At 52.5% G+C, this 114177-nt stretch carries 108 protein-coding genes, 2 tRNA genes, 4 pseudogenes, 1 riboswitch and 1 other annotated feature (1 of these 116 cut by a window edge); of the genes and pseudogenes, 72 read left to right on the forward strand and 42 right to left on the reverse strand.

Annotation, left to right across the window (positions count from 1 at the left end; translation table 11 throughout):
- Positions 1–200: 200 nt before the first annotated feature.
- The 5 genes from ACLTX1_RS00785 (at position 201) to ACLTX1_RS00805 (ending at position 3178) form a co-directional block, all read left to right on the forward strand.
- On the forward strand, positions 201–665 hold the full coding sequence (locus ACLTX1_RS00785) for a hypothetical protein (protein ID WP_343284993.1): 465 nt from the start codon (positions 201–203) through the stop codon (positions 663–665).
- A 53-nt stretch (positions 666–718) separates the two neighbouring features.
- The gene (locus ACLTX1_RS00790) at positions 719–1165 is read left to right on the forward strand and encodes a hypothetical protein (protein WP_343284994.1); all 447 of its coding nucleotides are present in this window, start codon (positions 719–721) and stop codon (positions 1163–1165) included.
- Positions 1166–1371: 206 nt separating this feature from the next.
- Positions 1372–1557: a glycosyl hydrolase 2 galactose-binding domain-containing protein gene (locus tag ACLTX1_RS00795; protein ID WP_343284995.1), complete on the forward strand. Its 186-nt coding sequence runs from the start codon at positions 1372–1374 to the stop codon at positions 1555–1557.
- Positions 1500–2000, forward strand: coding sequence for a glycoside hydrolase family 2 protein (locus tag ACLTX1_RS00800; protein WP_308450023.1), 501 nt, complete (start codon positions 1500–1502; stop codon positions 1998–2000). The genes ACLTX1_RS00795 and ACLTX1_RS00800 overlap by 58 nt, the downstream gene beginning before the upstream one ends.
- Before the next feature lie 197 nt (positions 2001–2197).
- Positions 2198–3178 (forward strand): diaminopimelate dehydrogenase, encoded by a 981-nt coding sequence (locus ACLTX1_RS00805; RefSeq protein ID WP_308450024.1) that lies wholly within the window; start codon positions 2198–2200, stop codon positions 3176–3178.
- 69 nt (positions 3179–3247) lie between these two features.
- Here ACLTX1_RS00805 and ACLTX1_RS00810 read toward each other — a convergent pair whose 3' ends face one another.
- Positions 3248–3829, reverse strand: coding sequence for a uracil-DNA glycosylase (locus ACLTX1_RS00810; RefSeq protein WP_308450025.1), 582 nt, complete (start codon positions 3827–3829; stop codon positions 3248–3250).
- Positions 3830–3983: 154 nt separating this feature from the next.
- Between ACLTX1_RS00810 and pduL the strand changes: the two genes are divergently transcribed.
- Positions 3984–4553 carry a phosphate propanoyltransferase gene (gene pduL, locus ACLTX1_RS00815; RefSeq protein WP_308450026.1) on the forward strand — a complete coding sequence of 190 codons (570 nt, stop codon included), beginning with the start codon at positions 3984–3986 and terminating at the stop codon, positions 4551–4553.
- A 65-nt stretch (positions 4554–4618) separates the two neighbouring features.
- Here the strand turns inward: pduL and ACLTX1_RS00820 are convergent, their stop codons facing one another.
- The 3 genes from ACLTX1_RS00820 to ACLTX1_RS00830 form a co-directional block, all read right to left on the reverse strand.
- On the reverse strand, positions 4619–5026 hold the full coding sequence (locus tag ACLTX1_RS00820; protein ID WP_308450027.1) for a bis(5'-nucleosyl)-tetraphosphatase: 408 nt from the start codon (positions 5024–5026) through the stop codon (positions 4619–4621).
- A gap of 81 nt (positions 5027–5107) precedes the next feature.
- Positions 5108–6154: an aldose epimerase family protein gene (locus ACLTX1_RS00825; RefSeq protein ID WP_412330340.1), complete on the reverse strand. Its 1047-nt coding sequence runs from the start codon at positions 6152–6154 to the stop codon at positions 5108–5110.
- A gap of 7 nt (positions 6155–6161) precedes the next feature.
- Positions 6162–7124: an ROK family glucokinase gene (locus ACLTX1_RS00830; protein ID WP_176820290.1), complete on the reverse strand. Its 963-nt coding sequence runs from the start codon at positions 7122–7124 to the stop codon at positions 6162–6164.
- Positions 7125–7553: 429 nt separating this feature from the next.
- Between ACLTX1_RS00830 and ACLTX1_RS00835 the strand changes: the two genes are divergently transcribed.
- The 3 genes from ACLTX1_RS00835 to ACLTX1_RS00845 all read left to right on the forward strand — a co-directional run bounded on the left by ACLTX1_RS00835 (position 7554) and on the right by ACLTX1_RS00845 (position 11284).
- Positions 7554–7640 (forward strand) — tRNA-Leu (locus tag ACLTX1_RS00835).
- A gap of 62 nt (positions 7641–7702) precedes the next feature.
- A complete protein-coding gene (locus ACLTX1_RS00840) occupies positions 7703–9064 on the forward strand; it encodes an MATE family efflux transporter (protein ID WP_412330341.1) in 1362 nt (453 codons plus the stop codon).
- A 288-nt stretch (positions 9065–9352) separates the two neighbouring features.
- On the forward strand, positions 9353–11284 hold the full coding sequence (locus ACLTX1_RS00845) for a diguanylate cyclase domain-containing protein (RefSeq protein ID WP_412330342.1): 1932 nt from the start codon (positions 9353–9355) through the stop codon (positions 11282–11284).
- Positions 11285–11359: 75 nt separating this feature from the next.
- Here ACLTX1_RS00845 and ACLTX1_RS00850 read toward each other — a convergent pair whose 3' ends face one another.
- The 4 genes from ACLTX1_RS00850 to pheS form a co-directional block, all read right to left on the reverse strand.
- Entirely contained in the window at positions 11360–11644 is a 285-nt protein-coding gene (locus ACLTX1_RS00850; protein WP_412330343.1) for a hypothetical protein, read from the reverse strand.
- A 231-nt stretch (positions 11645–11875) separates the two neighbouring features.
- On the reverse strand, positions 11876–12133 hold the full coding sequence (locus ACLTX1_RS00855; protein ID WP_176820286.1) for an IreB family regulatory phosphoprotein: 258 nt from the start codon (positions 12131–12133) through the stop codon (positions 11876–11878).
- A 174-nt stretch (positions 12134–12307) separates the two neighbouring features.
- Positions 12308–14665, reverse strand: a complete 2358-nt coding sequence (gene pheT, locus ACLTX1_RS00860) for a phenylalanine--tRNA ligase subunit beta (protein WP_343284999.1) — start codon at positions 14663–14665, stop codon at positions 12308–12310.
- A gap of 17 nt (positions 14666–14682) precedes the next feature.
- Entirely contained in the window at positions 14683–15717 is a 1035-nt protein-coding gene (gene pheS / locus ACLTX1_RS00865; RefSeq protein WP_176820284.1) for a phenylalanine--tRNA ligase subunit alpha, read from the reverse strand.
- Between the two features lie 77 nt (positions 15718–15794).
- Positions 15795–16012, reverse strand: a binding site (T-box leader).
- 221 nt (positions 16013–16233) lie between these two features.
- Between pheS and ACLTX1_RS00870 the strand changes: the two genes are divergently transcribed.
- From ACLTX1_RS00870 to ACLTX1_RS00880, 3 genes are all read left to right on the forward strand, one after another.
- The gene (locus ACLTX1_RS00870; RefSeq protein ID WP_308450034.1) at positions 16234–16767 is read left to right on the forward strand and encodes a DUF6106 family protein; all 534 of its coding nucleotides are present in this window, start codon (positions 16234–16236) and stop codon (positions 16765–16767) included.
- A 163-nt stretch (positions 16768–16930) separates the two neighbouring features.
- Complete coding sequence (locus tag ACLTX1_RS00875; RefSeq protein WP_308450035.1) at positions 16931–18439, forward strand: NAD(P)H-hydrate dehydratase; 1509 nt, start codon at positions 16931–16933, stop codon at positions 18437–18439.
- A gap of 134 nt (positions 18440–18573) precedes the next feature.
- Positions 18574–18930 carry a type II toxin-antitoxin system PemK/MazF family toxin gene (locus ACLTX1_RS00880; RefSeq protein WP_176820281.1) on the forward strand — a complete coding sequence of 119 codons (357 nt, stop codon included), beginning with the start codon at positions 18574–18576 and terminating at the stop codon, positions 18928–18930.
- Between the two features lie 54 nt (positions 18931–18984).
- On the opposite strand, the gene ACLTX1_RS00885 is transcribed toward ACLTX1_RS00880, so the two are convergent.
- Together ACLTX1_RS00885 and ACLTX1_RS00890 are read right to left on the reverse strand one after the other, a co-directional pair.
- Positions 18985–20337: a CCA tRNA nucleotidyltransferase gene (locus tag ACLTX1_RS00885; protein ID WP_308450036.1), complete on the reverse strand. Its 1353-nt coding sequence runs from the start codon at positions 20335–20337 to the stop codon at positions 18985–18987.
- Positions 20334–21326 (reverse strand): hypothetical protein, encoded by a 993-nt coding sequence (locus ACLTX1_RS00890; RefSeq protein ID WP_308450037.1) that lies wholly within the window; start codon positions 21324–21326, stop codon positions 20334–20336. Before ACLTX1_RS00890 ends, ACLTX1_RS00885 begins: the two co-directional genes overlap by 4 nt.
- 211 nt (positions 21327–21537) lie before the next feature.
- Here ACLTX1_RS00890 and ACLTX1_RS00895 point away from each other — a divergent pair, with 211 nt between their 5' ends.
- From ACLTX1_RS00895 to ACLTX1_RS00905, 3 genes are all read left to right on the forward strand, one after another.
- Positions 21538–22032 (forward strand): SEC-C metal-binding domain-containing protein, encoded by a 495-nt coding sequence (locus ACLTX1_RS00895; protein WP_308450038.1) that lies wholly within the window; start codon positions 21538–21540, stop codon positions 22030–22032.
- Positions 22033–22265: 233 nt separating this feature from the next.
- The gene (locus ACLTX1_RS00900; protein ID WP_308450039.1) at positions 22266–22931 is read left to right on the forward strand and encodes a hypothetical protein; all 666 of its coding nucleotides are present in this window, start codon (positions 22266–22268) and stop codon (positions 22929–22931) included.
- Between the two features lie 64 nt (positions 22932–22995).
- On the forward strand, positions 22996–24213 hold the full coding sequence (locus ACLTX1_RS00905) for an alanyl-tRNA editing protein (protein ID WP_308450040.1): 1218 nt from the start codon (positions 22996–22998) through the stop codon (positions 24211–24213).
- A 75-nt stretch (positions 24214–24288) separates the two neighbouring features.
- Here ACLTX1_RS00905 and sigG read toward each other — a convergent pair whose 3' ends face one another.
- Entirely contained in the window at positions 24289–25068 is a 780-nt protein-coding gene (sigG, locus tag ACLTX1_RS00910; protein ID WP_176820275.1) for an RNA polymerase sporulation sigma factor SigG, read from the reverse strand.
- A gap of 261 nt (positions 25069–25329) precedes the next feature.
- Between sigG and ACLTX1_RS00915 the strand changes: the two genes are divergently transcribed.
- On the forward strand, positions 25330–26445 hold the full coding sequence (locus ACLTX1_RS00915; protein WP_412263659.1) for a hypothetical protein: 1116 nt from the start codon (positions 25330–25332) through the stop codon (positions 26443–26445).
- 67 nt (positions 26446–26512) lie between these two features.
- On the opposite strand, the gene ACLTX1_RS00920 is transcribed toward ACLTX1_RS00915, so the two are convergent.
- The 5 genes from ACLTX1_RS00920 to ACLTX1_RS00940 all read right to left on the reverse strand — a co-directional run bounded on the left by ACLTX1_RS00920 (position 26513) and on the right by ACLTX1_RS00940 (position 32432).
- A complete protein-coding gene (locus ACLTX1_RS00920; protein ID WP_412263661.1) occupies positions 26513–28165 on the reverse strand; it encodes an ABC transporter ATP-binding protein in 1653 nt (550 codons plus the stop codon).
- On the reverse strand, positions 28128–29930 hold the full coding sequence (locus tag ACLTX1_RS00925; protein WP_412330344.1) for an ABC transporter ATP-binding protein: 1803 nt from the start codon (positions 29928–29930) through the stop codon (positions 28128–28130). Before ACLTX1_RS00925 ends, ACLTX1_RS00920 begins: the two co-directional genes overlap by 38 nt.
- Positions 29917–30399 carry a MarR family winged helix-turn-helix transcriptional regulator gene (locus ACLTX1_RS00930; RefSeq protein WP_343285003.1) on the reverse strand — a complete coding sequence of 161 codons (483 nt, stop codon included), beginning with the start codon at positions 30397–30399 and terminating at the stop codon, positions 29917–29919. Before ACLTX1_RS00930 ends, ACLTX1_RS00925 begins: the two co-directional genes overlap by 14 nt.
- A gap of 186 nt (positions 30400–30585) precedes the next feature.
- A complete protein-coding gene (locus ACLTX1_RS00935; protein ID WP_343285004.1) occupies positions 30586–31467 on the reverse strand; it encodes a tRNA 2-thiocytidine biosynthesis TtcA family protein in 882 nt (293 codons plus the stop codon).
- 188 nt (positions 31468–31655) lie between these two features.
- A complete protein-coding gene (locus ACLTX1_RS00940; protein ID WP_308450046.1) occupies positions 31656–32432 on the reverse strand; it encodes a tRNA threonylcarbamoyladenosine dehydratase in 777 nt (258 codons plus the stop codon).
- Between the two features lie 200 nt (positions 32433–32632).
- Here ACLTX1_RS00940 and mutY point away from each other — a divergent pair, with 200 nt between their 5' ends.
- Positions 32633–33682 (forward strand): A/G-specific adenine glycosylase, encoded by a 1050-nt coding sequence (mutY, locus tag ACLTX1_RS00945; protein ID WP_412330345.1) that lies wholly within the window; start codon positions 32633–32635, stop codon positions 33680–33682.
- A 61-nt stretch (positions 33683–33743) separates the two neighbouring features.
- Here mutY and ACLTX1_RS00950 read toward each other — a convergent pair whose 3' ends face one another.
- From ACLTX1_RS00950 to ACLTX1_RS00960, 3 genes are read right to left on the reverse strand one after another with little or no spacing between them, the layout of a single operon-like run.
- Entirely contained in the window at positions 33744–34952 is a 1209-nt protein-coding gene (locus ACLTX1_RS00950; RefSeq protein WP_412330346.1) for a Gfo/Idh/MocA family protein, read from the reverse strand.
- A 21-nt stretch (positions 34953–34973) separates the two neighbouring features.
- Positions 34974–35804: a sugar phosphate isomerase/epimerase gene (locus ACLTX1_RS00955; RefSeq protein WP_308450137.1), complete on the reverse strand. Its 831-nt coding sequence runs from the start codon at positions 35802–35804 to the stop codon at positions 34974–34976.
- An 18-nt stretch (positions 35805–35822) separates the two neighbouring features.
- Positions 35823–37022 (reverse strand): Gfo/Idh/MocA family protein, encoded by a 1200-nt coding sequence (locus ACLTX1_RS00960; RefSeq protein WP_395507043.1) that lies wholly within the window; start codon positions 37020–37022, stop codon positions 35823–35825.
- A 191-nt stretch (positions 37023–37213) separates the two neighbouring features.
- Positions 37214–37426, forward strand: a riboswitch (cobalamin riboswitch).
- Positions 37427–37667: 241 nt separating this feature from the next.
- Between ACLTX1_RS00960 and ACLTX1_RS00965 the strand changes: the two genes are divergently transcribed.
- The 27 genes from ACLTX1_RS00965 to ACLTX1_RS01095 all read left to right on the forward strand — a co-directional run bounded on the left by ACLTX1_RS00965 (position 37668) and on the right by ACLTX1_RS01095 (position 64175).
- On the forward strand, positions 37668–38942 hold the full coding sequence (locus ACLTX1_RS00965) for a sirohydrochlorin cobaltochelatase (protein WP_412330347.1): 1275 nt from the start codon (positions 37668–37670) through the stop codon (positions 38940–38942).
- An 86-nt stretch (positions 38943–39028) separates the two neighbouring features.
- The gene (locus tag ACLTX1_RS00970; RefSeq protein WP_412330348.1) at positions 39029–39898 is read left to right on the forward strand and encodes an iron transporter; all 870 of its coding nucleotides are present in this window, start codon (positions 39029–39031) and stop codon (positions 39896–39898) included.
- On the forward strand, positions 39895–41061 hold the full coding sequence (locus ACLTX1_RS00975; RefSeq protein ID WP_412330349.1) for an ABC transporter substrate-binding protein: 1167 nt from the start codon (positions 39895–39897) through the stop codon (positions 41059–41061). Before ACLTX1_RS00970 ends, ACLTX1_RS00975 begins: the two co-directional genes overlap by 4 nt.
- A gap of 7 nt (positions 41062–41068) precedes the next feature.
- The gene (locus ACLTX1_RS00980; RefSeq protein WP_308449521.1) at positions 41069–42094 is read left to right on the forward strand and encodes an iron ABC transporter permease; all 1026 of its coding nucleotides are present in this window, start codon (positions 41069–41071) and stop codon (positions 42092–42094) included.
- On the forward strand, positions 42091–43995 hold the full coding sequence (gene cbiD, locus ACLTX1_RS00985; protein ID WP_308449522.1) for a cobalt-precorrin-5B (C(1))-methyltransferase CbiD: 1905 nt from the start codon (positions 42091–42093) through the stop codon (positions 43993–43995). Before ACLTX1_RS00980 ends, cbiD begins: the two co-directional genes overlap by 4 nt.
- 2 nt (positions 43996–43997) lie before the next feature.
- Positions 43998–44756 (forward strand): precorrin-4 C(11)-methyltransferase, encoded by a 759-nt coding sequence (cobM, locus tag ACLTX1_RS00990; protein WP_308449523.1) that lies wholly within the window; start codon positions 43998–44000, stop codon positions 44754–44756.
- Positions 44753–45742 (forward strand): cobalt-precorrin 5A hydrolase, encoded by a 990-nt coding sequence (locus ACLTX1_RS00995; protein WP_308449524.1) that lies wholly within the window; start codon positions 44753–44755, stop codon positions 45740–45742. Before cobM ends, ACLTX1_RS00995 begins: the two co-directional genes overlap by 4 nt.
- A 1-nt stretch (position 45743) precedes the next feature.
- Entirely contained in the window at positions 45744–46484 is a 741-nt protein-coding gene (cobJ, locus tag ACLTX1_RS01000; protein ID WP_308449525.1) for a precorrin-3B C(17)-methyltransferase, read from the forward strand.
- Positions 46481–47215, forward strand: a complete 735-nt coding sequence (gene cobK, locus ACLTX1_RS01005; RefSeq protein WP_308449526.1) for a precorrin-6A reductase — start codon at positions 46481–46483, stop codon at positions 47213–47215. The genes cobJ and cobK overlap by 4 nt, the downstream gene beginning before the upstream one ends.
- Positions 47212–48405 carry a precorrin-6y C5,15-methyltransferase (decarboxylating) subunit CbiE gene (cbiE, locus tag ACLTX1_RS01010; RefSeq protein ID WP_412330350.1) on the forward strand — a complete coding sequence of 398 codons (1194 nt, stop codon included), beginning with the start codon at positions 47212–47214 and terminating at the stop codon, positions 48403–48405. The genes cobK and cbiE overlap by 4 nt, the downstream gene beginning before the upstream one ends.
- Position 48406: 1 nt before the next feature.
- Positions 48407–49753, forward strand: a complete 1347-nt coding sequence (locus ACLTX1_RS01015; protein WP_412330351.1) for a cobyrinate a,c-diamide synthase — start codon at positions 48407–48409, stop codon at positions 49751–49753.
- Complete coding sequence (gene cobT / locus ACLTX1_RS01020) at positions 49750–50814, forward strand: nicotinate-nucleotide--dimethylbenzimidazole phosphoribosyltransferase (protein ID WP_412330352.1); 1065 nt, start codon at positions 49750–49752, stop codon at positions 50812–50814. The genes ACLTX1_RS01015 and cobT overlap by 4 nt, the downstream gene beginning before the upstream one ends.
- A complete protein-coding gene (locus ACLTX1_RS01025) occupies positions 50808–51332 on the forward strand; it encodes a bifunctional adenosylcobinamide kinase/adenosylcobinamide-phosphate guanylyltransferase (protein WP_308449530.1) in 525 nt (174 codons plus the stop codon). The genes cobT and ACLTX1_RS01025 overlap by 7 nt, the downstream gene beginning before the upstream one ends.
- Positions 51329–52081: an adenosylcobinamide-GDP ribazoletransferase gene (locus ACLTX1_RS01030; RefSeq protein WP_343285018.1), complete on the forward strand. Its 753-nt coding sequence runs from the start codon at positions 51329–51331 to the stop codon at positions 52079–52081. Before ACLTX1_RS01025 ends, ACLTX1_RS01030 begins: the two co-directional genes overlap by 4 nt.
- Positions 52081–52398, forward strand: a complete 318-nt coding sequence (locus ACLTX1_RS01035) for a bifunctional adenosylcobinamide kinase/adenosylcobinamide-phosphate guanylyltransferase (protein ID WP_308449532.1) — start codon at positions 52081–52083, stop codon at positions 52396–52398. Before ACLTX1_RS01030 ends, ACLTX1_RS01035 begins: the two co-directional genes overlap by 1 nt.
- Positions 52395–52994, forward strand: coding sequence for a histidine phosphatase family protein (locus tag ACLTX1_RS01040; protein ID WP_308449533.1), 600 nt, complete (start codon positions 52395–52397; stop codon positions 52992–52994). The genes ACLTX1_RS01035 and ACLTX1_RS01040 overlap by 4 nt, the downstream gene beginning before the upstream one ends.
- Positions 52991–53950 carry an adenosylcobinamide-phosphate synthase CbiB gene (gene cbiB, locus ACLTX1_RS01045; protein ID WP_308449643.1) on the forward strand — a complete coding sequence of 320 codons (960 nt, stop codon included), beginning with the start codon at positions 52991–52993 and terminating at the stop codon, positions 53948–53950. The genes ACLTX1_RS01040 and cbiB overlap by 4 nt, the downstream gene beginning before the upstream one ends.
- Before the next feature lie 13 nt (positions 53951–53963).
- Positions 53964–55016: a pyridoxal phosphate-dependent class II aminotransferase gene (locus ACLTX1_RS01050; protein WP_308449534.1), complete on the forward strand. Its 1053-nt coding sequence runs from the start codon at positions 53964–53966 to the stop codon at positions 55014–55016.
- Positions 55013–56524, forward strand: coding sequence for a cobyric acid synthase (locus ACLTX1_RS01055; RefSeq protein ID WP_308449535.1), 1512 nt, complete (start codon positions 55013–55015; stop codon positions 56522–56524). Before ACLTX1_RS01050 ends, ACLTX1_RS01055 begins: the two co-directional genes overlap by 4 nt.
- Positions 56521–57192 (forward strand): precorrin-8X methylmutase, encoded by a 672-nt coding sequence (locus ACLTX1_RS01060; protein ID WP_308449536.1) that lies wholly within the window; start codon positions 56521–56523, stop codon positions 57190–57192. The genes ACLTX1_RS01055 and ACLTX1_RS01060 overlap by 4 nt, the downstream gene beginning before the upstream one ends.
- Before the next feature lie 446 nt (positions 57193–57638).
- The gene (locus tag ACLTX1_RS01065; protein ID WP_176820911.1) at positions 57639–59105 is read left to right on the forward strand and encodes an aminotransferase class I/II-fold pyridoxal phosphate-dependent enzyme; all 1467 of its coding nucleotides are present in this window, start codon (positions 57639–57641) and stop codon (positions 59103–59105) included.
- Positions 59106–59117: 12 nt separating this feature from the next.
- On the forward strand, positions 59118–59975 hold the full coding sequence (speE, locus tag ACLTX1_RS01070; protein ID WP_308449537.1) for a polyamine aminopropyltransferase: 858 nt from the start codon (positions 59118–59120) through the stop codon (positions 59973–59975).
- A complete protein-coding gene (gene speB, locus ACLTX1_RS01075; RefSeq protein ID WP_395507032.1) occupies positions 59975–60832 on the forward strand; it encodes an agmatinase in 858 nt (285 codons plus the stop codon). The genes speE and speB overlap by 1 nt, the downstream gene beginning before the upstream one ends.
- Before the next feature lie 34 nt (positions 60833–60866).
- Positions 60867–62126 (forward strand): saccharopine dehydrogenase family protein, encoded by a 1260-nt coding sequence (locus ACLTX1_RS01080; protein WP_395507031.1) that lies wholly within the window; start codon positions 60867–60869, stop codon positions 62124–62126.
- Complete coding sequence (locus ACLTX1_RS01085; RefSeq protein ID WP_395507030.1) at positions 62126–63337, forward strand: carboxynorspermidine decarboxylase; 1212 nt, start codon at positions 62126–62128, stop codon at positions 63335–63337. Before ACLTX1_RS01080 ends, ACLTX1_RS01085 begins: the two co-directional genes overlap by 1 nt.
- Positions 63338–63611: 274 nt before the next feature.
- Positions 63612–63791, forward strand: coding sequence for a hypothetical protein (locus tag ACLTX1_RS01090; protein WP_308449541.1), 180 nt, complete (start codon positions 63612–63614; stop codon positions 63789–63791).
- Positions 63792–63806: 15 nt separating this feature from the next.
- Positions 63807–64175 carry a TnpV protein gene (locus ACLTX1_RS01095; protein ID WP_308449542.1) on the forward strand — a complete coding sequence of 123 codons (369 nt, stop codon included), beginning with the start codon at positions 63807–63809 and terminating at the stop codon, positions 64173–64175.
- Between the two features lie 238 nt (positions 64176–64413).
- Here the strand turns inward: ACLTX1_RS01095 and ACLTX1_RS01100 are convergent, their stop codons facing one another.
- From ACLTX1_RS01100 to ACLTX1_RS01125, 6 genes are read right to left on the reverse strand one after another with little or no spacing between them, the layout of a single operon-like run.
- On the reverse strand, positions 64414–67527 hold the full coding sequence (locus ACLTX1_RS01100; RefSeq protein WP_343285027.1) for a type I restriction endonuclease subunit R: 3114 nt from the start codon (positions 67525–67527) through the stop codon (positions 64414–64416).
- 18 nt (positions 67528–67545) lie between these two features.
- Complete coding sequence (locus ACLTX1_RS01105) at positions 67546–68214, reverse strand: restriction endonuclease subunit S (RefSeq protein ID WP_412330374.1); 669 nt, start codon at positions 68212–68214, stop codon at positions 67546–67548.
- Positions 68145–69425, reverse strand: coding sequence for a restriction endonuclease subunit S (locus tag ACLTX1_RS01110; protein ID WP_412267223.1), 1281 nt, complete (start codon positions 69423–69425; stop codon positions 68145–68147). Before ACLTX1_RS01110 ends, ACLTX1_RS01105 begins: the two co-directional genes overlap by 70 nt.
- Positions 69418–70107 carry a hypothetical protein gene (locus tag ACLTX1_RS01115; RefSeq protein WP_308449545.1) on the reverse strand — a complete coding sequence of 230 codons (690 nt, stop codon included), beginning with the start codon at positions 70105–70107 and terminating at the stop codon, positions 69418–69420. Before ACLTX1_RS01115 ends, ACLTX1_RS01110 begins: the two co-directional genes overlap by 8 nt.
- Positions 70108–70132: 25 nt before the next feature.
- A complete protein-coding gene (locus ACLTX1_RS01120; RefSeq protein ID WP_308449546.1) occupies positions 70133–71713 on the reverse strand; it encodes a type I restriction-modification system subunit M in 1581 nt (526 codons plus the stop codon).
- A 5-nt stretch (positions 71714–71718) separates the two neighbouring features.
- Complete coding sequence (locus ACLTX1_RS01125) at positions 71719–71943, reverse strand: helix-turn-helix transcriptional regulator (protein ID WP_308449547.1); 225 nt, start codon at positions 71941–71943, stop codon at positions 71719–71721.
- A gap of 469 nt (positions 71944–72412) precedes the next feature.
- Here ACLTX1_RS01125 and ACLTX1_RS01130 point away from each other — a divergent pair, with 469 nt between their 5' ends.
- Complete coding sequence (locus ACLTX1_RS01130; protein WP_308449548.1) at positions 72413–72778, forward strand: cysteine-rich VLP domain-containing protein; 366 nt, start codon at positions 72413–72415, stop codon at positions 72776–72778.
- Between the two features lie 124 nt (positions 72779–72902).
- Entirely contained in the window at positions 72903–73292 is a 390-nt protein-coding gene (locus ACLTX1_RS01135) for a replication initiator protein A (protein ID WP_308449549.1), read from the forward strand.
- A gap of 22 nt (positions 73293–73314) precedes the next feature.
- On the opposite strand, the pseudogene ACLTX1_RS01140 reads toward ACLTX1_RS01135, so the two are convergent.
- Both ACLTX1_RS01140 and mobC read right to left on the reverse strand, forming a co-directional pair.
- Positions 73315–74040 (reverse strand): annotated as a pseudogene (locus ACLTX1_RS01140) (relaxase/mobilization nuclease domain-containing protein); the annotation flags it as partial.
- Positions 74001–74240, reverse strand: coding sequence for a plasmid mobilization relaxosome protein MobC (gene mobC, locus ACLTX1_RS01145; protein ID WP_308449550.1), 240 nt, complete (start codon positions 74238–74240; stop codon positions 74001–74003). The pseudogene ACLTX1_RS01140 and the gene mobC, both read right to left, overlap by 40 nt.
- On the opposite strand from mobC, the pseudogene ACLTX1_RS01150 reads away from it, so the two are divergent.
- Together ACLTX1_RS01150 and hcp are read left to right on the forward strand one after the other, a co-directional pair.
- Positions 74176–74648 (forward strand): annotated as a pseudogene (locus tag ACLTX1_RS01150) (DUF4368 domain-containing protein); the annotation flags it as partial. The gene mobC and the pseudogene ACLTX1_RS01150 overlap by 65 nt on opposite strands.
- A 178-nt stretch (positions 74649–74826) precedes the next feature.
- Positions 74827–76497 carry a hydroxylamine reductase gene (gene hcp, locus ACLTX1_RS01155; protein ID WP_308449551.1) on the forward strand — a complete coding sequence of 557 codons (1671 nt, stop codon included), beginning with the start codon at positions 74827–74829 and terminating at the stop codon, positions 76495–76497.
- 196 nt (positions 76498–76693) lie between these two features.
- Here the strand turns inward: hcp and ACLTX1_RS01160 are convergent.
- Positions 76694–76864: pseudogene (locus ACLTX1_RS01160) on the reverse strand (IS66 family transposase); the annotation flags it as partial.
- A gap of 177 nt (positions 76865–77041) precedes the next feature.
- Here ACLTX1_RS01160 and ACLTX1_RS01165 point away from each other — a divergent pair.
- The 9 genes from ACLTX1_RS01165 (at position 77042) to ACLTX1_RS01205 (ending at position 87075) form a co-directional block, all read left to right on the forward strand.
- Positions 77042–77746 carry a lantibiotic protection ABC transporter ATP-binding protein gene (locus ACLTX1_RS01165; RefSeq protein ID WP_025580190.1) on the forward strand — a complete coding sequence of 235 codons (705 nt, stop codon included), beginning with the start codon at positions 77042–77044 and terminating at the stop codon, positions 77744–77746.
- Positions 77747–78493 (forward strand): lantibiotic immunity ABC transporter MutE/EpiE family permease subunit, encoded by a 747-nt coding sequence (locus ACLTX1_RS01170; RefSeq protein ID WP_008705323.1) that lies wholly within the window; start codon positions 77747–77749, stop codon positions 78491–78493. It abuts the gene before it with no gap.
- Between the two features lie 2 nt (positions 78494–78495).
- Positions 78496–79239, forward strand: a complete 744-nt coding sequence (locus ACLTX1_RS01175) for a lantibiotic immunity ABC transporter MutG family permease subunit (RefSeq protein WP_025580193.1) — start codon at positions 78496–78498, stop codon at positions 79237–79239.
- A complete protein-coding gene (locus ACLTX1_RS01180; RefSeq protein ID WP_025580194.1) occupies positions 79232–79609 on the forward strand; it encodes a NisI/SpaI family lantibiotic immunity lipoprotein in 378 nt (125 codons plus the stop codon). The genes ACLTX1_RS01175 and ACLTX1_RS01180 overlap by 8 nt, the downstream gene beginning before the upstream one ends.
- 38 nt (positions 79610–79647) lie before the next feature.
- Complete coding sequence (locus tag ACLTX1_RS01185) at positions 79648–80310, forward strand: response regulator transcription factor (RefSeq protein ID WP_055056575.1); 663 nt, start codon at positions 79648–79650, stop codon at positions 80308–80310.
- On the forward strand, positions 80301–81665 hold the full coding sequence (locus ACLTX1_RS01190; RefSeq protein ID WP_118286031.1) for a sensor histidine kinase: 1365 nt from the start codon (positions 80301–80303) through the stop codon (positions 81663–81665). The genes ACLTX1_RS01185 and ACLTX1_RS01190 overlap by 10 nt, the downstream gene beginning before the upstream one ends.
- Before the next feature lie 924 nt (positions 81666–82589).
- On the forward strand, positions 82590–83249 hold the full coding sequence (locus ACLTX1_RS01195) for a helix-turn-helix domain-containing protein (protein WP_308449555.1): 660 nt from the start codon (positions 82590–82592) through the stop codon (positions 83247–83249).
- A 127-nt stretch (positions 83250–83376) separates the two neighbouring features.
- Entirely contained in the window at positions 83377–86640 is a 3264-nt protein-coding gene (locus ACLTX1_RS01200) for an InlB B-repeat-containing protein (protein ID WP_412330353.1), read from the forward strand.
- 261 nt (positions 86641–86901) lie between these two features.
- Positions 86902–87075: a hypothetical protein gene (locus ACLTX1_RS01205; RefSeq protein WP_308449557.1), complete on the forward strand. Its 174-nt coding sequence runs from the start codon at positions 86902–86904 to the stop codon at positions 87073–87075.
- A gap of 321 nt (positions 87076–87396) precedes the next feature.
- Here ACLTX1_RS01205 and ACLTX1_RS01210 read toward each other — a convergent pair whose 3' ends face one another.
- Positions 87397–87705 carry a DUF6429 family protein gene (locus tag ACLTX1_RS01210; RefSeq protein WP_308449559.1) on the reverse strand — a complete coding sequence of 103 codons (309 nt, stop codon included), beginning with the start codon at positions 87703–87705 and terminating at the stop codon, positions 87397–87399.
- A 203-nt stretch (positions 87706–87908) separates the two neighbouring features.
- Between ACLTX1_RS01210 and ACLTX1_RS01215 the strand changes: the two genes are divergently transcribed.
- The gene (locus ACLTX1_RS01215; protein ID WP_308449560.1) at positions 87909–88160 is read left to right on the forward strand and encodes a helix-turn-helix transcriptional regulator; all 252 of its coding nucleotides are present in this window, start codon (positions 87909–87911) and stop codon (positions 88158–88160) included.
- Between the two features lie 226 nt (positions 88161–88386).
- Here the strand turns inward: ACLTX1_RS01215 and ACLTX1_RS01220 are convergent, their stop codons facing one another.
- From ACLTX1_RS01220 to ACLTX1_RS01230, 3 genes and pseudogenes are all read right to left on the reverse strand, one after another.
- Positions 88387–88812 (reverse strand): DUF3830 family protein, encoded by a 426-nt coding sequence (locus tag ACLTX1_RS01220; protein ID WP_308449561.1) that lies wholly within the window; start codon positions 88810–88812, stop codon positions 88387–88389.
- 21 nt (positions 88813–88833) lie between these two features.
- Positions 88834–89775, reverse strand: coding sequence for an NAD(P)-dependent oxidoreductase (locus ACLTX1_RS01225; RefSeq protein ID WP_308449562.1), 942 nt, complete (start codon positions 89773–89775; stop codon positions 88834–88836).
- 26 nt (positions 89776–89801) lie between these two features.
- Positions 89802–91156: pseudogene (locus tag ACLTX1_RS01230) on the reverse strand (MATE family efflux transporter).
- Between the two features lie 146 nt (positions 91157–91302).
- On the opposite strand from ACLTX1_RS01230, the gene ACLTX1_RS01235 reads away from it, so the two are divergent.
- A complete protein-coding gene (locus ACLTX1_RS01235) occupies positions 91303–91761 on the forward strand; it encodes an Lrp/AsnC family transcriptional regulator (protein ID WP_308449563.1) in 459 nt (152 codons plus the stop codon).
- Between the two features lie 83 nt (positions 91762–91844).
- On the opposite strand, the gene ACLTX1_RS01240 is transcribed toward ACLTX1_RS01235, so the two are convergent.
- From ACLTX1_RS01240 to ACLTX1_RS01275, 8 genes are all read right to left on the reverse strand, one after another.
- A complete protein-coding gene (locus ACLTX1_RS01240; protein ID WP_343285029.1) occupies positions 91845–92561 on the reverse strand; it encodes a phospholipase D-like domain-containing protein in 717 nt (238 codons plus the stop codon).
- Entirely contained in the window at positions 92518–92709 is a 192-nt protein-coding gene (locus tag ACLTX1_RS01245; protein ID WP_308449648.1) for a hypothetical protein, read from the reverse strand. The genes ACLTX1_RS01240 and ACLTX1_RS01245 overlap by 44 nt, the downstream gene beginning before the upstream one ends.
- Positions 92710–92763: 54 nt before the next feature.
- Positions 92764–93642: a toprim domain-containing protein gene (locus ACLTX1_RS01250; protein WP_412330354.1), complete on the reverse strand. Its 879-nt coding sequence runs from the start codon at positions 93640–93642 to the stop codon at positions 92764–92766.
- Positions 93643–93882: 240 nt separating this feature from the next.
- Complete coding sequence (locus ACLTX1_RS01255) at positions 93883–94236, reverse strand: translation initiation factor 2 (protein ID WP_308449565.1); 354 nt, start codon at positions 94234–94236, stop codon at positions 93883–93885.
- 395 nt (positions 94237–94631) lie between these two features.
- Positions 94632–94708: transfer RNA gene (locus tag ACLTX1_RS01260), tRNA-Arg, on the reverse strand.
- Between the two features lie 187 nt (positions 94709–94895).
- Positions 94896–95339, reverse strand: coding sequence for a helix-turn-helix transcriptional regulator (locus ACLTX1_RS01265; protein WP_308449566.1), 444 nt, complete (start codon positions 95337–95339; stop codon positions 94896–94898).
- Between the two features lie 323 nt (positions 95340–95662).
- Positions 95663–96238, reverse strand: a complete 576-nt coding sequence (locus ACLTX1_RS01270) for a DUF4364 family protein (protein WP_176820162.1) — start codon at positions 96236–96238, stop codon at positions 95663–95665.
- Between the two features lie 17 nt (positions 96239–96255).
- Positions 96256–97587: an MATE family efflux transporter gene (locus ACLTX1_RS01275; RefSeq protein ID WP_412330355.1), complete on the reverse strand. Its 1332-nt coding sequence runs from the start codon at positions 97585–97587 to the stop codon at positions 96256–96258.
- Between the two features lie 382 nt (positions 97588–97969).
- Between ACLTX1_RS01275 and ACLTX1_RS01280 the strand changes: the two genes are divergently transcribed.
- From ACLTX1_RS01280 to ACLTX1_RS01340, 13 genes are all read left to right on the forward strand, one after another.
- A complete protein-coding gene (locus ACLTX1_RS01280; RefSeq protein WP_308449568.1) occupies positions 97970–98266 on the forward strand; it encodes an OadG family protein in 297 nt (98 codons plus the stop codon).
- A gap of 42 nt (positions 98267–98308) precedes the next feature.
- A complete protein-coding gene (locus ACLTX1_RS01285; RefSeq protein ID WP_176820159.1) occupies positions 98309–98665 on the forward strand; it encodes a biotin/lipoyl-containing protein in 357 nt (118 codons plus the stop codon).
- Positions 98666–98718: 53 nt separating this feature from the next.
- Positions 98719–99915 (forward strand): sodium ion-translocating decarboxylase subunit beta, encoded by a 1197-nt coding sequence (locus tag ACLTX1_RS01290; protein ID WP_308449569.1) that lies wholly within the window; start codon positions 98719–98721, stop codon positions 99913–99915.
- 30 nt (positions 99916–99945) lie between these two features.
- The gene (locus tag ACLTX1_RS01295) at positions 99946–101394 is read left to right on the forward strand and encodes an oxaloacetate decarboxylase subunit alpha (protein ID WP_176820157.1); all 1449 of its coding nucleotides are present in this window, start codon (positions 99946–99948) and stop codon (positions 101392–101394) included.
- A gap of 336 nt (positions 101395–101730) precedes the next feature.
- A complete protein-coding gene (locus ACLTX1_RS01300) occupies positions 101731–103035 on the forward strand; it encodes an alpha-L-fucosidase (RefSeq protein WP_176820156.1) in 1305 nt (434 codons plus the stop codon).
- Positions 103036–103055: 20 nt separating this feature from the next.
- Positions 103056–103955 (forward strand): alpha/beta hydrolase, encoded by a 900-nt coding sequence (locus ACLTX1_RS01305; protein WP_412330356.1) that lies wholly within the window; start codon positions 103056–103058, stop codon positions 103953–103955.
- Between the two features lie 62 nt (positions 103956–104017).
- A complete protein-coding gene (locus tag ACLTX1_RS01310) occupies positions 104018–104734 on the forward strand; it encodes a JAB domain-containing protein (protein WP_176820154.1) in 717 nt (238 codons plus the stop codon).
- A gap of 124 nt (positions 104735–104858) precedes the next feature.
- On the forward strand, positions 104859–106832 hold the full coding sequence (gene uvrB / locus ACLTX1_RS01315; protein ID WP_308449574.1) for an excinuclease ABC subunit UvrB: 1974 nt from the start codon (positions 104859–104861) through the stop codon (positions 106830–106832).
- An 11-nt stretch (positions 106833–106843) separates the two neighbouring features.
- Entirely contained in the window at positions 106844–107629 is a 786-nt protein-coding gene (locus ACLTX1_RS01320; protein WP_412330357.1) for a GNAT family N-acetyltransferase, read from the forward strand.
- A gap of 6 nt (positions 107630–107635) precedes the next feature.
- On the forward strand, positions 107636–110491 hold the full coding sequence (gene uvrA, locus ACLTX1_RS01325; RefSeq protein WP_412330358.1) for an excinuclease ABC subunit UvrA: 2856 nt from the start codon (positions 107636–107638) through the stop codon (positions 110489–110491).
- A 217-nt stretch (positions 110492–110708) separates the two neighbouring features.
- Positions 110709–111629, forward strand: coding sequence for a DUF5685 family protein (locus ACLTX1_RS01330; RefSeq protein ID WP_308449577.1), 921 nt, complete (start codon positions 110709–110711; stop codon positions 111627–111629).
- Complete coding sequence (locus ACLTX1_RS01335; protein ID WP_308449578.1) at positions 111622–112281, forward strand: J domain-containing protein; 660 nt, start codon at positions 111622–111624, stop codon at positions 112279–112281. The genes ACLTX1_RS01330 and ACLTX1_RS01335 overlap by 8 nt, the downstream gene beginning before the upstream one ends.
- 13 nt (positions 112282–112294) lie before the next feature.
- Positions 112295–112831, forward strand: a complete 537-nt coding sequence (locus tag ACLTX1_RS01340; RefSeq protein WP_308449579.1) for a hypothetical protein — start codon at positions 112295–112297, stop codon at positions 112829–112831.
- Positions 112832–112885: 54 nt separating this feature from the next.
- On the opposite strand, the gene ACLTX1_RS01345 is transcribed toward ACLTX1_RS01340, so the two are convergent.
- Both ACLTX1_RS01345 and ACLTX1_RS01350 read right to left on the reverse strand, forming a co-directional pair.
- Complete coding sequence (locus tag ACLTX1_RS01345; protein ID WP_308449580.1) at positions 112886–114079, reverse strand: hypothetical protein; 1194 nt, start codon at positions 114077–114079, stop codon at positions 112886–112888.
- A 14-nt stretch (positions 114080–114093) separates the two neighbouring features.
- Positions 114094–114177: the final stretch of a DUF58 domain-containing protein gene (locus tag ACLTX1_RS01350; protein ID WP_308449581.1), read on the reverse strand. 1041 nt of this gene lie beyond the right edge of the window; the window shows 84 of its 1125 coding nt (coding positions 1042–1125); its start codon lies off the right edge, out of view — the gene reads right to left on this strand; it ends in the stop codon at positions 114094–114096.

Consider the following 114177-nt stretch of genomic DNA (forward strand, 5'->3'; position numbering starts at 1 on the left):
CGTGGGTCTGCAAAACCCTGATTCCCCGGTTCAAATCCGGGTGTCACCTCCAGAGAAAAAGCACTTACGTTTGTAGGTGCTTTTTTGTTATATCCGGGAATATTTTGCTTGTGCAGTGCAGGCGAATATGATATGATGAGACTGAAAAAGAGTTCAATTTGCTTTGGAAAAGTGCATGAACAGACAGTGGAGATACGACGATGGGCGAACATTTTGTTATGAGCACGAGGCTTGATAAATGCGAAGCTTCGGATTTTGGTTTGGAGCAATTGGATGCAAAAAGAGCGACGAACCCGAAAGATCATACTTTATGGGGCAAATGCAAGCTGTATGACTTCGGTTGGGGAAAAGAAAACGGGTTTTATAAAGAACCGCTCCCGGGTTTTGATACGCTGCTGGAGCTCGTCTTGTATGGCAAAAACAGAGATGATCGGTACGGGGCGGCGGCTGTCATTTTAAAGAAATACCCTGAAAAGCTTTTGAACGAATGTGAAAGCTGTATGGAAGATGTTGCTAATAGCAGCGCGTTTAAAAAGTTAGCGGATATATTTAATTTGAAAGATCCGATAAACTTGTGCCCGGCGGCTAATAAATCCCATGACCGCATAAAAAGTGAGTACTTAAGGTGGAAAAAGATATCGGAAGCGGCGAGCAGACTGAAATAGTTGAATTTAGGTACGGCAAGGTAATGGCTGTATTCTGTTGAAAGGTGTTATCTATGTGGAATGAAATTCGCAGTGAACAGGATATTAGAGATTTTATGGATAAAGTCTATGCGCTTCACGATAGCTGTATTAAAGAGATGCATTATGTAAGCGGAGCATCTGTAGATGCGGATTTGAGAATGTATCCGTTAAATGATCGTCGGGTATTGAATGTAATTATTCAGCGCCAATTCGAAGATGTTTCGATGATCGAGATGGAATTTGCAGGACTGAAATATCTGAATTTATCTCCTGTGGATGAGCAATATACTTGTGAGATTTTTGGTTCAACGCTACTGATAAAGGATAGGGACATCTATTGGTGCGATGGACAAAATGTATCGGAAGATGACATAGAGGACTATGACGGGACGATCATATGTGCAGCTAGGCTGCGTTGGCGTGCGATTGACGGACACATGGGCGATGGGGAGTTCTATAAATCGGTTTATTTAGAATAAGGATATTGCACTTTTTAACCTGAAAACTACACGAAAAATTGATGGAGTTTTCGGTATTTTGCGAATTTTTTGCTTTACCGGAATAAAGGAGCAGCAGTCGCTTTACAATTTGTGGAACCGGTGCTATACTGCATATAGACCGATTAAAACGAAAGTGAAGAAAGAAATTCGCGCGTTTTGACGGATAAAATGAGAGGATAAAAGAAATGAAAAAACAGCTTTTACATTCCGGCTGGCAGCTGACGACCGTCGGAAAAAATGACACGATTCCCGCGACCGTGCCGGGCTCCGTGTACAATGACCTGCTGAACGCGGGTCGCATGGAAGACCCCTATTGGCGCGACATTATGCTTTGCGGCGGAACGGCGGCCGCATCATCAGCACATACGTGAAGCAGACGGTCACCGTGAAGTGGGAACTGCGCAATAACCGCTCCGAGGTTCTGCGCGACGGCGGCGAGGTGGAAATCACCGTGCCCGCAATGGACACCGTGTGGCTCGATACCGTAGAACTGCCGGAAGCGAACATGTTCACCGACCACGTGCACTATGCGTGCTACCAGAACGGCGAGATGATCTCCGAATCCACCGTGCTGTTCTCCGTGCCGAAGTATTACGATTACATCGACCCGCAGCTTTCCTGCCGTGTGGAGGGCGATGAGATTATCGTTTCCGCAAAGGCATACGCGAAGAGCGTGGAAGTACTGAACGAGAACGAGGACTGGGTGCTTGAAGACAACTACTTCGACCTCGAAGCCGATAAAGAGCGCCGCATCCGCATTGTGAGCGGCGACGCGAACGGTATTCATATGCGCAGCGTGTATAACATTCGCTGATTTTGCGTTAAAACTAAAAAGACAAAAGCCGTTACAAGACAGAAAACAGCTGCTTTGTGACGGCTTTTTCAAGTTTTCCTGCATTTTCTCTTGCAAAATATCGTGCGTTTGCGTATAATAGATAAAGAAATTGAAATCGTAGTGTAAACTAACTTGCGCTGTTATGATTTTGAAAGATACATGAAGGAGCGATAAAAATGATTAGAATCGGCATTGCCGGATACGGAAATCTTGGCCGCGGCGTGGAAAGTGCGCTTTCCCACACGGAAGATATGGAGCTTGTGGGCGTTTTCACACGCCGCAGCCCGGACAGTGTGAAGACGAAGACCGGCGTGCCGGTTTATTCTATGGAGCAGGCAAAAAACATGACGGATAAGATTGACGTCATGATCCTGTGCGGCGGCAGCGCGAACGACCTGCCGAAGCAAACCGCAGAGCTTGCACAGTATTTTAATGTCATCGACAGCTTTGACACGCACGCGAAGATCCCGGAGCATTTTGCGGACGTAGACGCGGCCTGCAAGAAGAGCGGCCACCTCGGCATGATTTCCGTCGGTTGGGACCCGGGTATGTTCTCTCTGAACCGCCTCTATGGTCAGGCGATTTTGCCGAACGGCAAAGACTACACGTTCTGGGGCAAGGGTGTCAGCCAGGGTCACTCCGATGCGATTCGCCGCATTCCCGGCGTACAGGATGCCCGCCAGTATACTATCCCGGTGGAGAGCGCGCTTGAAAGCGTGCGCCGCGGCGAGAACCCGGAGCTGACGACGCGCGAGAAGCACACCCGAGAGTGCTTTGTCGTTGCCAAAGAGGGTGCGGACAAGGCTGCCATTGAGGAAGCCATCGTCACGATGCCGAACTATTTCTCCGATTACGACACGACCGTACACTTCATCAGCCAGGAAGAGCTTGACCGCGACCATTCAGGCATTCCGCACGGCGGTATGGTGTTCCGCACCGGTGTGACGGGCCTGAATGGCGAAAACAAGCACATCATCGAGTATAAGCTGACGCTTGATTCCAACCCGGAGTTCACTTCCAGTGTGCTCGTAGCGTTTGCCCGCGCGGCATACCGCATGCACAGTGAAGGTCAGGTGGGCTGCAAGACCGTCTTTGACGTTGCTCCGGCGTATCTCCACCCGGAAAGCGGCGAAGCGCTCCGCGCAAAGCTGCTGTAAGGTTCATGCAAGTTTATAATTAAAACGAAAAAAGCTGTTCCGCATAAAAACGGAGCAGCTTTTGTATGTTTAATATGTTTTGGAGATATCTGCCTGAAGCTCGTCGATCTTATCGCGGAGCTTTAAAAAGTCGTCGAACGCGGCGGGCTTTTGTGCGGGATTGCGCAGCAGGGCGGCAGGGTGGAGGGTTGCCGTCATGTAGATGTTGCCTTTTTTGAAAAACTGTCCGTGCTCGCGTGTGATCTTGAAATCGGGTTTGATGATGCGCATGGCGGCGATGCGGCCGAGGCATACGATGATCTTCGGACGCAGCAGGGCGGTTTGATTGCGCAGCCAGTCCATGCAGGCTTCCTGTTCCTCCTGCAAGGGATCGCGGTTTTGCGGCGGACGGCATTTGACGATATTTGCAATGTAGATATTCGTGCGGCGGTCGAGGTCGACGGCGGCGAGGTATTTATCGAGCAGCTGACCGCCAGCACCGACGAACGGCTCGCCCTGCAAATCTTCGTTTCGGCCCGGGCCTTCACCGATGAACATGACCTTCGCGCACGGGTTACCCACGCCGAACACGACATTAGAGCGCGCTTCGCACAGGCTGCACTTGCGGCAGTTCAGGCAGTTTTCTTTCAATTCTTCCCAGTTTTCAAACATATTTCACACCGGCTTTTCTCGTTTTTCCAAATTACGGTCTTTTCTGCATTAAGTTTATCATAAATCGGAGAAAAAACATAGCCCAAAACTTGTATTTTCTGTCGGTTCGTAGTAAAATAGAAATACAAAATCCGGAAAGGACAGGTATTTTCAAATGAAAGTTATGGTTGAAACCTCCGCACGTCACGTTCACGTGTCCGAAGCGGATCTGAAGACGCTTTTTGGCGCAGACGCAAAGCTTACCGTTAAGAAAGAACTCTCTCAGCCCGGCCAGTACGCTTCCAACGAGAAGGTAGAGGTCATCGGCCCGAAGGGTTCCCTTGTTATGTCCATCCTTGGCCCGACGCGCCCGGAGACGCAGGTTGAAGTTGCACTGACCGACGCACGCAAGCTCGGTATTGCAGCACCGATCCGTGAGTCCGGCGACCTTGAGGGCACCCCGGGATGTACGCTGAAGGGCCCGGCAGGCGAAGTCGTCATTGAAAAGGGCGTCATCGCAGCAAAGCGCCACATCCACTTCAACGTGGAAGAGGCAGCGGCAGCCGGTGTGGAAGACAAGCAGATCGTCTCCGTTAAGGTCGGCAAGGAAGGCGAGCGCAGCGTGATTTTCGGCGACGTTGTTGTGCGTGTCAGCCCGAAGTATGCGGCTGCTATGCACATCGACACCGATGAGTCCAACGCAGCGGCACTCGGCGGCACCGTTGAGGGCGAGATCCTTAAGTAATTTCGCTTAAAGCTATATGAGCATAAGAAAAGAGCGTGCAGATGAAAGTTTGCACGCTCTTTTTGTTATGCTTTGCAATATTCTCTGTACTTCCTCAGCACATCTTTATCGTTTTCAAACGTAATGTGCGCTGCAGCTTCTTCTGCCGGTACCCAGCAGAGCTCGGTGACTTCCTCTACCTGCCGGTGCGCTTCGCCGCCGATGTATTCGGCTGCAAAGTAGATGACATCTTTCATGACGTCCGGCTTCGGGGAGTAGGTGACGACAGCGCGAAAGCCGGTATCAAGCGTGACTGTAAGGCCGGTCTCCTCGCGGATCTCGCGCAAGGCGGTCTCGCTTTCGGTCTCATTACCCTCCATATGGCCTTTCGGAAATGCCCAATGACCGCCGTTTACATGGCGGATGAGCAGAATTTCACGTCCGTTTTCGGTTTGCCGCGCAATGACCGCGCCGCAGGAAATTTCTCTTTTCAAAAAATGACCTCCTTGCAATTTGCCGCGGAAAACCGCAGGCGATGAAATCGGAAAGGGCCGCCCTGCGGCAGCCCTCCCACATTATTTCACAGTGAATTTATAGATTGTTTTGGACTCGAACGGTTTCTCCGGCGTGACATAGCGGAACGGGAAGTTCTCGTGATGCACGGAATCCGGGTAGAACTGTGTCTCAAGGCACAGTGCCCCGTGGGAAATCATGTCGCTGCCGTCTTTGTTCTTCAGGCCGGAAGTGCCATTGAACGTATACAGCTGCACGCCGGGCATATCGGAATAGACGGTCATTTCGCGGCCGGTCTCCGGCTCGTAGGCTACTGCAATCTCGCGCATGCCCTCGCCGTCCACACAGAAGTTGTGGTCGAAACCGCCGCAGAGCTGGATGAGGTGGTCATCCGCGAACATATCCTGCCCGAGCGGCTTTGCAGCCGTGAACTCGAGCGGCGTGCCTTTTACGGGCAGCAACTCGCCGGTGGGAATGAGGTCGTCTGTGACCGCCGTTACCTCAGACGCGTGGATCGTCACAAGCGTGGAAAGCACGTCCTTGGAGCCGTCGGCTTTCAGGTTGAAGAACGAGTGGTTCGTCGGGTTGAACACTGTCTTACGGTCGGTCTTGCCGCGGTAGGTAATCTCCACGGCGTTGTCGGCCGTCAAAGAGTACTGCACTTCAACGGTCAGTGTTCCGGGGTAATTTTCGTCGCCGTCCGGGCTGACATGTGTGAACGTGACAGACGGTTCGTCGCCGTCGTTCGACTCTTTCACATCAAACAGTACTTGATGGTAGCCCTTTGTGCCGCCGTGCAGCGTGTTTGCACCGTCGTTTTGATCGAGTGCATATGTTACGCCGTCAATGGTGAGCGTTGCGCCGCCGATGCGGTTTGCGTAGCGGCCGACGAACGTACCCTGAAAGTCGGAGCCGAGGTATTCCTCGAGCGTGGCGTGGCCAAGCACGACATCGCCGAGCTTACCGGATTTGTCTGGTGTTAAAAGCTGTAAAATGCGGCAACCGTAATTTGTGAGCACAAGCGTCACGCCTGACGCGTTTTTCAGCGTATAAGCGTCAGCCGTTTTCCCGCAGGGGAACGTGCCGAACACGGATTTTGTAAGAGACATGGGAAAATCAGTCCTCCTGCTTACCGAGCAGTGCAGCGCCGATGATACCGGCGTCGTTGCCGAGCTGCGCCTTGCAGACCTTCGTCTTCTTCGTAGAGTTCATAGCATACTGCTCTCTGTCGATGAATGCTCTGACCGGAGCGAGAAGCGTTTCACCCTCGTTGCAGATACCGCCGCCGATGCAGAGGATAGCCGGCTGGAAGATGTTGATCATATCGGTGAGGCCGACGGAGAGGTACTTGATGTACTCGTCAACAACAGCCTTGCCGACCGGGTCGCCTGCGCGCATAGCGTCAAATGCGGTTCTGCCGTTAACCTTGGACTCGTCGCCGTCAACAATTGTCCAGATCGGAGAGTCCTTCGGGGCATCTTTCATGTGCTCTTTTGTGGTTTTGATGAGACCCGTTGCGGAAGCATAGGTTTCCCAGCAACCGTGTCTGCCGCAAGTGCAGGGACGACCGTCAACAACGATGACGGTGTGGCCGAGCTCGCCGCCGGCAAAGTTGCTGCCGGAGTAGACCTTGCCGTTGATGATAATGCCGCCGCCGACGCCTGTGCCAAGTGTGATAGCCAGTGCATTGTCTGCGCCTGCAAGTGCGCCTGCCTGATATTCGCCGTAAGCTGCAGCGTTAGCGTCATTCTCCAGAATGACGAGCTTGCCGTTTGTGCGCTCTGCCATCATGTCGCGGAGCTTGAAGTTCTTGAAATAGAGGTTGTTAGCAAATTCAATGATGCCGGTAGCACGGTTAACGGTGCCCGGGCAGCCGATGCCGATCCACGGTACATCGTCGAGGGTCAGGCCGGCCTTTGCCAGTGCATCGTTGCATACAGCGAGAATCGCATCGCAGAATGCGTCTTCCGAGCACGGAACGGGCGTCGGATGGGAAGCCTTTGCGATGATCGCGTTGTTTTCGTCTACGATACCGACGGCAATGTTTGTGCCGCCTACGTCAACACCAAGATAGTACATAATACGAACTCCTTATAGATGGAATATTCCGGCACGCCTTGCGCCCGGTCTTTTATCTATAGTATACAATATAAAGCGCATGTTTGTAAATGCAAAAAGTTGAAAAATTTGCGATTTTTGCGAAAACAGCATTTTGTGGGCAATAGAATGTGAGTGAAAGCGCAGAATTCGGGCTTGCGTGTACGTTTTTCAATTCGCCTGTTGACATTTGATTTTACGGATATATATTTCATAACGACGTTATGAATGGAGCAAAGGAAATGGCCAAGCAGACCGCGTTGTCTGTAATATGCCTTTTTAGGATTTCCGAGTACCCGGCTTAGCCGGGGGGATGCCTTTTTACGCGGCTGAACAGAAAAATATGAAATGCCGGAATAAAATGGCTTGATTTTATAGCCGGGATGTGCTATTATAATTAAGATAATTTAAGCCGGCGTGGCGAAATCGGCAGACGCAAGGGACTTAAAATCCCTCGATGGAAACATCGTACCGGTTCAAATCCGGTCGCCGGCACCAAAAGCCTGACACTTTTGTGTCGGGCTTTTTTGATGTATAAAACTCGCTGCGGAGGTTTTAATATGAACAAAGATCTGACCCGGGGGCCGGTGATGCGGTCTATGCTGTGGTTTGCGCTGCCGATGATCCTCGGCAATTTATTGCAGCAGTGCTACAACATTGCGGACACGCTCATTGTAGGACGCTTCCTCGGCAAAACGGCGCTGGCGGCGGTCGGCTCTTCGTTTTCGCTGATGACATTTTTAACATCGATCTTGCTTGGGCTGTGCATGGGCAGCGGTGCGCTGTTTTCCATCCGCTTCGGGCAGCGCGATGAAACTGCCTTAAAAGAAAGTGTACGGGCTTCGTTCGTGCTCATTTTAGGCGTGACGCTGCTTTTAAACGGCCTCGCATTTGCGTGTCTTGACCTCATTAAGAGCTTTTTGCAGGTGCCGGACGACGTTTGGGGCGATATGCGTGCGTATATCGCAATCGTATTCGCGGGCATTTTCGCAACGTTTTTATATAATTACTTCGCGTCTTATCTGCGCGCGGTGGGTAATTCTGTCGTGCCGCTCGTGTTTTTGGCGGTCTCGGCGGTTTTGAATATTGCGCTCGACTTGTGGTTCGTCATCGGCCTCAACTTTGGCGTTGCGGGTGCGGCGGGGGCCACGGTCATCGCGCAGTATGTTTCCGGCATCGGCATCATGATCTGCGCGCTCATCAAATGTCCGCAGCTGCGCGCGCTGTGCAGCCGTTCGCCCATCCACGCGAGCCGTATCAGGGAGATTGCCGGGTATTCCATTTTGACTTGCGTGCAGCAGTCCGTGATGAATCTCGGCATTTTGATGGTGCAGGGGCTTGTGAACAGCTTCGGCGCGGCGGTAATGGCGGCGTTTGCGGCGGCGGTGAAGATTGACGCATTCGCGTACATGCCTGTGCAGGACTTCGGCAACGCGTTCTCCACATTCATCGCGCAGAATTACGGTGCGGGCAAGCAGGAACGCATCCGCAAGGGATTGAAAGGTGCGGTTCTTGTATCCGTTGTGTTTTGTGTGATTGTGTCCGCTTTGGTGTTCGTGTTCGCAAAGCCGCTTATGCTGCTGTTTGTGGAAGCGGGCGAAACGGAGATTATCGCCGAGGGTGTGCGCTACCTGCACATTGAGAGCGCGTTCTACTGCGGCATTGGCTGCTTATTCCTGCTCTACGGGCTGTACCGCGCGGTCGCAAAGCCCGGTATGAGCGTGGTGCTGACGGTCATCTCGCTCGGTACGCGCGTGGTGCTGGCATATCTTTTATCCGCTATCATCGGTGTTACAGGCATCTGGTGGTCGGTGCCGATCGGTTGGTTCCTCGCGGATGTTACAGGCGTGGTGTATTACTTCATTCATAAAGAAAAACTGCTGCATTTTGGCGAGAGCAATTTGAAGCGTACAGAAAGCTAAATATCAATTTTTGGCGCACCGCTTGTCCGTACTTTACGGGTGGGCGGTGCGCTTTTTACAAAAATTCAAGCGTTATTTGTAAAATGGGCGGGAGATCCTTAAAACGATGGCTGACGCTTTTGCGATATCCTTGCGAAACACGTCAATTCATGCAAAAAACAAGTGAAATTTGTTGTTTCGCTTTGTATTTCTGGACAAAATACGATATATGTGATATACTTGATTTCAAATACAGTACTCAAAACCAATTTGGTTTTATTCAAACTTAAACGAAACGGCGGTGAACCTATGAAATCTCTGAAGCAAATTATCAATCGCTATATTCGTTCTGCGGCAATCGTGATGGCTTTAGTGATCCTTGTGGTAATCGCCTTTGCGGAAATTCTGATTGAACAGGGCCGCGTGGAAGACACCGCTGCCGGTACATTTGTGCGTCTGGAGCAGATTATCGAAGAAAATGAGAATGAACTGAAGCAGGTCAAGGAAAAATACGATAAGACCTGTTTGCATGATGCCGAAGCCATTGCCTTTCTGCTGCAAAAAGACCCGGAGGCAACAAACGATACCTTAAAGCTGAAAAAATATGCGAATCTGCTGGAGCTTGATGAAATTCATATTTTTGATGAGACCGGCACGATTGTTTCCGGCACAAATCCGGAGTATTACGGCTATTCGTTTTCATCCGGTGAGCAGATGGCGTTTTTTGCGCCGATGCTCACGGATAAATCCTTGCAGCTTGTGCAGGATGCCGGCCCGAACACCGCTGAGGGCAAAAACATGCAGTATTCCGCCGTGTGGAGCGCAGACGGCACATTCATCGTGCAGGTGGGCAAAGACCCGCAGCTTGTAACGGAGGCTATGGAGAAAAACGAGATTTCGTATATTTTTCATCAGCTCAATATCAGCCCGGCGATCGATTACTGTGCCGTAGACAGTGAAACGCTGTCGGTCATCGGCGCAACGAATGCGGATATGGTGGGGAAGACCGTGGCAAACCTCGGTATTTCTGCCGAGAGCATGCAAAATGAGGAGCACGGCTTTCACGCAAATATTGAGGGAAAATACTACTACTGCATTTTTAAGAAGATAGAAACCCGTTACATGGGTTTCATCATTCCGATGGACGTATTGTACGAACGTATTCCGCTTGATCTTTTGAATCTGGTGCTATGTCTGGTTTTAATCTGCGGTACGTTGACGGTTTTCGTCGCGAACTGCGTGAATCGGTACGTTATTCATGACATTCACCGCATAAACGGCAAGCTCAATCGCATCACGCAAGGCAATTTGGAGGAAAAAGTCAACGTGCAGAGCAGCCGGGAGTTTTCTGCGCTCAGCCGATACATCAACGAGATGGTCGGCAGCCTTGTCAACAACGACCGCAAAATGTCATACGTTTTGAGCCGCACGGAAATGAACATCGGCGTGTACGAGTACCGTGACGGCGTGCAGCAGGTGTATTGCACGGAGCGTATCCCACAGATTTTTGGATGGACGGATGAGGAGACGGCGTACTACACCGGTGACCGCGTGCATCTGTATACATTCATCGAGGAGCTGCGCCGCAGCCGCGTGGTCGGCGAGCGCAACGTATACCGCATTCCGGGCGAGCCGGACCGCTACATAAAGCTGGAGGAAACGCACGAGGAGAGCAGTGTTTTCGGCGTGGTGAACGACGTGACGGAGGAGATGCAGCGCCGCATACAGATCGAATCTGAGCGTGACACCGATCCGTTGACCCGACTTTATAACCGCCGCGGCCTGAGCCGCCGTGTGGAGCGCATTTTGGAAGCGGGTACAGGCGATACTTACGCCGTGGTGATGATCGACCTTGACGACTTGAAAGAGGTCAACGACACCTACGGGCACGAGAGCGGCGACCAATATATCATTTCCGCAGCAGAAATCTTAAAAAAGATCGTGGGCGAAAGCGGCCTTACTGCACGTCACGGCGGCGATGAATTTGTCCTGTTCCTCGAAGAAAAAAGCGAAGAAGCGCTGCGGGAGAAGCTCACGCAGCTTGAGCAGGCGCAGGACAGCTCCGAAGCCGTGCTGCACGATGGACAGCATGTACCGCTGCGGTTCTCCATGGGCTGCTGCTTCATAGATGAAGTTGCCGCGCCGTATGACGAAATGCTCGAAAAAGCGGATATTGCCATGTACCAAAACAAACGTCAGCGCAAAGAAAAGCACGGCAAGCAGCCGAGAAGGAAAGAATAAAGCAAAAAATCACCGAGATAAACCGGACAAACGGTTTCCTCGGTGATTTTTTTGCGGAATGAACTGCTTATTCTGTCAATGCCGGGTAAGCCAGGCATCGGCGATGTCCAAAGCAAGATAAAGGCCGTTTTTCTCGCTGGTCTTTACGATCTGTTTTCTGGAGCGAATCTCCGGGTCGGTGAGCATGAGCTGCACAGTGCACTTATCGGCAACCTCCATGTCCTCCACGGTCTTCTTCGTTTTGATGTCGATCTTGATGACGTATTTATCGGTCATGTTTCCGTAGTAAATGGTATCGCCGCTACGCACAAGGGGCTTGCCGCGATACATGGGAAACGGGCTCTTCTGCTTTTCGCTCATAGTATGCAAATCCTTTCATAAAGTCTCGTTGGGGAAAATGCCGGAACTTTCTAAGCACCGGTGCAAAGCATTCAATACACTTTTAATTAGTATAGCATAGATTAAGAAAAAAGACAACTTGTATTTGCACATTTGAAAATAAAAATTGCCGCCGACGGAAAAATCCGCCAAGCGGCAATTTCGGTTTCAGGCAATGCCGTGCATAAAGCGACGGCGCATCAGAAAACAGGCTTATTCGCCCAAATAGGTACGCACCATTGCTTTCAGCAGCTCATCGCGGTCAATCTTGCGGATGAGGCTGCGTGCGTTGTTGTGCGTGGTGATGTATGTGGGATCTTCCGAGAGAATATATCCCACGATCTGGCTGATGGGGTTATAGCCTTTTTCTTTGAGTGCATCGTAAACCTGTACGAGCACCTGCTGCATATCGAGCTTCTGCGGCGTCTCAATGCTGAATGTCTGGGTGCGGTCGCTGAAATCTTCTGCCATGTGGAACACCTCCTCGTTTTCCGATCGTGTAAAGGCTGCAAAAATACAGTCTACATTTCATTGTATGCCGGGCCCGGTGTTTTATTCGCGTATAAAAGCACAGTGGAATAAACACTGTATACAGCATACCGCAAAACAACAAAAAAAGCAAGCGGTACGAAAATTTTTAACAAATTATCTCAGCACAACGCCAATCTTCGCGAGGTTCTCGATGATGGTGTCAACATAGCTTTGCACCTCGTTCTTCGCGAGCGTTTTCTCGTTCGAGGAGAACGTAAAGCGCAGCGTGATGCTCTTGACGACGCCGTTGTAGGAATCGATAAGCGCAACGTTCTTGAGCAGAGGGGTGACGTTCTGCCATGCGGCGGAAAGCGTGCTGTACGTCTGGTCTGCGCCGATGACGAGAGAGAGGTCGATATCGATGCCCGGGAACTTGGACGGCTCCTCATAGTGAATAACGGATGCTGTCATGGAGGAGAGCGTATCCATGTTCAGTTCACCGGCAACGATGACGGCTTTCTTATCGATCTTCGACTGTACGGACGGATGTACGACCGTGATAAAGCCGACGTATATGCCGTCGAGATAGATCTCTGCGGTGTTGCGCGGGTGCTGCCAGTTGTGTTTTGCTTCCGCGATGCGGAACTCAAAGTAACGGTGCTTCAGCTCTTTGCTGATGGAAGCCATGATGTCGCGCAGGCCGAGGTAGAGGTCCTTTTCGCTCTTAGTGCGGCTGTACAGCGCAATGCCGAGGTGCTTCTGCTCATCGCACAGACCGTCTTCGCCGAGGCCGTTGATGACGCGGGCAATCTCGAACACACCGAAATCGTTTGCGTATGCTTTGTTTTCGTTGACGTAGGTGATCATCGTCGGCACCATGGAGCGGCGCAGCACGGTGTGGTCCGGCGTCATGGCGTTGATGACGCGCACGTTGTCCTCAATCTCGATGTTGAGGTCCTTGTACTTCTTCGCGTCGCACCAGATGTAGGAGTGCACTTCGTGCATGCCGTAGCGCTGTACGAGCAGGTCTTTCGTCCAGCGGTCATCATTGTTGCCCGCGGTGCGCATGACCGGCGCCAAAGCTGCCTTTGTGGTCGTAATCTTGAAGTTATCGTAGCCGTAAACACGGGTGATCTCCTCGATGATGTCGGCCTTGATGGTGACATCCTTCGTTGCACGCCAGGACGGCACGTGCGCGGTGAAGACTTCGTTTTCAAGCGTCGGTGCGAAGCCGAGCGCGGAAAGCGTATTCAAAATCTGTTCGTCGGAAATATCGATGCCCGTATAACGGTCTACAAATTTCTTATCGAACGTGATGTCGATTTTGTCGTAGTGGCGGACATAGACGTCCGTCATGGAGGAGATGATCTCCACACCCGGGTCGATCTCGGTGAGCAGCTGCATGAAGTGCTCGATGGCGACGTCGGTCATTTCCGGGTCAAGGGTTTTCTCATAACGCATGGAAGCATCCGTGCGCAAACCGATGCGCGTGGAGGACTTGCGCACGCTTACAGCGTCAAAGTTTGCGGATTCGAGCAGCAGACTGTCCGTGTTATCTTCAATCTCGGAGTTGAGACCGCCCATGATGCCCGCGATGGCGACCGGTTCTTCCTTGGAGCAGATCATCAGCGTGTTTTCGTCGATGCGGCGCTTTGTGCCGTCCAGCGTTTCAAACTCGAACGGAGCGGAGAAGCGCTGCACCTGAATGGAATCGACCTTTGCGCAGTCGAACGCGTGCATCGGCTGGCCGAGCTCGAGCATGAGGTAGTTTGTGAGGTCGGCAAGCAGGTTGATGGCACGCATGCCGCAGTAAAAGAGACGAATGCGCATATCAACCGGGCTGACCTTCTTCGTGATGTTGCGCACCTTGAGGCCCGTGTAGCGGTAGCAGAGCTCTTTATCGCGGATATCGATATCGATGCCCGGCAGAGAAGCGTAGGGGGTGAGATCCATGCGGCTGACCGGCTTTAATTCGCGATTGGTCAGCGCTGCAAATTCGCGCGCGATGCCGTAGTGACCCCAAAGGTCCGGGCGGTTCGTCAGAGACTTATTATCGACCTCGAACACAACGTCCTTTACGCCGTACGCGTCCGTAATCTGTGTGCCGAGCGGCAGGTCATCCGTGATCTCCCACAGTCCGCTGTGGTCGGCGCTGATGCCAAGTTCTTTTTCGGAGCAGCACATGCCGTGCGATTCATAGCCTGCAATTTTTGCGCAGGTGATCTCCATGCCGGAAACGGAGCCGCCTTCGCGGGCAAAGGCAACAAGCATGCCCTCGCGCACGTTTGGTGCGCCGCATACGCAGTCATAAACCTTGTCGCCTGCATCAACCTTCAAGAGGTGCAGTTTTTTGGAATCCGGGTGGTTTTCGATGAAAACGATACGCGCAACAACAACATCTTTGATGTCGCGGCCCATATAATAGATGTCTTCGACCTCTGCAGTGGAAAGCGTGAATTGGTGAATCAGCTTTTCAAGGTCCAGACCGGAAAGATCAACGAAGTCGTTGATCCAGTTCATTGAAATCAGCATTATAACGACTCCTTTTCTTATTCGTGGTTGAACTGCGAGAGCACCTTCAGATTGCCGCTGTTGAGGTCGCGGATATCTTTGATGCCGTAGCGCATCATGGCAAGGCGGGTAAGGCCGAGACCAAACGCGAAGCCGGTGTATTCATCGGGGTCGATGCCGCCGGCGCGCAACACGTTCGGGTGAATCATACCGCACGGGCAAAGCTCAATCCAGCCGGAACCGTGGCAGGTGGAGCAGCCCTTGCCGCCGCAGATGTGGCAGCTGATGTCAAGCTCAAAGCCCGGCTCAACGAACGGGAAGAAGCCCGGGCGCAGGCGAACCTGTACGTCCTGCTTAAAGACCTTAGAAAGCATGGTCTTCATGAAGTAGATGAGGTTCGAAATGGAGATGTCTTTATCAATCATGATGCCTTCCATCTGGAAAAACGTGTTCTCGTGGGAAGCGTCTGTGCTTTCGTTGCGGAAGCAGCGACCCGGGAAGATGGCACGCAGCGGTGCACCGTACTTTTTCATGATGGTGTTCTGCGCGGCCGAGGTGTGGGTCTTCAACAGCTGACCGTTATCGAGATAGTAGGTGTCCTGCATGTCGCGGGCGGGGTGATGCTTCGGAATGTTCAATGCCTCAAAGCAGTTGTAATCCGTTACGACCTCGCGGTAGTCTTCAATCGTAAAGCCCATGGAAGCGAAAATTTCTTCCAGCTCGCGCTGCACGAGCGTGATGGGGTGATAGGAGCCGCAGTCGGTATCCATCGGCAGCGTGACATCATATTGCTCTGCGCTGTTGACAAGGCGGTCTTCCTCCTCCTGCCGGATGCGCTCCACGTGTGCTGTGATGCGTTCGTCGACCTCGCGCTTGAGCGTGTTGATGGTCTGGCCGAATTCTTTTTTCTCCGCGCCGGAAAGGTCTTTAAGGCCCTTTAAAAGCTCGGTGACAGAGCCTTTTTTGCCGAGATACGAAACGCGCAGCTTTTCGATGGATTCGCTGTCGCGCACTTCGGAAAGGTCTGCGTCAAACTTCTGGCGCAGCTCGGAAATGCTTTCTTTGATTCCCATATCAATATATCCTTTCATAAATGATTTCCGTTTTGTACCGAACGGTGAGCATGAAAAAAGCCCGCCCCATGCACAAAACATGGGGCGAGCCGGAACGCTCGCGGTACCACCCAATTTCGGCGCATTGCGCCCTCTGAAAGCCTTTAACGCAGCTACCCGTTGCAGCCTACTTTAATTTCAGCCGCACCGCTCCAAAGAGAACTTCACCTATACTCAATGCAGGTGCGTTTTCAGCCGACGGCGCACCCTCTCTGCCCACGAAAAACAGGCTACTTTTCTTTTTCATCGCGTTTCACTGTTCGGCGTCGTTTGTATCCTCGCGACGCAACACTGTTATTTTAGCATAGAAATTTTCGGTTTTCAAGCCTTTCGCGGGATTTTATGGACAGAGTTTTGAGGTTATCGCACGGTATTCGTAATATTCGATAAAAATTCACAAATTACGCAGTTGAACTTCCGTGTGGGTTATGGTACAATGACAATATTGAATTATGGAAACGGAAGGTAATTTACAGTATGATGACAGATGTGTTTGTGGAATACATGGTGAAAAAGAAGACCGGCAGCAAGGATGTTTTGATGTCGCTCGGCGTGTCGATCCTCGGCGCGATCTTGATTTTTGTCAGCATTTTCCTGACGCCGGTTTCGCCGATGATCCCGTTCCTCGTGATCTGCGGCGTGATTTATGGCGTGTACTACGTCATCTCCTCGCGCAGTCTGGAGTTTGAGTACAGCATCACGAACGGCGACATTGCGGTAGATAAGATCATCAACCGCAGAAGCCGTAAACGTCTCACGTCTTTCGATGCCAAGGCGATTGAAGAGATGGGTAAGTACACGGAGAATGCGCAGAAGTTAAAAGGTAAGCGTGTGGACAAGACCATCTTCGCGGCGGAGACGGACGACGGCAAGGACGCGTGGTACATCATTGCAAAGAGCCGCAAGACCGGCTTGACGCTTCTTGTGTTCTCGCCGGACGAGCGCTGCATCGATGCCATCAAGCCGTTTATGGACAGAAGATTAAAGTTTGAAATCTTCGGCAGAAACTAAATTTCAAAATGTGAAGCGCCCCGTTATCGGAGATTTTCCGGTGACGGGGCGCTTTTCCGTGCGGCGCGAAAATGATTTTAATTTTCACCGCTTCCATAGTTGAAAACCGCACGGGAAAATGATACCATTAAAGCATAGAATGCTACGGAAAAGAGGCAGGTATATGCGGGTATTGACAGCGGCAGAGATCAGAGGGCTGGAGTCGTGCGCGGTGGAATCCGGCGTTTCCATGGAAACGCTTATGGAGAACGCGGGCGCCGAGGTGGCGGCAGCAGTGACAGAGAAAATGGACGTCACAGGCAAGAAAACGGTCATTTTGTGCGGCAAAGGCAACAACGGCGGCGACGGCTTTGTGGCGGCGCGCTTATTGGCGGCCGAGGGCGCAAAGGTGACGGTCGTTTTGATGCAGGGCGCACCGGCCTCCGACCTTGCAAAGCAGGCGTATGACAAAATGGGCCGCGGCATTGAGATCATCATGTACCGCACGGCAGGCGGCGCGGTAGACGCGGCGGACGTCATCATCGATGCGGTGTTCGGCTTCAGCTTTCACGGCCGTCTGCCGAGCGTGATGGAGCCTTTGCTTGCGCGTGCAGCGGAAAATAAAAAAGCGTTTCACATTTCCGTGGATATTCCAAGCGGCGCGGTGTGTGATACCGGCGCGGTGGAGGGCGCGTGCTTTAAGGCAGACCTTACGGTGACGTTTACGGCGATGAAGCCGGCGGGCGTTGTGTACCCGGCAGCGGGCTTCGGCGGCATGACCGTTGTGCGTCAGGTGGGCATCAAGGAGGAGCACCTTGAGATGCTGCCGTGTGACACGGAATCCGTTTTGCTCGGCAACATTTGCCCGCTGTTCCCGAAGCGCGACCCGGAGGGGCACAAGGGCACATACGGGCGGCTTTTAATGATCTGCGGCAGCGTGGGCATGGCAGGTGCGTGCATCATGGCTGCGCGTGCGGCGCTGCGCAGCGGTGTGGGACTTTTGAACATCGCCATTCCGCATGCGCTGTACCCAATCTTGGCTCCCGCCGTGCCGGAGGCAATCTTCACGCTGTATGACCCCACGGAAGCGCCGGGTGAAGCGGTGCTTGATGCTATCGATAAGGCGAGTGCGTGCCTTGTGGGCTGCGGGCTCGGCACGGCGCCGTATGCGGCAAAGCTTGTGGATGCCGTACTTGAAAATGCGCACGGGACGGTCGTTCTGGATGCGGACGCGCTGAATATCCTTGCCAAAACGCCGGAAAAACTACTTGTGCCGCAAGCCCCGGTCATCATCACGCCGCACCCGGGGGAAATGTGCCGTCTAAACGGCCGCACCATGGCAGAGCTGCGTGCCGACCGTTTGCAGACTGCACGTGTCTTTGCGCAGACGTACCGCGTTATCACCGTGCTAAAGGGTGCGGGCACAATTATCGCAGCGCCGAGCGGTGAAACGCGTGTGAACACAACGGGCAACCCCGGCATGGCAAAGGGCGGCAGCGGCGATGTTTTGGCCGGCATCACAGGTGCGTTGTGCGCGCAGAATATGCAGCCGTTTGAAGCGGCATATTCCGCCGTGTGCATTCACGGTGCGGCGGGTGACCTTTGCGCCGAAGCGCTTTCGCAGCATGGTATGTTGCCGACAGACCTCATCGAAAAATTGCCGCAGGTCTTTTTGCAGATTGAGGGCAAATAAATCCTGCGCATTTTGCACGGAACACACAACTTTGTAATAGAATGGAACAGGCGTGTTTAAGCGCCGAAAAAACGGGCAAGAATATAAGTAGCGCCGCGGGCGTTGATGCAAATTCTGTTCGGAGTGTGAAAACCGTGAATGTACACAGAGGCGATATTTACTACGCAGATTTAAGCCCCGTGGTGGGCAGCGAGCAGGGCGGCGTGCGCCCCGTGCTTATTGTGCAGAACGATGTGGGCAACCGGTTCAGTCCCACGGTGATCGCGGCGGCCATCACGAGCCAGCGCGACAAAACAAACCTGCCCACGCACATTGCGCTCCATGCTGAGCGCACCGGCCTGCAAAAGGATTCCATTGTGCTTTTGGAGCAGGTCCGTACCATTGATAAGCACCGTTTAAAAGAAAAAATGGGCAAGCTCGATGACGACGCCATGCAGCGCGTCAACGAAGCCATCGGTATCAGCTTCGGCCTTTACGATACATATAAGTAAAGGCCGAAAAAACCGCGCCGTTTCGGAAAAGCTCCGAGCGGCGCGGTTTGCACTTTATTTGTGTTTTTGTGTGTACCGTTCAAGGTGCAAAAGCAAGACTTCGCGGTCATTCGGAAGCTGGCCGCACAGCACAGCGTCTAAGAGTTTGTTTAGGGCTTCGCCGATTGCTTTGCCCTGAAATCCAAACGCTTGCAGGTCTTTGCCGGTGATTTTGAGTTGGCGCAGAGATAAGCAGAAATCCGCTTTTTGCAGCGCTTCGGCTTCGCTTTTGGCATCCGCAAGCGCTTTGCAACGGCCTTCGATGCACCACGGCGCGTGCGCTAAGCTGTCAGCACGGCTTACGGCGAGCAAGCGGTAGAACTGCTCATAGCCGAGCTTTGCGAGCAGGCGGCGGAACTTTGCCGTGCGCTTCGGAAAAGCGGTATCGTGCAGCAAAACAAGCTCCACGACGTTTTCGCGCGTTTTGTTGTCGCAGTGCAGCGCGCGCAGAGCTTCATCGGTGAACGCGGCGCTTTTCTCCGCGTGCCCGAAAAAGTGGTCATAACCGTCTTCACCCGTCGTGCGGACGGCTTTTTTGCCGACATCGTGAAATAAAATCGCAAGGCAGGCGATGGGGTCATCTGTGCCGATACTTTCGAGCGCGTGCAGCGTGTGCTCCCATACGTCGTACATGTGATATTTGCTGTTTTGCGGCACATCCTGGAGATTTTTGAGCTGCGGCACGGCGCAAAAAAACAACTCCGGCGCGGCACGCAGCGCCTCGACGGCATACGGTGCGCAGACGGTCTTTAAAAGCTCCGTGAAAATACGCTCTTTTGCGACGCGCCCGATCGTTTCATGCAGGTCGTGCACGGCGCGCAGCGTTTCGGGCTCGACCGTAAATCCGAGTACAGCCGCGAAACGAATCGTGCGCATCAGGCGCAGCGCATCTTCCGAAAAGCGCTTGTGCGGGTCGCCCACGCAACGAATGATTTCATTTTTCAGGTCTTCCTGCCCGCCGAACGGGTCAATGATTCCGGTTGCGGGGCTGTAGGCCATGGCGTTGATCGTCAGGTCGCGCCGCGCAAGGTCATCCCGAATATCGGTCGTGAATGCAACGCTGTCCGGGTGGCGGCCGTCTGTGTAATCGCCGTCTACGCGAAACGTCGTTACCTCGTACGGTTCGTGGTCGATGAGCAGTGTCACCGTACCGTGCTTAAGGCCGGTCTCTAAAACGGGAATGTCGGAAAAAAGCTCGATGATTTTTTCCGGCTTTGCCGCGGTCGTGATGTCCCAATCGTGCGGCGTTTTGTGCAGTAAGCTGTCGCGCACGCACCCGCCGACGGCGTAGGCCTCAAAACCGTTTTCGTGTAGGCGGGAGAGGATGAACGCGCACGGCGCGGGGAGAGTAATCTTCAGCCCGCTCATTTTAAAAAGATCGCCGTGTTGCGGGAAAGTGTACCGAAAAGCAGCGAAAACCGCAAACGAAGCGGGATGTTCTTCGTGTTTTCAAAGCGTGTGGCAGCGACGAACTCCGCCAGCGTGTACGTGTCCACGCCTTCGCTGAGCGCCACGGTCACGCGGTTGTTGCGGACATCAAGACCGGTCACAACACCGTATTGCAGCTTGGCCGATTCTGCGTCAGCGACGAGCATCAGCGCGATGACGGGCTTCTTTTTCTTGAGGCTTTTGTAGATTTCTTTGAAAAGATCGGTGTTCGTAAGGCCGGTTTCAAGCTGCAGCTTTTGGCTGCCGAGCGCCGTTTCCATACTGCCCGTAAGGTCTGCGGGGAAGATGAGCGTGTCTTTGTCATCTGCTTTTGCGGGGATAGCGGAAGACGAAATGGGCTGTCCCAAAGAAATACATACAGCCTGCGCGGCGTCGTAACCGATGGGGAGATTCTGATCTAAGCGAAGTTGTGCACTGTTTGCGGCAGCACTGTAATACGTGCTTTTCTGCACGTCTTCAATATTGCGGTCGGTCCAAATGTCCCACACGGTGCCCTTTGCCCAGAAGCCGCCGCACACAAGCAGCAGGCACAGCACAAGCGCCGCAATCTGCCGCGTGATGCGCAATGCTGCGTCGGACGGTGTTTCGCCGCTGTACAATCTGCGCTCATGAGAAACGGATTTGTTTTTCTGTGCGGCGGGCACTTGGCGCTTTACCGGCTTTGCGGCGGGACGAGGAGCCGCCGGTTTTGCCTGCGGCGGCTGTGCGGTTTCGCGTTCCGCTTTGCGCGCGGCAAAGCGTTCGTCGAGCACGGCGGGTTTATCGAAAGTGAGCGTTTCAAAATGCTGCTCACCGGTTTCTTCTTCATCGGGATCTGCGGTGCGCAGCGTCTCATCGCTGAAGACCTGCTTTTTAAAGAGTTCATTTTGTTCGCCCGCGGGCGTTTTGCGCTCGTTGTTCGGTTCCATTTTTGTCTCCTTGTGCTCAAAAAATAGAAATTCAACTAAAAAATCGAAATATAATCGGGATTTCTTTATAAGAATAGCACGTTTGACACTATTTTTCAATATATTAGGGTAGTTTCTGCTTGAAAAAAGCAGCGGATTCGGTTATAATCAAAAATAGACTTTCAGGGGATAACCGAAAGCCGCTTAAAAGATACGAAAAGGATGAAGCATCATGGCACTTTTTAAGGATTGGCAGGATTTTGCAGACAAGAAGTCCGCAGAACCCGGCGCAGAACAGTACTGGACACAATATTTCCTTAGAGAAAGGGATTTTTACGAGAAGCTCCTCAAGGGCGAAGCTCCGAAGAGCGGCACCGTACAGGCACTCGCTGACCACTTCGGCGTGGATATCATCGAAATGACCGGTTACCTTGACGGCATCAACGAGAGTCTCAAGGCGGAAAACGACCTGGAGAACATGACCGCCGAGACGGAGGTTTCCCTTGATTACGAGCCAGAGAAGCTCTATTACAACATGGTCGGCGCAAAGGCCGAGTGGCTGTATAAGCTCCCGCAGTGGGATTCCATTCTCACCGAAGAGAAGCGCAAGGAGCTCTACAAGGCACAGAAGGCTTCCACCACGATCGTAAAGGGTCCGAAGGTCGGCCGCAACGATCCGTGCCCCTGCGGCAGCGGCAAAAAGTACAAGAAGTGCTGCGGCAGATAAGCTGAAAATTCAAGATGCGTCGGGCGTCCGGCGCATTTTTTCATTTTTCGGTAGCCTTTTAGAGTTTTCTATGCTATACTGAAAATACCGAAGCGAAATTCAGCTTTAGCAAAGGAGAACACTTTATGTATTGCAGCTTTTTGTATAACAACAACCGCATCCGCTGAGAAATCAGTCGTTTGAAATTGGGTTAAGAGACCCTAAGTTTGTTATGTCAAAAAGGAGCTATATACATGAAAATTCAAGATAATATTTTAAAATTCTATCTTAAAAACTGCTATTTTATCACCGGCACGGCATATGCCGGAAAATCGACCATGTGCAGCATGTTATCAAAAAAGTACAACATGCTGCACTGCGAAGAAAATTACAACATGGACACGATCTTGTCCGCCGTTGACGAACAGAATCAGCCAAACTTGAATTATTTCAACACGATGCCGAGTTGGCAGCACTACGTTTCCCGCACGCCGAAGGAATTTTATGATTGGTATAACGGCGTCTCGGAAGAAGTAGCGGAATTTGAAGTCGCCGAGCTGATTCGACTTTCGGGCGACAGAAAAGTCATAGTCGATACCAATATCCCGCTTGATACCTTGCATAAAATCGCAGAGCCGAACCACGTGGCGGTGATGCTCTCACCGCAAAGTATGTCTGTTGCATTGTTTTTCAACCGCGGCGATCCGGAAAAGCAGTTTTTGCTGAAAGAGATCGAAAAGTGCTCGAACCCGGAAGCGGCGTTTGAAAATTTCAAAGCGTGTATTGCGTCGGTGAACAGCCCGGAGGTGTATGAAGCTTATCTGCACAGCGGATTTTTCACGCTGATACGGGAAAACACAGAGCGCGATACGCGCGAAGAAGTGCTTCAAAAGCTTGCGGAACATTTTGAATTAAACTGAATTAAACATAGAATAGGCGGGGTGCGGCTGCGGCGGCACCTCGTTTTACAAAAGGAGTACATAAATGAGCTGCGAAAAATTGTATCTCACCGCGCCGGAGATGCTCGAATGCACCGCGCGTGTTGTGAGCTGTACGCCGAACAAAAACGACGGCTATGACCTTGAGACTGACCGCACACCGTTTTTTCCGGAGGGCGGCGGGCAGCTGAGCGACATCGGCACGGTTTACGACCCTATGCAGGGCTTTGTGCCGGTCACGCACTGCTTTGAAGCGAACGGCACGGTGCTGCACCGCACAGGAAAGCCGTTTGCGGTGGGCGAAATCGTCACGCTCAAAGTGGATGCCGCAAAGCGTTTGAAATACACCCAGCAGCACACGGGCGAACACCTGCTTTCGCATGCCTATGACGTGCTGTTCGGCGCGGAAAACGTCGGCTTTCACATGGCGGGAGATGTCGTGACCATCGACCTTGACCATGATTTATCGGATGAGGAGATCGAAGCCGGCGAAAAATACGCCAATGAACTCGTTTGGAAAAACGCGCCCGTGCGTATTTTTAATGTGGACGCTTCCGAGCTTCCGAATCTGCCGCTGCGCAAGAAAAATGAGAAGCTGCACGGCGAAGTACGCATCGTGGAGGTGGAAGACGGTGATCACACCGAAATGTGCACCTGCTGTGGCACGCACTTCATGAGCACCGCACCGGTCGGCCTAATCAAGGTTTTAGAGCATATGCGGTATAAATCCGGCTGCCGCATCACGTTCGCCTGCGGCGTGCTGGCGCTGGAGCACTTCACAAAAGAAAACGCCGAGCTGCGCCGCACCGCCGCTGCGCTTTCCGTAAAGCCGGACGGCGTGTTCGACGCGCTCGCCCGCAAGGAAGAACAGGTGCAGGGCCTGAACCAGAAGCTCCGCGAGAAAAACGCGCAGCTTGCAAAATTGTACAGCGAAAAGCTGCATGCCGAAGCACAGGAGAATTTCATTGCGGCATACCTGCCGGTCGATTTTGACGCATGCAAAACGATTGCAGAAACGCTTTGCGCGGACGATAAATTCTCTGCTGTGCTGTTCTGCAATGAAAGTGACCGTTTGCGCTATATTTGCGCGCGCGGCAAAAACGGCGCGCTCGACTGCCGCGCCGCCGCACAGAAAATCAACGCTTTGCTCGGCGCAAAAGGCGGTGGCAGCCCCGTGACATCGCAAGGCTCCTGCCCCAAAACAGCTGAGACAGAGCAAAAACTTCGCGAGATTTTATCCGAACCGCTACAAAACTTGAATTAAAACAGATAAAACGCAGACTTTCCATAAGCCTGCGTTTTTATGTACGCGGCAGGGGAATTCCCTTGCCGTTCTGGCTCAAAGCTCTGCTTTAATGCGGCTCATCGCGCCTTTTTCCAAGCGTGAGACCTGTGCCTGCGAGATGCCAATCTCCCCGGCGACTTCGGTCTGTGTTTTGCCGTCGATGAACCGCATGGAAAGAATTTTTCGCTCGCGGTCGGTCAGATCGCGAATCGCCTCGCGCATGGCAATTTCCTCCAGCCAGTCGCCGTCCGTCGTGCCGCCTTTCACCTGATCCATAATATAAATGGTGTCGCCGCCGTCGGAAAACACCGGCTCGTAAAGAGACACCGGCTCCACGATGGATTCGAGCGCGATGACGATGTCTTCGGGCGGCAACTCCATGCGCTTTGCGATTTCCGTGATGTTCGGCTCTTTGCCGTTTTCGTTCGTCAGCTGCTCTTTGATCTGCATGGCGCGGTACGCCGTGTCGCGCATGGAACGGCTGACGCGCACGGCGTTGTTGTCGCGCAGAAAGCGTTTCACTTCGCCGGAGATCATCGGCACGCCGTAGGTGGAGAACATTACCTCGTGGCTTGGATCGAAATTATCGATGGCCTTGATGAGCCCGATGCAGCCCACCTGAAAGAGGTCATCCGGGTTTTCGCCGCGGCTTGTAAAGCGCTGGATGACACTGAGCACCAAACGTAAATTGCCGCAAATCAGCTTATCGCGCGCATCTTTATCGCCGTGATGGCTGCGGTCTAAAAGCTCGCGCATCTCGTCATTTTTCAGGGTTTGCAGCTTTGCCGTGTTCACTCCGCAAATCTCCACTTTGCTCTGCGCATACGCATACATAAAAGCACCTCCACAATTTGCAAATTTTGCGGCGCTTGCAAACAGGAGTATGGGCGGTTTTAAGCGGTATAATCAGCTTTAATCAGTTTTGTATGATTTTCGCATAGAAAAAATTGCTCTAAATTAAAAAAAGTGGACATTTCGCGAGCAACATGGTATGATTGGATTATAAGATACGAAACAGCGGTGTTCCATGTACGGATATAAAAGAATATGATTATAAAATGTTATGTAAATTGGATTGTTTTGGAGGGGGAGAGAATGAAAGCTTACAAACGGCTTCTTTCCGGTGTTTTAACAGTGGTGCTTTTGCTTTCCGGCTGCGGTGCAACAGTCACAGCGGGATTATTTAAATCGAAAATCGGGTTCATCGGTGAAACGGGCAAAAACAACATGAAGCTGTACGACGAATTCAAAGACTGGGAGCGGCAGGTGAGCGCGCCGGTTGCCGTTGTGGACGAGGGCATCTATCTGAAACGCAAAGGCGAAGTGCAGCAGCTCAGCTGCGGCAAAAATGATCTTGTATGGGAATCCGAGATCGCGGCGATATACAACGGTCGAATCTATTACGTCGCGCCGAGCTCGACTGTCATGACCACAACGGTAAATTCGGGGTATCAAACGGGTGTAACAAAGGGTTCTACAGCTACTTGGCGTTGTTCCGTGGTTTCGGAAACCTATCCCAAAAGAGAAGATCGCAAGTTGTTGTTTTCTGCTTCGCTGATCAATTTACCCGGCCTTAAAAAATATGATTATAGAGCTTCTGATTCGTTGAACCAAATCCCGAACACCTGCATGGAAATCCCGGATATCCACTATCTCGGCTTTTTCTGGATCGACCGAAAGCTTGCGCTGGCGGATTATGACCATGTGTTCGAGTATAACATGATGATCGACGAGGTGCGGGCTGTGCGCATGGACGAATATCACCTCTACGAAAACGACGTGTGGGCAGAGGTGCGCGACAACGGCGAGACATTATCGCTCGGCAATTATAAAACCGACCGGCGTTGGAGCTTCGGATTGGACGAGCTGAATAACGAATACGCAAAGCAGCTGTATGAGATCTATCAAGAAGAATTATCCGCGGAGCTTGAGAAAGAAAAAGCAGTGAATGAAGCAGTGGGCGCAACGAACTATCTGTGGAGTCCGACTACGCAGCTGCAATTTGATAAGGTCATTGTGGTGAACTCAAAAATTTACTTTTCAGTCGCATACACAAGTACGGATAAAGCGAACAGCTTGCTGCTTTTTGAGTTTGACCCGTGGAACGAAACGCTCACGTATGCGGATTGTATTCCGTTGAATAAGTATATACATAACAGCGCATTGATCCCAGTAATCCAGCCAAGCACAGAATTGAATTATGTAAACTGAATAAATTTATGTAAGTTAAAAAGCGAGCCGTTCTGGTAAAGAGCGGTTCGCCTTTTGTGTGTTGTGTTTAATCTGTCAGAGCGATGATGCGACTAAGTTCGGCAGAAGTTCTGTGCGAGATGGAAATGACGGTGCGGTTTTCCGCTACGCGTTTCAAAGCGGAAAGCACGGCGCGTTCGGTCTCGGCGTCAAGGTTTGCGGTGATCTCATCGAACAGCAGCATGCTCGGTGTGGCTGCTGCAGCTCTTGCGATGGACAAAAGCTGCCACTGACCCTGCGAGAACAGATCATCGGTACAACGCGTGTCGTAGCCTTTTTCCATGCTTTCAATCGTATCCTTGAGCCCGGTGAGCTCCGCCGCAGTGTGCACGGCTTCATCGCTGATTGTGCTGTCATATAGCGTGATCTGATCGCGCACGGTGCCCGGCACCATGTGGAACGTCTGCTCCACGCAGCCGAACAGACGGCGGCGTTCATCGTCGCAGATATCGGCCGCCGGCACGCCGTGAATGAGCACCTCGCCGCTCTGCGGCTTATAAAGACCGAGCAGAAGCTTGAAGATGGTACTCTTGCCGGCGCCGGTGCGGCCGGTCAGCGTGACCTGGTCGCCGTCCATGACTTTAAAGCTCAAGTGATCCAGCACCACGCGCTTATCGTAGCCGAACGTGACATCGCGGAACTCGACAAACGGCACGCTTTCACTTCTTGCGGTGATGGTCTTCGGCTCATGTGTCGGTACGGTATCGGGATTTTCTTCCAGCGCGAAGAACTCGTTGATGCGGTGGATGCCCGCCAACGCGGACTGGATGGTTTGAATCTCCATGCCAAGGCTTTCAACCGGCGTGAAGATCTGCGAAATGTAGTTGATAACGGCAACAGCCGTACCGGCGGACATACCGAACAACGTCAGCACGGTGGTGTTGCCGGAAGCGGAAAGCAGCATGACGACGGCGACGACCACCGCGTTCGTAATGAGGATAACGGGGGAGTAGACGGCATCATAGAAGTTCGTCTTTTCCATAGCACGGTAGCTCTCGTTGATGTACGTGTCATAGCGCTTTTCCATGTACTTCTCTTTGCCGAGGCAGTGAATGGTGCGGATGTTGTGCAGTGTTTCCGGCACATGGCCCGAAGCGCGGCCCACGGCCTTGCGGTTTTCAATCTGCGCTGCCAGCATATTTTTCTGCACGTGGCGCGTGAAGCAGAACAGGAACGGCAGCAAAACGGGCAATACGATTGCCAGACCGCGGTTTTGGAACCAGATAACGACCAGAATACTGATGATTCTGCACGCATCGGCGAACATACTGATGATGCCGGAGGAGAATAGGGTTTCAACGGTATCGACATCGCCGACAAAGCGGGAAACGAGCGTGCCGGGCTCCTGTTTTGTCATGTTGTCGGCGGTAAGGTGTGTAAATTTGTCCATTAAGCTGCTGCGCAGCGCGTGGGTGATTTTCTGGCCGAATACCACGAGCAGACTTTCACGCGCGGATTCTGTGAACCCGGTGAGCGCCAGCATGGCGAAATACAGTAGGATACGTGCGAATGCGGCGTCGGTTCCGGCTGTGATGGAGTCCACAATATCGGCCAAGATCAGCGGCGGGATAAGTGCGAACACAACAGCGCCGATAACGGCCGAAACAATGCCGAGGGAAAGGCCTTTTTGCTTTTTTACGGTGTCAAAGATCACCGTTCTCACTTGCTTTTTGCGCGTCATGTTCGGCACCTCCGTTCTCTGTGGTATGGACTTGCGATGTATACAGGCTTTCGTATTCGGGGACGATTTTCAGCAGCTCTTCGTGTGTGCCGGTCACGGCCTTGCCGTTTTCCATCCAGATCACGCCGTCCATCTCCGGGAAAAGGTATAACCTGTGCGAAATCAAAAGCACGATGCTGTCTTTTGCGAGCGCTTGCAAATTGACGAACGCCTGCTTTTCCGTGTTCTTATCGAGCGCGGAGAACGGATCGTCCAGAATGAGGATCGGCTTATCGTGGCACAGCGTGCGGGCAAACGCAAGGCGCTTTGCCTGACCGCCGGAAAGGTACGCGCCGCCGCTGCCGATGAGCGTATTTTTGCCGTCGGTCATTTCCGCGACCTCCTGCTTCATGCACGCAGAGTTTAAATACGTATCGCTGTTTTTGCTGTCGCCGAGCAGAACGTTGTTTTCCACGCTGTCGTTAAAGAGCTCCGGGTCGTGTCCAAGGTAGCCGATGATGCCCGTGCGCACGCTTTGCTCCATGTTTTGCAGCTCCGCGCCATCCACCGTGATGTGGCCTTCGTACGGATATTCGCACAAAAACGCCTTGCCGAGCGTTGATTTGCCGCATGCGACTGCGCCGGTGATGCCGATGATCTGGCCCTTTTTCGCCGAGAACGAAATATCGTCGAGAATTTTCTTGCCGTCCGGGTATGTAAAGCTCAGGTGCTTGACCTTGAGCGCCTCAACGGGCGTTTTCTTTACTTTGACTTCATCGGTCTCGTTTTCCTCTTCCTGCGGTAGCAGGGGCTTGATGCGGTTCCAAGAGACCTGCGCCTTGTGCACCGCGTTAAAGAGCTTTGCGGCGCTGGAGGATTTTACGGAAAGCTTTACAAAGCATACAAGGAACGTTGTAAACGAAGCAATACTCCATGCTTGCCAGCCGGTACCAAGCACATTCTTCTGGCCGAAATACAAAATAAAGAACACGCCCGCCATAGAGATGATGCGGTAGATCGGCGGCATGGCAGCGTTCCAGATGTTCGCTTTCACGGCTGCTTTTTCATAGCTCGTCAGGTTTTCTTCGTATACGGCCTGACGCTTTTTTTCAAGACCGAAAACGCGATAGGTCATGGCATTTTCTGCACGGTCCAGAGTGGCGGTGCTCAGCCGGCCGGATTGCTCCTTGTACGCCGCGCCGGCTTTTTGAATGACTTTTTTCATCTTTTCCGCTGTAACATACGAGATCGGCGGGAAAAGCATGCACAAAATAGTCAAACGCCAATCATACCACAGCAGCATGCAGAGGTATGCTGTCAGCGCCACGCCGGTGTCGAAAATCTCGGTCGTGAATTTGCGCATGCCCTCCACGCAGTCGTCTACGTCAAGAATGGCCTTCGTCATGATATTGCCTTCGCCTTCTTCGCGCAAACTTGCACGGCTTTTTTTCACAAGGCTGCCGTACAAAGTTTCTTTCATGCGCCGATTCACATTGTTTGCAAAGCGGCGTACGTAAAAGCGCTTCACGTAGCGTGAGATCTGCACGACCGCCGTGACGACCGCAAAGCGGATGACGAGCATCAGCATGCCGGAAAACTGTCCGGTGCCGTTTAAAATCTCTACAAGGTACCCGGTCATCGTGCCCTCAAACCACGGTCCGGTCAAAAGTCCGATGTTGTAGATCAGGCCGGAGACTGTGACAATCAGCAGTGCTCTCCACTCTGCCTTAAAGTAAGAGAGGACACGATTCGGTTGAAACTCCGCAGACTTCCTATTTGTCTTCATTCTGAGCCTCTTTCTCTTTTACGCGCTGTGCGACATGCAGAAAACCTGCGCGGCGTTCTTCCTTGGATTTTAAATAGAGGGTGTTCAGTATTTTGCAGAACACCTCTTTTTCGTCGTCAGGCAGGCCGTCGAGCAGCCACTCGTAAAACAAACCCTCAATTTCCGCCTTGGAGTTGCGGAGCGCTTCGGCTTTTTCAGTGGGGTAGAGCAGCTGACTTCTGCCGTCCAGAGGATTCGGCTCGCGGGTGAGGTAGCCCTTTTCCTCCAGCCGCGCCACGCGACGCGCCGTTGCGCCCTTGTCGATCTTCAGCGCTTCCCACATTTCTTTTTGTGTTGTGCCGGGATTATGCCGTACAAAGTGGATCACATCCATTTCCGCTGTGCCTATGCCGTCTTCTTTCATCGTCTGCACCGTAAACCGATTGGCTTCACGGGCGATCTTGGTTATCTTGCGCTCTGTGTTGTCCATAGAGCTGTGCCTCCGTTTCAGATAAAAGCGTTTAGTTGTATGTTCAACTAAAATAGAGGATAGCACAACTAAAACGCACTGTCAACTACATAAAGTAAACAAAACTTCTTGAGGATTAGTAATGCCTAACTCTTTTGCTGTAACGAAAGGCGAGCAGCCGGAGATTTCCGCTGTTCGCCCTTTGTGTTATTCGTCTTCTTTTGATTCTTTTTTCAGTTCTTCCGTGCGGGTGTTGTAGATCTCGGTGAACGTGTGCGTCACACCGCGTGATTTATATCCGACCATTGTGTCGAGACAAACGGAATGGATGCTGTTGAAAATATTCTTTTCTATATTCGGATTATCGCGTTTTAAGCGGCGCAATAAAAGCTTTGTTTCCTGCCGCTTAGAGACGCTTACGTCATTGTCACACGTTGCGCAGTTTTCCGTAAAGCGGCATGCACACTGGATAAACTCCAAATCGTTGTATCTTTTCCATGATAAAATGTCGTCTTCGTGGATGCAATACATGGGGCGAATGAGCTCCATACCTTCAAAATTCTGGCTGTGCAGCTTTGGTGGCATCGCCTGTAATTGCGCACCGTAAAACATGCTCATCACAGTGGTTTCCACAACGTCACTGAAATGATGTCCAAGTGCGATCTTGTTGCAGCCGAGCGACTTCGCTTTGCTGTATAAATGTCCGCGGCGCATTTTTGCACACAAATAGCACGGGTTCTTTTCGGTGTTGTTTGCCACGGAAAAAATATCGGTCTCAAAAATCGTGATCGGAATGTGCAGTAATGCCGCATTGCTTTCGATTTTCTTGCGGTTCAGCTCATTGTAGCCCGGGTCCATCACAAGGTACACAAGCTCAAACGGAACTTCGCTGTATTTTTGCAACTCCTGCAAAAGCTTTGCCATCAGCATGGAATCCTTGCCGCCGGAGATGCACACCGCAATCTTGTCGTTTTCCTGAATGAGCTCGTAACGCTTTACCGCAGCGATGAACGGCACCCAGATCGACTTGCGGAATTTCTTTTGTATACTGCGCTCAACGCGCTGGTAGGGTTCAAGTTCTCTTTCCATTTTATGTAAACTCCAAATATAGCTTGTTGAAGATTCTCTCAAATTCATCGAGTTTATCCTCGGTCATCGGATGGCTTAAACGGATGCGCCAAGAGTTCAGCGCATTTTACGGTCGCAGCTCGCGGCATACACCGCGCGGAAGGGGGGGCTCCACGGAGCAGGCGTACTTGCGGCGTAATCCAAGTAGATTATGCGCCGATGCCGCGGCCTTTGAAGCCGGTCAGATCTTTGATGACTTCGCCCGCGATGATGAGTCCCACAACGGACGGCACAAAAGCGTTGCTGCCCGGCACCTGACGGCGCTGCGTGCACTTTCTCTCGGTGCCCGGCGGGCAGATACAGTGCGTGCGGCAGCTTATGGCCATGTCGTCCACGGGTGTGATGGGCAGCTCTTTGGAGTAAACCACTTTCAGCTTGCGCACGCCGCGCTTTTTCAGTTCGTTGCGCATAACCTTTGCCAGCGGACAAACGGAGGTCTTGTATAAGTCTGTCACTTCAAACGCGGTCGGGTCTACCTTGTTGCCGGCACCCATGGAGCAGATGATCGGCGTTTTCGCCGCTTTTGCGTTCATCACAAGCGCAATCTTGCCTGTCACCGTGTCAATGGCGTCCACAATATAATCGTAGTGTTTAAAATCAAACTGGTCGGCCGTTTCGGGCGTGTAGAATGTCTTGTATGTGCGCACCACGGCGTCCGGGTTGATGTCTTTAATGCGCTCGGCCGCAACATCCACCTTGTACTGACCGACCGTCTTGCGCGTCGCGTAGATTTGGCGGTTGATGTTTGTCAGGCAGACCTTGTCGTCGTCGATGAGGTCGAGCGAGCCCACACCGCTGCGCGCAAGCGCCTCTACCGTGTAGCCGCCCACGCCGCCGATACCGAAAACGGCTACGCGCGCATCCTTCAGCATCTCCATGGCGTCACGGCCATAGATCAGCTCCGTTCTGGAAAATTGGTTCAACATATTTCTTCGCTCCTTAGCGTTTGTCTTTATATCGCCTATAAATTCAGTATGCTTTGTAAAGTATACAAAACTTAAACGGGAAAGTCAAGATAATACCGATTATACCGCATCTGCCGTTTCCATGCAATACCGCTTCCTTTTTTAGAACAGGTGTGCTATACTGTAAACCCAAGATTAAAAGAGTGGGAAAAGGGGATAGTATGGAACAAAACGAAATTTACGCTGCGCTGCCGGGAGTTTTGCTGCCGTGGTACGAGAAAAATGCGCGCGACCTGCCTTGGCGGCACACGAAGGAGCCGTACCGCGTGTGGGTTTCGGAGATCATGCTCCAGCAAACGCGTGTGGAAGCCGTCATCGGGTATTACGAGCGCTTTATGGAAGCGTTTCCCACAGTACAGGCACTTGCAGAAGCCGACGAAGCCCGCGTGTTAAAGCTTTGGGAAGGACTCGGCTATTACTCCCGCGCACGAAATTTGCAGAAAACGGCAAAGCTCCTCACCGAAACGCAAAACGGTGCTTTTCCCGATACCGCCGAAGCGCTCGAAAAGCTGCCGGGCATCGGCGCGTATACGGCGGGCGCAGTGGCGTCCATTTGCTTTGAGCAGCCCGCGGCGGCTGTGGATGGCAACGTGCTGCGCATAATCATGCGCATGACGGCGGACGACCGCCCGATCGACCTGCCGCAGGTAAAAAAAGAGATAGGGGAGGCGCTTTGCAAGGTCTACCCGAAAGGGCACTGCGGCGCGTTCACGCAGGCGCTCATGGAGCTTGGCGCGTGTGTCTGTACGCCGAAAAGCCCCAAGTGCGAAGTCTGCCCCACGCAGAGCTTTTGCCATGCATATAAAGCCGGAAACGTCACAAAATACCCCGTAAAACGTCCGAAAGCCGCAAAGAAAACAGAAGAGCGTACCGTGCTTTTGCTCGAATGCAACGGCAGATTCGCCGTGGAAAAGCGAAGCGAGACGGGTTTGCTCGCCGGGTTATGGCAGTTCCCGAATGTACCTCAAAAGCTCGATGCCCAAACCGCCGTGCAAACAGCGCAGAGCTTTCACACCGACCCGAAGGAGCTGATGCTCGAAACGCACAAGACGCACATTTTCACACATATTCGCTGGGAGATGACCGGCTATGTGATCCGCTGCAACGCGATGTCCGAAGCGTTTACGTGGGCAAGCCTTGCGGAACTTGAGCGTGATTTCGCATTGCCTACCGCCTTTCGGCAATTTTCAGACGAGCTGAAAACACTATAAATAAACAGCAAACAGCCCGCAGCAGGAAAACCCAAGCTGCGGGCTGTGCTTTTATGCGATTTTAGTCGTCCAAAATGCCGTGCATCGGGTTGTTTTTCATCGGCGCGGTGCGCGTGTAATGCGTCGTCAGCGGGATGAATTTGCCCTCGCGACTGGATTTTTCAAAGCTCGTCAAAATCTCCAGCACATGATACTGCTGCTGGCAGTTCGCGCGGAAATCGCGGCCGGTGCGCAGCGCCTTGCACATGTCGCTGAGACCGAGCGCACGGGAGTTCACGTTGTAGTCGAACAGCAGAGGAATCTCCTTGTAGCCGGCGTAAGCGGGCAGATTGCCTGTGCGCAGGCCGGGATCGGAGTGCGTTGCTTCCACGTCTTCGGGGCGCATCAAAAGTACCGGGCCGCCGAACGTGTTCGGATCCGGCACGATCATCGTGCCCTTCGTGCCGTAAATTTCAAAGCGTGCGTAGTTCTGCGAGGGATAGTACACATCAAACGTCGTGAACACCTGCGCAATGGCGCCGTTCGCGAACGTGATGTTGCCGGTGAGGTACGTATCGGCCTCCACGTCGATTTTTTGGCCGTAGTGCGGCTCGGAGGTGATCAGACGCTCTTTAAACGACTTTTTCGTCACAGCCGTTACACCGACTGCCTCGCCGATGAGCTGCACGAGCGCCGTCACGTAATACGGGCCCATGTCCATCATTGGACCGCCGCCTCTTTTATAGAGGAAATCCGGGTCCGGGTGCCATGTCTCGGGACCGTGCTGAATCATTGCGCATGTCGCACCGATGACATCGCCGATCAGCCCGTCATCAATAACCTTGCGCGCGGTCTGGATGCCTGCGCCCATGAACGTATCCGGTGCGCCGCCCATGAGGAGATTTTTCTCCTTTGCGAGCGCCATCAGCTCTGTGCCTTCCTTCATGTCTGCCGCAAGCGGCTTTTCGGAGAACACATGCTTGCCGTGCTCCAGCGCGGCTTTCGTCACGCCATAGTGCTCATACGGGCGGGTGAGGTTCAGAACAACCTCCACTTCGGGATCGTTGAACGCTTCATACATATCCTTATAAATTTTCGGCACGGGGGCTTTTGCGCCTGCTTCGATGTATTCCTTCACCGTCTGCACACCTTTTTCCGCGCGCTCCGGGATGAGGTCGCATACGCCGACGAGCTCCACCTCTTTAAATACGTTCGTGATGTTTTTAAGGTAAATGCCGCTGATCTTGCCGACGCCGATCATCGCGACCTTTACGGGATTTGCGTTTGTCATAAAATTCACTCCTAAATAAACTTAAATGTCCAGCACGTCTCGAATGTAAATTCTGGAAACCTCTGCCGAATGGAAGTTGCCGACCTCCGGGCGGTCGAGTTCCACGCACAAAATGCCGTTGTAGCCGATCTCCTCAAGCGCCGCTTTCACAGCAGGGAAGTCGATGGTGCCATGGCCGAGCGCGCGGAATGTGCCCATTTTGTCTGCACCCTCTGCGGTCTTCAAAGCGTAGGTGTCTACGTCTTTGAGGTGCATATACGCAAGGCGTGGGCCGACCTTCTTGATGAGCTCGACGGGGGACATGCCCGCAAGCGTTGTGTGTGCCGTATCGATGCAGAACGAAACGTAGCGCGGATCGGTGTGTGCCATCAAATAATCAATGTCGCTTTCCCAGAACACGCATGTGCCGTAGTGCGGGTGGAAACACAGCGTCACGCCCTTTTCCTTTGCGTAAGCGCCGAGCGTGTCCGCAATGGCGCAGATTTTATCGAGCACCTCGGGGTTTGTCGGGCGCTCCAGCGGACCGCCGTCACCGAAATACCCGCCGTGCTGGCAGTTGTACCACTTGCCGCCGATGGCTGCGAGAAAATCGATTTGCTTTTTTCCGACTGCAATGTTTTCTTCCACATCGGTGCCAAAGTGACCGTACAGGTTCACAAGCTCCACGCCGCAGCGCTTTTCCATCTCGATGAGCTCGTTCGGGTCTTCAAAATAATCGCCGATAAAGGCGAAGTTTTCCACATAGTCATAGCCGAGGAACTTGCATTCCTTAAAAGACTGCTCCAATTGCTTTTTGGCGGTCTCAGCGTCCTTGGCGGTCAGCCAAGTCCAACCGGTATAGGCTGCTTTCATTCTATATGTACCTCCGTTTTATTCATCCAGAATGCCGTGCATCGGGTTGTTCTGCATCGGTGCCGTGCGCGTGTAGTGTGTTTTCAGCGGGATATATCTGCCCTCGCGACTGGATTTTTCAAAGCTCGTCAAAATCTCCAGCACATGGTGCTGCTGTTGGTAGTTCGCGCGGAAATCGCGGCCGGTGCGCAACGCCTTGCACATGTCGCTGAGACCCAGTGCACGGGAGTTTTCATTGTAGTCGAACAGCAGCGGCACTTCTTTGTAGCCGGTGTAATACTGCGGCGCGTTGTGTGCTATCAAGCCGGGGTCGATTGCCTGCCCGTTTACCTGATCCTCCGGGCGGTACACGAGCACCGGGCCGCCGAACGTGTTCGGGTCCGGCACGCAGATGGTGCCCCTTGTGCCGTACAGCTCAAAGCGGCACTGTGCGCCGGGTGCGTAATGCACATCAAATGTTGTGCAAATCTGCGCCACCGCGCCGTTTGCAAACGCAATGCTGCCCGTCAGATGCGTGTCGATATCGACGTCGATTTTCTCGCCGTAGTGCGGCTCGGACGTGATGATGCGCTCCGGGAACGTCTTTTTCGTCATGCCGATGACGCCCTTCGCTTCGCCGATGAGCTGCACGAGCGCCGTCACGTAATACGGACCCATGTCCATCATCGGGCCGCCTGCGCGCTTATAATAGAACTCCGGGTCCGGGTGCCATGTCTCGTGGCCATGGCAGATCATCGCGCAGTTCGCCGCAACAATGTCGCCGATGTACCCGTCATCGACAAGCTTGCGCACGGTCTGAATGCCCGCGCCCATGAACGTATCCGGCGCGCCGCCCATCAAAAGGCCCTTTTCTTCAGCGAGGGCGACAAGCTCGTCGCCTTCTTCCATGTCCGCCGCAAGCGGCTTTTCGGAGAACACATGCTTGCCGTGCTCCAGCGCGGCTTTCGTCACGCCATAGTGCTCATACGGGCGGGTGAGGTTCAGAACAACCTCCACTTCGGGATCGTTGAACGCTTCATACATATCCTTATAAATTTTCGGCACGGGGGCTTTTGCGCCTGCTTCAATATATTCCTTCACCGTCTGCACGCCTTTTTCCGCGCGCTCCGGGATAAGGTCGCATACGCCGACGAGCTCCACCTCTTTAAACACCGTCGTGATGTTTTTAAGGTAAATGCCGCTGATGGCACCGACGCCGATCATTGCAACTTTGACCAAATTCAATTCCTCCCTGATAAAAGTAAATCGCCGCCACTCGGCAATTCACGCGTCCATTTTCATGTATATTATACACGTTTCGCATAAAATAGCAAGACGTTTTGCTTAAGTTTCGGGCAAATTTGCATGCAAGGCAAAAAACGGCGGATTATCTTGCTTTTTTGCATTTCCTGTGCTATACTGTACTGCGAAAACTGAATGAAAACACAGGTGCCTTTCGTGTGCTTTTAAAAGCACATAGAAAAGGGTAAAAGGGAAGCGGGTGCAAATCCCGCACGATCTCGTCACCGTGATAAGGGAGTTTGCCGCCATGGCGTTTTGCCGGTCACTGAGCATAGCTTGGGAAGGCGGCGGCAGATGACGATCTTTCAGCCGGGAAACCTGCCTGTGTGTTGGTACGGGAGTGTCACACTCCAAATCACGAGGAATTGGTTGTACCGAAAATGCTCTGACTATATGCCGGGGTCTTTTTGTGTTGCCGTTCTATACACTTTGTACGTTTCGGCAGCACAAAGGACCTCGGCTTTTCTCATGGGCTTTATGGTGTATTTGAAAGAAAATTCATATATACCTTAGTTTCCTGTACCCTTCTTTCAGTGAAAATACAATAAGGGTTGATATTGACCACGGAAAGGAAGCACACCCATGAGTAAGCTTACATGGAAAAAGACCGCTGCACTGGTAATGACAGTTACAATGCTCACGACCGCTGCCGCAGGCTGCGGTAATAACGCGTCTTCGAGCGCATCTTCTGAGGAGAGCAGCACTTCTTCCACAGTTGAAAGCAGCGAGAGCTCCTCAGAGGAAAGCAGCGCGGCGAGCGCAACCGAGGAGGAAACAGACGAAATGGCAGCGAAGAATGTTGCGGATCTCATCGACGCAATCTATGTGCAGGAGCGCAATGACAATACCGATGAAGAATGCAAAGCAGCAAAAGAAGCTTGGGACGCGCTGACCGATGCGCAGAAGGAGCTTGTGGAAGGCGATAACGCCGACCCGGATTATTTCGGCCGCGATACGGGTGACGCCGCGAAAGACGACCCGCGCAACGAAGACGAAATCGGCGAAAACGAGCTGCTCGTTGTCAGCTTCGGTACGTCCTTCAACGACAGTCGCGTAAAGGATATCAAGGGCATTGAGGACGCTCTGCAGGAAGCTTACCCGGATTGGTCTGTCCGCCGCGCGTTCACCGCTCAGATTATCATCAACCCCGTGCAGGCGCGCGACGATGAGAAGATTGACAACATGCAGCAGGCGCTTGACCGTGCTGTCGCAAACGGCGTCAAGAACCTCGTTGTGCAGCCGACGCATCTCATGCACGGCGCAGAGTACGACGAGATGAACGAGTTGCTTGACCGGTATAAGGATAAGTTTGAGAGCATCGCTGTTGCAGAGCCGCTGCTCGGCGAAGTGGGCGACGATGCGACTGTTATCAATGAGGATAAGGAAGCTGTTGCAAAGGCCATCACAGCTGAAGCTGTGAAAACCGCCGGTTATGATGACGTTGCTGCCGCTGCAGAAGACGGTACCGCATTCGTCTTTATGGGCCACGGTACGGCGCATGTTGCAAAGGTCAGCTACAGCCAGATGCAGACCACCATGGAAACACTCGGCTACACGAACGTATTTGTCGGCACCGTTGAGGGTGAGCCGGAAGACACCTCCTGCGAAGCCGTTATCGAAAAGGTAAAGGAAGCAGGCTTTACGAAGGTTGTGCTCCGTCCGCTGATGGTCGTTGCAGGTGACCATGCCAACAACGATATGGCTGGCGACGATGAGGATTCCTGGTTGAGCCGGTTCAAGGCTGCGGACTGCTTCGACAGCGTTGATACGCAGATTGCGGGTCTCGGTGAGATTGGGGATATTCAGCAGATCTACATCGACCACGCGCAGGCAGCGATCGATTCCCTGAATGGCTAATCCGTAAACACAGCGCCCGGAGAGAATCGCTCTTCGGGCGCTTATGTTTATAGATTGTTTTTAAAATAAAGAAGAGGTATAACAAAATGAAAAAGAAGCAGATTACAGCCCTTTTGCTCTCGGTGTTCCTGATCTTCGGGTGCAGCGCGTGCGCAGGCAATACGAATGAAAGCAGTGCGTCTTCCGAAACTTCCGTTTCAAGCGCAGAGCCCACCCCCACCGAAGAGCCGGACGTTGTGCCGGAAGACGGCATGTACACGGCAGAGTTCAAAACGGACAGTTCTATGTTTCAGGCGAACGAAACTTGCGAGGGCATGGGTACGCTGACAGTTGAAAACGGCGAGATGACGTTCCACGTCAGCCTGCGTTCTAAGAAGATCTTAAATCTGTACCTCGGTACGGCAGAGGACGCAAAGCAGAACGAAAGCGAATGGCTTCAGCCGACCACCGATACCGTCACCTATAAAGACGGCACATCGGAAGAAGTCTACGGCTTTGACATCCCGCTGAAAAGTGTCGATAAAGATTTTGAACTTGCGCTCATCGGCACGAAGGGCACGTGGTACGACCACAAGGTCAGCGTGCGTAACCCGCAGCCGATCGTTGAGGACACCGCAAGCGACGCAGAGACCGAAGTGCCGGAGGACGGCACGTATACGTGCAACGTCACGCTTGAGGGCGGTTCCGGCCGTGCAACAATCGAGAGCCCCACGGAGCTCACCGTTGCGGACGGCAAAATGACCGCGGAGATCACATGGAGCAGCCCAAACTACGATTATATGATCGTGGACGGCGAAAAGTATCTGCCCGTCAATACCGAAGGCAACTCCGTGTTTGAAATTCCCGTCGCCGCACTCGATACCGCACTCGCCGTTACGGCAGATACCACCGCCATGAGCACTCCGCACGAGATCGAATACACCCTGACGTTTGACAGCGCGTCTCTTACCGCATGAGACGGCTTACAGCGCTTTTAGCGGCGCTTTTGCTTCTGGCTTTCACGGGCTGCGCAGCAAACCCGGCACAGCCTGAGAGTACATCAAGCCCAGCGCAGGCCGATGAAACGCAAGCAGATTTTCAAGTCGAAAGCGCCTATCCGCTCGAATACGCAAAAGAGTTCACCGTGGACGAGTGCACCGGCGGTACAAGGCTCATCACCATTCAGAATGCCCGCTACCTCGTCGTGCCGGAAAACAGTACCGTGCCGAACGGTCTTTCGGAAGACATCACCGTTTTGCAGAAACCGCTTGAAAATGTCTATCTCGTCTCCACGTCTGCGATGGACCCGATCCTGAAGCTCGATGCACGAAGCGCCGTCACGCTTTCCGGCACGAGTGCCGAAAACTGGTATCTGCCGGAAGCGAAAGAAGCCATGGAAAACGGTGAAATTTTCTACGCGGGTAAGTACAGCGCGCCGGATTACGAGCGCATCGTGTCTGCAAACTGCGGCCTCGCGATTGAAAACACAATGATCTACCATACGCCGGAAGTGAAAGAGCAGCTTGAAAAGTTTGGCATTCCCGTGCTTGTTGAGCGCTCCAGCTATGAATCCGACCCCTTGGCACGCATGGAGTGGGTGAAGCTCTATGGCATTTTGTTTGATAAAGAGGCGGAAGCCGAAACGTTCTTCAACGAGCAGGTTCAGCGCATCCGGCCGCTTTTGGAGCAGGATACCACAGACAAAACGGCAGCATTTTTCTCTGTGACGTCGAATAACCTTGTCACGGTGCGTAAATCGAACGATTACGTTGCGAAGATGATTGGCATGGCGGGCGGCAAATACGTTTTTTCCGATCTTTCCGATAACGGCAATAACCTCGCAACGATTAATCTTTCGCTCGAGGAGTTCTACGCCGGCGCGAAAGACGCTGACGTTTTAATCTACAACAGTACCATCGAGGGCGAGATTAAAACAACCGAGCAGCTCTTATCAAAATGTCCCATGCTGGCAGATTTCAAAGCCGTGCAGAACGGCAACGTCTGGTGTACCACGCAAAGCCTGTTTCAGGAAAGCATGGAGCTGCCCGATTTGATTTTGGACATGAACCGCGTGTTCACGGCGGAAAGCCCGAATGCGGTCAACGAAGATGAACTGAAATTTCTGACACATGTAAGCTGAGGAAACCATGAAACTAAACGGCACAAAGCGTCTGACAATTTCATATCTTGCGCTCACGGCTGCATTGTTCGCGCTGTTTATGCTGAACATTTTCTGCGGCAGCACGGCCCTTTCGCCGAAGGACATTTTAAGCACGCTTTTCAGCGCGGGGAATAACGCACTCGCGCAAAAGATCATATTTGGTTTACGCCTGCCGCGCGCCGTCATGGTCGTTTTGCTCGGTGCGGCGCTGTCCGTTGCGGGTTATTTATTGCAGACTTTTTTTGCAAACCCTATCGCCGGGCCGTTCGTTATGGGTGTTTCCGGCGGCGCAAAGCTCGCCGTTGCACTCACGATGGTCGTGCTTTTAAATCACGGTTTGTTCACAAGCTCACTCACGCTGATTTTAGCTTCATTTGTCGGTGCCATGGTCGCTATGGGCTTCGTCTTGGCCGTTTCACAGCGCGTAAAGCGCGCAGGCGTGCTCGTTATCTGTGGCGTGATGATTAGCTATATCTGTTCGGCTGTCACGGACGTTGTTGTTGCATTTGCGCAGGATTCCAACATCGTGAATCTACACAACTGGTCGATGGGCAGCTTTTCCGGCATGACGTGGGAGAATGTCCTCACGGCGGCTTTAATTGTGCTGCCATGCCTTGCGCTTTCGTTTATGCTTTCCAAACCGATGGCGGCGTACCAAATGGGTGAAGCCTATGCGCAGAGTGTCGGCGTTTCCGTGCGTCCGTTCTCAGTTACACTTGTGTTGTTATCCAGCCTGCTCGCGGCATGCGTCACGGCATTTGCGGGGCCGATCTCCTTTGTCGGCATCGCGGTGCCGCATCTCGTAAAGCGCACACTCCGCAGTGCAAAGCCTTTGCACGTGCTGCCGGGGTGCGTTTTAGGCGGTGCAGCATTTTGCCTTTTGTGTGACCTCATCGCGCGCAGTATATTTGCGCCGACGGAGCTTTCCGTCAGCTCCGTCACGGCGATTTTCGGCGCACCGGTGGTCATTTTGCTGCTTGTGCGCAAACAGAGAAGGGAGGCGGCAGCATGAGCTATTGTGAAGCGAACGACCTTGCGGTCGGCTACAATTCGCCGCTTTTGGAGCATATAAAATTCGCCGCCGAGCGCGGACAAATTTTGACGCTTATCGGCCCGAACGGCGCGGGTAAATCGACCCTGATGAAAACGCTTGCCGCGCAGCTTGCGCCGCAGGGTGGGACCGTTTTGCTCGATGGGCAGTCCCTTTCGGTATACGCACCGAATGCCCGCGCGCGCAAAATGGCGCTGATGGTGCCGCACACGAACCGCACAGAGCTCACGACCTGCTTTGATGTCGCCGCAGCCGGGCGTTACCCGTATACCGGTCGTCTCGGAATCCTTTCCGAAGAAGATAAAAAGCAGGTTTTCGACGCGCTGCATCTCGTAAATGCAGCCGATATTGCCGACCGCGATTTTGATAAGATCAGCGACGGTCAGCGCCAGCGTGTCCTTTTGGCACGGGCAGTCTGTCAGAAGCCGGAAATTCTGTTTTTGGACGAACCGACGTCGTTTCTCGATGTTAAAGGTAAAGCGGAGCTCATGACGATCCTGCGCCACCTCGCAAAAGAGAAGAACACCGCAATTATCCTGAGCCTGCACGAGCTTGACCTCGCGCAGAAGCTCTCCGATGCCGTTGTCTGCGTTTCGCTGGACAGTGTCTCGGACATCATGACCGTAAAAGACGCGTTTCAAAAAGAGAACATACAAAAGCTATATAAAATGTCCGATGAAGAATACACGTTTCTGTTTGGTAAAAAGGAGCCGCCAAAGTTTGAGCACTACATTCGCAGCGGACAAAAATTATTGCGCTGCGGCTACACAACGGGCACGTGCGCGGCACTCGGTGCCGCCGGTGCGGCGCGACTGCTTTTCACCGGCAAGGCCCTGGAAACGGTCGGTCTGCGTACACCGAAAGGCATCGTTGTTGAGGTCGCGCCAATCTACTGTGAGAAGACCGAAACCGGCGCCGTATGCGCCATTCGCAAAGACGGAGGAGACGATATTGACGCCACGGACGGCCTGCCCGTCATCGCAAATGTGACGCTTTTGCCCAATGAACACGGCATCGTCAAAATCGACGGCGGCACGGGTGTTGGCCGTGTGACCAAGCCCGGGCTTGACCAGCCCGTCGGCGCGGCGGCCATCAACCACGTTCCGCGCGAGATGATCACCGAAGCCCTCTTAAAAGAAGCCAAAACATTTGAGTATAAAGGCGGTTTTTCCGTGCTTGTCTCCATCGAGGGTGGGGAAGAGGCCGCGAAAAAGACGTTCAATCCACACATCGGCGTTATCGGCGGACTTTCGGTGCTCGGCACCAGCGGCATCGTGGAACCGATGAGTCAGCAGGCAATCGTCGATACGATGCAGCTGGAAATTCATCAGGCTGCGCTCAAAAACGGTGCGCGCCGCCTGATTCTGACGCCCGGCAACTACGGCCTCGATTATCTGCGTGAAACCAACCTCACGCTCTTGGATATTCCCATCATAAAGTGCTCGAATTTTATCGGTGACGCGCTCGATGCCGCCGCAACAGAGCACTTTGAAGAAGTTTTACTCGTCGGGCACATCGGTAAGCTCGTGAAGGTCGCGGGCGGTATTATGAACACGCACTCCCGCATGGCGGACTGTCGCACGGAGCTTTTCTGCACGTATGCGGCGCTTGCGGGCGCGAAAAAAGAGGTGTGCGAAGCGCTGATGCAGGCGGCCACAACCGATGCCTGCCTTGATATTTTGGATCAAAACGGTCTGCGCGAGCCTGTCATGCACGGCCTGATAAACGCTGTACAGCTGCACCTCGAGCGCCGCGCAGCGGGTGCATTTCAAGTCGGCGCGGTGCTGTTTTCCAATCAAACCGGCCCCCTTGGGCAGACCGAAACCGCAGAAAAATTGCTGCAAAAGTGGAAGGAGTCGTAAACATGGTACATTTTGTCGGTGCCGGCCCAGGCGCGCCGGATCTCATCACGCAGCGTGGCGCGGCGCTCTTACAGACTGCCGACTGCATCATCTATGCCGGCAGCCTTGTCAACCCTGCACTTTTGGGGCTCGCTAAAGCAGATTGCACGATCTATAACAGCGCCAAAATGACGCTGGAAGATGTGATCTCCGTCATGCGCGAGAACGAAAAGAACAACAAAACAACAGTTCGTCTGCACACAGGTGACCCGTGCCTTTACGGCGCAATCCGCGAGCAAATGGATAGGCTTGATGCAGAAAGCCTTCCCTATGACGACACCCCCGGTGTCTCCAGCTTCTGCGGCGCGGCGGCAGCTTTAAACGCAGAATATACGTTGCCGTCTGTCAGTCAAACGGTTATCATCACGCGCATGGAAGGCCGCACGCCCGTGCCGGAAAAAGAAAAGCTGCAAAGCCTCGCCGCACACGGCGCGACCATGGTGATTTTCCTTTCAATCGGTTTGGTCAATCAGGTGCAGCAGGCGCTTTTGCAGGGTGCTTATACGGCTTCCACTCCCGTGGCAGTCGTCTACAAAGCCACGTGGCCGGAGGAAAGAATCGTGCGCTGCACTGTCGGTAATTTGGCCGAAAGCGTGCATAAAGCGGGCATCACCAAAACGACGCTTATTGTCGTCGGAGATTTTCTCGGCACACGATACGACCGCAGTAAGCTCTACGATCCCACATTCACGACGGAATATCGGAAAGGCAGCAAAGCATGAGCTGCGCATATATCGCTTTCACCGAAACCGGACTAAAACTCGCAGAAAGGCTGGCTTTTTCACATCCGGGCAGCATCAGTCGCGGCGGTAAAAACGGCGTGAAATTATCCGAGTGGACGGCCGAAAACTTTCAAAAATCCGATGCACTCATCTTCATCGGCGCTGTCGGCATCGCCGTGCGCGCCATTGCGCCGCATTGCAAAAGTAAGGCGACCGATCCTGCTGTGATTGTGCTCGATGAGCGCGGTCGGTTTTCCATTCCGATTTTGTCCGGTCACCTCGGCGGCGCAAATGACCTTGCCAAGAAACTCGCGAGCATCTGCGGCGCAGTGCCGGTCATCACGACCGCGACCGACATCGAAGGCGTGTTCGCCGTAGACGAGTGGGCGAAAGCGCAGAACTGCCACGTGCTCGAGCCTGGGCGTATCAAAACCGTCAGCAGCACACTGCTCGCCGGTAAAGTGGTTTATTATGATTCGCAGTGGAAAATCACAGGCACTCAACCTAAAAATGTTTTCCCGGCAGACGAGAACCATCAAGCCGATTTTTCCGTAACACTCTACCCGCAGAGTGATGCGCTGCACCTCGTTCCAAAAATCTGCGTGCTTGGCGTCGGCTGCAAACGCGGCACATCGGCTGAACATATCGAAGCAACATTTAAACAATTTTGCAAAAAAACAGGCTGTGCACCGCAAAGCATCTGTGCGTGTGCGAGCATAGACCTCAAAAAAGATGAACCGGGACTTTTGGAATTCTGTCAAAACCATGATTTTAACATCCGTTTTTATACAGCCGAGGAGCTCAAAAAAACGTCCGGTGAATTCACATCATCTTCATTTGTGCAGCAGATAACGGGCGTTGACAACGTCTGCGCCCGTGCGGCCGTACTGGCGTCGGGCGGCGAATTGGTGATCGAAAAGCATATATACAGCGGCGTGACGTTCGCCGTCGCCGCAAAACCCTTTACCCCGGATTGGAGCGTGTAAAATGAAGCGAAATCTCGTTTATGTCGTGGGCCTTGGCCCCGGCGACCCGCAGTTTTTGACCGCACAGGCGAAAACGGCGCTCGAAAACGCCGACGTACTATGCGGCTACACCGTCTACATCGATCTTATCCGCTCGTTTTATCCCCAAAAAGAGGTGCACGCAACGGGCATGACAAAGGAGATCGACCGTTGCCGCTGGGCGCTTGAGACCGCGCAAAGCGGCAAAACCGTGGCGCTTGTCTGTTCGGGAGATGCCGGCGTATACGGCATGGCGAGCCCGATTTTGGAACTTGCACCCAATTACCCGAGCGTCGAGATCGAGGTCATTCCGGGACTTACGGCGGCGCTCAGCGGCGGTGCGGTTTTGGGCGCACCGCTTGCGCATGATTTTTGCGTAGTTTCCCTTTCCGACCGACTCACCCCATGGGAAATGATTGAAAAGCGCCTTGCCTGCGCCGCCATGGGCGATTTCTGCGTGGCAATCTACAACCCGTCCTCGAAAGGTCGGCCCGATTATTTACAGCGTGCCGTCCGTATTTTGCTCCAGAACGGCAAATCGGAGGAGACCGTCTGCGGCATCGTACGCAACATTGGCAGAGAGAGGCAGCAAAGTGAGATCATAACGCTCCGCGAACTTGAAAACAAGCAGGTCGATATGTTCACGACTGTATATATAGGCAACAAAACAACAAAGAATATCGAAAGCAAAATGGTAACGCCAAGGGGGTATCGCACGGTATGAAAGCTGTGGTGTTCAGCGGAACGACAGAGGGCAGACAGTTTTCAAAAATTTTGGCAAACCTCGGCGTAGAAGTTCTTGTCAGTGTTGCAACAGAGATCGGTGCAGAAGAACAAGACGAGAATGAAAATATCACAATTCATGTAGGTAGATGCACTGCCGCAGAGATGACGAAACTTTTGCACGGCGCGTCAATCTGTGTGGACGCAACGCACCCCTATGCAACAGAAGCCACGCGCACCATTTGTGAAGCGTGTGAAACGACAGGCGTTGAGTACCATCGATTGCTCCGTACCGAAAGCGAATTGCCGAAGAACAGTATCGTGTTTGGAACGGCAGCAGAAGCGGCAGAATATCTCGAAAGTACTGCCGGGAATGTCTTGCTCACGACCGGTGCAAAGGAGTTGTCTGCTTTTAAAAATCTAGATATAAAGCGGATTTTTCCACGTGTGTTGCCCACACTCGACGGTATTCGCGCATGCGAAGCCCTCGACATTCCGCACCGCAACATCATCGCCATGCAAGGCCCGTTTTCACTTGACCTCAACCGCGTGATCCTTGAACAATTCAACATTCAATGGCTCGTTACAAAAGACGGCGGCGCAGTAGGCGGCTTTATGGAAAAAGCAAAAGCCTGCGAATACTGCGGTGCACGCCTCCTTGTACTGCGCCGCCCGCGGGAGAACGGGGAGACAGTTGAAAGTATCCTTGAAAGGTGTAGAGAATTGCTATGAAAATCACTTTAGTCGGCATGGGAGGCGGCACAGTCGACAGCGTAACAACGCAGGGAGCAGAAGCTTTGCATGAAGCCACACTCATCATCGGCGCAAAGCGTTTACTCGAAAACTTGCCGGATTTCTGTACACAAAATCGTATCGCAATGTATAAAATCGGTGAGATTTTATCAGTGCTTGAAACAACAAAAGAACAAAATATCACACTTGTATACAGCGGTGACACCGGGTTTTATTCCGGCGCCTCTGCACTGTGCCGCGTGCTCGATGAACGCCACATCGGATACACCGTGATTCCGGGCGTTTCCAGCGTACAGTTGCTTTCTGCTTCCATCCACGAACCGTGGCAGAACTGGAACCTCGTCTCCGCGCACGGCTGTGCATGTGACCCTGTTGCTGCGTGCAGCATGGGTAAGCCCACATTTTTCTTAACGGGCGGCGAAGTAACTCCCGCAGTGATCTGCGCGAAACTCACCGAAGCCGGGCTGGGAGACGTGCAGGCGGTTGTCGGTGAAAATCTCGGTACACCACAGCAAAAAATCAGTAAGAATACAGTGCGAAAAATATCTGAAAGTGTTTTTGCACCGCTATGTGTGCTTCTTGTAGAGTCGTGTGAAGTACCCGTGCAGCGTGTGCCGGGTTTGCCGGATAAAGTCTTCATCCGCGGCAAAACACCCATGACAAAGCAGGAGGTTCGCGCTGCGGCACTCGCAAAGCTTGCCATTAAACCGACCGATATTCTCTGGGACATCGGCGCGGGGACCGGCAGTGTCAGCATAGAAATGGCGCTTGCTGCGCCGCTCGGATACGTGTATGCCGTGGAGTGTGACGCAGCCGCCTGTTCGCTGATAAAACAAAACCGAGACAAATTTCATGTACATAATTTGACACTTGCAGAGGGCAAAGCGCCGGAAAAATTAACGGATCTTCCTGCACCGGATGCCGTGTTTATCGGCGGCAGTAAGGGCAATCTGCCCGAGATCATCGATGCTGTATTGACCGCAAATCCGAGTGCTCGCCTGTGTGTTTCCGCTATCGCGCTTGAAACGCTGCAAACGGCGCTTTCGTCTTTTGCAACCCACGGCATGACTGCGCAAATCACACAAATTTCCATAAGCCGCAGCAGTTCAGTCGGTAATTTGCATCTGATGAAGGCGAATAATCCCGTTTTTTTGATTGTGAGGGAATGACATGCTGCAAATGCTCATCGCCGCGCCGAACTCCGGCAGCGGCAAAACGACCGTCACCATTGCGCTGCTTGCGGCGCTTAAAGCCCGCGGCCTCAATCCCTGTGCGTTTAAATCCGGGCCCGATTATATTGATCCCATGTTTCACCGCAGTGTGCTCGGCGTTGAAAGTCACAATCTTGATTTATTTTTCTCAAAGCCGCAAATAGTACAAAATTTATACAACAAAAGCGCAGCCGATCACGGTGCTGCTATATGCGAAGGTGCTATGGGGTACTATGACGGTCTCGGCGGCACAAGCGACATCGCAAGTGCGTGGCGTTTAGCCGATACGTTGAATCTACCCGTCCTGCTTGTCCTGCGTCCGAAGGGTGCAAGCTTAACCCTTGCAGCGCAGGTACGCGGCTTAATGTCCTTCCGCACACCGCACCATATCGCCGGTATTATACTGAATGACTGTAAAGAAAATTTGTACCGTATTTTAGCACCGATGCTCGAAAAGGAGACAGGTGTGCCTGTTATCGGCTATCTGCCCCCAATGCCCAAAGCTGCGATCGAAAGTCGTCATCTGGGGCTTAAAACCGCCGGTGAGATTAAAAATCTGCAAAAGAAGATCACACTGTTGCATGTGACGATGGAAAAGACGGTCGATTTTGAAAAACTCTTTAGCGTCTTTGCGTGTCCGGCACCCAAAGTACCGAAAGAGGAATTTCCGGTTCCTAATGTGCGCATCGCCGTTGCAAGGGATGAAGCCTTTTGTTTTACATATACCGAAACGCTTGAAGCGTTCAAAGAAGCCGGCGCAGAACCTGTCTTTTTCAGCCCATTGCACGATAAAAGCTTGCCTCAAAATATCGGCGGGCTGTATCTGCCCGGCGGTTACCCGGAGCTTTGCGCAAAGGCACTCAGCGAAAATACCGAGATGCTTTTGCGCATCAAAACCGCAATTAAAAACAGTTTGCCGACTGTGGCAGAATGCGGCGGCTTTTTGTATTTAGGTCAAACACTTGAAGATGTAAACGGCGACAAATACCGTATGGCAGGCGTTCTGCCCGGCGAAGGCTTCAAGGTCGGCCACCTCGTGCGCTTCGGTTACGCGACGCTTACTGCGAAGGAGAACAGCATGCTGCTAAAAAAAGACGAGTTGCTTCCTGTGCACGAATTTCACCACTGGGATTCCACCGAAAACGGCATAGCGTGCACAGCGACAAAGCCGAACGGCCGTACATGGGACTGTGCTTTTGCAAACGAACATTTTTATGCGGGTTTTCCGCATTTATACTGGGCGGGCACGCCGCTGCCGCAGCGCTTTGCGGACGCTGCCCGCCGCTACATGAGGGACAAAATATGACGGAAACAGAACTTAAAAACCGGCTCAAAACAATCACGCAGCCGGATGAAGCCGCGCGCAAAGCCGCCCACGCGCATTGGGCGTCGCTTGCAAAGCCACTCGGCGGGCTTGGCGATCTCGAACCATTATTAGAAGATGTGGCTGCGCTTACAGGTGTGCCGCAGTTCGATTTTTCAAAGCGCGCGGTCTTGGTACTGTGCGCGGATAACGGCGTCATCGCACAAGGCATCAGCCAGTCCGGCAGCGACGTGACGCGCGCCGTTTTGCAGAATCTTGCGCAGCGCAAAACAAGCGTCTGCAAAATGGCGGAAACGGTGCACTGCGGTGTGATTCCCGTTGATATGGGCATCGCGGGAGCGCCCGTGGACGGTGTGAAAAATTGCCGTGTGCGTGCGGGTACGAATGATTTTACCGGCGGACCTGCTATGAACCGCGAGGACGCTTTACAAGCCATCGAGACCGGCATCGAGCTCGTCCGCGAGCAGAAAGCGCAGGGCATAAAGCTCCTCGCGACCGGCGAAATGGGCATCGGCAACACGACAACCTCTGCCGCCGTGAGCTGCGTTTTGCTCGGCCGTGCGCCCGAAGAAATGACCGGCCGCGGAGCGGGACTCTCCGATGACGGTCTGCGCCGCAAGATCGAGGTCATCTATCAAGGCATCGCGATCAATCATCCCGAAAAAACCGATGTGATCGGCGTGCTGTCGGCGCTCGGCGGCTTAGATATCGCCGGGCTGTGCGGCGTGTTTTTGGGCGGTGCTCTGGAGAATATCCCTGTCATTATCGACGGTTTCATCAGCAGTGTGGCGGCACTGTGTGCGGCACGGCTGTGCCCGACGGCGACTAAGGCCATGTTCGCAAGCCACGTTTCGGCGGAGCCCGCGGCGCGTATCGTTTTGGAAGCGCTCGGCAAAAAGCCGCTCGTCACGGCGAATATGCACCTCGGCGAGGGCACCGGCGCGGTCGCAAGCCTGCCGCTGTGGGACATGGCACTCGCGGTCTACGACAACTGTTATTCGTTCACGGAGGGCGGCATCGCGCCGTACACCCCGCAATGCTGACGCTCGTCATCGGCGGCGCAGCAAGCGGCAAAAGCGCCTATGCAGAAAGCTTGACCTTAAAGCTCCCGCTACCGCGTTACTACGTCGCCACCATGCAGGTATGGGATGAAGAGTGCGCCAAACGCGTCGAAAAGCACCGCGCCATGCGAAAAGAAAAACAGTTTGAAACGATTGAATCACCTATCAGTATTGATAAAATCAGAATACCAAATCGCGGAATAGTTCTGCTAGAAGACCTCGGCAACCTGACCGCAAACGAGCTGTACGATCCGAAAGGTGCGGGGGTCAATACCGCAGAAGCCGTTCTGTATGGCGTTGAAATACTACATAAACAATGCGAACATCTGATTGTTGTCGGCAACGAGGTGTTCAGCGGCGGTGCAGAGTATGCCGACGAAACAGATCTGTACCTCAAAGCGCTGGCGCAGATCCAAAACGGCATCGCCGCCCGCGCGGATCACGTCTGCCGCGTAGTGTGCGGTATCCCGGTTTATTACAAAGGAGGGGGAAAGGTATGACGATTTTGCAGACGATTGCCGTGGCGTTCGCTATGTTTTCGGCGATTCCAATGCCACAGTTCGAATGGAGCCAAAAGAACATGCGATACGCGCTGTGCGCATTCCCGCTCATCGGTGCAGTGTGCGGCGGGTTGTGGTGCTTAGCCGGCGTCCTGCCTGTGCCGGAGCTCGTCCGCGCAGCAGGCTTTTGCCTTGTGCCTGTGCTCGTCACCGGCGGCATCCATCTGGATGGCTTCGCCGACACATGCGATGCGCTCTCAAGCTACGGTGATGCGGAAAAGAAGCTCGAAATTTTGAAAGATCCACACTGCGGTGCATTTGCAGTTATCCGATTATGCACATATTTCATATTGTATTTTGCGCTCTGTGCTTCGGTGAAATTTACGGTACGTTTCGGTGTGATCTGGATATTGGCACTCACCTTGGAACGTGCGTTTTCCGGTCTCGCCGTGGCATCATTTCCCATGGCGAAAAACACCGGTCTCGCGCATACGTTCTCGGAAGCCGCAAACCGCATAACGGTGCGCCGCGTCTTGATTATTTATACTGTCGTGCTCGGTGCTGCGATGATCGTGCTCGGCGGCTGGGCGGCAGTTTTGGCTGTTTTACTTGTCTTTCGGCGGTATTACGCAGTGTCGAAAAAGCAATTCGGCGGCATCACGGGCGACCTTGCCGGGTGGTTCCTGCAAAGGGCAGAGCTCGCCATGTTGGCAGCGCTCGCCGTGTGCCAGTGGGGAGGAATTTTGTAATGGTGTTCATCACAGGTCCGCTTTACAGCGGCAAGCGCACGTTCGCGCAAAAGCTCGGCGGTACATGCTGTTTTGAGGTGCAAAAGCAGGCCGAAACGACGGAAGACCTCGAAGCACTTGCTAAAATACTTTCTGAAAAATACGATATTATCACCGCAACGGAAGTCGGCGGCGGTGTTGTGCCCGTTGATGCCACAGAGCGCGCAAACCGCGAAAAAGCCGGCCGCTTGGCATGCCTGCTCGCCGCACGTGCCGATTGTGTTGTGCAGATGTTCTGCGGCATTCCGACCGTCTTGAAAGGGGAATTGCCCAAATGAAAATTTACCTTTTGCGCCACGGTGAAACCGCCTATAATGTGGATTACCGCTATCAGGGCGTGACGGACATTCCACTCTCACCGGCCGGGCTTGCGGCACTGAAGCAGGCGGACTTTTCGCCCAAAACCGTTTTTGTCACGCCGTTAAAGCGCACAAAACAGACAGCGGAGATTTTATTTCCGACTGCCGAGTATATCCCCGTAAACGACCTCGGCGAGATGAATTTCGGCGTATTTGAGGGACGTAACTATAAAGAGATGGAGCACGATTCCGCCTACCGCGCATGGGTGGATTCTAACTGCGAAAGCACCTGTCCCGGCGGCGAGTGCAAAGCGGATTTCAGCGAGCGTGTTTGCAAAGCATTTGAATCCCTGCTAAATCAATCTATTCAAAACAGTGAAGACATGCTCGTTATCGTTGCGCATGGCGGCACGCAGATGGCCGTCATGGAAAAGTACGCTGTGCCGCAGAAAAATTATTATGAATGGTGTGCGCCGACTGCCGGCGGCTATGTGCTCGATGCCCGCGATTGGCAGGAAAAGCACGTTTTGCATCTCATCGGGACCGTGCAGTACACAAAGGAGGCCACATGCTGATTTTCTTCGCCGTCCTCGGTGGATTCATTTTAGACGCAATCTTCGGCGACCCCCTGTGGCTGCCGCACCCGGTTGTATATATGGGGAAGGTTATCTCCTTTTTAGATCGAAGCTTGCGGAAAATTTTACCGAAAACACCGCGTGGCGAGCGTATCGGCGGCGCAATCACCGCATTCATCCTGCCTGTCGGCACATTCCTGCTTTCCGGCGCGGTGTGCTTCTTCTTTTATAAAATTCACTGGGTGTTCGGACTTTTGATTCAAATGTTCTGGTGCGCGCAGTCACTTGCCGCAAAGGGACTTGTGCAGGAGAGCCGCAACGTCTACAAGGAGCTCAAAAAGAACGACCTCCCCGCCGCGCGCAAGGCCGTCTCTCGCATTGTCGGGCGTGATACCGACGCGCTTTCCATGGAGGGCGTGACAAAAGCCGCTGTGGAGACCGTTGCCGAAAACGCCGGTGACGGCGTGATCGCGCCGCTTCTTTGCATGCTCATCGGCGGCGCACCACTTGCGCTGACCTACAAAGCCATCAACACGATGGACAGCATGCTCGGCTACAAAAATGAAAAGTACATAAACTTCGGGCGCGTGCCCGCAAAGCTTGACGATGCCGCAAACTACATTCCGAGTCGTATCGCGGCACTTTTGTGGGTGCTCGCGGCGAGGTTCACGGGAAACAGCGTCAAGGGCGCGTGGAAGATCTGGCGGCGCGACCGCCGAAATCATGCAAGCCCCAACAGCGCGCAGACGGAAAGTGCCTGCGCCGGTGCGCTCGGCGTGCAGCTCGCCGGGCCCGCATATTATTTCGGTGAATACTATGATAAGCCGACGATCGGCGACCCGCTGCGCCCGGTCATGCCGGAGGACATTTTGAAAGCCGACCGCATGATGTACGCAGAAAGCATTTTGGCACTCGTGCTCGGTCTGCTCGTTCGCGCGGCATTCGTCTTACTGTAAAGGGGGAGAGAATATGGAACTCACACACGGCGGCGACTGGGCGGGCTACCGCGCAAAATTCGGCCGCGATGCACTCGATTTTTCCGCGAATGTCAGCCCTCTCGGTTTGCCGGAGGGCGTTGCACTGGCAATCGTAAACGCACTGCCCACCGCAGACCGCTACCCCGACCCGCTTTGCAGAGAGCTGCGCCAAAAACTCTCCGCAAGCGAAAACGTACACGAAAACCAAATTCTTTGCGGCAACGGCGCGGCAGACCTCATTTTTCGGCTCGTGCTCGCGAAAAAGCCGCGCCGCACATTATTGCCCGCGCCGACTTTCGCAGAGTACGCGTCCGCACTCAAAACCGTCGGCTGTGAAGTCGAATATTTCTTTTTAAAAGAGGAAAACGATTTTGAAATCACCGAAGAGTTGCTCTCTGCTCTCCACGAAACCATCGATATGGTGTTCTTATGTCAACCAAACAACCCCACCGGGCAGATCGTTACGTCGGATTTTCTCGAAAAACTCCTGAAAAAATGCAGGGCATGTCATGCAACGCCCGTCATCGACGAGTGTTTCCTCGATTTTCTCCCGGAGCACGAAAGCCGGACTGCAAAGCACTTTTTAGCGCAGTTCCCCGAGCTTGTTATTCTGAAAGCTTTCACAAAATTATACGCCATGGCGGGCGTGCGGCTCGGTTATGTACTCAGCGGAGATGAAAAATTATTAGAAAATATGCGCGAAGCGGGGCAGCCGTGGGCAGTCTCGTCACTCGCACAGGCGGCAGGCGTCGCGGCGTTAGATGAAACCGAATACGCCGACCGCGTGCGAAGCTTAATCGCACGGGAGCGGCCCAGAATGATCGCGTCCCTGCGCTCGCTCGGCTTGCGCGTCTTGGACGGGCAGGCAAATTTCCTGTTATTCAAAGCGCCGGAAGATTTCGGCGAGCGACTAAAAGAAAAAGGCGCGGTCGTGCGCGGCTGTGCAAACTACCCGGGGCTCGATAACACCTGGTACCGCACCGCCGTGCGCACGCCGGAGGAAAACGAAAAGCTACTGAAAATCATGCGGGAGGTGCTGAAATGAGCGAAAATAAAAAAGCCAAGTGCATCATGGTGCAGGGCACGATGAGCGGCGCGGGCAAAAGTTTATTATGCGCGGCGCTGTGCCGCATTTTCGCGCAGGACGGTCTGCACACCGCACCGTTCAAAAGTCAAAATATGGCGCTGAACAGCTTCGTTACCCGTGACGGCTTAGAGATGGGCCGCGCACAGGTCGTACAGGCGCAGGCGGCGGGTGTGGAGCCGGACGTGCGCATGAACCCCATTTTGTTGAAGCCGAGCAGCGATGTCGGCAGTCAGGTCATCGTGAACGGCGAAGTGCGCGGCCAGATGAAAGCTTCGCAGTATTTCAAGATGAAAAAATCACTCATTCCCGATATTCTGCGCGCCTACAACAGCCTTGCAGAAGATTTTGACGTTATCGTCATCGAGGGCGCGGGCAGCCCGGCGGAGATCAACCTGAAAGCCGATGACATCGTGAACATGGGGCTCGCAAAGCTTGTCGATGCGCCCGTTCTGCTCGTCGGCGACATCGACCGCGGCGGTGTGTTCGCGCAGCTTTTCGGCACCGTAGAGCTGCTGGAGACGGACGAGCGCGACCGCATCAAGGGGCTTGTCATCAATAAATTCCGCGGTGACGTCGAAATTCTCCGCCCCGGCCTCTCCATGCTCGAAGACAAAACGCACCTGTCCGTTCTGGGCGTCGTGCCGTATCTGCGCGTCGATATCGAGGACGAAGACTCCCTTTCCGAGCGCCTTGAAAAAAAAGACGCCGTGCGTCCGCTGGATATCGCCGTCATTCGCCTGCCGCACATCTCAAATTTCACGGATTTCATGGTGCTCGAGCAGCACCCTTTAATGGATGTGCGCTACGTGCAAAACACCCGCGAGCTCGGTGCGCCCGACCTTGTGATTCTGCCCGGCACGAAAAACACGGTTGAGGATCTCCTCTGGCTGCGCCAGTCGGGACTCGAAGCCGTCATCTTAAAGCTCGCCGCGAAAGAGACGCCGGTGCTTGGCGTCTGCGGCGGTTACCAGATGCTTGGTGAGACGTTGCACGACCCGGATGGCTCCGAAAGCGGTCGCCCGCAAACGCTTCGCGGCTTGAATTTACTGCCGACCGAAACGACATTCTGCGCTGAAAAGCATCGCGCGCAGGTCACAGGCGAAGTCATCGCCGCGCCGTTTACAGGGGCGATGCTCACCGGTTACGAAATTCACACAGGCAATACGATCGTCCGCGGTGAGCCGTTCTGTACGCATGCGGACGGCACAAAAGAGGGCTGCACAAATCAAAACGTCTTCGGCACGTATCTGCACGGCCTCTTTGACAGCGGCGAGCTGACCGAAAAGCTTGCGGAATACCTCTGCGCCCGCAAGGGGATAGACCCCGCGGCCGCCGTGCCTGTTTCCATGGAGGAATACCGCCGCGAGCAGCTCGACATTTTAGCCGACGGCGTGCGGAACAGCCTCGATATGGATGCCGTGTACCGCGCCATGGGCATGGAAAACCCGAGGAGGTGCAAAGCATGATCCCGCAACATCATCTGCCCGCCGATATTGAGCGCACCAGCATGCAGATTATCGCAAAAGAGCTTGAAGAAAGGCATATCCGGATACCAAGGGAAAATCTTGCCGTCGTCAAGCGTGTTATTCACACCACGGCGGATTTCGAGTACGCCGAAACGCTGCATTTTACCGAAGATGCCGTGCAAAAAGCCATAGAAGCGCTGCATAACGGCGCCACGATTATCACCGATACGAATATGGCGCTCGCAGGTGTTTCCAAGCCGGGTCTCAAAAAGCTGAATGGGGAAGCCCTGTGCTTTATGGCAGACCCCGCAGTCGCCCAAAGCGCAAAAGAAAGCGGCACCACGCGCGCCGTCGCCGCCATGCACAAGGCTGCAAAAGAATACCCCGGCGCGATTTTGGCGGTCGGCAACGCGCCCACCGCGCTGTTCGCCATTGCCGAGGAGATCGAAAACGGTCTGCGCCCCGCGCTCGTCATCGGTGTGCCGGTCGGCTTTGTGAACGTCATCGAGAGCAAAGAAAATATTTTCGCCGTGTGTGAAAAGCACCATGTCCCCGCCATCGTCGCATTTGGGCGCAAGGGCGGCAGCACCATAGCCGCCGCCGTCTGCAATGCGCTCATATATTCCGCAGCCGAAATGCTTGACCCCACCGCCCGCGGTTGGAAATAATGCGGCCCCAAATTTTTTGTTGACACAATTTGTCGTTTATGATATACTCATATCGATTTTGAAAGACGAAGTGAGATGTAAGAGTTTTTCAAAGCAATTTTTACTTTTGGACCGCCCTTTTGGGCTAAGGCCATACGGACAGCCGGGTCCACTGCCGACCGGCAGCTTCGGCTGCCTTATTGACTGAGTTAAAAAGCTCAGATTTTATAAGATGGTTCCTTTGCAACCATGAAATTGCGCTAAAACGCAGACTTGTGAAACGTCAATAAGAGTAGTAAAAGTTTAATTGCTATATAGACTCTGAAACGCTCCGCTTTCCGGGATACCATGTTTTTATGTTCCGAGAACATGCGCCCCAAAAAATAAGCGATTCAAACGCAAGTTCTGCACTTACGTGCCGGGCTTGCGTTTTTTGTTTTGCAAAGGGCTTTGAACGGAGGGAAAAGATGAACGAAAATGTAAAACGCGCAAAGCTCGACCAGCGCCGCGCACCAATCCATGAAGCGCTCGAAAAATTCCGCAACATGCGCGTGGTGCCGTTTGATGTGCCGGGTCATAAGCGCGGCCGCGGCAACCCGGAGCTGGCCGCCTTCCTGGGGCAGCAGTGCGTCGGGTTGGATGTCAACAGTATGAAGCCGCTCGATAATCTCTGCCACCCGGTGTCGGTCATTCGGGAGGCGGAGGAGCTTGCCGCCGATGCGTTCGGCGCGGCACACGCATTTTTAATGGTGGGCGGCACCACAAGCTCCGTACAGAGCATGGTTCTCACCGCATGTAAGCGCGGCGATGAGATTATTCTGCCCCGCAACGTCCACCGCAGCGTTTTGAATGCTTTGGTGCTCTGCGGCGCGGTGCCGGTCTACGTCAACCCGGAGGTGGATCATCGCCTCGGTATTTCGCTCGGTATGAAGCGCGAGCAGGTGGCAAAAGCCATCCGCGAACACCCGAACGCCGTGGCGGTGCTCGTCAATAACCCCACATACTACGGCATTTGCAGCGACCTGCGCGCAATCGTACAAATGGCGCACGATGCCGGTATGCTGTGCCTCGCGGACGAAGCACACGGCACGCACTTTTATTTCGGCGGCGGCCTGCCGGTCTCCGCTATGGCGGCGGGTGCGGATATGGCGGCCGTTTCCATGCACAAAAGCGGCGGCAGCTTAACACAGTCGAGCTTATTGCTCATCGGCCCCAATGTCCACGCCGGTTATGTGCGGCAGATCATCAACCTCACCCAAACGACCTCGGGCAGCTATCTGCTCATGTCCAGTCTGGACATCTCCCGCCGCAATCTGGCACTGCGCGGCCGCAAAGTGTTCCATCAGGTCGCCGATATGGCAGAATACGCCCGCGAGGAGATCAACGCCGTCGGCGGCTACTACGCGTTTGGCAAAGAACTCTGCAACGGCAACTCCGTGTTCGATTTCGATACGACAAAGCTCAGCGTCCACACGCTCGACATCGGCCTTGCCGGCATCGAGGTCTACGACATTCTGCGCGACGAATACGATATTCAGATCGAGTTCGGCGACATCGGCAATATCCTTGCATACCTTTCCATCGGCGACCGCCCGCAGGAGGTGGAGCGCCTTGTCAGTGCTTTGGCCGAAATTAAGCGCCGGTACAGCACGGACGGCACCGGCCTTTTGAGCCAGGAGTACATCGACCCCGAGGTTGCCGCCAGTCCGCAGGAGGCGTTCTACGCACCGAAAAAGAGCCTGCCGCTCCGCGAGACGGAGGGTATGGTGTGCAGCGAGTTCGTCATGTGCTACCCGCCGGGCATTCCGATCTTGGCGCCGGGCGAACGCATCACGGCGGAGATCCTCGATTACATCGAATACGCCAAAGCCAAAGGCTGCAGCATGACCGGCCCGGAGGATCCCGATATCCTCCGCCTGAACGTGCTTGCATAAGGAGGAACAAAAATGGAAATGTGGTTTTCGGAATTTCACACGCCGGATGTCAAGCACAGCATCCGTGTGGACCGCCAGTTATATTCAAAGCAAAGCGCCTATCAGCGCATCGATATTTTTGAAACGCCGGAGTTCGGCCGCGTGCTGACGCTGGACGGCAATGTCATGCTCACGGAGCGCGATGAGTTTATCTACGACGAAATGATCACCCATGTGCCGATGTCCGTGCACCGCAATGCAAAGGACATTCTCGTCATCGGCGCAGGCGACGGCGGCGTTGTGCGCGAGCTGACCCGCTACGACCGCGTAGAGCGCATCGACCTCGTCGAGATGGACCCGCAGGTCATCGAGGCCTGCCGCGCCTACCTGCCGAGCAACGCCTGCCGCATGGACGACCGCCGTGTACATATCTACTACGAAAACGCGCTGAAGTTCATTCGCAAGTGTGAAGATGAGTACGACCTCATCATCGTCGATTCCTCCGACCCGTTCGGCCCGTCCGAGGGGCTTTTCACCCGCGAATTTTACGGAAGCTGCTATAATGCTCTGCGTGAGGACGGCATCATGGTCAACCAGCAGGGCAGCCCGTTCTATGCGGAGGATGCCACTGCCATGCAGCGCAGCCATCAGCGCATCGCAACGACGTTCCCCATCAGCAAGGTTTATCAGGCGCATATTCCCACCTTCGCCGCAGGCTACTGGCTTTTCGGCTTTGCCAGCAAGAAATATCACCCAATCAACGACCTTGACTCCAACCAGTGGAACGCGCTCAATATGCGCACGCGTTATTACACCACTCGTCTGCATGTCGGCGCATTTTATCTGCCGGCATTTTTGGAAGAAATGCTGCGGGAAGTGGAGGAGAAATAATGCTGCACCAGAATATTGAAACTTTCATCGGCTGCGAAAGCAGCTACGCGGATGCCGATATCGTTTTGTACGGCGCGCCGTTCGATTCTACCACAAGCTACCGCCCCGGCGCACGGTTCGGCCCCGCCGCCATGCGTCACGAAAGCTACGGCCTCGAGACATACAGCCCGTATCAGGATAAAGATTTAACCGACATAAAGGTGTTTGACAGCGGTGATATGGAGCTGTGCTTCGGTTCCAGCGAAAGCGCCCTCAAAGACATCGAGGCGCGCGCGGAAACGATCCTGCAAGACGGCAAATTCCCACTTTTGCTCGGCGGCGAGCATCTTGTCACGCTCGGCGCTGTTCGTGCGGCGGCGCATAAATATCCCGCTATGCACATCATTCACTTTGATGCCCACGCCGACCTGCGTCAGGATTACCTCGGCGCCGAATTAAGCCACGCCTGCGTGCTGCGCCGCTGCCACGACATTCTCGGCGACGGCCGCATTCACCAGTTCTGCATCCGCAGCGGCGACAGGGAAGAGTTCACGTTTGCGAAGACGCACACCGAAATGCATAAGTTCGATTTCTCGGGCCTTGAAGCGCTCACCGCAGAACTGTGCCGCACGCAGGTGCCGGTTTACCTCACCATCGATCTCGATTGCCTTGACCCCTCGTGCTTTCCCGGCACCGGCACACCGGAGGCGGGCGGCGTGACGTTCATGCAGCTTTTAAACGCCATTCTCACCGTGTCAAAAACGAACATCATCGGCGCAGATGTCAACGAGTTAGCCCCCATGCTGGATGCAAGCGGCGTTTCCACCGCCATGGCCTGCAAAGTCCTGCGCGAGCTCTTATTGGCCTTAAACGTATAAATTATCAAACTAAAAATATAAAAGGAGCATCATCATGAGCAAAGTTCTTGTTATCGGCTGCGGCGGCGTAGCCGGTGTCGCCATTTCCAAATGCTGCCAGGTCAGCGAAGTTTTCACCGAGCTGTGCATTGCAAGCCGCACAAAGAACAAGTGCGATGCACTTGCCGCAAAGCTTGCGCCCATCACCAAAACAAAAATCACCACGGCACAGGTCGATGCAGACGACGTGCAGCAGCTTTGTGACCTTATCCAAAGCTACAAGCCGGATCTCGTCATGAACATTGCCCTGCCGTATCAGGATCTCACCATTATGGATGCCTGCCTCGCCTGCGGCGTTAACTACATGGATACCGCAAACTACGAGCCGGAGAACACCGATGACCCCGAATGGCGCGCCATTTACGAAAAGCGCTGCAAGGAAGCGGGCTTCTCCGCCTATTTTGATTACAGCTGGCAGTGGGCATACAAAAAGAAGTTTGAAGAGGCCGGCCTCACCGCACTGCTCGGCTGCGGCTTTGACCCGGGCGTCACGCAGGCGTACTGCGCCTACGCTAAAAAGCACGAGTTCGATACCATCGATACCATCGATATTCTGGACTGCAACGGCGGCGATCATGGTTATGCGTTCGCGACAAACTTCAATCCGGAGATCAACCTGCGCGAGGTTTCTGCGCCCGGCAGCTATTGGGAAAACGGCCACTGGGTCGAAATCCCGGCTATGAGCATTAAGCGCGCGTATACCTTCGATCAGGTCGGCCAGAAGGACATGTATCTGCTGCACCACGAGGAGATCGAGTCCCTCGGCAAAAACCTGCCGGAAGTCAAGCGTATCCGTTTCTTCATGACGTTCGGCCAGAGCTACCTTGACCACATGCGCTGCCTCGAAGACGTCGGCATGCTTTCCACCACACCGATTCACTACAACGGTCAGGAGATTGTGCCAATCCAGTTCCTCAAAGCACTTTTGCCGGATCCCGCAAGCCTCGGCCCGCGCACAAAGGGCAAGACGAACATCGGCTGCATCTTCACCGGTAAAAAGGATGGCAAAGAGAAGACCTACTACATCTATAATGTCTGCGACCACCAGGAATGCTACCGCGAGGTCGGCAGTCAGGCCATCAGCTACACCACCGGCGTGCCGGCCATGTGCGGCGCGATGATGATGCTCACCGGCAAGTGGACAAAGCCCGGTGTCTACACCGTCGAGGAGTTTGACCCGGATCCGTTCCTCGACGCCCTTGATAAATACGGCCTGCCGCGCAGCGAAAACCACGATCCGGCTTTGGTGGACTGATGAACTTACTGGATACACGCCCACCGTTTGCGGGCATCAACGGCGAAATTCCGCCGGAATTCAAAACGCTGTCCACACCGTGCTACCTCATGGACGAGGCCGTCCTGCAGCATAACGCAGAGGTGCTCGGCGCGCTGCAAAAGCGCACGGGCTGCAAGGTGCTTTTGGCACAGAAGGCGTTCAGCAATTACAATCTTTATCCGATTTTCGCGCCGCATTTGATCGGTACGGAAGCGAGCGGCCTGTTTGAAGCGCGGCTCGGCGCTGAAGAAATGCCGGGCGGCGAGGTACATGTGTTTTGCGCCGCCTACCGTGAGGACGAAATGGACGAGCTGCTGCGCTATGCGGATCACATCGTGTTCAATTCGCCGCGACAGCTGCAAAAGTTCGCGCCCAAAGCAAAAGCTGCGGGCAAAAGCGTCGGTCTGCGCATCAACCCGGAGTGCTCTACGCAGGAGGGACACGAAATTTACGATCCCTGTGCGCCCGGCAGCCGCCTCGGCACCACCCGTGCGCAGTGGGATAAAGCCGTTCAAGAAGACGCGCATTTGCCCGAACTGCTCGACGGACTTCATTTTCACACGCTGTGCGAGCAGGATGCCGACGCACTGGAAACGACCTTAAACGCCGTTGCTTCAACGTTCGGCGATTTGCTGCCCAAAATGCAGTGGCTCAACTTCGGCGGCGGTCACCACATCACGCGTCCCGACTACGATATGGAAACGTTGGAGCGTTGCATCCGCCGCGCGCAGCAGGACTGGAATGTCACCGTGTATCTCGAGCCCGGAGAGGCCTGCGCGTTAAACGCCGGATACCTCCTCAGCCGCGTGCTCGATGTCGTGCGAAACGGCGAGACGACCATCGCAATTCTCGATGCCAGCGCCGCCTGCCATATGCCGGATGTCATCGAAATGCCGTATCGCCCGCCGCTGCTCGGCGCCGGTGAGCCGGGGGAGAAGCCGTACACGGTGCGCCTTGCCGGCCCAACCTGCCTTGCAGGCGATGTCATCGGCGATTACAGCTTCAACGTCGTGCCCGCGGTCGGCGACCTGCTCGTCTTCGGTGATATGGCAATCTACACCACCTGCAAAAACAATACCTTTAACGGCATGCCCCTGCCCGGCATTTATTCCCGCACAGCGGGCGGCGATATCCGCAAGTTAGCGTCGTTCGGCTACAGAGATTTCAAATACAGGCTCGGCAGCCCGTAAACGCAACAGCAAACGAAAAAGCCGCAGTGCTTCTTTTTCAGGAAAGCACTGCGGCTTTTTGTTTGCTGTGCACATAGCTTTCGGTGTTACCAATATTGCTTATGAAAATCAAAAACCCGCAAAACATCGGTGTTCATGCGGGTTTTCATTGGTGCGGATGTTCATAAGGGATTTCGCAAATAACCAAGAAAGCCTACACGCATATTCATTTTTATCCGCACATTCGATTTTTACTAGTCTCTCCGTTACAATGATAGCACAAGGAGGACAGAATATGAAACAAAAATATCATCTTGCAATGGATGATGCAGAGCGGCGGCTTCTCGTTGGGAGCCTGAATGATCTGCGCAGCAGGCTCATCACAGAGGGCAGATATATCGACGCTGTTGATGAAGTGCTGCTGAAAATCATCGGTGCAAAGCGCAAGAAGTTCAAGGTTGTATACACGGAATGAATTGGGGGAAACACAATGACGGAGTTTGAAAAGCTGGGCGGCACATACCGACAGGCGGGCAATTATTTTCTGCCGAATCTCGAGATTGATAATCAAAGCGACGTACAAATCGGCATTTGGGGGCAGCGACACCGGCGACATCTAAAGGAGCACCACCGGGTGAGATATTACAATCTGTTGACCACCGGGATGCTGAACGATTATCTTGCTGAGGTGGAGTCTCGGGCACAGGCGATGTTTGATACGCTTGTGAAGGAACTGTCCGAAAAAGAAAACTTGAACGAAAAACTCAAGGCAAGTGACCCGCTGGAATGGGTCAGGCGGAGCAATAACATCCGCAATCGAGCTACAGAAATCGTAAATGCAGAGGTCATTTTCGTGTGAGCAGCAACAAAATTTGATAGAAATCAGAGGCGCAGTCAGATGCAGGTAAGCACCGGCTGCGCCCCTTTTTCGTTGCTCTGAAATCGTCTGCATTATCTTAACGAGCAGACTGTTTGTACTCCTCCGGAGCAAAACAGTGCGTCGCCCCGATGACTGCGCCATCTGAGCGAGCAGTGCCTTTTTACTCCGTTCTGTCGAGCTACGCAAAAGGCCTCGTTAGGGACACCCTAAGACCTGCTTACCCGATGCCGAAGAATCGGTCGAAGAAACCCTTCAACTTTTCAATGATGGTCTGCTTCTTCTCTGCACGGTTTCCACCGCCGAAGCGGGAGATCGGCGGCATCAGCCGGTCAATATCCGTGCCTGTCGTTTTGACAGAGCCGTCACGGAAAGAGCTCTCCATAAAGCGGCGAGTCTCATCGTCTTTCAGGTTTTCCTCCTGAATGATTGCAACAAGCTGCCGTTCTTTTTCTTCGGCGACAAAGGTGCGCCATTCCAGCATCACATCTGATACATCGTTGATTCCAGCAATGAAGGTTTCGATCAGTGCCTTCTTGCTACGTAGTTCTGGGCTTGCATCTACTGCCTTCTGGATCGTAATGAGAATTTCTTTATCGTCGCAGTGTGAATCGTGGTATTTCTGTACCAGAAGCAGGATGTAGTCAATATTGATCTCAATCTGCTTGATTAGCTCGATTTCAAAAACGATGTCATCGGTGATGTCCTCTTTTTCGCCACCGGGCTTGCGGCTTTTCCACTCATCCCGTAAGTCCTGATAGCGGCCAAGATAATCCTGAAAATCCCGCTCGCTCAAAATTTCGCTTCCGGCAAACTCGTCGAACGAAGTCAGCAGGTTGCGCATACGCAGAATCGCACCGAACAAAACGATAAACTCCTTCTGCCGCTGTTCGCCGGTAATGCGTTCCTCTGTCAGCGGGAATTTCGTTGTCAATTCCTCAATCATATCCTGGTAGCCTGGGTGATATTTTCCGTCGGCATCCTCGTAGCCAAAGTAGTAATCCTTATAGCCACGCATCAGGACGATACCGCCCGCTTCCTTATCGCCAAACAGAGAAATTGCATCGTCGGTACGCTTTTGCAGATTGCGGAAGCAAACGATGTTGCCGAACACCTTGATGGAATTGAGAATCCGGTTGGTGCGGGAATATGCTTGAATCAGCCCGTGCATTTTCAGGTTTTTATCCACCCACAGCGTATTCAGCGTCGTGGCGTCGAAGCCGGTCAGGAACATATTGACCACGATCAGCAGGTCAAGTTCCTTGTTCTTCATCCGCAGGGAAACATCCTTATAGTAATTCTGGAATTTGTCCCCGTCTGTGGAATAGTTGGTGTGGAACATCTGGTTATAGTCACAGATGGCAGCATCCAGATAATCACGGGAGTTCTGATCCAGTGCAGAGGTGTCCTCCGGATTTTCCTCGTCGAGGATACCGTCCGTTTCTTCTTCGTTTGCGCCATAGCTGTAAATGACGGCAACTTTCAGCCGCTTCTGCGGATTTTCCGCCATTTGCCTCTGAAACTCGGCGTAGTAGAGCTTTGCAGCATCCACGCTGGACACGGCAAAGATGGAGTTGAACCCGCTGACCCGCTGCTTCTGCTTGATTTCCTCGATCTGCTGCTTGCTGCCGGCAGAGGCAACCTCGGCGATATTCTGCAATACGCTGTATGTATAGGTTTTATCACCCCGGTAGGTCTTCTGGTCAAAATGCGTCAGAATGTAATCCGTGACCAGTCGGATGCGTTCCGGGGCAAGAAACGCCTTTTCCCGGTTGATGTCCCAAACTTCCTTGTCGTCAATATCCGGCTCGGCATCCATCGTTTTGATGTAGTCCACCCGGAAGGGCAGTACATTTTTGTCGTTAATGGCGTCCACAATGGTATAGGTGTGGAGCTGATCGCCAAAAGCCTGCTCTGTCGTGCGGAGTGTGGGATTCTTGCTCACGCCTGCATTGACCGCAAAGATCGGCGTTCCGGTAAAGCCAAAGAGGTTGTACTTCTTGAAATACTTCGTAATGGCTTGATGCATATCCCCGAACTGACTCCGGTGGCACTCATCAAAAATGATAACAACTCGCTTATCAAAAACGCTGTGTCCGGCGTTCTTTTTGATGAAAGTTGCCAGCTTCTGGATGGTGGTAATGATGATCTTGGCGTTGTCATCTTCCAACTGACGCTTCAGCACCGCTGTAGAGGTGTTGCTGTTGGCAGCGCCCTTTTCAAAGCGGTCATATTCCTTCATCGTTTGATAGTCCAGATCCTTGCGGTCCACGACAAAAAGCACCTTGTCGATGTAATCCAGTTTCGTGGCAAGCTGCGCCGTCTTGAAAGAGGTTAGTGTTTTGCCGCTGCCGGTGGTGTGCCAGATGTACCCGCCGCCTGCTACGGTGCCGTATTTCTTATAATTGTTGGCGATCTCAATGCGGTTCAAAATGCGCTCGGTGGCGACGATTTGATATGGCCGCATCACCAGCAGCATATTTTCCGCCGTAAATACACAGTAACGGGTAAGAATATTCAGAATGGTGTGCTTGCAGAAAAAGGTCTTGGTGAAGTCTACAAGGTCCGGGATAATGCGGTTGTTCGCATCTGCCCAGAACGAAGTGAACTCAAAGCTATTGCTGGTTTTGAACTTCTTGGCTTTCTGCGCTTTGGCGTCCTTGATGTGATTGAAACGGGTGGTATTGGAATAGTATTTCGTATTCGTGCCGTTGGAGATCACGAAGATCTGCACGAATTCATACAGTCCGCTGGATGCCCAGAAGCTGTCTCGTTGATAGCGATCGATTTGGTTAAACGCTTCCCGAATGGGAACGCCCCGGCGCTTCAGCTCGATATGGATGAGTGGCAAGCCGTTGACCAATACCGTCACATCATAGCGATTGTCATGAGCTGCCCCCTCCTCTGTGGAGATGGCATACTGGTTGATGACCTGCAAACTGTTATTATGGATGCACTTCTTGTCAATAAGCTGAATATTTTTGCTTTCCCCGTTATCCCGGCGGAGCACCTGCACATAGTCCTCCTGAATCAGGCGGGTCTTTTCGAGAATGCCGGAGTTTGTGTTTGCCAGCACCTCGTCCCAGAAACGCTTCCATTCGCCGTCCGTAAAGCGATAGTTATTCAGCTTTTCCAGCTGCGTTCGCAGATTGGCAATCAGGTCAGCCTCTTTATGGATGGTCAGGCGCTCATAGCCCAGCTCGCAAAGCAGACGGATAAACTCCTTTTCCAAGTCCGCTTCGCTCTGGTACGCCTCCGAGCGCTTCGACTGCGGCTTGTATTCGGTGACGACGGTGCTTTCACTGCTCTGGGCAATGATGTTGAAATAGCTCACGGGCTACCTCCTTCCGGGTCAATCTGCCGGTGTAAAAGTCAGCAACTTGTCCCTGTAGTATTCATATTGTTTCTGCCGGGCTTCAATTTCGGCAGGCAAACCTGATGAAAGGTCGATGCAGAGGGTGTCAAAACGGTCAAGTATAGCAATGATGCGCTTTTGTTCTTCGATAGACGGCACGCTAATTTTAGCTCGGCTAATATTATCGTTATAGAGCCTTGCGATCGTGCCGCCTTCGGATACTGCCCACGGTTGAAGCTGGTAACAGTAGAACAAATAGCGGTTTAGTACAACGCTTTCATCATTGTCGATCCATACAATATTTGAATCCTGATAATAAGCATCCTCACCGTCATAAATAACAGTTCTTCCTATCGTTCCTGCAGCAGAAATAAGAACATCCCCCTTTTTAGGGAAAGAATATGCTTTTCGGTATTCCTCAAATTTTTCACGAGAAATGTATGCATCCGGTTTCTTTCCGAATGTTCCAATTTTATAAAAGGGGACATCTCCGTCGGGAGAGGTTTCCGCTTTCATAATACGCTTGCACATGGACACTTTTCCAATGCTTCCAAGTTCAATAGAAACATACCCAAAAACATATTGACACAGGCGAATCAGGGCACTATACTCGTCTGTCTGTCTGTCTGTCTGTCTGTCAAAATTGTCTCGCCCTGTGCGGCGAATGTCAAGAGTTGATCCCGGTAAAACTCATACTGTTTTTTCCGTGCTTCAATCTCCGCAGGCAGACCGATATTCAGGTCGGTGCAGAGGGCATCAAAGTTGTCGAGAACTTCTACAAGACGCTTCTGGATTTCAAGCGACGGAAGCGGTACTTCAAAATTAGATATATCTTTCAGACTAATATGCGGAATTGCGCCAGCTGTTTTCTTCTTGTGCACATACTCCGTAAAACGGCCACTCGCAATATAGTGATATACATATCGGATATTGGCCTGATTAGTGCGGATTCGAGTAACACGTTGTACAAGAAGCAATGGTAAATCTTTTTTAGAAACCATTCCGTAACTGCTGCCAACAAGAGAACCGTCCATAGAAATCACAATATCCTGATCGTTAAGCAGGTATTTCTCAACACCATCTGTGCTTTCCCAATAACGATTATTCTCCTCCGTAAAGTCCAAATAGCCCCTCTTAATATTCATGCCACGCATTAACCTGATTCCATCTTCTTTGAATTTACTACTATCAAAAGGGAATCCAGAAAGCAAATCGCAAAAATCCCCCAATCGTTTATAAACTGTGGTTGCATCGTTATGAAGCAACTTATCCCTATAATACGCATACTGTTTCTTCCGTGCGGTAAGCTCTGCGGCAAGTTCCCTGTTGAGGCCTTCGGTAAGTTCTGTGAAATTGTCCAGTATACGGACAATTTCACGCTGCACCGGCAGGGGCGGGACGGGGAACTTAAACGCTGCAAACTGTTTCATATCAACAGAGGCAAAATTTCCTTGATTCAAGTGCGACTTGCAATATTCATCGAGTCTAAAGCAATAATAGAAAACAAACATCATATCAACGCAATCTTTGAACTCGTCTTTAAGCGTCAGATACGTGAACCTCTGATTTGCCAAAGATGGCACTTTTATCAATGCGTGCTCACCTATTGTGGCAGAAGTGGCAATGATAATTGAATCTGCAGGAAATAACTTTCCTTTGACAGCTTTTTCAGAAACATATTGGGTCGCTGTTGTCAAAATTCTTCCGTTTTCACGGATGTCCTCCATGCGAAACCAAGGAATAGTGCCGTTTTCCCAAAACTCACTGTTTGCTTTTGAGGGTGTGTATCCATTTCTTGTTATGAACAGTTCGGGGATTGGTAGATATTTCACCCCATCGGGGCAAAGTTCCTGAATCAATTTATCAAGTTTAGTCATCTTCTTCACCTTCTTCCACCATTTTTCGTGCCAGCATACCCAATCCGTACAGTTTTTCACCTGTCTCAACAGGCGACACTGTTTGTTTTTCTAAATTAAAAACAAACAATCCATCTAATGAGAGTAAATAGATAAACGAGTAGTTAATAGGTCGCTGACTATATGTGATTAAGACTTTTAACAATTCATCCGGCATCCAGTCGTCAATGAACAATTCGGAATTTACGAATAAATCATATCGTTTCATCGATGCATATCCGCCAGTATTAAGTTTCTTCATTTTTGTTTCAACAGCCGAGAGAAAATATTTGCACCATGTGTTTCTTATATCCGGATAGTCTAAACCCGTCCAAGCATAGCCCATACCCGGGCCGGTCATTCCATATTGGGTATAGTTGTATCCTTTCTTTTTCAAGTAGGCAATTCGTTTATCCTGTTTTTCTTTTTCAAGGTACGGAATTTCACAAGCAAGCGCCATCGCTTCTTGCTCACTTTGCGGAATCGCCGAAGTAACTTCTATCCCAATATTGTTAGAGATATCCCGCAAATCCGGTTTATCCGAAATCTGCAAATTTTCGTATTGATCAGGAAAGAATTTCTCTAAGACAATTTTGGCGTAACATTCATCATAATCCAATTTCGTATGTGAAGGCAATGGACGATCTTTTTCAATCTTAGCCATAATCATCCCTCCAATTACTAATTGCTCATTGCTCATTGCTAATTTCAGCAACGATTTTATCAATTTCCTCTCTCAATTTCTGTTCCCGTGCGACGATTTCCGCAATTTCTGCATTCAACTTCACAATGTCAATCTTTTCCCGGGTGTCCTCCTGCTCCACATAGGTGGAAACGGAGAGATTGTAATTATTCTGCTTGCTGCCAACTTCGTCGTTTGGCACAAGGCGGGCAAAATGCGGCTCATCCTTGCGTTCTGCCACGGCGGACACGATGCGCCGGATGTTGTCCTCGGAAAGCCGGTTGTTCTTCGTAACCTTCACAAACTCCTTGGAGGCATCCACAAACAGAACGGCGTTGTCCGTCTTGTTCTTTTTCAGCAGCATAATATCCACAGAGATTGTAACATTTAAGAACAGGTTGGAGGGCAGCTGAATGATAGCGTCCACAAAGTTGTTATCCACCAGATACTTGCGGATCTTCTGTTCGGCCCCGCCACGGTACATAATGCCGGGGAAGCAAACGATGGCCGCTGCACCGTTATTCGCCAGCCACGAAAGGCTGTGCATAATAAACGCCATATCCCCCTTAGAGGCAGGCGCCAGCACACCGGCAGGGGCAAACCGGGGGTCGTTGATCAGCGTCACATTTTTGTCACCCTCCCACGGCACGGAAAACGGCGGATTGGAGACGATCAGCTCAAAGGGCTGGTCATCCCAGTGCTGCGGGCTGAGCAGGGTGTCCTCCCGTACAATGCTGAACTTATCGAACTCGATGTTATGCAGGAACATATTGATGCGGCAGAGGTTGTAAGTGGTCAGGTCAATCTCCTGACCGTAGAAGCCTCGCTCGATATTATCCTTGCCCAGCACTTTTTCCACCTTCAGCAGCAGAGAACCGGAGCCGCAGGCGGGGTCATAGACCTTATTGATTTTCGTTTTGCCGATGGTGCCGAGGCGGGCCAGCAGCTCCGAAACATCGGCGGGAGTGAAATACTGACCGCCTTTTTTACCTGCATTGGCGGCGTACATTCCCATCAGATACTCATACGCATCGCCGAACAGGTCCGGGTTGCTGCCCTCCGTGGAGAACAGCGGCATCTGTGCCACACCGTTCAGCAGCTCTACCAGGACTTTATTCCGCTTGGCAATCGTCTCGCCGATGGCCTTGCTGTTCACATCGAAATCGTCAAACAGACCTGCAAAATCATTCTCAGCATCTCCGCTGGCGGCGCTGCTCTCAATGTGGTTGAACACACGCTCCAGCGTCTCGTTCAGGTTGTCATCCTTATCGGCACGGGCGAGAACATTGCAGAACAGCTCCGAGGGCAGAATGAAAAAGCCCTTTTCCTGCACCAGTCCCTCACGGGCAGTCTCCGCCTCGGCGTCCGACATTTTGGCGTAGTCGAAATCGGTATTTCCGGCAGCGTGCTCGCCCTCATTGATATAGGCCGCGAAGTTCTCGGAAATATAGCGGTAGAACATCGTGCCGAGCACATAAGATTTGAAATCCCACTCCGCCACATGGCCTGCGTGAACAAGGTCGGTGGCGATTTTATAGATACGGCGGAATAGCTCGTCCCGCTCCTGGTCTTTCTTTACATCAGCCATTGCATTTACTCCTTCTGGGCGATCCACGCCGCTTCGATTTCATCAAAGGGGATGTCGTTTTCTTCACAAAATGCCTTGATTTTTTTCATTGCCGTGATATTCGGCTTGGTTTTGGCGTTTTCCCAACGGTTTATCGTTCCAACGGATACATTCAGCGCTTTTGCAAAATCTTTCTGTGACAGCAGGGCTTTCTTGCGCATGACCTGTATTAACTCACTTAAAGGCGTCATCAAACAGTTCTCCTTCCAGAAGATTAACAGCATTATACCATAAACCTATCATTTTCTCAACACCATTTGGAGAAAAGAGAATACCAAAATACAGAGGTACAGCCTTCGGATTGATCCGTTGGCTGTGCCTCTTTTGCATCTTTAAGAAAAATTTGAAAAATAACTTCGTACAAATCGAGAAAGATTTCCCAGTTGGTTAGTAGGGGGTTAAAAAATCAGCCTTCTCGCTGGCTATCTATTGAGGAGATTCTTCTCTTGTGCCTTGAAAGAGGTGAATTTTTGAAAAAGTGCGGGAATTTTGCAGGAAAATTCGGCAAAGGAAAAGTGAGAGGACGGTAGCTGGTTCCACCGCTTGTCGCCGCTCTGTGGTTTTCCGTGTGCACCTTGAAAATTAAATAGCAGAAATTTTGGAGAAGAGGGTCACCAAACACCTACCCATTTTAGTAACAAGTGAGAGGAGGTTTTTCCAATGGTCATCAAAATCACACCGCAGCAGGCGAAAAGAGTCAACGCCCTGCTGCGGAAGCTGTGCGCCAACTATGACGGCGGCAACTGCCTGCTGCTGGACGACGGCGAGCCCTGTGTCTGCGTCCAGAGCATCAGCAAGTACGGCCTCTACTGCAACTACTTCAAGAATGCTGTGCTCCCGACAGACGAAAGATTATATGCCGAGGTAATGAAGCCATCCGGCGGCAAGCGCTGTGTGCTGTGCCATCAGCCTTTTGCACCGAGGGCAAAGAATCAGCGTTATTGTCCGGCCTGCGCCGCCAAGCAGAAACGGTTGAAGGCAACCGAACGGCAGCGCCGAAAGCGGGCATCAGCGTCACGCTTTTAAGGTGCGGACAGCCCTGAAACACAAGGCTTTTTGAATTCAAATCTACCCAAGCAATCCAGCAACACCTTAACCTCAAAAATACGCTTTGAAAAGCGTGACAAATTCAAGCGAGAGGAGAAATTCAATGAACCCATATTTTACAGCGCCGGACACGGAAAAGTTCAGGTTCTACCGTATACCCAAGTTGCTATTCACCGATGAGCGATACCGGCCAGTCTCCACCGACGCCAAGATGCTCTACGGTCTGCTGCTGGACCGCCTATCCCTGTCCGAGAAAAACGGCTGGAAAGACGAGCGTGGCCGGGTCTACCAATATTTCACCATCCGTCAGGCGCAGGAGCTACTGCACTTCGGCCACGAAAAGGTCTGCCGTCTGTTTGCAGAGCTGGAAGCAGCCGACCTCATCGAGCGTCGCCGTCAGGGACAGGGCAGGGCCAACCGCATCTACTTAAAGGAATTCACGCAGAAAGCCGATTTTCGGAATCCAAGAAGTCCGGGAATCGGAAGAAAATAAGACTTAGAGAGTGATAGTTACTACGTTCCTTGATCCTCTCTTCGGTGTAGTTCTCACCAATGGTTTTGGAGCGGGTGAAACGCTCCTGACCTTCGGCACGGAAGGAAATGTATTTACCGGTTTTGATCTTATAACCGGCTTCCTGCATGAGCTTCAAAAACTCGTCGTAGTCCTTTGCCACGATGACAAACCGGTCAATGGTCTGTTTGAGCTTCTGCTTCCAACTTGTGCCGCGTTTGGCTTCGGTGTATTCCTTGTAGCCCATCCCCTTGTTCTGTGAGGGTGGAATCACGGAAAGCCCATTTTCTTTGCAGAGCCGGTCGCTGACCTCGCGCATATCGTAGTAGATTTTCTTGTAGCTCTTATAGGCGTGATGATCAACGAAGTCCACGGCATTGAAAATCAGGTGGTTATGCACATGGTTTTTATCCGTGTGGGTGGTCAGCACATATTCGTACTTTCCGCCGAGGATTTCATCAGCAAACTGCTTGCCGATTTCATGGGCAAGCTCCGGCGTTACCTCACCGACATCGAAGGACTGGATCACATGACGGGCTATGATCCTGACGGGCTTCATTCCTTTTTGCTCGGCTATCCTTCGCGTCCATTCAAACTCTTGTGCCGCCGTTTCCGATGCGCACCCGTAGGTGGAGATCAGCAGCTTGTCCTCGGTCTTATCGGGGTTTGAAATGTACGCGAGAGCCTTGCTCAAAGTTCCTCGGATTGCTTTGATTTTAGTGACTGCCATACCAAATCCAGCTTCTCTTTCAGCTCATCAATATCATCCTGATAGAAGTGTCCCGTCGAGTTGATTCTACGGCAGATGTTATTGATATTTGCGCCGATCTTGTTGACTGCTGCGGCAAGCTTCTTCTGCTCGGTGTATGCGGCGAAGCATGAAGCCCGCTTTATGAAGCTGTTAATCGAGCAGAACGAGGACGGGGGCAAGCGCAGGAATGCCGCAAGGAAAAAGGAACTGGAAGCGGCTGAAAAGCGTATCAGCGAACTTTCCGCTATTTTCAAGCGGCTGTATGAGGACAGCGTAAGCGGTCGCATTTCTGACGAGCGTTTCACGGAGCTTTCGGCAGACTGTGAAGCCGAACAGCAGGAATTGAAAGAGCGTGTTGCCAGAATACAGGCGGAGCTTTCAAAGCACAGGAAGCTACCGTAAACGCAGAAAAGTTTATGAACATTGTCCGCAAGCACATGAACTTTGAAGAACTGACTCACACCCTCTTGCGTGAGTTTGTAGAGAAAATCGTTGTGCATGAGTGCAGCTACGATGAAAACGGCACACGCAGACAGGATATTGAGATTTACTATTCTTTCGTCGGCAAAGTGGACTTGCCCGAATGACCGCCCGCCCTATCCGATATCAAAGGCAAGTATCGGATAGGAAAGGCAAAAATTTTTACACTTCTATTACTTCTTTATCACACATAAGCAAATTAGTAAGGTCTCTCATACCAAGTATATTTTTCGTTTCCTGACCGATACTTTAACTATAAAAACGAAAGATAAGGATGGTCAGCATATGAATAATATGGATTTAGGATACGAAATATTTTGCTATCAATGTGAGCAAACAGCGAACGGAAAGGGCTGCACAAAGCTTGGGGTTTGCGGAAAGACACCAGAAATCGCCAATCTGCAGGATTTGCTGATCTTTCAAATCAAAGGGATCAGCTGTTACGGAAAAGTTCTGCAAGATGAGGGACAGCATATCGATAAAAATATCATACGGTTTATCGAAAATGTTCTTTTCACAACGCTGACGAATGTTAATTTTGATTCGAAAGTACACGTGGAATTATTGAACGAATCACAACGGATAAAAGAAAATTTGAGAACAATCACAGGAGAGCTTCACAATCAGACATCATACGCCACTTATGATCTTCCCGAAACAAAAACACAAATGCTAAAGGATGCTCAATTCGCGGGAATTATGTATGATAAATCCCTTGACCCGGATATTCGCTCATTGAGACAAACCATTTTATACGGACTGAAAGGTATCAGCGCCTATGGGCATCAGGCAAGAGAACTGGGCTATTACAGTGATGAGGTAGATGAATTTTATATTCAGGCATTGGAAGCTCTCACAGACGATAACCTTACAGTGGAAGAACTGATCCGAATGACCATGCGCACCGGAGAAGCGGCAATTGAGGTTATGAAAAAATTGGATGAAGCCAATACTGCAGTTTACGGAAATCCGGCACCCCATAGGGTCAATATCCATATGAGGAAAGGACCCTTTATCGTTGTTTCGGGACATGATTTGAAGGATTTGGAAATGCTGCTGGAACAAACAAAGGGAACGGGGGTCAATGTGTATACACACGGTGAAATGCTGCCGTGCCACGGATATGAGGGATTAAAAAAATACCCCCACCTTGTCGGGAATTTCGGTGGTGCGTGGCAAGATCAACAAAAACAATTTGATGATCTTCCGGGATGTATTCTAATGACGACGAATTGCCTTATGCGGCCGAGAGAGAGCTATAAAGGCCGAATCTACAGCACGAATGTAGTGGGCTGGGAAGGGGTAAAACACATTGGGAAAAGAGAAAACGGTGAAAAGGATTTCAGTGAAATCATTCAGCAGGCAATAGAATTGGGCGGCTATCCGGAGGATCAGGAGCCCCACGAGATACTTGTCGGATTCGGGCATCATTCGGTATTAAGCGATTCTGACAAAATCGTAGCGGCAGTAAAAGCAGGAAAAATCAGACATTTCTTTCTTATTGGCGGCTGTGACGGAGCAAGACCCGGTCGAAACTATTATACAGAGTTTGCTAAGATGGTCCCGAAAGACTGCGTGATATTAACGCTCGCATGCGGAAAATACAGATTTAACAAACTGGATTTCGGTGAAGTAGCGGGTCTGCCGAGACTTTTGGATGTCGGGCAATGCAATGATGTATATTCTGCCATACGGATCGCAACAGGTTTAGCAGATGCTTTTGGTACCGATGTAAACGGATTGCCCTTGTCGTTGATCGTATCATGGTACGAACAAAAGGCTGTTGCTGATTTGCTGGCATTATTGAGTCTGGGAATTAAAGGCATATATTTAGGCCCTACCCTGCCGGCATTTTTGAGCCCGAATGTGCTTCAGTATTTAGTGGACACCTTCGACTTGCGGCTTATTACCAATGCTGAGGATGACATTAAGACCTGCCTGAAACAGAATATTTGAGAAATCAGGAACCGTCAATGCACTTTGATAGTAACCGTAGAACCTGACAGCGCACAGTATAAGAGAGCTGGCACGAGCCAGCTCTCTTTAATCTTTTGACATCCTGCATTTATCCAGTGCGTGGACGGCGTGAGGTGTTCCTCCCATGTTGTGTCCATCTCGCTCAACTTGGGTGCGCTTTGCAACCCCCACAAAAGATATCGGTACGGATCCAGACCGTTTTCCCTTGTTGTTCAATCAGACTATACATTACGGCACTGGCCCAGGCGCCGTCTGGCGTATTGGCGAATAATCAGTTCCCTCGTCCCATCGCAAATGGCTTTATGCTGTGCTCAGCGCGGTCGTTGCTCAGCCCCAGACGGCCATCCTCCGGATAGCGGATCAGGTAGGGCTTTTTAAGGCCCTAAATGCGTAGGTTGGTGCTTTGTTGCGATATGCTCCACGGTTACGGTGTATTGTTCATATTCTGTTTTCGGGAATCTTTATGAAATCTTCAAAATTGCCCGGTATGCTATCCGTAAAATCAAAGAAAGGACTTGATTATATGGATATGATTTTGAAAACGACTGACCTCTGCAAAAATTTCAAGGGGCAAATGGCGGTAAACAATGTGTCACTGAACATCCGGCGCAACTCGGTTTATGGTCTGCTGGGGCCGAATGGGGCTGGCAAATCCACGATCTTAAAAATGCTCACCGGCATTTTGCGCCCCACATCGGGAAGCATCGAGTTTGACGGCCACCCGTGGAAGCGGAATGATCTGGAGCATATCGGTGCTTTGATTGAGATGCCCCCGCTTTACGAAAATCTGACTGCATACGAAAATCTCAAAGTCAGAACTACATTGCTCGGCCTGGACGATGCACGAATTAACGAGGTATTGCAAATTGTCCAGCTCACGAATACCGGCAAGAAACGGGCCGGGCAGTTTTCTCTTGGTATGAAGCAGCGGCTTGGTATTGCTATTGCATTGCTGAACAGTCCCCAGCTTTTGATTCTGGATGAACCGACTAACGGCCTTGACCCTTTAGGGATTGAGGAACTTCGAGAGTTAATTCGCTCTTTTCCCTGCAAAGGGATTACAGTTATTTTGTCCAGCCATATTCTGTCAGAAGTCCAGCAGATTGCAGATCATGTGGGTATCATTGCTGGCGGCGTCCTTGGATATGAGGGAGAGCTTCGCGCCGGTGAAGATTTGGAACAACTCTTTATGGATGTTATTCGCAGAAATGGTAAGGAGGGATATTAAATGGAGATGGCATATATTCAGGCAGAGAACCTAAAGCATAAGAGAACTTTCACAAAAACGCTGATCGTTCTGGCCCCGTTTGTAACTGCGCTTATGAACTTTTTTGCCCCTCTTTGGTTCCAGCTCAATTCTTATAATTGGTGGTATATCCTGCTTTATCCTGGATTCCTTACGCTCACCTGTGCCTTGATTGAACAGCGGGATAATGGCAAACTAAAATATCGTGCCGTTGCTTCATTGCCTGTTTCGCAGAACAAAGTCTGGAAAGCAAAAATTGGAGTGGCCGGTATTTACTCCTGTGTGGGGAATTTCATTTTCCTGGCGCTAAATCTGTTGGGCGGTTTTGCAATATTAGTTATCAACGAAATTCCCCTGACAATCGGAATTTGGCAGGCTGCGGCCGGAACAGCTTGTATTGTCATTGCAAGCCTATGGGAAGTTCCGCTGTGCTTATGGTTATCAAAAAAAGTTGGTATCTTTGTCACGGTTATTCTTAATGCCGGACTTGGAAGCGTTTTAGGGATTTTCACGGCTACAACCTCTTTGTGGATGATCTGCCCGTATAGCTGGGTGCCGCATCTTATGATTTCCGTGTTAGGTATTTTGCCTAATGGTGAGCCGGTTGCAGATCAGAGTACGGCAATGGCATTTTGGATGATTATACTTGTATTGGTCATTTCGCTGGCCTGGTTTGCGGCGCTGTCATTTTTAACTGCAAGATGGTTTGAGAAAAAGGAGGTGGGGTAACTATGGTATCTGTGGTTCGCTGCTGGAAAGCAGAATATCAGAAGTGTAAACATAGCATTTTGCTCTATATGCACAGCATGATTCCGATTATATGTGCGGCGATTTTTGCGGGTTACTATCATATATCCAGATGGGAACTGGCAACCAAAATCAGTGCCTATCTGGAAGTGCTGGCCGTTGCGTTCCCGTTTCTGATCGGCATTATTGTGGGCCTGGTTGTTCAGATCGAAAATCAGGCCGGGCATTATCAGCTTTTGTTGGGAACAATCCCATCTCGCATGGCAACGTATATTGGTAAACTTGGTTTTCTGATGATCTGTGCTTTTGGCGCAACATTTTTAGCGTTAGGAACATTCGCTGCACTATATAGGGATGCTCCGGCAAGCCTTTACCTGAAAGCAGGGATTCTATTGTTGATTACCATGCTTCCCATTTACCTGATTCATTTGTTTGTGGGAATGAGCTTCGGAAAAGGTGCATCTATGGGATTGGGAATTGCAGGGAGTTTAATAGCTGCCCTTATGATAACAGGGCTTGGTGACGCTACATGGAAATATATTCCCTGGGCCTGGGGCGTTCGTGCTATGGATTACACTGTGCTTGCATGGGATAGCCCCCAACTGTATGCACAGGTAAAAACCGATTTTTTCAGCGGTATGATTATTTCTGTATGCTGCACTGTTTGTCTGCTGATTGCCAGTTTGGTTTGGTTTCATGGTTGGGAGGGAGGTAAAAACAGTGAATAAAAAGTGCCTGTTTGCCGTGGTAATTGTGCTTGTAAGTCTTATATGCTTATCGGCCTGCGGTGCGCTCCGCGATACCGCCGATAAAAATAAGGCGTTAAATGAATCTCTGCCGTATTATGAGCTGAACGCCGCAAACTATGATGAAATTTCATATAACGGCCTGACATATACCATAACGGATGAATGTCTTGAAATGTCAGAACTGCAAGAAGAAATCGGGCAGGTATCGAAACGCTTCAAAAATGTGGCGGGGGAAGATTTCAGTTTCGGCTACGTTTACAGTATTGTGGATGTGGATATAAGCAATGCCGTAGCTGTAAATATCAACAATGAATATCGGAAAGCTGACATTAAAAATAATGATGAGTAACCTCGACAATGTGGTATAATGGGGCGGGAGGTGATTTTTTGACCCACTTACTTGTAGTTGACGATGAAGTTTCTATCTTGGAATTGATTAAGAACAGTTTGGGGAAAGATGGATATTTGATAACAGTCTGTCAAAATGCGGATGATGTAGACATCAAAAAGCTGCATTTCTATGACCTCATTCTTTTGGATGTGATGATGCCTGGCACAGACGGGTTTGAGTTTTGCAAACAGATCAGGAATATGGTAGACTGCCCGATTCTCTTTCTGACCGCAAAGACATTAGAGGAAGATATATTGTTTGGATTGGGCATCGGTGCGGATGATTATATTACGAAACCTTTTCGTATTCAGGAGCTTCGCGCCCGTGTCGCGGCACATTTACGCAGAGAAAAAAGGGAGCATCACAGCACACTTTCATTTGAGCCTGATATAAGATTTGACCTTTCCGCAAAGGTACTGTATGTTTCAGAACAGCCGGTTCCCCTTACCAAAAGCGAGTATTCAATCTGTGAATACCTTGCGAAAAACCGGGGACAGGTTTTTACAAAAGAACAAATCTATGAAGCCGTTTTCGGGTTTGATGGAATAGGCGATAACTCTACGATCTCAACGCATATAAAAAATATTCGTGCGAAATTGGAGCATTTCAAAATAAGTCCGATCAGCACCGTATGGGGGATAGGATATAAATGGGAGTGAAAAAGAAACCTACATTGAAAATATTGTTTCGCCAGTTTGCTATCTCCCTCATTGTCATGCTGGTAGCGGCAATTATTGTCCCTTCTGGTTTGGAGGGACTTGCTGTAAATGCTGGATTAGCTACAAGAGCAAATCTAAGTGAATTGCAGGTAAAAGAGATCATTCCAACGCTGACGATTGCCCCGGATATTACAAAGGTTGTGATTCCACAGGGATGCGGCTACTTAATTCTGGACAAGAACTTTAATGAGCTTTACAGCAATATGGACGATGATGAAAAAGAAATTGCCCTGCTGTACGCAAAGGGAGAATATATTGAATATGCTACGGGGAGGCAGTTTGCACTTGTTGTCCGGGAAAACGAATTTTGCGTTTTAAGGTATTATATTGGTTCTCAATTTACAGTGTCATGGCTACCGGAATATTTTCCATCTCCTGACACGCTTGCGTTTATCCTGATGGCTGTAAATTCGCTGCTGGTCATTATCATACTGACCGCCAGATTTGCTAAGAACCTGCGTACACAACTGACCCCGCTTTTTGAAGCAACTGCGGAGGTTTCAAAGCAAAACCTTGATTTTGAAGTAGGACACGCCAAAATCAAAGAGTTTGAAGATGTCCTTGCATCTTTTTCAGATATGAAAGATAATCTGAAAATTTCGTTAGAACGGCAATGGAAAACCGAACAGACACAGAAAGAGCAAATCGCCGCGCTTGCCCATGATTTGAAAACGCCTCTGACGGTTATTCAAGGAAATGCTGATTTACTCACAGAAACAAATCTTGATGATGAGCAACGATTATACGCTGGTTACGTCGTGGAAAGCTCCGGCCAGATGCAGTCATATATTCAAACCCTGATTGATATATCACGGGCGGCGGTTGGTTATCAGCTCCATATTGAAAGTATAGACTTGCCAGCGTTCATGCAGCACTTGTTCGGTTATATGGAATCACTATGCCGGACAAAAGAAATCCGGCTGCAAATGAATACTGTTTCACTCCCTCAAATGCTGAAATTTGATAGGGTGCTGATAGAACGTGCTATTATGAATGTTATCAGTAATGGGCTGGACTACTCCCCGCAAGGCGGAACGCTTTATGTGGATGTTCAGAGTAACAACGGTTTCGTGGAAATTTCAGTCACAGACGAGGGAACGGGGTTTTCTAAAGAGGCATTATGCCACGCACAGGAACGGTTCTATATGGGCGATCAAAGCCGCAATTCAAAGTTACACTTTGGTATGGGTCTATATATTACAAATTCGATTATGGAACAACATAATGGTCAGCTTATTTTAGAAAATTCAAAAGAAACCGGCGGCGCAAAGGTTACTATGAAACTTCCTTGCTGATTTTCCGATAGTGTAATGGACGTCTTTTATGTCCGTCCATTTTTCAAATCTTTATGGAATCTTCAAAAATTCCTCTTATCATGTATCTAAAGAAAAAACATCTGCCCAGCGGCAGAAAAGAAAAAAACCGCTGCTGGGCAGACCCATTTTCACGCTTAATTTATATTCACTGGTGGCGGTTTTGAGAAATCAAGGCCGCTGCTTTCTTTCTGTCATTCCCAGCAGTTAAAGGCATGGCGGCCCACGGGAGGACGCCGCCATGCTGTTTTACTATCATTATAATCTAATCCACTTCTACCGCTTAAAAAAAGCCTTGCCCCGCCACGGGAATATTCCGGCTATGAGTATGAACTATACCATGTAAGAAAACAACAAAACGCTTCAAATCGTCGCCCGGTAGGTTTACGACCTGCCGGGCGATTTTTGTCGCATTTTAGCCGCTGTCCCTGGCCGAAAAAATTCTTTGAGAAATTTTCAAAAAGGAGGTCTTTAGCGGGTAGCTGGCGGCTTTGCCAAAGTCTTGTTAGCGGAAAGGGAGAGAACCACCAACATCCCCCAAAGAAAGGGGGTGAGAAGATGGATGCTATCGGAGCTGCGGAAACAGCTAAAGGCGTTGATGCCGAAAGGAGGTTAGGGAAATTGTTTCAAGCGATTTGATTTACGCATAACAAGCTATCGGAAAGGCTGCTGTCAAGCGACGGCGGCTTTTCCTTTGCGGGTAGTATTCAAGAAGTCATAAAGTTCCGTGAGTAATGGAAGAAGGCGGCGTTTGTGAAAATGTCACAATTTACGGAGGTAAAGTTTCAAATTCCACTTGCCTTTTTGCACTTGATATGATATTATTAGTATGCGTACCAATACGTTTGGAGAGAGGTGATATATTTGCGGAGAGACAGCAGCGAAACAAAGAGGAAAATACTGACCGTGTGTGTCCGTCTCTTTTTGGAGCAGGGGTATAAAAACACCACTGTCAGTCAGATTGTGGACGAGGCAGGTGTGGCAAGGGGAAGCTATTTGAATCTATTTCCTACCAAGGACAGAATTTTGCTGGAATTGACCGAAACGATGTTCGGCGGACAGTTCGGCGTGGCAAGAAGCATTGCAGACAGCAAGCTGCCGCCGGTTTACGCCTATGCGGTGGAAACGGCGATCCAGATGACGCTGACGGAGCTGAACGAAAACCTGCGGGAAATCTACATTGAAGCCTACACGCAGAAGGAAGCGTCTGAATTTATCTTCCGGGAAACGGCGAAGGAGCTGTATCAGATCTTCGGTCCGTATCAGCCGGAGCTGACTGCCCGCGATTTTTATGACATGGAGATCGGCTCAGCCAGCATCATGCGCGGCTACATGGCCCACCCCTGCGACGAGGAGCTGACGCTGGAAAAGAAGCTGCGGCTGTTTCTCACCATGAGTCTGCGGGCGTACAACGTCCCGAAGGAGGAAACGGAACAGGCGATCCGGTTCGTGGAAGGGCTGGATATCCGCACGATCTCCGAACAGGTGATGCAGGCGCTGTTTCGTGCGCTGGCGATGCGCTTTGAGTTTTCCCTCGCGGGGATCACGCTGCCAGCACAAAAATAGAAGCCAATATGTATTGCAAGGGAGTACTCCCTTGCATCGGGATATATCCCGATGCAATTCCCTTTTGCTCCAAAACGCGCTCCCCATGGGGGACGGGAGGTGCGCGAGAAGAAAGCGAGGAACTTGCATGAAGAAAAAATTCCTAGCGGTGCTGCTTGTGCTTTGCGCAGTGGTACTGTTCGCCCTTCCCGCATATGCGGCGTCAGATACGTCGGTCGGATATACCGTCAATGTGACACTCTCCGCCGACAGCTATTTCTGCGGCACAGAGGGGCACACCGGCGAAGTAACGTCCATTTCCATCAAGAACGTGGACTCTTCCGAATGGGATACGTCTGAGACGAGACCTCTGACTGTCCTGTTTGAAGTGTCATTCAAATGCAGCACCTGCGGTGTTTCAGGCACCAAGATTGCGAACAACGCACTCAGCTTGACGTTCCGGGATGCAGATTCCTGCCACGCGCCGTTCAACGCGTCGGTGACGGCACGCAAGCTGCTCACCGGCCGAGACGATTCCATTACGTTCACGCTGACCCGCGATAAGATCGGGTATGCCGAGAAGATCGACAAGAAGGACGCGACCTGCACCGAATCCGGGATATCGCAGACCTGCTGGGAATGCCAGGGCTGCAAGCAGATCTTCTCCGATGAGAACTGCACGAATAAACTTGCAAACGACATTTCTGGTGTCACGATCCCGGCTTCCGGCCACAGCCTGACGCGTTATGAGGCGCAGGACGCGAACTGCCAGCACGACGGCTGGGTGGAGCACTGGAGATGCGGGAAGTGTAACGGCTATTTCCTTGATGCGACGGGTTTGAATCCGACCGGATCGTCCTCCGTCATGCGCTACGACAGAAACAAGCATGTAGGCGATACGGTCTACGTGCCGTACAATCTTGAAGGCAAAAGAAATCATAAGGTATATCCCTCCTGCCACCCGGATATTTTCACGACGGAACCACACGTTCTGGGCGACAGCTCGAAGGGCGAAGACCCTGATTACTGCGCGCTTTGCGGTCAAATCGTGGCTGCAAAAGTGCTGCATTCCGTCGACCCTTATGAAAAACGCTTCTTTGCACATGATGATGCAATAGCAGATTTTAACAGCAGCGAAACCTCCGAAGAGATCCATTTCCTCAGAAGCTTTGACCGCACGGTATCCATCAATAAAGCCGGAACAGTTCGTTTGGCTGAGGGGAAATACATCACGTATATGAACGTTGGAGACTATGACGTCACGATCTGGAACGACGGAAAGATCACGAATCTCAACGCGTACAGCAGCACGACGCTCAGAGGCAGCAAGACCGGCACCTACGGAAAAATCACCAACCGTACCGAAGGCGGAACGGTCGGCGATCTGCTGTTCAGAGTAAACAGCAACTCAGCTTATTACGTGACCGAAGACCTTCAATGGATCAGCCGTGCAGCGGCGAGTGGTTCCTCCATCTCGGAGGTTCGGGTGCTGTATTCGCCGTTTACATACATTGAGATTACAGGCGACGGCGTAAAAGCAGCCACGGATGAGGCTGATAAATACAAGCTCACAGCGTTAAGGGGCGAAACAGTCATCCTGGATGTAGCTACTTATTCCATCCAGCCCGCCATGAATTTCCCAGGTTCCGATAGTTCGATAACATGGGACTACGGCGGGATTCCCGACGATCATGTACACGTCGACCGTAACGTGGATTGGAAGGATCTCAGGCTCACCATCACCGATTTGCCGTCCGGAACCTATACGCTGACCTTCACGCGGACAGCGGTGAATAAGTTCTCCGTATCTGCGACGCTGGTTCTCACCGTGGAAGAGACCCTGACTGCACATACCGTGACCTTCGACCCCAACGGCGGTACGCTGAGCGAAGGCGAGATGAGCAGCAAATCGGTTTTTCCCGGCGATGCTTACGGCGCGCTGCCGACGCCGACGCGCGTCAACTACCGCTTCGACGGCTGGTTCACCGAGAAGGACGGCGGCACGAAGGTGGAGGAAACCACAATTATGTCCTCCCGAGCGGCGCATACGCTCTACGCCCACTGGACGCCGATCCATGTGCACGCCTACACACAGCAGGTTCAAAAGCCCGAAGCGCTGAAAACTCCTGCGGACTGCACCAATAACGCGGTGTATTATCTATCCTGTGCGTGCGGAGAAGTAAGCACCAACGACGCCGATACGTTTACCGCAGCGAATACCGCGCTGGACCACGACTGGGGCGCTTGGACGCAAAACAGCGATGAAAAGACCCACACCCGAATCTGTAAGCGTGACACCAGCCATACGGAAACCGAGAATTGCCACGGCGGCACGGCCACCTGCACCCAAAGAGCAACATGCACAGTTTGCGGTGCGGAATATGGCGATGCTCTGGGACATGATTTTACTACCAGTTGGACACATGATGATAACGAGCACTGGAAGCAGTGTTCCCGTTGCGATATAAAGGATGACGTAAGCCCTCATACTTGGGACAACGGTACGATAACAACAGCGCCTACCTGCACAAAAGCGGGCGAAGAGACATATAGCTGCACCAAGTGCGGCGCAACAAAAATAGAGCCGATTCCAGCCACCGGCCACAGCTGGAAGTCCGATTGGACGTCCGATGCAACGCATCACTGGCATGAATGTGCCAATGAAAACTGCGATGTGACGGATAACGCGGGAAAGAAAGGCTACGCGGAGCACTCCGGCGGCAAAGCGACCTGCACCCAAAATGCCGTCTGTGAGATTTGCAAGGCAAGCTACGGCAGCCTTGACCCGAACAACCACACCGACCTGAAACACATTGACGCAAAGGCCGCCACCGCTGCCGAAGAAGGCAACATTGCGTATTGGTACTGCGGCGGCTGCAAGAAGTATTTCTCCGACGCTGCGGCAATAAAGGAAATCACCAAGGCTGCCACCGTGACGGCAAAGCTGCCCCCGAAAATCACAGCCGGGGATGGTGCAGCGGTCACGCAGGGCGAGAAAAAGGAACTGACCTTCACTTCCGATGCATCCTTTGCCGATTTTGTTCGTGTAGAGCTTGACGGCACTGCGCTGGAAGAAAAGAACTATACGAAGAGAGAGGGCAGCACCATCATCACGCTGAACCGTGATTTTGTTGCCACGCTTTCCGTGGGTGAGCATACGCTTGCGATCGTTTCTCAACACGGTACGGCAACAGCTAAGTTCACCGTCAAGGCAAAGCCGACGGAAACAGCAACCCCGCAGCCCACGGTGCCCCCGCAGCCTACAGCGCAGCCGACGCCGACGGTGCAGCCTGTTTCCCCGCGCACCGGCGACACCGCTAACCCCGCATTGTGGTTTGCGCTGCTGATTGTCAGCGGCGGTGCTGCCATTGGTATAACGGTTGCCAGCAGAAAGAAAAAGCATAACAAATAATGGAATAGCGTTTCCTTGCTCCATCTTCCGAGCAAGACAAAAGCGTCGTAGCAATACGGCGCTTTTTTGTTACCCGGAAGCGACAAACAGCGGCTTTTGAATGACGGACGGTAAGGATACCGCCACCGTTTTGAAAGCCGCTCATATCGAAAGCAAACGCCCAAAATCGCCCCGAAAACATACAGTGGGATACGGTTTCAGGCGTTTTTGCGTTTCGGGAGCAAATCGGCAAATAGGTAGTGCAAAAAGGAGGTGGACGCTATGCCCCGTATGTCGAAATACCTCAAGGAAGAATGGGCGTTCTTTCTTGACGAGCGTGGACGGATGAAATATAACGAGCTTTGCAGAAAATGCGAAAGGAGCTGCAAGCAGAGCTTCCGTGCCATCGTTATTCAATGCCCGCACTATCAATCGAAAAGGAGAATCAAAGAATGACCGACAATCAGATTATTTCAAACACAAAGCTGGAAATCATTAAGGCAAGCGACATTATTATCAGCTTTATACCGGCGCATTTGAGTTGGAATGATCTTGAGGAGTCTTGAAAACGTACAGTTTTCAAGACTCCTCACAGCTTGTCGAGAAACCCGGTTGCTGCGTAATGTGCAACCGGGTTTCTCGACAAGCTGACCGCCTCAAACGTATCGTTTGAGACGGTTTTTGTCGTGTGTCGACAGAAAAGATACCACCGTCAAAGCCTTGTGCCGCAATGGTTTTGCGGTTTTGCAGCCTTATGCGCAAGAGAAATACCCACCGTTAAACCTCATCCTCTTTACGATCTCCGAGCCCATACTTTTTCATGAGTTCTATGGCAAGCCGCTCTCCTTCGTCTGTAAACACGATCGGCTTTTTGCCGCCTTCACCGCAGATAAGCCCCTGTGCTTCCAACCTTTCCAGAACCGAAAAATCATATCCCTTCCAGCAGCGCCGCAGCAGCATATCATCAGTCTTGTGCGGTTTTCTGCGAAGTCCTATTGTTCTGCGTTCCTGCCACGAAGTCAGGTACATCAGCAAAAGTGTCAGTTCCTGAATCTGCTCTGGCATATGTACTATTTCATTTTCCATTCCCAGCCCCGTCCTATAATAATGTTGTATTTTGCCAACTTCTGTGCTATCCTGTATGCGGCGATACCGATAGACGGCAAGCGGTTAGTATTCGTTTTCTCATTGTGTCATTTCCTCCTGTAACTGTGGTATAATTTATATATAGAGCGAAATGTACCACACTTTTCTGCGCAAGCAGCCGATAACGACGCGGGGGTGTGGAAATGATTGAATACCGAATTAAGAATTACCGCAATGACCGGAATATGACCCAGACAGAACTCGCCAAGCTGTTCGATGTGCGCCGGGAGACCATTTATAATTTGGAGAATGGAAAATATAATCATTCTCTTTCTCTGGCATGGAAGATTGCGCAAGTTTTTAACGCATCCATTGAGGATGTATTCACAGTGCATCTTGATCCCGAATTTATGCACATACTTGCGCAGATTGGAGGCAGTTCAATTGGAAATTGATTTTGAAAGCACAATGGAACATATCGTTGACTCCATTTGCACTGCCGGGTATGAGCTATCCGATTCAATAGTAGATAAATGAAACAGAGCCGCAGCCATTACTCTAGGAGGAGTCATGGCTGCGGCTCTGTTTGTTTATACTATTTCTCTGCTTTTGTAATCAATACTTTTACCAAGGTTTAAATATAATGTTTAGCGGCGCAGCTCTTGAAGGCCATCAGTTATATTAAAAAGCTGCCTCCAATTCAATCGTGATCGGCTGTGCCCCTTCGTACAGGCATTTGCGCCCCAGCGAGTAGAGCCGATCCAGCCCATCTGTGATGGTGAGGAAATGGTTTCCCGCCAGTTGCCCCACCTTGCTGGCGAAGTGGACGCTGCCATAGGCCAGGATCATCTCCATCTCACTGATGCCACCGGGATAGATCAGCATTTCCCCCTTGGTGGGATAGCTGGTATGGTTCTCGTATGTAAGTCCTTCCCACCGGGTATCGCCCATGGGGATCCACATTCCCTCGCCGCTCCAGCGGACATGGATGATCTGGTTTTTGATGGGGAGCATTTTTTTGAAAATGGCGCAGGTTTTAGGAGCAAGCTCTTCTTCCAGAACAGCCGAAAACTGCTCTCCACCACAAATGATTCTCACTTTAGTCATGGCGATTTTTCCTTATCCGTGTCAGACCGCGTTGACTTGCTTTCCGTCCAGCCAGGAATAGAGGTTGTTGAACACGATGTCTGCCCGCTGCTCCATGGACTCCACGGAGGCGAAGGCGATGTGAGGGGTGACGATGGTGTTGGGGCAGTGCAGCAGGGGATGGTCGGTGGGCAGGGGCGGCTCCGTCTCAAAGACATCACATGCCGCGCCGGCGATCTCACCCTTTTCCAGCGCATCAGCCAGGGCAGCGGAATCCAGCACGCCGCCACGGGCGGTGTTGATGAGGAGGGCGCTCTTCTTCATGAGAGCCAGCTGATCCTTTCCGATCATGCCCTTGGTATCCGCCGTCAGAGGGCAATGCAGGGACACAATGTCCGAGCGCTTCAGCAGTTCCTCCAAAGACACCTGCTCATCGATGGCGGGGTCGGAGACGGTGCTTCGGTTGTAGGCCAGCACAGAGCAGCCGAAGGCCTTGCAGAGGGCAGCCACCTTCTTGCCGATGGCACCGGCACCCACGATGCCCACGGTCTTCCCGCACAGCAGGTTGCCCACCAGGCCGTCCTTGGTGCCGCCGTTCCGGCAGCGTTCCTCCGTCTTGCCTACATTCCGCAGCAGCTGGATCATGAAGCTGACGCACAGCTCCGCCACGGCCTGGGTGGCATAGCCGGAGGCGTTGCTGACGGCGATGCCACGCTGCTTCGCCTCCGCCATGGGGATGTGGTCCACGCCGGTAAAGGCCACGTCGATGAACTTCAGGTTCTTTGCTTCCTCCAGCACGACAGGGGCCAGGGGCATATTGGCCAGCATGATGACATCCGCGTCACGGCTCCATTCCGCCTGGACCAGGGGGTCCGTGTTCTTCGGATAAGCCACGAAGGTGTGGCCCATGGACTCCAGCTTCCGGGCGTGCTGCTCGATCACCTGCTCGGACACACCCAGTCCCTCCAACAGTACGACTTTCATGTGGCGATGTACCTCCTAAATATGATTTATATTTGTGCTTGGTTTTCCCAAGAAAACAGCCTCTTTTTTCGGAATATGTAATAGAGAATACCTACCGTGTCCGCCAGCAGCCAACCGATGGGCACTGACCACCAGATGCCGGTCACGCCGATGGACGGCACTGCCGCCAGCGCGTAGGCCAGCGCTACCCGGGTGCCGAGTGATATAACGGTGAGCACCACGCTCATCCCTGGTTTACCCAGCGCCCTGTATAGGCCGTACAGCAGGAACAGGCAGCCGATCCCGCAGTAAAAGGCACCCTCGATGCGCAGATAGCGGACGCCCTCCAGGATGATTTCAGTTTCTCCCGCTTCCACGAATAGCGCCATCAACGGGCGGGCAAAGGCCCACACCAAGGCGGATACCACCACACAAAAAAGCATGGAAGCGCCCACAGCCCCTTTCAGTCCGGCGCGGATGCGGGCTTCTTTCTGGGCGCCGTAATTTTGGGCAATGAAGGTGGAAAAGGCGTTGCCGAAGTCCTGTACGGGCATATAGGCGAAGGCGTCGATCTTCACCGCCGCCGCGAACGCTGCCATGACTGTGGGCCCAAAGCTGTTGACCAGTCCCTGCACCATCAGATACCCAGGTTCATGACGGACTGTTGGACACAGGTCAGGATGGAAAAACCGGCGATCTCCCGGACGCAGGCCCAGCGAATCCGGCAACCTTTGTGAATGGCCCGAAGCTGGGGACACCGCGCCAAAGCGTAGACCGCAATGCCAACGCCGGAGACATACTGGGCAATCACCGTTGCCTCTGCCGCTCCGGCCACACCTCGTTCCAGTCCCAGCACAAACCACAGATCCAGAAGGATGTTCAGCACGGCGGAGACCGCCAGAAAGATCAGCGGCACCACGGAATTGCCCACCGCCCGCAGGAACGACGCGAAATAATTGTACAGGAAGGTGGCGGCGATGCCGCAGAAGATGATGACCAAATACTCCCGCATCAGGCCCCACACCTCCGCCGGCACCCGGAGAAAGCCCCGTAGGAAGTCCAGACATGCGAAAGCAAGCACGTTCAGCAAAAGCGCCGACGCCGCAATCAACACAAAGGAAGCGCACACGCTCTCCCGCAGGCCAGCTTCGTCCCTCTGCCCAAACCGGATGGAGAACAGTGCCCCACTGCCCATGCAGAGGCCCAGCAGGATAGAAGTCAGAAAGGTCATCAATGTAAACGATGAGCCGACGGCAGCCAGGGCGTTTTTCCCCAGAAACTGCCCCACGATCAATGTGTCCGCCACATTGTAGCACTGCTGCAGCAGGTTTCCCAAAATCATGGGGACTGCGAACAGCAACATGGAGCGCATCACCGGCCCCTGGGTCAGGCCTTTGTTCATTTCCTCACGTCCAAATAGAAAGTTATAACTTACGTTTTGAAATAATTATACTGATATAACCTGCTAAAGTCAATCCTTTATTTACTTTTTGTATGATATGTGGTATGATGTCACTGAAAAATCACACATGAGAGAGGAGCCTTGCCATGTTTCTGGAAGGATTGGACGCGCTGGACCAGAAGATCGTCCGGCTGCTGATTGAAAATGCTCGGATATCTTATTCCGACATCGGGCAGGAAGTAGGGATATCCCGGGTGGCGGTAAAAGCCCGTATCCAGGCACTGGAGCAGCGGGGGATCATTGAGGAATATACCACCATCATCAATCCTCAGAAGATCAGCGGCGCGGTTTCCTGCTATTTTGAGATTGAAACACTGCCGGACACGCTGGCAGAGGTGACGGAAACGCTGAAGGAGAACGAGGCCATTACGCAGGTTTACCGCGTGACGGGGAAGAATAAGCTCCACGTCCACGCGGTGGCCGCCTCCAGTGAGGAGATGGAGAAGCTGATCCGGGAGGTCATCGACCCGCTGCCCGGCGTGGTCAGCTGCAGCTGCAACATCATTTTGTCCCGCATCAAGGATATCAAGGGCCTAAGGCTGTAGAGAGAGGTTCCCCAAAGCAGCTAACGGAACAGGCAACAAAGTCGTCCATTCCTTTTATGGTAGTGAGGACATGGACGACTTTGTTAATCTGTGCTGCTGAAAATGGCTTCGCAAATGAAAATAGACATTTTTTGCTTGAGTGTCCCAAGTGATTTCTTTTTACAAAAGCGGTGCAAATAGCCGCAGGACTGCGTAATAGATACTGCGGAGCAGACTTCAATACTTTTTGAGATCCCCCATATCTTCAAGGAGGATCTGCGCGGATTTTTCCTGCGTACGCAAAAAGTCATCTTTGCCTGGAGGACAACCGCGTTATAGATGAACAGACAGGCATTTTCAAAATGGAGATACAGGCTTCGATAGTCAAAGTTTATCGTACCGGTCACCGCTGCTTCATCGTCGCAGATACAGAGCTTGGAGTGGATAAACCCAGGTGTGTATTCATAGATGTGGACGCCTGCTGACAGTAATTCCGGATAATAGGAACGAGTCAGATCCCATACGATTTTCTTGTCCGGAATGCCGGGCGTGATGATCTGCACATCAACTCCCCGTTTCGCGGCCAAGCACAGGGCAGTCTTCATTTCACTGTCTACGATCAAATAGGGCGTTGTGATATAGACATACCGTTTCGCACCGTTGATCATGTTTAGGTAGACATTTTCTCCTAAGTATTCATCATCCAGAGGTGAGTCGCAATAGGGCTGAACATATCCATCCGAAGGAACGGACAACGTGGGACGGTATTTGGATAAGTCATCGGAAGAATTTCGAACGGCATCCCACTGCTCCAAAAACATCAGCGTCATGCTCCATCCAGTGCTCGGCGGGGTCGTGGTAGCTGTTCTGCTGGGCGGCAAAGGCGGTGGGGATCATACCCACACACATGACCAGCGTCAGCAGCAGTGCCAGCGCTCTGCGGGAATAATGGTTCTGTTTCAGATTCATAGGGCCTCCTTATATTTTTTGCTTTTTTCCGCGTTGAAAACAATGTTCTTTTGGCTATCGCCCCCTTCCCCGACTGCAAATCTTTCTTTGCAGATACTCGTTCCAATCCTTGCCGCAGCGCGGTTTCTCCACGGTAACGGCATACCCCTGTAACTGATACTTTTCCTGTAATTGCTGGGCGGCTTTCTGCCCAGGCTCGTCCGCGTCCAGACACAGCGCAATACGGCGGATCTCCGGATGCGCCTGCAAATAGGTCTGCAGTGCGCCGTCATAGAGTCCGCACAGAGCAACGGCGTTGGTTGTGTCTCTGTGGAGCGTGAGGTAACTCATCAGATCGATGGGTGCCTCAAAGACAAGCACCAGATCTGACCGCGGATCGTGCGGGAGGGAGAATCCCGTGTTTTTGTCACTGCCGGGTGCGTCTCCCTTAAATCCGGGACCGTCCAGATCATAGGTGCCGCGCAGTTCCGCATACTTTGCCTGCCCTGCGCTGTTCTTTCCAACGAACACGCAGTTGTGATGTACCGCATCCTCATACAGCAGACCGGCATTCAGAAACTGCCGGATCACCTGGGCAGCGATATCCCGCTTACGGAGATAGGCGAAGACCCTTCTGCCATCCGCATTGCGGGGCGGCAGGGAAAACTCCTGCTTCCGGCTGATGGGCTTTGGCTGCGGAGCGGGTGTGTCTCTGGCTTTCCCGTGGAAGGTCAGCAGGTACTCCACCGCTTCCGAAAAGGATTTTCCGCAATACTGCTGGAGGAAGGTGATGGCATCCCCGCCGGTATTCTGGGAATACCGGAACCAGGTGCACCGATCCTTGATCCGCAGGCTGTCCATCTCCGCGGTAGTATGGAAGCGCCCCACGCGCTTGACTTGATAGCCGAGGTGGGAGAGCAGCTCCGGCAGGTCCGTTTCTCTGGCGATCTGCATTTCTGTGTCTGTGAAGCGATTTCTGATCTCGCTTGCTGTGATGTGTGCCTCCTTCTTTCTTTGATGAAACGCAAAAAGCCGCCCTGGGCATCTGATGATCTCAGATGCCCAGGGCGGCTTTCTCCATGTATGATTCGTTTTTAACTTCGGCGTTTGCAGGCTTACACGGCGTTATCTTCGTTGGGGGTGTCCGTGTCCGCTGGAGTGGTCACGTCGGCCACATGGGGCGCGACAGGGGTCTCAGTGAGGGGCGTTCTGCTCCGCAGTGTTCTCGGCGTCCGCTTCGTCCAGCGCCTGCGTGATCAGGTTTAGCACGAAATCCCGCTGGGTGAGCTTTTTGCCGCTGCGGAGTGTTTCGCGCTCCAGGTGACGCTTGATGCGCTGGAAGAGTTCTTCGGGGATCTGGAATGCCATCGTTCTGCCTTTTTCAGTCATTTGAATGCCGCCCTTCTGGTTTTCGATCATGTCGTAGTATTCTTGGATGAGATTTGTGATGTACTCACTGGTGGTCTGGCCCAGCCGTTCCCGTTCTTCGCTGACCCGCTCATGCAGGTCGATGGGGAGCTGAGCGCACAAGTTTTTGGTGATTGCCATTCTCGGATACCTCCTTCGTCTTTTTGTAACGCAAGCATACCTGAAAGATTCAGTGAAAGCTATTACCAACACTACCAAGGAATGATAGACAAACGAAGCGAAAGCAACATAAGCACCAATGAGACGAAAAAGGCCACCGTCCGCTCCCTCATAAGGAATCGAACGGTGGCCTGCCTTCTTATCCTTTATTCTTTTTTAAGCCTCGGTGTTCGAACCACACCAAACCATAAATTCGGCAGGGTGCATCTTAAAAATGTCGCCTCTCGCGGGGCAAAACTGAAATTTTGAAAAATCGAGTTTTTGCAACTTTTTCATTCTAAAAGTGGCGCATTATATGTGAAAACGCCGCACTTTCGTGCGGCGTTTTCTGCGTTGCATCTTTCATCAACACATTTTGGTACGCCCGACTGGATTCGAACCAGCGGCCTTTAGAGTCGGAGTCTAACGCTCTATCCAACTGAGCTACGGGCGCATATTTGGTTGTGGGTTTCTGCAATAGTCATCAAATAGTAGTCAACGACCAGCTATTTCTTCTCTGCTGTTCCCGCAAACGCAGGTGCGGCAAAGTTTTGCGCCATACCTCAACTGGAGACGCCTGAAATGTCGGAGTCTGTCGCTCTATCCAACTGGGCTACAAGCGCATATGAAATTTTTGAAGGTTATTTTTCGTTTGCGTGGCGGCGGTCACGGTACCGTGCATTGCGCAGATGTTCAAAAAGCTCCGCACGATCTTCCGGGGAAGCGGAACGATAATACGCCAAAAGCTGCTGCTCATCTGTAGAAAGATCCAGCACAGAATCGGCAAGGTAACGACGCTCTTTGCGGCGTGCATACACTTTCACGCGCTGACCGGAATCGCTCAGACGCATCGCATCTACAGAGTTTGCGCTGTATCCGCACAGCTCATCCAAAGAAATGCGGTAAAGACGGCAAAGGCGCATCAGGTCAAAGATGGCGGGTGTCGTTTTGCCGGTCTCATAATACGTGTAGGTGGAACGCTCAACGCCAAGAATATTCGCAAGGATCGACTGCGTGTAGCCGCTTTCTTCACGGAAACGCTTGAGACGTCGGCCGAAGATTGCTTTAGATTCTATTTCTTCCATTGCTGTTCACCATCCGCTGTGTCATTCCGTGAAAATCGTGCACATAACTGTGTTGTATCTTTTGCGCGAGATACAAACAGAAGATACAATGATAGTATACGCTATTTGCGCCACTATGCACGACTACGTGAGAAATATTCACGCGAATGATGTGTATATTCTGTGCAAACTCAAACTGCTTTCATATATAAGTATACACAATACGCATATAGAAAAATGTCGGTTTTTGACGACAGGTGCAGAACGTTCGGAAAAACAGGAAGTGAAGAAAAAGAAAAGCCGCAAAAACTGCGGCTCTTCGGAATTTTAAAGGTGACGGAAACTCACGGGTTTACGGCGCTTTTCATCATCTCGTCGTCGCCGGTAAGCGCCGCGAGCATCAGGTTATACACGCGCTGTGGGTCGCGGTGAAAGTTCTTTTTCACTTCGCGTGCCTGATATAGGTCGGGCACATACACGGTAAGGCTCATCAGCTCCATTTCTCCGCCGGAAATGTGGCATGTCACGTTGTAGCCGTTTTCGGTGCGGACAATGGTCGCCACGTTTTCGCGCTCCATCTTAGCGGAAGCCAGCAGAGCCGTGGCGGCGGCTACGGCCTTATCACGCACGGAAGAGGGGATAAGCTGTTCTAAGTCATCCGCCACACTCTTGCCACGCTTAGTCAGCACATAGGTGTTGTCCTCCTCGCGGGTGACATTGCCAAGGCTCACAAGGGCAGAAAGCGCATCGCTCGCCTCAAAGTAATTCGCAAGGGATTTTTCCTGCAAGACCTTGATGATGTCATCGCCCGAAAGCGGCGCGTTTACGCTTTTGAGCATATAGCAGATCAAAATGCGGATATCGCTTTTCGAGCGCAGTCCGCCCGGCGCAACGCCGCCGGTAAAAGCATCATATTCCATACAGTTTTACCTCCTTCTTAGTTATCAATAAAGCTGATATTCTTCCATTTTCCGCGCGCAAAGCGGATGACAAAGCAGGCGCCGCGGCAGAACCAATCGATACACATTGCAATCCATGTGCCCAAAATGCCCATGTTAAAGTAGATCGCCAGAACGTAGCTGAAGCCGATGCGGAAGATCCACATGGAAAGCAGGGAAACAATCATCGTAAAGCGCACATCGTTCGCAGCGCGCAGGGCGTTCGGCAGGGCAAAGGCCAGCGGCCAAACAATGACGGCGCAGATGCCGTGCACAATGAAGACCTCCATCGTCATTGTGGTCGTTTCCTCGGAGAGTGAGTAAAACGAAAGGATCTGCTTGCTGAACAGCAGCATCAAAAGCGTCATAGCCCAGACGACACCGTAGGTGATGAGCATCAGCTTCTTCGTATACTTTTTCACAGCTTCGTAGTCCTTTGCGCCGATGCACTGGCCGACGACCGTGATCATCGCCATGCCGAGCGCCATGCCCGGAATAACCTGCAAGGAAGCGAGGTTGCCCGCCACGGCGTTCGCTGTGATGGAAATGGTGCCGAAGCCCGAAACAATGCTTGCAACCAGAATTTTGCCGATCTGGAAAATGCTGTTCTCAAGACCGTTCGGCACGCCGATCTGCAAAATGCTCTTCAACATAGAGAGGTGAATTTCCGGCTTATGGAGCTTATCATAGAAAATAATACGGCGCGGGTTCAAAAGCAGCACCGTAATGATGATGGCGCCTACTGCACGGGAAACAAGAGAAGCCGTCGCCGCGCCCGCCGCAGCCATCTGGAAGCCGTAGATTAAAATCGCATTGCCCACGATGTTGATGGTGTTCATTAAAATGGAAATGAGCATCGTCGTGCGCGAATCGCCCATAGAGCGGAACAGCGCCGCACCGGCGTTATAGACCGCAAGGAACGGATAGGAGATCGCGGAAAGCAAAAAATAAATCTGCGCGTGCGCCATAACGTCCGCTTCAATGGATCCGAAAATCATGTTCAGTACCGGCTTGCGGAAGAATACGGCGATGACGCCCAGCACAGCCGAAAGCGCAAGGCTGGCGTAGAAAAGCTGCTTTGCCGCAAGACTTGCGCTTTTGTGGTCGCCGCGCCCGATGTACTGGGACGCAATGACCGCGCCGCCCGTCGCCAAAGAAGAAAACAGCGTGATGAGCAAAAAGTTGATGGAGTCCACAAGGGAGATGCCGGAAACCGCCGCTTCGCCGCAGGAGGAGACCATTACGGTATCCGCCATACCGATGGTTACGGCCAGAAGCTGCTCAATAACAAGGGGTATGATGAGCTTCCGCAGATCTTTGTTTGAAAACACGTCTTCGCCTCATTTCAATACTTTGGGCAGTCTATTCGCTTTTTTGGAAAGAAAGCCCATGCTAAATAACAGATAACTCAATTTTACTATGTTTTCTACTAAAATGCAACGGGATAAAAGAAAGTTTTTCGTCAATATTTTGAACCGGAGAGAAACGGCGTGTTCTTGCCTGATTTTCGGCGTTCAAACGGGAATTACTCCAAACAGACTTTCGTTCCGAAAATATCGGTTAAAAAAGTTGAATTAAGCATTGCGAAATTTTGAATTCCGTGTTAAGATATAACCATTCTGATAAAATGCGGGAATGTGGTGTTTTTTTCAGAATGCAAATTACATTTTCTATTTTTATTTCCATAACGCTTCGGTGAAAGGAGGTAAGATTATGGAGACCAACATCAGCACCGTTCAGGTTGTTCTGATGGGCCTTATTACCGTGTTTGTGGTCCTGATCTGCTTGATTGTTATCATCAAGATCCTCGGCCTCATCATGGAGAAGGTCGCTAAAAAGCAGCCGGCTCCGGCAGTAGCCCCGGCCGCCGCAGCACCTGCTGCAGCACCCGCACCGGCGGTATCCGCCCAAAACAACCAGCAGATCGTTGCCGCTATCGCAGTCGCGATCGCCGAGGAGATGGGCACGGACGTTTCGCACATCCGCATCCATTCCATCAAGAGAGTCTGAAATGCGCAAAGCGCGAAATCTAACAGATGAGAGGTAAGTTCAATGAAAAAGTATAATGTCAATGTTAACGGCACAGCTTATGAAGTAACAGTAGAAGAAGTCGTCGGCGGCGCAGCACCGGCTCCGGTTGCAGCAGCTCCGGCAGCAGCACCCGCTCCGGCCCCGGTCGCAGCACCGGCAGGCGCTGGCGAGCAGGTCAAGAGCCCGATGCCCGGCAACATCCTTTCCGTCAACGTCAATGTTGGCGATACCGTTGCTGAAGGCCAGGTTCTCATGATCCTCGAAGCTATGAAGATGGAAAACGAGATTATGGCACCGAAGGCCGGCAAGGTCACCAGCGTGAACGTCCAGAAGGGCGCAACCGTTGAGAGCGGCACACTCCTCTGCGTTGTTGGCTAAGTTAAACTTAAGCCTACGCACATACTACTAAAATAAGGAGTGTTAAATTATTCATGGAAGCGATAACTAATTTTCTGAATAGCACAGGCTTCGCAAAGCTCGGCGAAAACCCGCTGCAGCTCGTTATGCTCGCTGTTTCCTGTGTTCTTCTGTACCTTGCTATCGTCAAGAAGTTCGAGCCGCTGCTCCTTCTGCCGATTGCATTCGGTATGCTTTTAACAAACCTGCCCGGCGCAGGCATTTACCATGCAGAGCTGTTTGAAGGCGGTCATGTGCATTGGGAAATGTTTGCGGAAGGTGTTAAACTCGCAAACGGTTCCACGGAAGCTGCCGGTCTGCTCGACGTCCTTTATCTCGGCGTTAAGCTCGGTGTTTATCCGTGTCTCATCTTCATCGGCGTCGGCTGCATGACAGACTTCGGTCCGCTGATTGCAAACCCGAAGAGCCTGCTGCTCGGCGCTGCCGCACAGCTCGGCATCTTCGTCACCTATGTCGGCGCTGTCCTGCTCGGCTTCACCCCGGCACAGGCCGGCTCCATCGGCATCATCGGCGGTGCAGACGGCCCTACGGCCATCTTCGTCACCTCCAAGCTCGCACCTGAACTCCTTGGCCCGATCGCCGTTGCCGCATATTCCTACATGGCGCTCGTTCCGGTTATTCAACCGCCGATCATGAAGGCGCTCACCACAAAGAAAGAGCGCATGATCCAGATGAAGCAGCTCCGTCAGGTTACAAAGACCGAGAAGATTCTGTTCCCGATCGTGGTTACCATCTTCGTTTCCCTCATGCTGCCGTCCGCTGCATCCCTTGTCGGCTGCCTCATGCTCGGCAACCTTCTCCGTGAGAGCGGCGTAACAGAGCGTCTGAACAAGACCGCACAGAACGAGCTGATGAACATCGTTACGATCTTCCTCGGCACCTCCGTCGGTGCAACAGCTACCGCTGCAAACTTCCTCAATCCGCAGACGCTTAAGATTCTCGTCCTCGGCGTTGTTGCATTCGGTCTCGGCACCGCAGGCGGCGTTCTGCTCGCAAAGCTCATGAACGTCTTCCTTAAGGATAAGATCAATCCGCTCATCGGCTCCGCCGGTGTTTCCGCCGTTCCTATGGCGGCTCGTGTATCGCAGGTCGTCGGCCAGAAAGAGAATCCGCGCAACTTCCTGCTCATGCACGCTATGGGTCCGAACGTCGCAGGCGTCATCGGTTCTGCTGTTGCAGCCGGTGTGTTCCTGGCTCTGTTCGGCGTTTGATAACGCTTAGGAAAGGAAGTAACAGTTATTATGGCTAAGAATCCCCTTAGAATTACCGATACCATCCTGCGTGACGCGCACCAGTCTCAGGCCGCAACGCGCATGCGTATCGAGGATATGCTTCCGGCTTGCGAAAAGCTGGACAACATGGGTTACTGGTCTCTGGAGTGCTGGGGCGGCGCAACGTTCGACGTCTGCATGCGTTTCCTGAACGAAGACCCGTGGGAGCGTCTCAGAACGCTTAAAAAGGCAATGCCGAAGACCCCGTTGCAGATGCTCCTGCGCGGCCAGAACCTCCTCGGCTACAAGCACTATGCCGATGACGTGGTTGCAGAGTTCTGCAAAAAGTCCATCGAAAACGGCATCGATGTCGTCCGTATCTTCGACGCACTGAACGATCCCCGCAACATGGAGACCGCTATGAAGTACGTCAAGGAATATGGCGGCAAGGCAGAGGCTGCCATCAGCTATACAAAGAGCCCCGTGCACAGCGAGGATTACTTCGTAAAGCTCGCTATGCAGCTTGAAAAGATGGGTGCAGATACCATCTGCATTAAGGATATGGCAAACCTGCTCCTTCCGTACGACGCATATTCGCTCGTAAAGAAGCTGAAGGAAAACGTCAGCGTGCCGATCCATCTGCATACCCACAACACCACCGGTACAGGCGACATGGTCAACCTGATGGCTGCACAGGCAGGCGTTGACATCGTGGACTGCGCACTGTCCCCGCTCGCAAACGGCACCTCTCAGCCGGCAACTGAGTCCCTCGTTGCCACGCTGCAGGGCACCAGCCGTGATACCGGCCTTGATCTTGAGAAGCTCAGCGAGGTTGCCGCACACTTCCGTACGGTTGCCGATAAGCTGAACATTAACCCGAAGGTCCTTAAGGTCGATACCAACACGCTGCTGTATCAGGTTCCGGGCGGCATGCTTTCGAACCTTATCTCTCAGCTCAAGCAGGCAAACGCAGAAGACAAGTACTATGATGTGCTCGCAGAAGTGCCGCGCGTCCGTGCTGACTTCGGTTACCCGCCGCTCGTTACCCCGACCAGCCAGATCGTCGGTACGCAGGCTGTTATGAACGTTCTTGTCGGTGAGCGCTATAAAATGGTCACCAAAGAGAGCAAGGGCATGCTGCGCGGCGAATACGGCAAGCTGCCGGGCGAGGTGAACGAGGAAGTCCGCAAGAAGTGCATCGGCGATGACAAGGTCATCACCTGCCGTCCTGCCGACCTCATCGAGCCGGAGCTTGAGAAGTACAGAGCAGAGATCGGCGACAGAGCAAAGAGCGAAGAGGATGTCCTCTCCTACGCACTGTTCCCGGCTGTTGCTACAAAGTTCTTTGAGTGGCGCGACAATCCGCATAAGGATGAAGCACCTGCCGCAGAAGCCGCACCGGCTGCAAAGCCCGCAGCACCGGCCAACAACGGCCCGAAGACCCTCTACGTCGAGGATCTCACCAACGGCAACTTCTGATTGATCGGAAATCCGTTTAAATAAGTGAACAAAACGCTCGTCCCAGTTTATCAGCGGACGAGCGTTTTTGTATATCTGTGCAGCTATATAGCTTTACATGAATATAAAGCTATACTCCTTTACACGCAACAACGCCGCTGCCCGATTTAAAAGAGGCAACGGGGTTGCTCTATACTTGCAGGGGGATAGGGTGGCGCGCTCACGCGTATCTACCGTGCTGTTTGCGAGGCGCTTTTCTTTCCTTTTTTCGCGCGAATATCTATTTACAAAAGCCGGGCAAAATGATACAATCACAGTAAGAATCCCCGAAATAGCGGGCGAAAGGACGGAGTTTGTATGTATAAATTTGATAGAGAAAAATATGATAAGCGTATGCAGTGGTTTACCCACGATCGCTTCGGCATGTTCATCCATTGGGGCCTTTACGCTATCCCCGCGCGCGGCGAGTGGGTGCGCTCCACGGAAGAGATTCCGGAGGAGGACTACATCCCGTTTTTCAACGAGTTTAATCCGAAAGATTTTGACCCGAAAAAGTGGGCGCGCCTTGCAAAGCAGGCCGGCATGAAGTACGCCGTGCTCACGGCAAAGCACCACGACGGCTTCTGCCTGTTTGATTCCGCTCTTACCGACTGGAAAGTCACGAACACGCCTTACGGCAAAGACATCGTGCGTGAGTATCTCGACGCGTTCCGCGCAGAGGGCATCAAGGTCGGCCTTTATTATTCGCTGCTCGATTGGCACCACCCGGATTACCCCGCCTACGGCGACCGCCAGCATCCTATGCGCAACAACATTGCCTATAAAGATAAGCCCTATAACTTTGATAACTACCTTGATTATATGCACGGTCAGGTGCGCGAGCTCTGCACAAACTACGGCAAGCTCGATATGATGTGGTTCGACTTTTCCTACGACGACCTCACCGGCGAAGCGTGGCGTGCGTCGGAGCTCGTGCGTATGGTGCGCTCCCTGCAGCCGGACATCATCATCGATAACCGTTTGGAGGTCAGTGGCAGTGGCTTCGGCTCCATCGCAACGGACGAACCGCTTGAGTACAGCGGCGACTATGTCAGCCCGGAGCAGATCATCCCGCAGACCGGCTTTAAGGACAGCCGTGGCCGCAATATCTGTTGGGAAGCCTGCATCACGATGAACGACAATTGGGGCTACTGCGCAAAGGATAAGAACTTTAAGCCTGCCGAAATGATTATCAAAAAGCTCGTTGAGTGCGTCAGCAAAAACGGCAATATGCTCTTAAATGTCGGCCCGGATGCCAGAGGCAATATCCCCGCAGAGTCCGTCGAGATTCTGGAAAAAATCGGCGCGTGGATGCAGAAGAATTCCGATTCCATTTACGGCTGCGGCGGCTGCGACCTGCCGAAGCCCGAAAACGGTCGCATCACCAGAAACGGCAAAACGCTCTATTATCACATTATGGAAAACTCCATCGGCGGTATCCCGCTGCAGGGCATTTCGCTCGATGAGGTTGAGTCTATCCGTCTCATCTCCGACGGCACCGAGATAAAGCCCCTTAAAAACTGGATTGTTGAAAACTACCCGGACGTCGTGTTCGTGCAGGTTTCCAACACTGTAAAACTGCCCGATGACATCGATACCGTCATCGCTGTCCACACAAAGTAAACCAAAAGGAGTGCGTGTTTATGGGTAAAAAAGCACTATTCGCTGCAGCATTGGCTGCAGGTGCGGCCGCGGTTGTCTCCAACGCCGTTTTAAACGATACCCTGCGCCGCCGTCCGCCGAACAAAGACCCTCTGCCGGACGATGAAGAAACCCGTGCGGCAACAGTATGGTTCAAGAAATATGCCAAGCGCGTCACGTACCGCAACCCCGAAAATATGCGCCTCACTGCATGGTTCATTCCGCACAAAGGCCACCGCTATGCCATCATCTGCCACGGCTACGGCGGCCGCGCAGAGTGCATGCGCCACCGCGGCAAGTCGTTTTATGACCTCGGATTTAACATTTTAATGCCGAACGCCCGCGCCCACGGCGACAGCGCCGGCGACTGGATTGGCATGGGCTGGCCGGAGCGTAAGGATATCATCGGCTGGATCTACGAGATTATTCGCCGCGACAAAGACGCGCAGATCCTTCTCTACGGCGAATCCATGGGCGCTGCCACCGTCATGATGACGGCGGGCGAGCAGCTGCCGCCGCAGGTGAAGCTCGCCATTGAAGACTGTGGCTACACCTCTGTGTGGGATCAGGCCAAAGCCGCTGTCAAAGATCTGTACGCCGGCGCAATGGGTGTGTTTATCCCGGCGGTGTCACTTGCGTCCAAAGTGAAGTTCGGGTATAGCTTTCGCGAAGCGAGTGCGCTTAATCAGATTCGTCGCTGTAAAATTCCCGTGCTGTTCATTCACGGCGAGGCTGATGCCCTCGTGCCGTGCGCCATGGTGTATCGCCTTTACGCAGCCGCAAACTGCGACAAGCAGTTGCTTACCGTGCCGGGTGCAGGCCACTGCCTTTCCGCCTCCGTCGCGCCAAAGCTCTATTGGAGCGCTGTGCGCAGCTTTATCGAACGTTATATCGACCGCTGAAAACCGGGCGGCACCCATAGGCGGTGCTGCCCTTTTTCAAGCATTTGAAAGGAATGAAAACCATGGCCGCAAGACGAAAAAGGGAAGAGGAAGCGGAGTTTTTAAAGCTGAATACCACGTCTAACCCTACGGAGCTCGATATTTTGACGTTTGCGCTGCACCTTTTGGACCCGAGCTGCCCCGCACAAACAACAGCGGCCGCACTTTTGGAGCGACACGGAAAACTCAGCGATGTGTTTGATACCCCCGCGCAGATTTTGGCGGAGTGCCCCGGCGTCGGCCCGCGCCTTGCAAGTGCGCTCGCCGCTTACCCGGACTTGTTCCGTGCCTATATGGAGTCGAAAAATCAGGCGCGCACCCGTATTGTCGATACCAAAACCGCCTTTGCCGCCGTGCAGAACAAATTTTTCGGCAGAAAAACGGAGATCGTCGTGCTGCTCATTTTGGACAGCAAGGGGTATTTAAAGTACATGGGCATTGTCAACGAGGGCTCCGTGCACGGCGTGCCTATTTATATCCGTCAAATCGCCCGGCTGTGCCTTTTGTACGACGCCGACGCCGTTTACCTCGCGCACAACCACCCAAGCGGCAACTGCACGCCCTCACGGCAGGACATCCAAACAACCAAGGAGATCGAGCTCGCACTCTCCGGCATAGACGTCATCCTCTCCGACCACTTCATTTTCACGGACGAGGACTACCTCTCCATGCGCGCGACCGGCGTCCTCCAAAAGCTTCGCCACGACATCGCCACCCTAAAACGGCAGATCATCACGTAAAAGCCGAACATCACAGGACATCGGCGGACATAAACGGCGGGACGCATTGACAAACGGGTGTTCGTGTGTTATACTAAGTCACAGTGAAACGTATGTTCTAAAAGTTCAGTGAGGGAGCAAAGCCATGCAGGAGCGGGATAAATTTGTACTGAAGTCAAAATATCAGCCGACGGGCGACCAGCCGAAGGCGATCAAAGAGCTTGTGGAGTCCATCCGCGCGGGGCATAAGGAGCAGACGCTGCTCGGCGTTACGGGCAGCGGCAAAACGTTTACCATGGCGAACGTCATTGCGGAATTGAATCGTCCCACGCTTGTTTTGGCACACAACAAAACGCTTGCCGCACAGCTTTGCAGTGAGTTCCGCGAGTTTTTCCCGGATAACGCCGTGGAATACTTCGTTTCCTACTACGACTACTATCAGCCGGAAGCGTACATTGCGCAGACGGATACCTATATTGAAAAAGACAGTGCCATCAACGAGGAGATCGATAAGCTGCGCCACAGCGCCACCAGTGCGCTTTCTGAGCGGCGGGACGTCATTATCGTCGCGTCCGTTTCGTGCATTTACAGCTTAGGCGACCCAATCGATTACCGCACGATGGTCATTTCACTGCGCCCCGGCATGGAAAAAAGCCGCGATGCGCTTTTGCAGAAGCTCGTCGAGATCCAGTACGAGCGCAACGACATCAACTTTACGCGCAATAAGTTCCGCGTGCGCGGCGATGTAGTGGAAATTTTTCCGGCGGAATCGAGCGAAAAGGCGATCCGCGTCGAATTTTTCGGCGATGAGATCGAACGCATCAGCGAGGTTGTGCCGCTTACGGGCGAGATTGTCAGCGATTTAAAGCATGTCGCCATCTACCCGGCGTCGCATTACATCGTCCCGCGCGAAAAAATGGCGGTCGCGCTCAAGGAAATCGAGGCCGAAATGGAAGAACGCGTCAAGTTCTTTAAGTCCGAAGATAAACTCATCGAAGCGCAGCGCATCGAGCAGCGTACACGCTATGATATTGAAATGCTCAGCGAGATCGGCATGTGCAAGGGCATCGAAAACTATTCGCGCGTGCTTTCGGGCCGTAAGCCCGGCAGCCAGCCGTGCACACTGCTCGATTATTTCCCGGACGATTTTCTGCTGTTCGTCGATGAATCGCACGTGACGCTGCCGCAGGTGCGCTCCATGTACGCCGGAGACCGCGCGCGCAAGCAGAGCCTTGTGGATTACGGCTTCCGTTTGCCCTCAGCGTATGACAACCGCCCGTTGAATTTTGACGAGTTCTATGCGCACGTCAATCAAGCGGTGTTCGTCAGCGCCACGCCGGGCGACTTGGAGTTGGAAAAATCCGCAGCGGTCGTGGAGCAGGTTATTCGCCCGACTGGACTTTTAGACCCGCGCATCACGGTAAAGCCGACCGACGGGCAGATTGACGATCTTATTTCGGAGATCAACGTGCGTACCGCGCGCGGCGAGCGTATTCTCGTGACAACGCTCACGAAAAAAATGGCGGAAGACCTCACGGGCTTCCTTGAAAATTACAGCATCCGCGTGCGCTACATGCACCACGACATCGATACGGTGGAGCGCATGGAAATCATCCGTGACCTGCGTCTCGGCGAGTTTGACGTGCTTGTCGGCATCAACCTGTTGAGAGAGGGCCTTGATATCCCGGAGGTGTCGCTCGTCGCAATTCTGGACGCAGATAAAGAGGGCTTCCTGCGCAGCGGACGCAGCCTCATCCAGACCATTGGCCGTGCTGCGAGAAATGCACATGGCGAGGTCATTATGTATGCCGATTTTGTCACGCCGTCGATGGAATACGCGATACGTGAGACGGAGCGCCGCCGCGCCATTCAGGAAAAATACAACGAAGAACACGGCATCGTGCCGCAGACCATCGTGAAAAAGGTCTCCGAGATTTTGGAGATTTCCACAAAGGCGGAAGAAGCGGGCAGTAAATCGAAGAAAAAGAAGAAGTATACGGCCGCCGAAAAGCGCGTGATGATCGACAAGCTCACAAAGGAGATGAAGGCGGCAGCAAAGCTGCTTGAGTTTGAGCATGCAGCCTACCTGCGTGACCGCATCAAGGAGCTGGAAAAATAGGAGTTTTCGACATGATTAACAAGGCAAAATGCTTTACAGAGGTAATGCGTCAATTGGCGCTGGAATACAATGCAAAGCCAGAAGACTTTACAGCAAATCGAGTGACGGTCACAACGCCGGCGAAGCCTGATGGCGTGCGGCTCTATTCGCATGAGCTGCCGTTCTTCCAAATGGCATCAACCGGCAGTGGCGTGGTTATCACGGCAAACGAGGTTTTGCATCCGTTTTTAAAGGAGTTTACGGGCGATACCGAGCGCTTCAAGCACCCGTATTGGTTGTTCGAGCTTCCGCATTTGCTGTGCATCGAACGCGAGCTGAACAAATACGACTACACATTGTCGTCGACCTTCCACATGTTTTTGCCCGGCAAGCCGCGTAAAACACGTGTAATGCCATGCACCTTTACACTTAAATGGTTCGACAAAACGAGCGTGAAAACGTTGTACCCGAACACGGATTTTCCGAATGCGTTAAGTGAAAAAGAAAATCCTGACCGTCCGGACGTCCTCGCACTCGCGGCGTATGACGGCGACGAGATCGCGGCGCTGGCGGGTGCTTCGGCAGACACGGACGCACTGTGGCAGGTTGGCATCGACGTAAAAGAACGGTACCGCGGACATGGACTCGGCACAACACTTGTAAGTCTGCTGTGTGACCGCATCGAAGCGCTCGGCAAAACGCCGTTTTACGGCACAGTGCTCGCCAATTTACATTCGCAGAACATCGCCCTCAACACGGGCTTTTACCCCGCGTGGGTAGAAATATCGAGCTTCAAAAAGGAAGAAACGAAAGGGTAAACCGAAATGAGTTCAAAGTACATCACCGTGACCGGTGCAAGAGAACACAACTTAAAAAATATCAATGTAAAGCTGCCGCGTGATCGACTGGTCGTGCTGACGGGACTTTCCGGCTCCGGCAAGTCCTCTTTGGCGTTCGATACCATCTACGCCGAGGGCCAGCGCCGCTATGTAGAGTCGCTTTCAAGCTATGCCCGTATGTTCCTCGGGCAGATGGAAAAGCCGGATGTCGATAACATTGACGGTCTTTCGCCGGCCATTTCCATCGACCAGAAAACAACCTCCAAAAACCCGCGTTCCACGGTAGGCACGGTGACGGAAATTTACGATTATCTGCGCCTTTTGTACGCGCGCATCGGTGTGCCGCACTGCCCGGTCTGCGGCAGAGAGATCCGCCAGCAGACCGTCGACCAGATTGTCGACCGGGTGATGGAGATGCCGGAGCGCACGAAAATTCAGGTTTTGGCGCCGGTGGTGCGCGGCAGGAAAGGCGAGCACCAAAAGGAGTTTGAGGCGGCGCGCAAGGGCGGCTTTGTCCGTGTGCGTGCTGACGGCATCATTTATGACCTTTCCGAGAGCATCAAGCTTGAGAAGAATAAGAAGCACAACATTGAAATTGTCGTTGACCGTCTTGTCATCAAGCCGGACATTCGCTCGCGCTTGGCGGATTCCGTAGAGACGGCGACAGGACTTTCCGGCGGGCTTGTTATCGTAAACGTGGTGGACGGCGAGGATACGCTGTTCTCTCAAAACTACGCTTGCCCGGAGCACGGCGTCAGCATGGAGGAACTTTCGCCGCGCATGTTCTCGTTCAATAACCCTGCGGGCGCGTGCCCGAAGTGCACGGGTCTCGGCGTTTTCATGCGCATTGATCCGGCACTCATCATCCCGGACGACCGCTTATCGATTCGTAAGGGCGGTTTGAAGGGCAGCGGTTGGGCGATGGAGGGCAGCACCATTGCGACGATGTACATGGAAGCGCTCGCAGAGCACTACCATTTTTCGCTTGATACGCCGATCCGCGACCTCTCACCGGAGCTTGTAGACATTCTGCTTTACGGCACGAAGGGCGAGAAGATTAAGGTGCACCGCAAAAGCGAGTACGGCCGCGGCACGTATGAGACAGAGTTTGAGGGCATCATCAACAATCTTGAGCGCCGTTTTCGCGACACGTCCTCCTCGTGGATCAAGGAGGAAATCGAGTCGTACATGAGTGCGGTGCCGTGCGACGCATGCGGCGGCAAGCGTCTTTCCAAGGAGAGTCTTGCCGTGACGGTGGGCGATAAGAATATCAGTGATTTTTGCGACCTTTCCGTTGTGGACGCGCTGGCGTTCCTCGATACGTTGACGCTGACCCCGCGCGAAGAGATGATCGCGGCGGCGGTTTTGAAGGAAATTCGTTCACGCCTCGGCTTTTTGCGCAACGTGGGTCTCGAATATCTGACGCTTTCCCGTGCGGCGGCGACGCTTTCCGGCGGTGAAAGCCAGCGTATTCGCTTGGCGACGAACATCGGCTCGTCTCTCATGGGCGTTTTGTATATCCTCGATGAGCCGAGCATCGGCCTGCACCAGCGCGACAACCACAAGCTGTTATCGACCTTGATGCGTCTGCGCGACCTTGGCAATACGGTCATTGTCGTGGAGCACGACGAGGACACAATGCTTGCGGCCGACTACATTGTGGACATCGGCCCCGGCGCGGGCATTCACGGCGGCAACGTGATTTACAGCGGCGACGTGCAGGGTATTTTGAAGTGCCCGGAGTCCATCACCGGCCAGTATTTGAGCGGGCAGCGGTTCATCCCCGTGCCGCAGACCAGACGCGAAGGAAACGGCAAAAAAATCACCATTGTCGGCGCGCAGCAGAACAACCTGAAAAACGTGACGGTGGACATTCCGCTCGGCAAGCTCGTGTGCATCACGGGTGTTTCGGGCTCGGGCAAATCGTCGCTCATCAACGAGGTGCTGTATAAACGTTTGGCGGGCGAGCTGAACGGCGCGCGCACGGTGCCGGGCAAGCATAAGGAAATTCGCGGCATGGAGAACCTCGACAAGGTCATTCAGATCAACCAGTCACCGATCGGCCGTACACCGCGCTCAAACCCGGCGACGTATACGGGTGTGTTTACGGATATCCGCGAGCTGTACGCCAGCACGCCGGAAGCGAAAATGCACGGTTTTACCTCCGGACGCTTTTCGTTCAACATTAAGGGCGGCCGCTGCGAGGCGTGCCAGGGCGATGGCATTATTAAAATCGAGATGCACTTTTTGCCCGACGTTTACGTTGCGTGCGATGTATGCAAGGGCAAGCGCTACAACCGTGAGACGCTGGAAGTGAAATACAAAGGCAAAAGCATTTACGACGTGCTGGAAATGACGGTGGAGGAGGGCCTTGCGTTCTTCAAGGACCACCCGAAAATCGCGCGCAAGCTGCGCACGCTGTGCGACGTGGGACTGGGGTACATCAAGATCGGTCAGCCGGCAACGACGCTTTCGGGCGGCGAGGCGCAGCGCGTGAAGCTTGCAACGGAGCTGAGCCGACGACCGACCGGCAAGACGGTGTATATTCTCGACGAGCCGACGACCGGTCTGCACATTGCGGACGTGCACAAGCTTGTGGAGGTTTTACAAAAGCTCGTGGACGGCGGCAACACGGTCATCGTCATCGAGCACAACCTCGACCTCATCAAGACGGCCGACCATATCATCGACCTCGGTCCTGAGGGCGGCGACAAGGGCGGCATGATCATCGCGGAGGGCACACCGGAGCAAGTGGCGGCAACGAAGGGTTCCTACACCGGCGAGTATATCAAAATGATGCTGGAGCGTGACAAAAAGCGCAGGGCGGAGCAGAAAGCCTGACAAATTCAAAGTGACGTATGACGCTGCGGGCCCGGTTTTCGGGTGCGCGGCGTTTTTGCGGCTTTAAACGGATTGACACGGAAAAAGAATCTGTCCAAGATATAAAGCCGGAAATTTTGCGTCTTTCAGGGGTGCGGGCGGTTCATATTTACATTTTGTTCAACACATTTGCGTGTAAATCGGGTAGAATGAAGAACGGAAAGGAGAGGTTTGCGGTATGTTTGGCTATGTGCGTCCGTTCAAGGGCGAGATGCTCGTGAAAGAATACGACGCATATAAAGGCGTTTACTGTCAGCTTTGCCGGGCGCTCGGAAAATATTACGGTTTTCCGATGCGGCTGACGCTGAGCTACGACTGCACGCTGTATGCGATGCTGGCACTAAATCAGCGCGATGCCGATGTAAAGGCGGAGAAAAAGCGATGCTGCTGCAACCCGATGAAAAAGTGCACGTATGTGTGCCCCGCGAACGAGGATGTGTTTGCCGAAGAGGCGTTCCATAAGGCAGCGGCACTGAGCATCATTATGACGGTGCACAAGTTGCGCGATACCGCCGCGGATGAAGACGGGCTGAAAGCGTTCGGCGCACGCGTTCTGCGCTTATTTGCGCGACGCGCGATGAAAAAGGCGAGCAATGATTATCCGTTTATGGCGGACGCCGTGCAGAAAATGATGGACGACCAGGCCGATGCCGAACACGCGAAGGAAATTTCCATTGACCGATGCAGTGCGCCGACGGCGGAGATGCTGCAGACGATCTGCGCGGAGCTTGGCAGCAATGCGGGCGAAAAGGCCGTTTTGAGCGAGGTGGGGTATTTCCTCGGGCGCTGGATCTACATTATGGATGCAGCGGACGACCTTACGGATGACCTTTTACAGCAGAAATTCAACCCGTTTATTCAAAAGCTGGGACTGGAAAGCTCGCGCGGGTTACATTTATTGCCCGAAGAACGCAAAAGGGCCGACGAAGAGTGCAATGCGGTATTAAACGGCTCGCTTGCACGGCTGCTGCCGGCGGTGAACCTATTGCCGAGCGGCAAATTTACCCGAATTTTGGAGAATATTTTTGAAAAAGGGCTCCCGGAAATGCAAAGGGAGATCCTTTTCCTGCATATAAAGAAGGAGAAACGACATGACTGATCCGTATAAGGTCCTCGGGGTGTCGCCCTCGGCGACGGATGAAGAAATTAAAGACGCATACAGAAAGCTTGCAAAAAAGTACCACCCGGATCAATACGGCGACAGCCCGCTCTCCGAGCTTGCGGGCGAGAAGATGAAAGAGATCAATGAGGCGTACGACACCATTGTTTCGCAGCGCAAAAACCGCGGTGCGAACAATAACAGTTACGGCTACAACAACTATAACACGTACAATGCGGGTTATAACGCCGGGTATGCGGGTGGCAGCAGTGCCTCCGGCTTTAACGATGTACGCCGTTTCATTATGGCGGGGCGCATTGCAGACGCGGAGCAGATCTTAAACGGCGTGCCGGTGGAAAGCCGTAACGCCGAGTGGTATTTCTTAAAAGGTACGGTTTTATACCGTCGCGGCTGGCTGGAGGAAGCGAAGGAGCACTTTACGCGCGCGTGCCAGATGGACCCGGGAAACCCGGAGTATCAGGCGGCGCTGAACCAGGCCATGAACCAGCGCAGCGGCGTTTACGGCGGCTACAATCCGAATATGAACATGAACAATGCGGGTGGGTGCAACGCCTGTGACATCTGCAACGGTCTGATTTGCGCGGACTGCTGTTGCGAGTGCATGGGCGGCGACCTGATCCCCTGCTGCTAAGGGGGGCGTTTTCATGCGCTCTAAAGCGGCGAAGGTCGCGCTGTGCGGTGTGGTTTCTGCGCTTTCCGTGGTGCTGATGCTGATGACTGGCATTGTGCCCATTGCGACGATTGCACTGCCTGCATTGGCGGGCTGTTTGACGATTGCCATTGTGGCGGAGACAAATGTGCGCTACGGCTTTGCGGTGTATTGTGTTGTGAGTGTGTTGGCGATTTTGCTGACACCGGACAGAGAAGCGATTTTGTTTTACATTTTATTTTTCGGTTACTACCCGACGCTGTACGGACTTTTGATGCGCATTAAGCGTAAGCCTTTGCGTGTGCTTGCAAAATTCGGCGTGTTTAATCTGGCGATGGCGCTGGAAACGACGATGGCGGTTTGGGTTTTGCAGATCCCGCTTTCCGAAATGGAAGTGTTCGGCAAATGGTCCATCCCGATTTTGGCGGTGATGCTGAATGTGGTGTTTGTACTGTACGATTACTCGATGAACGGACTGATCGTCCTGTACATTCGCAGACTGCACCCGCTTGTACAGAAATATATAAAATAAAACAGCCCATGGCTGCGGTTTTCCGTGTGCCATGGGCTGTTCGCTTTGTACAGCTTATATTGCGGTGAGGTCGTCTTTTGTACAGCCTTTTTCGCTGTACCGGGCTTTTTCGTAGACGATGTGCAGGGCATCGTTTTGGAGCTTCGCGTGGGCTTCCGCTTCGGCGGGGGACATCCAGCGCGCGGGCGGCTCTTTTGCGGCGTGCAGCAGCGTTTTGCGGTATTTGCGGCGCACCGCAGCGGTCGGGGAGCGGTCAAGGAAGCCGGGACGGTCGCGCTTTTGGGCGCGTTCCCGCACGGTGGTGCGTTCGTCCTCGGGCAGGTTTTCCACAAGGTCGCGCCGATCGACAAACGAGGTTTTAAACCCGCGTGAGATGCGGATGCAGCCGTAAATAACGCCGAAGATGAGGCCGCCCGCGAGCGCGATGAGCACGATGTACTCGAGAATTTTCATGATGAGGACGAGCACGGGGCTCGGCTCTGCGGCGGGTATCATCTCGTCAAGCGGCATATTGCCGCCGGAGGACGTTTCGGTCTGCTCGGGCGGGGTGTATTCGGCGTGGGTCGCCTCGCGCGGGGTGTAGCGGTAGCCGATGTCGTTTGTGAGCAGCGGCGGCAGCAAAACGGCGGTACAGAACACGGCTGCGGCGGCCAAAAGAGCACAGGTGATGCGCACGATGCGGCGTGCGGGCATATTCTGCATGGCGGCGTTGACGTCGATGTAATCATCGATACGGCGGATACCGCGCTGCGTGAGGCACAGCACGAAGTAAACGGCCGCGAAAACGAGGGAGACGGGCTGGAAAATCAAATCGGCGCGGTCGGTGAAGACAGAGCACAGGAACGGCACGGCGAACACGGCAAGACCCGCATAGCCGGCGTGGTCAAACAGAGAATAGCTTTCGCCGTGCAGGCGGCCGTAAAGCCGCATGAAGCAGATGAACAGCGCGACGACAGCCATGAGAACGGAATCGAACAGGAAGCCGGTGAGTACCGTGATGCCGATGCTTGCGAGAATGTAGAAAAAGATGCGGCGCAGGCATTTTATTGCGAACCAGCTGAGTGCGATGGGAGCGAGAATCAAAAATCCCCGCAGGATGTTTTGCAGGATGACGTCTTTTGTCATGCCCTCCGAGACAAAATTTAAAACGAGCGCGTAAAGCGGCACACACAGCATGGTGGCGTGCAGCCAGCCGAGCACGACGTATAAAATGTGGCGGACGGGAATTTGCTTTTTGAAAATTTTCATTTTGTCCCCTCCCGTTAAACTTCCCAGCGGACGATTTCGACGGATTTTGAGGTCTCCGTGAGTTTGTAGCGCTCCGGCATGTTGCGGTCTTCCGGCAG

This window comes from Hominenteromicrobium sp. (genome assembly GCF_046974225.1).
In the GTDB taxonomy this organism is placed as follows: domain Bacteria; phylum Bacillota; class Clostridia; order Oscillospirales; family Acutalibacteraceae; genus Hominenteromicrobium; species Hominenteromicrobium mulieris.

Excerpts from the sequence above, each read along its gene's own strand:
- ACLTX1_RS00785 (WP_343284993.1), top strand. The coding sequence starts at position 201 with ATGGGCGAACATTTTGTTATGAGCACGAGGCTTGATAAATGCGAAGCT.
- ACLTX1_RS00790 (WP_343284994.1), top strand. The coding sequence starts at position 719 with ATGTGGAATGAAATTCGCAGTGAACAGGATATTAGAGATTTTATGGAT.
- ACLTX1_RS00795 (WP_343284995.1), top strand. The coding sequence starts at position 1,372 with ATGAAAAAACAGCTTTTACATTCCGGCTGGCAGCTGACGACCGTCGGA.
- ACLTX1_RS00805 (WP_308450024.1), top strand. The coding sequence starts at position 2,198 with ATGATTAGAATCGGCATTGCCGGATACGGAAATCTTGGCCGCGGCGTG.
- ACLTX1_RS00810 (WP_308450025.1), bottom strand. The coding sequence starts at position 3,829 with ATGTTTGAAAACTGGGAAGAATTGAAAGAAAACTGCCTGAACTGCCGC.
- pduL (WP_308450026.1), top strand. The coding sequence starts at position 3,984 with ATGAAAGTTATGGTTGAAACCTCCGCACGTCACGTTCACGTGTCCGAA.
- ACLTX1_RS00825 (WP_412330340.1), bottom strand. The coding sequence starts at position 6,154 with ATGTCTCTTACAAAATCCGTGTTCGGCACGTTCCCCTGCGGGAAAACG.
- ACLTX1_RS00830 (WP_176820290.1), bottom strand. The coding sequence starts at position 7,124 with ATGTACTATCTTGGTGTTGACGTAGGCGGCACAAACATTGCCGTCGGT.
- ACLTX1_RS00840 (WP_412330341.1), top strand. The coding sequence starts at position 7,703 with ATGAACAAAGATCTGACCCGGGGGCCGGTGATGCGGTCTATGCTGTGG.
- ACLTX1_RS00845 (WP_412330342.1), top strand. The coding sequence starts at position 9,353 with ATGAAATCTCTGAAGCAAATTATCAATCGCTATATTCGTTCTGCGGCA.
- ACLTX1_RS00850 (WP_412330343.1), bottom strand. The coding sequence starts at position 11,644 with ATGAGCGAAAAGCAGAAGAGCCCGTTTCCCATGTATCGCGGCAAGCCC.
- ACLTX1_RS00855 (WP_176820286.1), bottom strand. The coding sequence starts at position 12,133 with ATGGCAGAAGATTTCAGCGACCGCACCCAGACATTCAGCATTGAGACG.
- pheT (WP_343284999.1), bottom strand. The coding sequence starts at position 14,665 with ATGCTGATTTCAATGAACTGGATCAACGACTTCGTTGATCTTTCCGGT.
- pheS (WP_176820284.1), bottom strand. The coding sequence starts at position 15,717 with ATGGGAATCAAAGAAAGCATTTCCGAGCTGCGCCAGAAGTTTGACGCA.
- ACLTX1_RS00870 (WP_308450034.1), top strand. The coding sequence starts at position 16,234 with ATGATGACAGATGTGTTTGTGGAATACATGGTGAAAAAGAAGACCGGC.
- ACLTX1_RS00875 (WP_308450035.1), top strand. The coding sequence starts at position 16,931 with ATGCGGGTATTGACAGCGGCAGAGATCAGAGGGCTGGAGTCGTGCGCG.
- ACLTX1_RS00885 (WP_308450036.1), bottom strand. The coding sequence starts at position 20,337 with ATGAGCGGGCTGAAGATTACTCTCCCCGCGCCGTGCGCGTTCATCCTC.
- ACLTX1_RS00890 (WP_308450037.1), bottom strand. The coding sequence starts at position 21,326 with ATGGAACCGAACAACGAGCGCAAAACGCCCGCGGGCGAACAAAATGAA.
- ACLTX1_RS00895 (WP_308450038.1), top strand. The coding sequence starts at position 21,538 with ATGGCACTTTTTAAGGATTGGCAGGATTTTGCAGACAAGAAGTCCGCA.
- ACLTX1_RS00900 (WP_308450039.1), top strand. The coding sequence starts at position 22,266 with ATGAAAATTCAAGATAATATTTTAAAATTCTATCTTAAAAACTGCTAT.
- ACLTX1_RS00905 (WP_308450040.1), top strand. The coding sequence starts at position 22,996 with ATGAGCTGCGAAAAATTGTATCTCACCGCGCCGGAGATGCTCGAATGC.
- sigG (WP_176820275.1), bottom strand. The coding sequence starts at position 25,068 with ATGTATGCGTATGCGCAGAGCAAAGTGGAGATTTGCGGAGTGAACACG.
- ACLTX1_RS00915 (WP_412263659.1), top strand. The coding sequence starts at position 25,330 with ATGAAAGCTTACAAACGGCTTCTTTCCGGTGTTTTAACAGTGGTGCTT.
- ACLTX1_RS00920 (WP_412263661.1), bottom strand. The coding sequence starts at position 28,165 with ATGACGCGCAAAAAGCAAGTGAGAACGGTGATCTTTGACACCGTAAAA.
- ACLTX1_RS00925 (WP_412330344.1), bottom strand. The coding sequence starts at position 29,930 with ATGAAGACAAATAGGAAGTCTGCGGAGTTTCAACCGAATCGTGTCCTC.
- ACLTX1_RS00930 (WP_343285003.1), bottom strand. The coding sequence starts at position 30,399 with ATGGACAACACAGAGCGCAAGATAACCAAGATCGCCCGTGAAGCCAAT.
- ACLTX1_RS00935 (WP_343285004.1), bottom strand. The coding sequence starts at position 31,467 with ATGGAAAGAGAACTTGAACCCTACCAGCGCGTTGAGCGCAGTATACAA.
- ACLTX1_RS00940 (WP_308450046.1), bottom strand. The coding sequence starts at position 32,432 with ATGTTGAACCAATTTTCCAGAACGGAGCTGATCTATGGCCGTGACGCC.
- mutY (WP_412330345.1), top strand. The coding sequence starts at position 32,633 with ATGGAACAAAACGAAATTTACGCTGCGCTGCCGGGAGTTTTGCTGCCG.
- ACLTX1_RS00950 (WP_412330346.1), bottom strand. The coding sequence starts at position 34,952 with ATGACAAACGCAAATCCCGTAAAGGTCGCGATGATCGGCGTCGGCAAG.
- ACLTX1_RS00955 (WP_308450137.1), bottom strand. The coding sequence starts at position 35,804 with ATGAAAGCAGCCTATACCGGTTGGACTTGGCTGACCGCCAAGGACGCT.
- ACLTX1_RS00965 (WP_412330347.1), top strand. The coding sequence starts at position 37,668 with ATGAGTAAGCTTACATGGAAAAAGACCGCTGCACTGGTAATGACAGTT.
- ACLTX1_RS00970 (WP_412330348.1), top strand. The coding sequence starts at position 39,029 with ATGAAAAAGAAGCAGATTACAGCCCTTTTGCTCTCGGTGTTCCTGATC.
- ACLTX1_RS00975 (WP_412330349.1), top strand. The coding sequence starts at position 39,895 with ATGAGACGGCTTACAGCGCTTTTAGCGGCGCTTTTGCTTCTGGCTTTC.
- ACLTX1_RS00980 (WP_308449521.1), top strand. The coding sequence starts at position 41,069 with ATGAAACTAAACGGCACAAAGCGTCTGACAATTTCATATCTTGCGCTC.
- cbiD (WP_308449522.1), top strand. The coding sequence starts at position 42,091 with ATGAGCTATTGTGAAGCGAACGACCTTGCGGTCGGCTACAATTCGCCG.
- cobM (WP_308449523.1), top strand. The coding sequence starts at position 43,998 with ATGGTACATTTTGTCGGTGCCGGCCCAGGCGCGCCGGATCTCATCACG.
- ACLTX1_RS00995 (WP_308449524.1), top strand. The coding sequence starts at position 44,753 with ATGAGCTGCGCATATATCGCTTTCACCGAAACCGGACTAAAACTCGCA.
- cobJ (WP_308449525.1), top strand. The coding sequence starts at position 45,744 with ATGAAGCGAAATCTCGTTTATGTCGTGGGCCTTGGCCCCGGCGACCCG.
- cobK (WP_308449526.1), top strand. The coding sequence starts at position 46,481 with ATGAAAGCTGTGGTGTTCAGCGGAACGACAGAGGGCAGACAGTTTTCA.
- cbiE (WP_412330350.1), top strand. The coding sequence starts at position 47,212 with ATGAAAATCACTTTAGTCGGCATGGGAGGCGGCACAGTCGACAGCGTA.
- ACLTX1_RS01015 (WP_412330351.1), top strand. The coding sequence starts at position 48,407 with ATGCTGCAAATGCTCATCGCCGCGCCGAACTCCGGCAGCGGCAAAACG.
- cobT (WP_412330352.1), top strand. The coding sequence starts at position 49,750 with ATGACGGAAACAGAACTTAAAAACCGGCTCAAAACAATCACGCAGCCG.
- ACLTX1_RS01025 (WP_308449530.1), top strand. The coding sequence starts at position 50,808 with ATGCTGACGCTCGTCATCGGCGGCGCAGCAAGCGGCAAAAGCGCCTAT.
- ACLTX1_RS01030 (WP_343285018.1), top strand. The coding sequence starts at position 51,329 with ATGACGATTTTGCAGACGATTGCCGTGGCGTTCGCTATGTTTTCGGCG.
- ACLTX1_RS01035 (WP_308449532.1), top strand. The coding sequence starts at position 52,081 with ATGGTGTTCATCACAGGTCCGCTTTACAGCGGCAAGCGCACGTTCGCG.
- ACLTX1_RS01040 (WP_308449533.1), top strand. The coding sequence starts at position 52,395 with ATGAAAATTTACCTTTTGCGCCACGGTGAAACCGCCTATAATGTGGAT.
- ACLTX1_RS01050 (WP_308449534.1), top strand. The coding sequence starts at position 53,964 with ATGGAACTCACACACGGCGGCGACTGGGCGGGCTACCGCGCAAAATTC.
- ACLTX1_RS01055 (WP_308449535.1), top strand. The coding sequence starts at position 55,013 with ATGAGCGAAAATAAAAAAGCCAAGTGCATCATGGTGCAGGGCACGATG.
- ACLTX1_RS01060 (WP_308449536.1), top strand. The coding sequence starts at position 56,521 with ATGATCCCGCAACATCATCTGCCCGCCGATATTGAGCGCACCAGCATG.
- ACLTX1_RS01065 (WP_176820911.1), top strand. The coding sequence starts at position 57,639 with ATGAACGAAAATGTAAAACGCGCAAAGCTCGACCAGCGCCGCGCACCA.
- speE (WP_308449537.1), top strand. The coding sequence starts at position 59,118 with ATGGAAATGTGGTTTTCGGAATTTCACACGCCGGATGTCAAGCACAGC.
- speB (WP_395507032.1), top strand. The coding sequence starts at position 59,975 with ATGCTGCACCAGAATATTGAAACTTTCATCGGCTGCGAAAGCAGCTAC.
- ACLTX1_RS01080 (WP_395507031.1), top strand. The coding sequence starts at position 60,867 with ATGAGCAAAGTTCTTGTTATCGGCTGCGGCGGCGTAGCCGGTGTCGCC.
- ACLTX1_RS01085 (WP_395507030.1), top strand. The coding sequence starts at position 62,126 with ATGAACTTACTGGATACACGCCCACCGTTTGCGGGCATCAACGGCGAA.
- ACLTX1_RS01090 (WP_308449541.1), top strand. The coding sequence starts at position 63,612 with ATGAAACAAAAATATCATCTTGCAATGGATGATGCAGAGCGGCGGCTT.
- ACLTX1_RS01095 (WP_308449542.1), top strand. The coding sequence starts at position 63,807 with ATGACGGAGTTTGAAAAGCTGGGCGGCACATACCGACAGGCGGGCAAT.
- ACLTX1_RS01110 (WP_412267223.1), bottom strand. The coding sequence starts at position 69,425 with ATGACTAAACTTGATAAATTGATTCAGGAACTTTGCCCCGATGGGGTG.
- ACLTX1_RS01115 (WP_308449545.1), bottom strand. The coding sequence starts at position 70,107 with ATGGCTAAGATTGAAAAAGATCGTCCATTGCCTTCACATACGAAATTG.
- ACLTX1_RS01120 (WP_308449546.1), bottom strand. The coding sequence starts at position 71,713 with ATGGCTGATGTAAAGAAAGACCAGGAGCGGGACGAGCTATTCCGCCGT.
- ACLTX1_RS01125 (WP_308449547.1), bottom strand. The coding sequence starts at position 71,943 with ATGACGCCTTTAAGTGAGTTAATACAGGTCATGCGCAAGAAAGCCCTG.
- ACLTX1_RS01130 (WP_308449548.1), top strand. The coding sequence starts at position 72,413 with ATGGTCATCAAAATCACACCGCAGCAGGCGAAAAGAGTCAACGCCCTG.
- ACLTX1_RS01135 (WP_308449549.1), top strand. The coding sequence starts at position 72,903 with ATGAACCCATATTTTACAGCGCCGGACACGGAAAAGTTCAGGTTCTAC.
- hcp (WP_308449551.1), top strand. The coding sequence starts at position 74,827 with ATGAATAATATGGATTTAGGATACGAAATATTTTGCTATCAATGTGAG.
- ACLTX1_RS01165 (WP_025580190.1), top strand. The coding sequence starts at position 77,042 with ATGGATATGATTTTGAAAACGACTGACCTCTGCAAAAATTTCAAGGGG.
- ACLTX1_RS01170 (WP_008705323.1), top strand. The coding sequence starts at position 77,747 with ATGGAGATGGCATATATTCAGGCAGAGAACCTAAAGCATAAGAGAACT.
- ACLTX1_RS01175 (WP_025580193.1), top strand. The coding sequence starts at position 78,496 with ATGGTATCTGTGGTTCGCTGCTGGAAAGCAGAATATCAGAAGTGTAAA.
- ACLTX1_RS01190 (WP_118286031.1), top strand. The coding sequence starts at position 80,301 with ATGGGAGTGAAAAAGAAACCTACATTGAAAATATTGTTTCGCCAGTTT.
- ACLTX1_RS01200 (WP_412330353.1), top strand. The coding sequence starts at position 83,377 with ATGAAGAAAAAATTCCTAGCGGTGCTGCTTGTGCTTTGCGCAGTGGTA.
- ACLTX1_RS01205 (WP_308449557.1), top strand. The coding sequence starts at position 86,902 with ATGCCCCGTATGTCGAAATACCTCAAGGAAGAATGGGCGTTCTTTCTT.
- ACLTX1_RS01210 (WP_308449559.1), bottom strand. The coding sequence starts at position 87,705 with ATGGAAAATGAAATAGTACATATGCCAGAGCAGATTCAGGAACTGACA.
- ACLTX1_RS01215 (WP_308449560.1), top strand. The coding sequence starts at position 87,909 with ATGATTGAATACCGAATTAAGAATTACCGCAATGACCGGAATATGACC.
- ACLTX1_RS01220 (WP_308449561.1), bottom strand. The coding sequence starts at position 88,812 with ATGACTAAAGTGAGAATCATTTGTGGTGGAGAGCAGTTTTCGGCTGTT.
- ACLTX1_RS01225 (WP_308449562.1), bottom strand. The coding sequence starts at position 89,775 with ATGAAAGTCGTACTGTTGGAGGGACTGGGTGTGTCCGAGCAGGTGATC.
- ACLTX1_RS01235 (WP_308449563.1), top strand. The coding sequence starts at position 91,303 with ATGTTTCTGGAAGGATTGGACGCGCTGGACCAGAAGATCGTCCGGCTG.
- ACLTX1_RS01240 (WP_343285029.1), bottom strand. The coding sequence starts at position 92,561 with ATGTTTTTGGAGCAGTGGGATGCCGTTCGAAATTCTTCCGATGACTTA.
- ACLTX1_RS01245 (WP_308449648.1), bottom strand. The coding sequence starts at position 92,709 with ATGAATCTGAAACAGAACCATTATTCCCGCAGAGCGCTGGCACTGCTG.
- ACLTX1_RS01250 (WP_412330354.1), bottom strand. The coding sequence starts at position 93,642 with ATGCAGATCGCCAGAGAAACGGACCTGCCGGAGCTGCTCTCCCACCTC.
- ACLTX1_RS01255 (WP_308449565.1), bottom strand. The coding sequence starts at position 94,236 with ATGGCAATCACCAAAAACTTGTGCGCTCAGCTCCCCATCGACCTGCAT.
- ACLTX1_RS01265 (WP_308449566.1), bottom strand. The coding sequence starts at position 95,339 with ATGGAAGAAATAGAATCTAAAGCAATCTTCGGCCGACGTCTCAAGCGT.
- ACLTX1_RS01270 (WP_176820162.1), bottom strand. The coding sequence starts at position 96,238 with ATGGAATATGATGCTTTTACCGGCGGCGTTGCGCCGGGCGGACTGCGC.
- ACLTX1_RS01280 (WP_308449568.1), top strand. The coding sequence starts at position 97,970 with ATGGAGACCAACATCAGCACCGTTCAGGTTGTTCTGATGGGCCTTATT.
- ACLTX1_RS01285 (WP_176820159.1), top strand. The coding sequence starts at position 98,309 with ATGAAAAAGTATAATGTCAATGTTAACGGCACAGCTTATGAAGTAACA.
- ACLTX1_RS01290 (WP_308449569.1), top strand. The coding sequence starts at position 98,719 with ATGGAAGCGATAACTAATTTTCTGAATAGCACAGGCTTCGCAAAGCTC.
- ACLTX1_RS01295 (WP_176820157.1), top strand. The coding sequence starts at position 99,946 with ATGGCTAAGAATCCCCTTAGAATTACCGATACCATCCTGCGTGACGCG.
- ACLTX1_RS01300 (WP_176820156.1), top strand. The coding sequence starts at position 101,731 with ATGTATAAATTTGATAGAGAAAAATATGATAAGCGTATGCAGTGGTTT.
- ACLTX1_RS01305 (WP_412330356.1), top strand. The coding sequence starts at position 103,056 with ATGGGTAAAAAAGCACTATTCGCTGCAGCATTGGCTGCAGGTGCGGCC.
- ACLTX1_RS01310 (WP_176820154.1), top strand. The coding sequence starts at position 104,018 with ATGGCCGCAAGACGAAAAAGGGAAGAGGAAGCGGAGTTTTTAAAGCTG.
- uvrB (WP_308449574.1), top strand. The coding sequence starts at position 104,859 with ATGCAGGAGCGGGATAAATTTGTACTGAAGTCAAAATATCAGCCGACG.
- ACLTX1_RS01320 (WP_412330357.1), top strand. The coding sequence starts at position 106,844 with ATGATTAACAAGGCAAAATGCTTTACAGAGGTAATGCGTCAATTGGCG.
- uvrA (WP_412330358.1), top strand. The coding sequence starts at position 107,636 with ATGAGTTCAAAGTACATCACCGTGACCGGTGCAAGAGAACACAACTTA.
- ACLTX1_RS01330 (WP_308449577.1), top strand. The coding sequence starts at position 110,709 with ATGTTTGGCTATGTGCGTCCGTTCAAGGGCGAGATGCTCGTGAAAGAA.
- ACLTX1_RS01335 (WP_308449578.1), top strand. The coding sequence starts at position 111,622 with ATGACTGATCCGTATAAGGTCCTCGGGGTGTCGCCCTCGGCGACGGAT.
- ACLTX1_RS01340 (WP_308449579.1), top strand. The coding sequence starts at position 112,295 with ATGCGCTCTAAAGCGGCGAAGGTCGCGCTGTGCGGTGTGGTTTCTGCG.
- ACLTX1_RS01345 (WP_308449580.1), bottom strand. The coding sequence starts at position 114,079 with ATGAAAATTTTCAAAAAGCAAATTCCCGTCCGCCACATTTTATACGTC.